Source organism: Collinsella sp. TF10-11AT (assembly GCF_003437565.1).
Taxonomy (GTDB): Bacteria; Actinomycetota; Coriobacteriia; order Coriobacteriales; family Coriobacteriaceae; genus Collinsella.
The window spans coordinates 57,672-173,014 of sequence record NZ_QSQW01000002.1; the positions used below are offsets into that span (position 1 = coordinate 57,672).

The 115,343-nt window shown below is 57.2% G+C and carries 94 protein-coding genes, 6 tRNA genes and 1 pseudogene (1 of these 101 only partly in view); 64 read left to right on the top strand and 37 right to left on the bottom strand.

The window, feature by feature from the left end; translation table 11 throughout:
* Window positions 1-60: 60 nt before the first annotated feature.
* Window positions 61-1,638, bottom strand: coding sequence for a lipopolysaccharide biosynthesis protein (locus DXC99_RS01730; RefSeq protein ID WP_369831443.1), 1,578 nt, complete (start codon window positions 1,636-1,638; stop codon window positions 61-63).
* Window positions 1,639-2,017: 379 nt separating this feature from the next.
* Here DXC99_RS01730 and pckA point away from each other — a divergent pair, with 379 nt between their 5' ends.
* The 5 genes from pckA (at window position 2,018) to DXC99_RS01755 (ending at window position 6,622) form a co-directional block, all read left to right on the top strand.
* The gene (gene pckA, locus DXC99_RS01735) at window positions 2,018-3,688 is read left to right on the top strand and encodes a phosphoenolpyruvate carboxykinase (ATP) (RefSeq protein WP_117629085.1); all 1,671 of its coding nucleotides are present in this window, start codon (window positions 2,018-2,020) and stop codon (window positions 3,686-3,688) included.
* Between the two features lie 225 nt (window positions 3,689-3,913).
* A complete protein-coding gene (locus DXC99_RS01740; RefSeq protein WP_117629086.1) occupies window positions 3,914-4,633 on the top strand; it encodes a B3/4 domain-containing protein in 720 nt (239 codons plus the stop codon).
* A gap of 164 nt (window positions 4,634-4,797) precedes the next feature.
* A complete protein-coding gene (locus DXC99_RS01745) occupies window positions 4,798-5,247 on the top strand; it encodes a MarR family winged helix-turn-helix transcriptional regulator (RefSeq protein ID WP_117629087.1) in 450 nt (149 codons plus the stop codon).
* 119 nt (window positions 5,248-5,366) lie between these two features.
* Window positions 5,367-6,221: a DegV family protein gene (locus tag DXC99_RS01750; RefSeq protein WP_117629088.1), complete on the top strand. Its 855-nt coding sequence runs from the start codon at window positions 5,367-5,369 to the stop codon at window positions 6,219-6,221.
* A gap of 80 nt (window positions 6,222-6,301) precedes the next feature.
* On the top strand, window positions 6,302-6,622 hold the full coding sequence (locus DXC99_RS01755; RefSeq protein ID WP_117629089.1) for an MGMT family protein: 321 nt from the start codon (window positions 6,302-6,304) through the stop codon (window positions 6,620-6,622).
* A 331-nt stretch (window positions 6,623-6,953) separates the two neighbouring features.
* Here DXC99_RS01755 and trpS read toward each other — a convergent pair whose 3' ends face one another.
* Both trpS and DXC99_RS01765 read right to left on the bottom strand, forming a co-directional pair.
* A complete protein-coding gene (trpS, locus tag DXC99_RS01760) occupies window positions 6,954-8,003 on the bottom strand; it encodes a tryptophan--tRNA ligase (RefSeq protein WP_117629090.1) in 1,050 nt (349 codons plus the stop codon).
* Between the two features lie 161 nt (window positions 8,004-8,164).
* On the bottom strand, window positions 8,165-9,364 hold the full coding sequence (locus DXC99_RS01765; RefSeq protein ID WP_117629091.1) for an MraY family glycosyltransferase: 1,200 nt from the start codon (window positions 9,362-9,364) through the stop codon (window positions 8,165-8,167).
* A gap of 525 nt (window positions 9,365-9,889) precedes the next feature.
* Between DXC99_RS01765 and DXC99_RS01770 the strand changes: the two genes are divergently transcribed.
* From DXC99_RS01770 to proB, 5 genes are all read left to right on the top strand, one after another.
* The gene (locus DXC99_RS01770; RefSeq protein WP_117629092.1) at window positions 9,890-10,828 is read left to right on the top strand and encodes a radical SAM protein; all 939 of its coding nucleotides are present in this window, start codon (window positions 9,890-9,892) and stop codon (window positions 10,826-10,828) included.
* A 151-nt stretch (window positions 10,829-10,979) separates the two neighbouring features.
* A tRNA-Ala gene (locus DXC99_RS01775) sits at window positions 10,980-11,052 on the top strand.
* 64 nt (window positions 11,053-11,116) lie between these two features.
* Entirely contained in the window at window positions 11,117-11,557 is a 441-nt protein-coding gene (locus DXC99_RS01780; RefSeq protein ID WP_117629093.1) for a hypothetical protein, read from the top strand.
* 84 nt (window positions 11,558-11,641) lie between these two features.
* Complete coding sequence (locus DXC99_RS01785; protein ID WP_117629094.1) at window positions 11,642-13,147, top strand: nicotinate phosphoribosyltransferase; 1,506 nt, start codon at window positions 11,642-11,644, stop codon at window positions 13,145-13,147.
* 121 nt (window positions 13,148-13,268) lie between these two features.
* Window positions 13,269-14,396 (top strand): glutamate 5-kinase, encoded by a 1,128-nt coding sequence (gene proB, locus DXC99_RS01790; RefSeq protein WP_117629095.1) that lies wholly within the window; start codon window positions 13,269-13,271, stop codon window positions 14,394-14,396.
* A 101-nt stretch (window positions 14,397-14,497) separates the two neighbouring features.
* Here the strand turns inward: proB and DXC99_RS01795 are convergent, their stop codons facing one another.
* Window positions 14,498-15,916, bottom strand: a complete 1,419-nt coding sequence (locus DXC99_RS01795; protein WP_117629096.1) for an alpha/beta fold hydrolase — start codon at window positions 15,914-15,916, stop codon at window positions 14,498-14,500.
* A 112-nt stretch (window positions 15,917-16,028) separates the two neighbouring features.
* Between DXC99_RS01795 and DXC99_RS01800 the strand changes: the two genes are divergently transcribed.
* Window positions 16,029-17,315: a glutamate-5-semialdehyde dehydrogenase gene (locus DXC99_RS01800; RefSeq protein WP_117629097.1), complete on the top strand. Its 1,287-nt coding sequence runs from the start codon at window positions 16,029-16,031 to the stop codon at window positions 17,313-17,315.
* 70 nt (window positions 17,316-17,385) lie between these two features.
* On the opposite strand, the gene DXC99_RS01805 is transcribed toward DXC99_RS01800, so the two are convergent.
* On the bottom strand, window positions 17,386-17,985 hold the full coding sequence (locus DXC99_RS01805; protein WP_089572031.1) for an HD domain-containing protein: 600 nt from the start codon (window positions 17,983-17,985) through the stop codon (window positions 17,386-17,388).
* A gap of 117 nt (window positions 17,986-18,102) precedes the next feature.
* Window positions 18,103-18,588 (bottom strand): CarD family transcriptional regulator, encoded by a 486-nt coding sequence (locus tag DXC99_RS01810; RefSeq protein WP_089572030.1) that lies wholly within the window; start codon window positions 18,586-18,588, stop codon window positions 18,103-18,105.
* 342 nt (window positions 18,589-18,930) lie between these two features.
* Here DXC99_RS01810 and argS point away from each other — a divergent pair, with 342 nt between their 5' ends.
* From argS to DXC99_RS01830, 4 genes are all read left to right on the top strand, one after another.
* Complete coding sequence (gene argS, locus DXC99_RS01815) at window positions 18,931-20,784, top strand: arginine--tRNA ligase (protein ID WP_117629098.1); 1,854 nt, start codon at window positions 18,931-18,933, stop codon at window positions 20,782-20,784.
* A gap of 788 nt (window positions 20,785-21,572) precedes the next feature.
* The gene (gene rho / locus DXC99_RS01820; RefSeq protein ID WP_369831444.1) at window positions 21,573-24,128 is read left to right on the top strand and encodes a transcription termination factor Rho; all 2,556 of its coding nucleotides are present in this window, start codon (window positions 21,573-21,575) and stop codon (window positions 24,126-24,128) included.
* 313 nt (window positions 24,129-24,441) lie between these two features.
* Window positions 24,442-25,842: a hypothetical protein gene (locus DXC99_RS01825; protein ID WP_117583743.1), complete on the top strand. Its 1,401-nt coding sequence runs from the start codon at window positions 24,442-24,444 to the stop codon at window positions 25,840-25,842.
* Window positions 25,843-25,849: 7 nt separating this feature from the next.
* Entirely contained in the window at window positions 25,850-26,299 is a 450-nt protein-coding gene (locus DXC99_RS01830; protein ID WP_117583742.1) for a VanZ family protein, read from the top strand.
* Window positions 26,300-26,414: 115 nt separating this feature from the next.
* Here DXC99_RS01830 and DXC99_RS01835 read toward each other — a convergent pair whose 3' ends face one another.
* Window positions 26,415-26,852, bottom strand: coding sequence for an ROK family protein (locus tag DXC99_RS01835; protein WP_233503826.1), 438 nt, complete (start codon window positions 26,850-26,852; stop codon window positions 26,415-26,417).
* Window positions 26,853-26,869: 17 nt separating this feature from the next.
* Window positions 26,870-28,051, bottom strand: a complete 1,182-nt coding sequence (locus DXC99_RS01840) for a pyridoxal phosphate-dependent aminotransferase (RefSeq protein ID WP_117629100.1) — start codon at window positions 28,049-28,051, stop codon at window positions 26,870-26,872.
* A gap of 166 nt (window positions 28,052-28,217) precedes the next feature.
* Between DXC99_RS01840 and DXC99_RS01845 the strand changes: the two genes are divergently transcribed.
* The 3 genes from DXC99_RS01845 to DXC99_RS01855 all read left to right on the top strand — a co-directional run bounded on the left by DXC99_RS01845 (window position 28,218) and on the right by DXC99_RS01855 (window position 28,508).
* Window positions 28,218-28,294: transfer RNA gene (locus DXC99_RS01845), tRNA-His, on the top strand.
* A 22-nt stretch (window positions 28,295-28,316) separates the two neighbouring features.
* A tRNA-Lys gene (locus DXC99_RS01850) sits at window positions 28,317-28,392 on the top strand.
* A gap of 43 nt (window positions 28,393-28,435) precedes the next feature.
* Window positions 28,436-28,508, top strand: a tRNA-Lys gene (locus DXC99_RS01855).
* Window positions 28,509-28,772: 264 nt separating this feature from the next.
* Here DXC99_RS01855 and dinD read toward each other — a convergent pair.
* The 4 genes from dinD to DXC99_RS01875 form a co-directional block, all read right to left on the bottom strand.
* Window positions 28,773-29,633 (bottom strand): DNA damage-inducible protein D, encoded by an 861-nt coding sequence (dinD, locus tag DXC99_RS01860; protein WP_117629101.1) that lies wholly within the window; start codon window positions 29,631-29,633, stop codon window positions 28,773-28,775.
* 161 nt (window positions 29,634-29,794) lie between these two features.
* Window positions 29,795-31,321, bottom strand: coding sequence for an FAD-dependent oxidoreductase (locus DXC99_RS01865; RefSeq protein WP_117629102.1), 1,527 nt, complete (start codon window positions 31,319-31,321; stop codon window positions 29,795-29,797).
* Window positions 31,322-31,577: 256 nt separating this feature from the next.
* Complete coding sequence (locus DXC99_RS01870; RefSeq protein WP_055252290.1) at window positions 31,578-32,582, bottom strand: GGGtGRT protein; 1,005 nt, start codon at window positions 32,580-32,582, stop codon at window positions 31,578-31,580.
* 18 nt (window positions 32,583-32,600) lie between these two features.
* On the bottom strand, window positions 32,601-33,335 hold the full coding sequence (locus DXC99_RS01875; RefSeq protein ID WP_006235554.1) for an iron-sulfur cluster assembly scaffold protein: 735 nt from the start codon (window positions 33,333-33,335) through the stop codon (window positions 32,601-32,603).
* A gap of 403 nt (window positions 33,336-33,738) precedes the next feature.
* Here DXC99_RS01875 and DXC99_RS01880 point away from each other — a divergent pair, with 403 nt between their 5' ends.
* The gene (locus DXC99_RS01880; RefSeq protein ID WP_117629103.1) at window positions 33,739-34,539 is read left to right on the top strand and encodes a transposase; all 801 of its coding nucleotides are present in this window, start codon (window positions 33,739-33,741) and stop codon (window positions 34,537-34,539) included.
* Window positions 34,540-34,604: 65 nt separating this feature from the next.
* Here the strand turns inward: DXC99_RS01880 and sufU are convergent, their stop codons facing one another.
* Genes sufU through sufC form a run of 5 tightly spaced genes read right to left on the bottom strand, consistent with a single transcriptional unit; the run spans window position 34,605 to window position 39,850 of the window.
* Window positions 34,605-35,039 carry a Fe-S cluster assembly sulfur transfer protein SufU gene (gene sufU / locus DXC99_RS01885; RefSeq protein WP_117583738.1) on the bottom strand — a complete coding sequence of 145 codons (435 nt, stop codon included), beginning with the start codon at window positions 35,037-35,039 and terminating at the stop codon, window positions 34,605-34,607.
* A complete protein-coding gene (locus DXC99_RS01890) occupies window positions 35,032-36,357 on the bottom strand; it encodes an aminotransferase class V-fold PLP-dependent enzyme (RefSeq protein ID WP_199408841.1) in 1,326 nt (441 codons plus the stop codon). Before DXC99_RS01890 ends, sufU begins: the two co-directional genes overlap by 8 nt.
* Window positions 36,354-37,625 carry a SufD family Fe-S cluster assembly protein gene (locus DXC99_RS01895; protein ID WP_117629104.1) on the bottom strand — a complete coding sequence of 424 codons (1,272 nt, stop codon included), beginning with the start codon at window positions 37,623-37,625 and terminating at the stop codon, window positions 36,354-36,356. Before DXC99_RS01895 ends, DXC99_RS01890 begins: the two co-directional genes overlap by 4 nt.
* Window positions 37,625-39,037, bottom strand: a complete 1,413-nt coding sequence (gene sufB, locus DXC99_RS01900) for a Fe-S cluster assembly protein SufB (protein WP_022094821.1) — start codon at window positions 39,035-39,037, stop codon at window positions 37,625-37,627. The genes DXC99_RS01895 and sufB overlap by 1 nt, the downstream gene beginning before the upstream one ends.
* Before the next feature lie 12 nt (window positions 39,038-39,049).
* Window positions 39,050-39,850, bottom strand: coding sequence for a Fe-S cluster assembly ATPase SufC (gene sufC, locus DXC99_RS01905; RefSeq protein WP_117629105.1), 801 nt, complete (start codon window positions 39,848-39,850; stop codon window positions 39,050-39,052).
* A 224-nt stretch (window positions 39,851-40,074) separates the two neighbouring features.
* Here sufC and DXC99_RS01910 point away from each other — a divergent pair, with 224 nt between their 5' ends.
* The 5 genes from DXC99_RS01910 to DXC99_RS01930 all read left to right on the top strand — a co-directional run bounded on the left by DXC99_RS01910 (window position 40,075) and on the right by DXC99_RS01930 (window position 45,114).
* A complete protein-coding gene (locus DXC99_RS01910; protein ID WP_089572008.1) occupies window positions 40,075-40,506 on the top strand; it encodes an Rrf2 family transcriptional regulator in 432 nt (143 codons plus the stop codon).
* An 8-nt stretch (window positions 40,507-40,514) separates the two neighbouring features.
* On the top strand, window positions 40,515-40,802 hold the full coding sequence (locus DXC99_RS01915; protein ID WP_089572006.1) for a nucleotidyltransferase family protein: 288 nt from the start codon (window positions 40,515-40,517) through the stop codon (window positions 40,800-40,802).
* Window positions 40,789-41,208, top strand: a complete 420-nt coding sequence (locus tag DXC99_RS01920) for an HI0074 family nucleotidyltransferase substrate-binding subunit (protein WP_089572004.1) — start codon at window positions 40,789-40,791, stop codon at window positions 41,206-41,208. The genes DXC99_RS01915 and DXC99_RS01920 overlap by 14 nt, the downstream gene beginning before the upstream one ends.
* Before the next feature lie 128 nt (window positions 41,209-41,336).
* Window positions 41,337-43,115: a hypothetical protein gene (locus tag DXC99_RS01925; protein WP_117629106.1), complete on the top strand. Its 1,779-nt coding sequence runs from the start codon at window positions 41,337-41,339 to the stop codon at window positions 43,113-43,115.
* Between the two features lie 202 nt (window positions 43,116-43,317).
* Window positions 43,318-45,114: an AAA family ATPase gene (locus tag DXC99_RS01930; RefSeq protein WP_158551588.1), complete on the top strand. Its 1,797-nt coding sequence runs from the start codon at window positions 43,318-43,320 to the stop codon at window positions 45,112-45,114.
* A 24-nt stretch (window positions 45,115-45,138) separates the two neighbouring features.
* On the opposite strand, the gene DXC99_RS01935 is transcribed toward DXC99_RS01930, so the two are convergent.
* Complete coding sequence (locus DXC99_RS01935; RefSeq protein WP_117629108.1) at window positions 45,139-46,158, bottom strand: glycosyltransferase; 1,020 nt, start codon at window positions 46,156-46,158, stop codon at window positions 45,139-45,141.
* A 256-nt stretch (window positions 46,159-46,414) separates the two neighbouring features.
* On the opposite strand from DXC99_RS01935, the gene DXC99_RS01940 reads away from it, so the two are divergent.
* From DXC99_RS01940 to DXC99_RS01975, 9 genes and pseudogenes are all read left to right on the top strand, one after another.
* A complete protein-coding gene (locus tag DXC99_RS01940) occupies window positions 46,415-47,518 on the top strand; it encodes a glycosyltransferase (protein WP_117629109.1) in 1,104 nt (367 codons plus the stop codon).
* Window positions 47,519-47,524: 6 nt separating this feature from the next.
* Window positions 47,525-48,565 carry a glycosyltransferase gene (locus DXC99_RS01945; protein ID WP_117629110.1) on the top strand — a complete coding sequence of 347 codons (1,041 nt, stop codon included), beginning with the start codon at window positions 47,525-47,527 and terminating at the stop codon, window positions 48,563-48,565.
* 74 nt (window positions 48,566-48,639) lie between these two features.
* Window positions 48,640-49,758: a glycosyltransferase family 2 protein gene (locus DXC99_RS01950; RefSeq protein ID WP_158551591.1), complete on the top strand. Its 1,119-nt coding sequence runs from the start codon at window positions 48,640-48,642 to the stop codon at window positions 49,756-49,758.
* Between the two features lie 12 nt (window positions 49,759-49,770).
* Window positions 49,771-50,838, top strand: a complete 1,068-nt coding sequence (locus tag DXC99_RS01955) for a glycosyltransferase (protein WP_117629112.1) — start codon at window positions 49,771-49,773, stop codon at window positions 50,836-50,838.
* A 485-nt stretch (window positions 50,839-51,323) separates the two neighbouring features.
* A complete protein-coding gene (locus tag DXC99_RS01960; RefSeq protein ID WP_117629113.1) occupies window positions 51,324-52,589 on the top strand; it encodes a hypothetical protein in 1,266 nt (421 codons plus the stop codon).
* 59 nt (window positions 52,590-52,648) lie between these two features.
* Window positions 52,649-54,697, top strand: a complete 2,049-nt coding sequence (locus DXC99_RS01965) for an N-acetylmuramoyl-L-alanine amidase family protein (protein WP_147329323.1) — start codon at window positions 52,649-52,651, stop codon at window positions 54,695-54,697.
* Window positions 54,698-55,154: 457 nt separating this feature from the next.
* Window positions 55,155-55,829 (top strand): annotated as a pseudogene (locus DXC99_RS10605) (glycoside hydrolase family 25 protein); the annotation flags it as partial.
* 15 nt (window positions 55,830-55,844) lie between these two features.
* Window positions 55,845-56,699: a hypothetical protein gene (locus DXC99_RS10475; RefSeq protein WP_233505643.1), complete on the top strand. Its 855-nt coding sequence runs from the start codon at window positions 55,845-55,847 to the stop codon at window positions 56,697-56,699.
* Between the two features lie 100 nt (window positions 56,700-56,799).
* The gene (locus DXC99_RS01975) at window positions 56,800-58,758 is read left to right on the top strand and encodes a C39 family peptidase (RefSeq protein WP_117629116.1); all 1,959 of its coding nucleotides are present in this window, start codon (window positions 56,800-56,802) and stop codon (window positions 58,756-58,758) included.
* Window positions 58,759-58,819: 61 nt separating this feature from the next.
* Here the strand turns inward: DXC99_RS01975 and DXC99_RS01980 are convergent, their stop codons facing one another.
* Both DXC99_RS01980 and DXC99_RS01985 read right to left on the bottom strand, forming a co-directional pair.
* Window positions 58,820-59,761 (bottom strand): DMT family transporter, encoded by a 942-nt coding sequence (locus DXC99_RS01980; protein ID WP_117629118.1) that lies wholly within the window; start codon window positions 59,759-59,761, stop codon window positions 58,820-58,822.
* 2 nt (window positions 59,762-59,763) lie between these two features.
* Window positions 59,764-61,536: a phosphotransferase gene (locus DXC99_RS01985; RefSeq protein WP_199408842.1), complete on the bottom strand. Its 1,773-nt coding sequence runs from the start codon at window positions 61,534-61,536 to the stop codon at window positions 59,764-59,766.
* A gap of 165 nt (window positions 61,537-61,701) precedes the next feature.
* Between DXC99_RS01985 and DXC99_RS01990 the strand changes: the two genes are divergently transcribed.
* From DXC99_RS01990 to DXC99_RS02000, 3 genes are read left to right on the top strand one after another with little or no spacing between them, the layout of a single operon-like run.
* Window positions 61,702-63,873: an NlpC/P60 family protein gene (locus DXC99_RS01990; protein WP_158551597.1), complete on the top strand. Its 2,172-nt coding sequence runs from the start codon at window positions 61,702-61,704 to the stop codon at window positions 63,871-63,873.
* Between the two features lie 42 nt (window positions 63,874-63,915).
* Complete coding sequence (locus tag DXC99_RS01995) at window positions 63,916-64,884, top strand: N-acetylmuramoyl-L-alanine amidase family protein (protein WP_117629120.1); 969 nt, start codon at window positions 63,916-63,918, stop codon at window positions 64,882-64,884.
* Window positions 64,881-65,984, top strand: a complete 1,104-nt coding sequence (locus DXC99_RS02000) for a L,D-transpeptidase (protein WP_118372799.1) — start codon at window positions 64,881-64,883, stop codon at window positions 65,982-65,984. Before DXC99_RS01995 ends, DXC99_RS02000 begins: the two co-directional genes overlap by 4 nt.
* 893 nt (window positions 65,985-66,877) lie before the next feature.
* On the opposite strand, the gene DXC99_RS02005 is transcribed toward DXC99_RS02000, so the two are convergent.
* A complete protein-coding gene (locus DXC99_RS02005) occupies window positions 66,878-68,071 on the bottom strand; it encodes a hypothetical protein (RefSeq protein ID WP_199408843.1) in 1,194 nt (397 codons plus the stop codon).
* 66 nt (window positions 68,072-68,137) lie between these two features.
* The gene (locus tag DXC99_RS02010; RefSeq protein ID WP_117629123.1) at window positions 68,138-69,151 is read right to left on the bottom strand and encodes a glycosyltransferase family A protein; all 1,014 of its coding nucleotides are present in this window, start codon (window positions 69,149-69,151) and stop codon (window positions 68,138-68,140) included.
* A 278-nt stretch (window positions 69,152-69,429) separates the two neighbouring features.
* On the opposite strand from DXC99_RS02010, the gene DXC99_RS02015 reads away from it, so the two are divergent.
* From DXC99_RS02015 to DXC99_RS02040, 6 genes are all read left to right on the top strand, one after another.
* The gene (locus DXC99_RS02015; protein ID WP_117629124.1) at window positions 69,430-70,287 is read left to right on the top strand and encodes a phosphorylcholine transferase LicD; all 858 of its coding nucleotides are present in this window, start codon (window positions 69,430-69,432) and stop codon (window positions 70,285-70,287) included.
* A 1-nt stretch (window position 70,288) separates the two neighbouring features.
* Complete coding sequence (locus DXC99_RS02020) at window positions 70,289-71,440, top strand: glycosyltransferase family 4 protein (RefSeq protein ID WP_158551600.1); 1,152 nt, start codon at window positions 70,289-70,291, stop codon at window positions 71,438-71,440.
* A 9-nt stretch (window positions 71,441-71,449) separates the two neighbouring features.
* Window positions 71,450-72,484 carry a dTDP-glucose 4,6-dehydratase gene (gene rfbB / locus DXC99_RS02025; RefSeq protein WP_117629127.1) on the top strand — a complete coding sequence of 345 codons (1,035 nt, stop codon included), beginning with the start codon at window positions 71,450-71,452 and terminating at the stop codon, window positions 72,482-72,484.
* A 294-nt stretch (window positions 72,485-72,778) separates the two neighbouring features.
* A complete protein-coding gene (locus DXC99_RS02030; RefSeq protein WP_233505644.1) occupies window positions 72,779-73,471 on the top strand; it encodes a glycosyltransferase family 2 protein in 693 nt (230 codons plus the stop codon).
* Window positions 73,472-73,475: 4 nt separating this feature from the next.
* Entirely contained in the window at window positions 73,476-73,808 is a 333-nt protein-coding gene (locus DXC99_RS02035; protein ID WP_117629129.1) for a DUF2304 domain-containing protein, read from the top strand.
* A 209-nt stretch (window positions 73,809-74,017) separates the two neighbouring features.
* Entirely contained in the window at window positions 74,018-76,060 is a 2,043-nt protein-coding gene (locus tag DXC99_RS02040; protein ID WP_117629130.1) for a DUF6541 family protein, read from the top strand.
* A gap of 33 nt (window positions 76,061-76,093) precedes the next feature.
* Here DXC99_RS02040 and DXC99_RS02045 read toward each other — a convergent pair whose 3' ends face one another.
* Window positions 76,094-77,131, bottom strand: a complete 1,038-nt coding sequence (locus DXC99_RS02045; RefSeq protein ID WP_158551603.1) for an acyltransferase family protein — start codon at window positions 77,129-77,131, stop codon at window positions 76,094-76,096.
* A gap of 225 nt (window positions 77,132-77,356) precedes the next feature.
* Between DXC99_RS02045 and DXC99_RS02050 the strand changes: the two genes are divergently transcribed.
* Both DXC99_RS02050 and DXC99_RS02055 read left to right on the top strand, forming a co-directional pair.
* The gene (locus tag DXC99_RS02050; RefSeq protein WP_158551606.1) at window positions 77,357-78,472 is read left to right on the top strand and encodes a glycosyltransferase; all 1,116 of its coding nucleotides are present in this window, start codon (window positions 77,357-77,359) and stop codon (window positions 78,470-78,472) included.
* 1 nt (window position 78,473) lies between these two features.
* Window positions 78,474-79,652, top strand: coding sequence for a glycosyltransferase (locus DXC99_RS02055; protein ID WP_117629133.1), 1,179 nt, complete (start codon window positions 78,474-78,476; stop codon window positions 79,650-79,652).
* A gap of 132 nt (window positions 79,653-79,784) precedes the next feature.
* Here DXC99_RS02055 and DXC99_RS02060 read toward each other — a convergent pair whose 3' ends face one another.
* Both DXC99_RS02060 and DXC99_RS02065 read right to left on the bottom strand, forming a co-directional pair.
* Window positions 79,785-80,870 carry an acyltransferase gene (locus tag DXC99_RS02060; protein ID WP_117629134.1) on the bottom strand — a complete coding sequence of 362 codons (1,086 nt, stop codon included), beginning with the start codon at window positions 80,868-80,870 and terminating at the stop codon, window positions 79,785-79,787.
* 6 nt (window positions 80,871-80,876) lie between these two features.
* On the bottom strand, window positions 80,877-81,815 hold the full coding sequence (locus DXC99_RS02065; protein WP_233505645.1) for a glycosyltransferase family 2 protein: 939 nt from the start codon (window positions 81,813-81,815) through the stop codon (window positions 80,877-80,879).
* 161 nt (window positions 81,816-81,976) lie between these two features.
* On the opposite strand from DXC99_RS02065, the gene DXC99_RS02070 reads away from it, so the two are divergent.
* The 4 genes from DXC99_RS02070 (at window position 81,977) to tagD (ending at window position 84,259) form a co-directional block, all read left to right on the top strand.
* The gene (locus DXC99_RS02070; RefSeq protein WP_233505646.1) at window positions 81,977-82,822 is read left to right on the top strand and encodes an ABC transporter permease; all 846 of its coding nucleotides are present in this window, start codon (window positions 81,977-81,979) and stop codon (window positions 82,820-82,822) included.
* A gap of 11 nt (window positions 82,823-82,833) precedes the next feature.
* The gene (locus DXC99_RS02075) at window positions 82,834-83,601 is read left to right on the top strand and encodes an ABC transporter ATP-binding protein (RefSeq protein WP_117629137.1); all 768 of its coding nucleotides are present in this window, start codon (window positions 82,834-82,836) and stop codon (window positions 83,599-83,601) included.
* A gap of 55 nt (window positions 83,602-83,656) precedes the next feature.
* Window positions 83,657-83,730, top strand: a tRNA-Arg gene (locus DXC99_RS02080).
* Window positions 83,731-83,782: 52 nt separating this feature from the next.
* Window positions 83,783-84,259, top strand: a complete 477-nt coding sequence (gene tagD / locus DXC99_RS02085) for a glycerol-3-phosphate cytidylyltransferase (protein WP_117629138.1) — start codon at window positions 83,783-83,785, stop codon at window positions 84,257-84,259.
* 46 nt (window positions 84,260-84,305) lie between these two features.
* On the opposite strand, the gene DXC99_RS02090 is transcribed toward tagD, so the two are convergent.
* Window positions 84,306-85,415 carry a phosphorylcholine transferase LicD gene (locus tag DXC99_RS02090; protein ID WP_117629139.1) on the bottom strand — a complete coding sequence of 370 codons (1,110 nt, stop codon included), beginning with the start codon at window positions 85,413-85,415 and terminating at the stop codon, window positions 84,306-84,308.
* Window positions 85,416-86,183: 768 nt separating this feature from the next.
* On the opposite strand from DXC99_RS02090, the gene DXC99_RS02095 reads away from it, so the two are divergent.
* The gene (locus DXC99_RS02095) at window positions 86,184-87,365 is read left to right on the top strand and encodes an AAA family ATPase (protein ID WP_117629140.1); all 1,182 of its coding nucleotides are present in this window, start codon (window positions 86,184-86,186) and stop codon (window positions 87,363-87,365) included.
* A gap of 88 nt (window positions 87,366-87,453) precedes the next feature.
* Here the strand turns inward: DXC99_RS02095 and glf are convergent, their stop codons facing one another.
* From glf to aroF, 11 genes are all read right to left on the bottom strand, one after another.
* A complete protein-coding gene (gene glf / locus DXC99_RS02100; RefSeq protein WP_117629141.1) occupies window positions 87,454-88,578 on the bottom strand; it encodes a UDP-galactopyranose mutase in 1,125 nt (374 codons plus the stop codon).
* A gap of 152 nt (window positions 88,579-88,730) precedes the next feature.
* On the bottom strand, window positions 88,731-89,732 hold the full coding sequence (locus DXC99_RS02105; protein ID WP_117629142.1) for a translation initiation factor 2: 1,002 nt from the start codon (window positions 89,730-89,732) through the stop codon (window positions 88,731-88,733).
* Window positions 89,732-90,181 (bottom strand): DUF4869 domain-containing protein, encoded by a 450-nt coding sequence (locus DXC99_RS02110; protein ID WP_117629143.1) that lies wholly within the window; start codon window positions 90,179-90,181, stop codon window positions 89,732-89,734. Before DXC99_RS02110 ends, DXC99_RS02105 begins: the two co-directional genes overlap by 1 nt.
* A gap of 131 nt (window positions 90,182-90,312) precedes the next feature.
* A complete protein-coding gene (aroQ, locus tag DXC99_RS02115; RefSeq protein ID WP_117629144.1) occupies window positions 90,313-90,750 on the bottom strand; it encodes a type II 3-dehydroquinate dehydratase in 438 nt (145 codons plus the stop codon).
* 99 nt (window positions 90,751-90,849) lie between these two features.
* On the bottom strand, window positions 90,850-92,088 hold the full coding sequence (locus DXC99_RS02120) for a shikimate kinase (protein ID WP_117629145.1): 1,239 nt from the start codon (window positions 92,086-92,088) through the stop codon (window positions 90,850-90,852).
* Window positions 92,089-93,234 carry a prephenate dehydratase gene (gene pheA / locus DXC99_RS02125; protein ID WP_117629146.1) on the bottom strand — a complete coding sequence of 382 codons (1,146 nt, stop codon included), beginning with the start codon at window positions 93,232-93,234 and terminating at the stop codon, window positions 92,089-92,091.
* Window positions 93,235-93,277: 43 nt separating this feature from the next.
* A complete protein-coding gene (aroC, locus tag DXC99_RS02130) occupies window positions 93,278-94,375 on the bottom strand; it encodes a chorismate synthase (protein ID WP_117629147.1) in 1,098 nt (365 codons plus the stop codon).
* Between the two features lies 1 nt (window position 94,376).
* Window positions 94,377-95,696, bottom strand: a complete 1,320-nt coding sequence (gene aroA, locus DXC99_RS02135; RefSeq protein WP_117629148.1) for a 3-phosphoshikimate 1-carboxyvinyltransferase — start codon at window positions 95,694-95,696, stop codon at window positions 94,377-94,379.
* Window positions 95,690-96,796, bottom strand: coding sequence for a 3-dehydroquinate synthase (gene aroB / locus DXC99_RS02140; protein ID WP_117629149.1), 1,107 nt, complete (start codon window positions 96,794-96,796; stop codon window positions 95,690-95,692). Before aroB ends, aroA begins: the two co-directional genes overlap by 7 nt.
* A 36-nt stretch (window positions 96,797-96,832) precedes the next feature.
* The gene (locus DXC99_RS02145; RefSeq protein ID WP_117629150.1) at window positions 96,833-97,747 is read right to left on the bottom strand and encodes a prephenate dehydrogenase/arogenate dehydrogenase family protein; all 915 of its coding nucleotides are present in this window, start codon (window positions 97,745-97,747) and stop codon (window positions 96,833-96,835) included.
* 3 nt (window positions 97,748-97,750) lie between these two features.
* Entirely contained in the window at window positions 97,751-98,773 is a 1,023-nt protein-coding gene (gene aroF, locus DXC99_RS02150; protein ID WP_117629151.1) for a 3-deoxy-7-phosphoheptulonate synthase, read from the bottom strand.
* Window positions 98,774-98,977: 204 nt separating this feature from the next.
* On the opposite strand from aroF, the gene DXC99_RS02155 reads away from it, so the two are divergent.
* The 15 genes from DXC99_RS02155 to rpmA all read left to right on the top strand — a co-directional run.
* Window positions 98,978-99,054, top strand: a tRNA-Arg gene (locus tag DXC99_RS02155).
* A gap of 76 nt (window positions 99,055-99,130) precedes the next feature.
* Window positions 99,131-101,848 (top strand): HAD-IC family P-type ATPase, encoded by a 2,718-nt coding sequence (locus DXC99_RS02160; RefSeq protein ID WP_117629152.1) that lies wholly within the window; start codon window positions 99,131-99,133, stop codon window positions 101,846-101,848.
* 103 nt (window positions 101,849-101,951) lie between these two features.
* Window positions 101,952-103,094, top strand: coding sequence for a zinc ribbon domain-containing protein (locus DXC99_RS02165; RefSeq protein ID WP_158551609.1), 1,143 nt, complete (start codon window positions 101,952-101,954; stop codon window positions 103,092-103,094).
* 107 nt (window positions 103,095-103,201) lie between these two features.
* Window positions 103,202-103,744 (top strand): peptidylprolyl isomerase, encoded by a 543-nt coding sequence (locus DXC99_RS02170; RefSeq protein ID WP_055249980.1) that lies wholly within the window; start codon window positions 103,202-103,204, stop codon window positions 103,742-103,744.
* An 11-nt stretch (window positions 103,745-103,755) separates the two neighbouring features.
* Window positions 103,756-105,060 carry a tetratricopeptide repeat protein gene (locus tag DXC99_RS02175; RefSeq protein WP_233505648.1) on the top strand — a complete coding sequence of 435 codons (1,305 nt, stop codon included), beginning with the start codon at window positions 103,756-103,758 and terminating at the stop codon, window positions 105,058-105,060.
* Window positions 105,061-105,187: 127 nt separating this feature from the next.
* The gene (locus DXC99_RS02180; RefSeq protein WP_006236061.1) at window positions 105,188-106,219 is read left to right on the top strand and encodes a rod shape-determining protein; all 1,032 of its coding nucleotides are present in this window, start codon (window positions 105,188-105,190) and stop codon (window positions 106,217-106,219) included.
* Between the two features lie 78 nt (window positions 106,220-106,297).
* On the top strand, window positions 106,298-107,239 hold the full coding sequence (mreC, locus tag DXC99_RS02185) for a rod shape-determining protein MreC (RefSeq protein ID WP_082435448.1): 942 nt from the start codon (window positions 106,298-106,300) through the stop codon (window positions 107,237-107,239).
* An 11-nt stretch (window positions 107,240-107,250) separates the two neighbouring features.
* A complete protein-coding gene (locus DXC99_RS02190) occupies window positions 107,251-107,817 on the top strand; it encodes a hypothetical protein (RefSeq protein WP_055249984.1) in 567 nt (188 codons plus the stop codon).
* 13 nt (window positions 107,818-107,830) lie between these two features.
* Window positions 107,831-109,900: a penicillin-binding protein 2 gene (gene mrdA, locus DXC99_RS02195; RefSeq protein WP_117629154.1), complete on the top strand. Its 2,070-nt coding sequence runs from the start codon at window positions 107,831-107,833 to the stop codon at window positions 109,898-109,900.
* Window positions 109,901-109,909: 9 nt separating this feature from the next.
* Window positions 109,910-111,136, top strand: coding sequence for an FtsW/RodA/SpoVE family cell cycle protein (locus DXC99_RS02200; RefSeq protein ID WP_055249988.1), 1,227 nt, complete (start codon window positions 109,910-109,912; stop codon window positions 111,134-111,136).
* 18 nt (window positions 111,137-111,154) lie between these two features.
* Complete coding sequence (locus DXC99_RS02205; RefSeq protein ID WP_117629155.1) at window positions 111,155-112,084, top strand: YcjF family protein; 930 nt, start codon at window positions 111,155-111,157, stop codon at window positions 112,082-112,084.
* 10 nt (window positions 112,085-112,094) lie between these two features.
* The gene (locus tag DXC99_RS02210; RefSeq protein ID WP_117629156.1) at window positions 112,095-113,972 is read left to right on the top strand and encodes a TIGR03960 family B12-binding radical SAM protein; all 1,878 of its coding nucleotides are present in this window, start codon (window positions 112,095-112,097) and stop codon (window positions 113,970-113,972) included.
* Entirely contained in the window at window positions 113,969-114,781 is an 813-nt protein-coding gene (locus tag DXC99_RS02215; RefSeq protein ID WP_117629157.1) for a TIGR03936 family radical SAM-associated protein, read from the top strand. The genes DXC99_RS02210 and DXC99_RS02215 overlap by 4 nt, the downstream gene beginning before the upstream one ends.
* A gap of 67 nt (window positions 114,782-114,848) precedes the next feature.
* Window positions 114,849-115,223 carry a 50S ribosomal protein L21 gene (gene rplU, locus DXC99_RS02220; protein ID WP_035138585.1) on the top strand — a complete coding sequence of 125 codons (375 nt, stop codon included), beginning with the start codon at window positions 114,849-114,851 and terminating at the stop codon, window positions 115,221-115,223.
* Between the two features lie 33 nt (window positions 115,224-115,256).
* Window positions 115,257-115,343, top strand: the 5' end (the start) of a protein-coding gene (rpmA, locus tag DXC99_RS02225; protein WP_006236075.1) for a 50S ribosomal protein L27. The gene runs 171 nt beyond the window's last position; 87 of the gene's 258 nt are visible here — the first part of the coding sequence; the start codon lies at window positions 115,257-115,259; the stop codon falls past the right edge of the window.

A 115,343-nucleotide genomic window follows, 5' to 3' on the forward strand; every position in this document is an offset into this window, starting at 1 on the left:
TGAGACTGCTCGCTGTCGGTGCCAAAACATCGACGTTTCTTTTCTTCAAATTGATTCGAATTAGACGCCGTACGGGTTGCGGTCGCGCTCGATGCGTTGGCGGATGTGGGCGTATTCGATAATCAGCAGCACCAGGAGTAGGGCCATGATGGCTAGGTAGCTCACCACGGCGCCCATCAGACCCAGCAGGTTGATCAGGATCACCGGCAGCACTACGCTTACGGCGAAGCAGATCAGGTAGATTTTGGTGACGTCGCCGGCATGGCGCAGCACCGTGATGATGGCGTAGAGAAAGTCGATGGCCGCGGTGACGCCGCCGGCGACAACCATCAGCAGTGCCAGCGTGCGGTAGCGCTCAAAATTGAGGCCGTACATGAAGCTCATGAGGGGAATACCGGGACCTGCCATAAATGCGGCGCACACGCTGGTGATGACCACGATCAGTGCCATAACGGCAACAATAATCAGGTCAAAGCGACGACGCTTGCGAGGATTAGCCCAAATGCTCGACAAGCGCAGGAGCTGCGGTTTATAGATAAATCCAATGCTCAGCAAAATAGCCTGCGCCGGAAAGAACAGGGCATTAAAGTACAGCTGATATTTGTATGCCAGCGTGCCTTCCATCACGAACTTGGGCATGCTCTCGATAAGGTTGAACAGGAACAGCGCACCAAAGAGCGGGGCGCACTGGATAAACAGGTGGCCGACCTCGCGCAGGCTCACGCGGCGCGATTTTTCGGTCTCGAGCAGGGCAAGCGGCGCGGTGACCAGCACGAGCGAGGCAATCGCGGCGATGCCCATGGCCATGGCCGCGATGGGCATACTGCGCGTAAGGAACAGCGCCATGCTAAAGACCGCGATGACGCCGGCGGAACGCAGCATTTGGCTCATGCCGGCCAAATAGAGCTTGTCGGCCTGCTGCAGGCGGCCCTCGTACACGTCCGCCACGCCGTCGATCACCTTATACAGGTAGACGCCCAGGCCGATCGTGGCCATCTGCGCATCGTAGCCGCGGGCGCTGCTGTATACCAGGCCGCATGCCAGCGCGAGCGCTCCGCAGAGCCAGCGGTTGAGCTGGTAGGAGGCGAAAGAGGTTTTTTCGTCGATATCCGAGACCTGGAAATTGCGCACGCCGTAGTTGCACGCGATCATGATGAGCGTGCCGGTGACAAAGGCGATGGAGAATTTGCCAGCCTCCTCGGCGCCCACGAGCTGTGTGGACACGATGGTGAGCAACGGAAACGCCATGCCCCACACGGCGGTGCCCAGGGTATTCCAAAGGTAGTCGCGACGGGTGGCGTGATCTTCGTACTCGGCTTCTTGTGTGGAGAAGCCGCCGCCGTAGACGGCTCCGAGCAGGCGGTTCCACCAAGCGTTGACCATGCGGCGGACGGGGCCGGGCTCCCGATCGCGTTCGCGCCGGCGACGGCGTGTGGCCTGGCTGCTGTCGGGGCCGCCGGCGTTGCGCTGGCTTAGCTCTTGGATTCGTGCGAGCTCCTCGGCGGTGTGCGATGCGGGGAACAGGCCGTTCTCGATGCGTCCGCCCTGCCCGTGCGCCCCGTCCGATACGGTGGGGTCGGCGACGCCATTGCGGCGGGCGATGGCGCGGCGAATGCTATCGAGGGGCGTGATGCTCAAAGCGGAGTCCTTTCTATTGCTGCACTCTAGTATAGACGCGACGGTGTTCGGTCGTGTTTTTGAACAGGTTGTTCGATAATTTCGGCGGCGCCATTCAGTAGACGGCATTTGGGGACGTTCCTTATGTGCCGGCACTTTGGGAACGTCCCTAAGTGCCGGCATCCGGGGACACTCCTTGGTTGTTGCCTGTTCAAGAGTGTCCCCAACGATTAGTCGTTTAAAAACGTCCCCAATGACTAGGCCGCTTGCGTGCGATTTTTGACCGTTGGGCGGGCGCTTCGCCGTTGCCGCAAAAACGTTTTTGCATATCGGGTACAACGGGCTTTACGTGAGTAAAGTGCGCGCCGCGTCCACGTGTCGCGTTTTTAAAGGAGGCCCCATGCCAGGTGTTACCCCTGCAGAAGTTCTGTCCAACTTTGGCATTACGCTGGTCGAAGATCCCGCCGAGAACCAGCCCCGCCTGCTGGTTGACCTGCCGGCAGCAGAACTCGTCGAGCACGCCATCCGCCGCAACGAAGGCCGCATGGCCTCCAACGGCGCACTGGTGATCGAGACGGGGGAGCGTACCGGACGCTCGCCCAACGACCGCTTTATCGTCGACACGCCCGACGTGCACGACAAGATCGCCTGGGGCGCGGTCAACCGCCCGCTGTCTGTCGAGAGCTACGAGGCCATCAAGGCCGGCATCGTCGACTATCTCAACGAGCGCGACGTGTTCGTCACTCGCGGTATGGCCGGTGCCGACCGCAACCATACGCGTCGTCTGCTTGTCGCCTGCGAGCGTGCCAGCCAGGCGCTCTTTATTAAGCAGATGCTCGCCCGCCCGCTTGCCCGTGAAATCGCACGCACCGGCGAGCCGGACTTCTGCGTGCTCGCCGCGCCGGGCTACCAGTGCGATCCCGCCATCAAGGGCCTCAACTCCAGCGCCGCCGTGGTCATTAACTTCCAGGAGCGCGTGATTCTGGTCGCCGGCACCGGCTACTCCGGCGAGATCAAAAAGTCCATTTTCAGCGTCATGAATTACCTGCTGCCCGTCGAGGACGACGTGCTGCCCATGCATTGCTCGGCCAGTATGGACCCCGTCACGCATGAGACCGCCGTGTTCTTTGGCCTCTCCGGCACCGGCAAGACCACGCTTTCGGCCAACCCCACGCGCCTGCTGATCGGCGACGACGAGCACGGTTGGTCCGACATGGGCATCTTCAACATCGAGGGTGGCTGCTACGCCAAATGCGAGGGCCTGGACGCGTTCCACGAGCCCGAAATCTTCAACGCTGTCCGCTTTGGCGCGATCTGCGAAAACGTGGTGCTCGACGAGAACCGCATGCCCAGCTACGACGACATCTCGATCACGCACAATACGCGCGTGGCCTACCCCGTCGAGCATATCCCCAACGCGTGGACCAAGGGCATGGGCACCACTCCGAGCGTCGTACTGTTTTTGACCTGCGATGCCTTTGGCGTGTTGCCGCCCATCTCGCGTCTAACGGCCGATGCCGCCATGTATCACTTTGTGACGGGCTTTACGGCCAAGATCCCCGGCACCGAGGTCGGCGTCACCGAGCCTACGCCCACGTTCTCTTCGCTGTTCGGCGAGCCGTTTATGCCACTCGACCCCATGGTTTACGCCAAGATGCTCGGCGAGCGCATTGCCGACGGCCGCACGCGTGTGTACCTGGTCAACACCGGCTGGATCGGCGGCGGCTACGGCGTGGGTCATCGCATCGAGCTTGCCTACACGCGCGCCCTGGTGGCCCGCGCCCTCGACGGCACCATCGAGGACAGCGAGTTCGTGCACGACGACATCTTTAATGTCGACATTCCCACTACGTGCCACGGTGTGCCCGACGGCATCCTGGTGCCGCGCCAGTACTGGCAGAGCACCGCGCGCTTCGACGAGGCCGCGCACAACCTGGCGGTGATGTTCGAGGAGAACTTCGAGAAGAAGTACTCGCACCTGCCCGAGTCCGTCAAAGCCGCAGGCCCGCACGTTCAAGTACACGCCGACGCCCGTCATCGCGGCCGCGGGCTGCTGGGGCTTCGCCGCTAGCGTCGCCTCAGACCCAAAACCACCATAAAGGGGACAGGCACCTTTGTGGTGGTTTTGCTCGCGCGGATGACTCGGGTTACAATACGCCTGACATATCGTCCCCTTCTCCGGATGGGGACAGCGTAAGCGCTCTTGTGACGGCACCGTAGGACTTTGAAGGTGGCCGTCGTAAGGGCGCTTTTTGTTTTCGCACTCGTGCGGGCGCGAATCGTGAAGGGAGCATGTATGAAGAGCTTTATTGCCGAGGATTCATTTTGGGAGCTGTTTCCGCAGGCAGCGGTCGGTGTTGTGGTCGTGGAGGGCATGAAGCCCACTACTCAGATTCCTCAAGAGGATGTAGATGCCATTGCGGCGCTGCTTGACCGCGCCAACATCGATGCGGAGCGTCATCTGACCAGCGATACTATCAGCGAGAACGCGCCGGCCAAGGCATGGCGCGAGGCCTATCGTCTGTTCAAGACAAAAAAGGGCGCGCGCTGTTCAATCGAGAACCTCCTCAAGCGCGTGCTCAAAGGCAAACCGGTGGGCCACATTACACCCGCGGTGGATATTTACAACACGGTGTCGTTGACCTACGCGTTGCCCGTGGGAGGCGAGGATTTGCATGCGATTGAGGGCGATCTGCGCCTGGCGGTCACTGATGGTGGCGATGCGTTCTTGCCTCTTGGCGAGGAAGCGGATGACCCGACGCTTCCCGGCGAGCTCGCCTACATCGACGATGCGGGCGCCGTGTGCCGCTGCTGGAACTGGCGCGACGGCGTTCGAACGGCCCTGTCCGATGATTCGGCCGACGCATTCCTGGCGATTGAGTGCGTAGAACCCGAGCGCATGGGGGACTGCCAGGCCGCCATCGATCGCTTGGCCGAGCTGCTCGAGCGCTATCTGGGTGCCAGCGTTCTGGTTAAGACGCTTGTGACTCGCGATAACCCACGCGTGGAACTGTAGCTCGGTCCAAACCACCACGCAAACCACCACAAAGTTGCCTGTTCCCTTTGTGGTGGTTTTTATGTTGATGGGTTAACAAATGAGACACGCAGGGCCGGCGGTCGCTGGATACGGCTAAGATGTTTACCCGTTAGCATTATGCAAGCGAAAGGCGGTCGTCTCCCATGCAGCAGAACGACGAGACACGTTTCGAGGACTTTGTCGGACTGATCAGCGGACTCTACAAGGAGATCCAGCGCATTAAGACATCTGAGGGCGCAAGGCTGGGCCTTAAGGGCTCCGATATCATGTGCCTGTACTATCTTGAGCGCAGCAAGGACGGCCTGACTGGTGCCGACCTCGCCCGTATGGCTGGCGTGACCCGCGCTGCCGTCTCGCGCACGCTGGCGCATCTGGAGGAGGGCGGCTACGTCGAAGTCGACGATTCGGGCGATGCCGCCGTTAAGTATCGCGCCCCGGTTCGCCTGACCACGTTGGGCGGCGAGAGCATGAACGAGGCCGATCGCATTATTCGCGAAGTGCTCGACACCACCGGCAAGGCCATGGGCGTGGAGCAGCGTGAGCAGATGTATGCGTCGCTGCGTACGATTCTCAATACCTTGCGCGAACTGTAGGGCCGCCTAGGCATTTGCTTCCCATTAACAACTGCATCGTCCCGTTTGGGCGCGTATACCGTGCCGGGTCATTGCTGTCAAAATTCCCTGCGCGGGACCTGCGCAAGAAAGGATTCGTTATGTCCGTCCGCATTATTACCGATTCCGCAAGCGATATGTCGCCGGCCGAGCACCCGGCGCTGGCCGTTTTGCCGCTGTCCGTCACCTTTGGCACCGATGTGTACATGGATGGCATCGACATCGATCACCAGCGCTTTTACGAGATGCTCGTGGAGCGCGATGAGCTGCCCAAGACCGGCCAGGTCAACCCGTACGCGTTCTCGCAGGCTATCGCCGAGGTTCGCGAAGCCGGCGATGAGGCTGTGATTATTACCGTGGGCGCTAAGCTATCAGGCACCAATCAGAGTGCCCGTACCGCACTTGCCGAGGCACCGGGCGGCGACGTGTTCGTGGTTGATAGCAACAACGTCACCCTAGGTGAGCGCGTGCTGGTCGAGTATGCGCTGCGCTTGGTGGACGAGGGCCGTAGCGCGGCCCAGATCGCGGCGGCGGTCGAGGCCGTGCGCGACCGCGTGGTGGTTATCGGCCTGCTCGAGACGCTTGAGTACCTGGTGCGCGGCGGTCGTCTGTCTGCTGCGGCCGGCGCCGTGGGTACGCTGCTCAACGTAAAGCCTGTGGTAGCTGTCGAGGACGGCCTGATCGTGCAGCTGGGCAAGGCGCGCGGTTCCAAGAACGGCCGCAACCTGCTGAACCAAAAGGTCGAAAAGGCGGGCGGCATCGACTTTTCCATGCCGCTGGCGCTCGGCTATACGGGTCTTTCGGATGCGGTGCTCAAGAAGTATATCGAGGACAGCGCGGCACTGTGGGCTGGTCACACCGAGGGCGAACTGCCCGTTCACACCATCGGCGCCACCATCGGAACCCACGTTGGCCCCGGCGCCGTGGCAGTAGCCTTCTTCCAGCCCGCCAACTAACCGACCTGCCATAAACCATCACAAAGGTGCCTGTCCCCTTTGTGATGGTTTATGCTTTTCCGGGTGGAAGGGAGCGAGCAATGGCGTCTGAGGGCTTTTTTGATCGGGTGTACGAGGTGGTCGAGCAGATCCCCGAGGGGATGGTCGCCACGTATGGTCAGGTGGCACTGCTTGCCGGTCGTCCACGAAGTGCGCGGTACGTGGGGTATGCCCTTCATAGTAATCCGCGCCCTGGCCAAATTCCCTGTCATCGCGTGGTGTTTGCCGACGGCCGTATCTGTGAGGGCTTTGCCTTTGGCGGCCCCGATGCTCAGCGCGAGCTCTTAATGGGGGAGGGCGTGACGTTTGCCGATCCCATGCATGTTGATCTGGCCGCCTGTCGCTGGCCTACAGGGCTCTAGCGGCTCTGCCGTGGCTTAAACCACCACAAAGGTGCCTATCCCCTTTGTGGTGGTTTTGGCAGGTTTACCGAGGTTAACTTATGGAGAAGGTATGGCGGCGCGGTTTGTCGCAGCAAAGTAAACCACGGTGAACTATATTGTTTTCAGCAACGGAGCAGGCAATAGGCGATGAAAAAGCCTGCCCTGTTGAGTTTGATTCGCATTCCTCCCCTCTGTGCGATTCAACGGTGTACTTCGGGAACAGGCCCGCTGGCAACTATCTGCCAGCGGGCCTGTTCCTGTTTCGGTGAGGATTCAGCCTCACCGTCTATGTTGTGCGAAGGCGCTTTGCCTAGTACACCATGCCCATGGCGTCCTGAACCTCGGCCAGGGTCTGCTCGGCGATCTCGTTGGCGCGGCGATTGCCCTCATGCAGCACGTCCTTCACGTAATCCAGGTCGTTCTCGTAGCGCTGGCGACGCTCGCGGATCGGGGCGAAGTACTCGTTGACGGCCTCGGTCACGTACTTCTTGAGCTGGCCAGAGCCGCCCATGCCGATCTCCTCGGCAATCTCGACCTCGGAACGACCGGTGCAGATGGCGGCCGTCGAAAGCAGGCCGGACACGCCGGGGCGGTTCTCGGGATCAAACGTGATCATGCGCTCGGAGTCGGTCTGGCTCTTCTTGATGCGCTTGGCCGTCTCCTCGGCGGTCATCGAGATGTTGATGGCGTTGCCGTAGCTCTTGCTCATCTTGCGACCGTCCAGGCCCGGCAGTAGCGGGGTCTCGGACAGCAGCGCTTCGACCTCGGGGAACACTTTGCCGTAGCGGTTGTTAAAGCGGCGGCCGATGGTGCGGGTGAGCTCGATGTGCGGCAGCTGGTCGCAACCGACGGGCACCACATTGCCCTTGCAGAACAGGATGTCGCAGGCCTGGTGCACCGGGTAGGTGAGCAGAAGGCCGGTGAGCTCGTGGCCCGAGGCCTCCATCTCGGCCTTGACCGTGGGGTTGCGCGCCAGCTCGGCCTCGGAGACCAGCGACAGGAACGGCAGCATGAGCTGGTTGGCGGCGGGCACGGCGGAGTGCGCGTAGATCATGGTCTTGTCGGGGTCGATACCGCAGGCAAGGTAGTCCATGACCATGTTGTACACGTTGTCCTGGATATGCTCGGTGGTGTCGCGGTCGGTGATGACCTGGTAGTCGGCGATGAGCACGTTGGTCTTGGCGCCCATGTTCTGCAATTCAACACGTCCCTTGAGGGTGCCGAAGTAGTGACCCAGGTGCAAGCGTCCGGTCGGGCGGTCGCCGGTGAGCATGGTGAACTTCTCGGGCGTCTTTGCCAGGCCCTCGCGAATGGCGTTGCTCTTTTGCAGCGCGACTTCGTAGCTGTTCTCGTTTGGCATGATTGCTCCTTACGTATGTTCATTGGTCAAGATGATAACGCGTTTATTGGAGGGGCGGGTCGTAAGTAGGCGAGGGGCGGGAGATCGGCGGCATGTGCGATGGGCGCGGCATGGCTGCGCGTTTGGCCGGCGGCGCCTGGGCGCTTCCTCGGCAGCTTACCCTAGAGCTTGTGGTGGCGCTCTTCCTTACGTTCCTCGGCTGCCTGCTCCTCCTGCTTAAAGGCGGGGTCGTCGGGGGTGACGAGCTCATCCTCGTGTGTGCGCTTGTTGTAATGGTGGCGCAGCACGGGCTCAAACAGATGTAGATGCTTGGCAAAGGCCGCCGAACCAATGGCGAGCACGGTAAAGATGAGCACGCGCATGGGCACCTCGACCTGGTTAATCGCGGCGGCGCCGGCCGAAAGCATGATGCACCAGGCGTAGATGAGGAGCACTGCCTGTTTTTGGTTGTAGCCTTCTTGGATCAGGCGGTGGTGGATGTGGCCCTTGTCGGCCTGCCCGATGCTAATGTGGGCGCGCTTGCGGCGCACGATGGCGCTAAACGTGTCGATGATGGGCACGCCGGCAACGATGAGCGGAATGATAAGCGAGGTGAGCGCGGCGGTGCGGCTCACGTTGAGCAGCGAGATGGAGCCCAGCGCAAAGCCCAGAAGCAGCGACCCCGAGTCGCCCAAGAAGATGCTTGCGGGGTTGAAGTTGTAGCGCAAAAAGGCCAGACAGGCGCCAAAGAGCGCAATGGAGAGCGCGGCGGCGTCGATGCGGCCCGAGAGAACGGCCATCGAAAACATGGTGAACGACGCGATGCCGCAGATGCCCGTGGCTAAGCCGTCGAGGCCGTCGATGAGGTTAATGATGTTGGTGAATGCCACCAGATAGATCACGGTGATGGGGTAGGCGAGCCATCCGAGCATGATTTCGCCGGGGGCAAACGGGTTGACAATGACGCCGATGCGCAGGCCACCCACGCAGGCGATGAGCGCAGCGAGGACCTGTCCGGCCAGCTTTTGCTTGGGCTTGAGCTGGATGACGTCGTCGATAGCGCCGGTCGCAAAGATGACGGTAAAGGAGAGCGCCAGCATGGGATAGCTAATGTGAAGGCGCGGGTGCGGCACCAGGACGGGCGGCCAGCCTAGGTGCCAGGTGCCTAGGATTTGCACAATGCAGGCAACGACCAGGCCCAAAAACACCGCCGTTCCGCCCAAACGCGGGATGGGCTTGGTGTTGATGCGGCGCTTGGAAGGATAGTCGACGGCGTCGAGCTTAATTGCCAAGCGCTTGACCAGGGGCACCATGAGGAAGGTCGTGATAAAGGCCGCCGCTGCCACGCATAGGTACGGTATGTAGCTCGGGGATGAAGCCATGAATCTAAAAACCGCCAAGCGTCGAAGGAAAAGGTCAGAAGAACGCCATGCGCAAAGGGCATAGCCGAACCATGATACTCGACCACGGGGGGTGCATGGAATTGCATGCAGCGATAATCACGCGCTTACCAGATATTGGGATGTTGTCGATGGCTTGTCGGGATACCAGCGGGGATCCATATGGGCTGTAATGGTGGTTTTCGGCAAATGAAAACCACCCCCCACGTTACGAAAATGAACCCACCTAAAACAGGTGGGTGCCCTCATCGACTGTTCCAGCGTCCTTAACAACGAAGGATACCTGTACTAGGTACGACTGTGTGGGCTCCCTAAATAAACGCGACGGTTCACCCAGTTGCTCCGCGGGGGGCGGAATACCTACATCATAAAGCGGCACTTTGTCGATTCCAGTCTTGACATTATAAAAATCGTGTCGGACGATTACGGCGCCTTGGGCTCGAGCCGTCTGTGCGGTTGGTCCCTTTACGTTTGAGCTGCTGAATCATTGTTTTGGAGCATGTTTTTATGCCGACGTCGTTGACCGAACTTTTTTCGCCCGCCTGCCATTTGTGTCCGCGCCGTTGCGGTGCGGCGCGCGACGAGGGCACGCGTGGCGTGTGCGGCGCCGACAACACGCTTAAGGTGGCCCGCGCAGCGCTTCATATGTGGGAGGAGCCGCCTATCTCGGGCGAGGCCGGCTCGGGTACGATTTTCTTTAGCGGCTGTTCGCTCAAATGTATCTACTGCCAAAACCACGAGATCTCGACGGGCAATTTCGGTCTTGAGATTTCGCCCGAGCGTTTGGTCGAGATTATGCTGGAGCTGCAGGACCAGGGCGCCAATAACATCAACCTGGTGACGGCGACGCACTATGCGCACCTGTTGCCTGCCACGATTGCCGCGGCACGGACGCGCGGGTTGGTCATCCCAATTGTCTACAACACGAGTGGTTACGAGCGCGCGAGTGCCGTGGCGGCGCTGGGCGACCTGGTCGACGTGTGGCTTACGGACTTTAAATATGCCGATGCCGGGCTTGCGCAGTCGCTCTCTCATATTAAGGATTACCCACGTGTGGCTGCGTCAGGCCTGGCTCAGATGGCGCGCGAGATCGAGCGCCGTGGGGGAGAGCTGGTGGACGAGGACGGGCTCATGAAGCGCGGCATCATCGTGCGCCATCTGGTGCTGCCGGGACATGCAGACGATTCATGCCGCGTGCTGGATCTGGTGTGGCAGACGGTGGGCGACGTGCCGATCTCGGTCATGAACCAATACACGCCCAATGCACTCATGCGCGAGCAGGGCGGCGAGTTGGCCCGTGCCGTAACGCGCGAGGAGTACGAGCAGGTGCTCGACCATGCCGACGACCTGGGCTTTACGACGATGTTCTGGCAAGAGGGCGGCGCGGTAGACGAGAGCTTCACCCCGGCCTTCGACACCACCGGCGTCCTCACCAGCGCAAAGTAGTGCGTTCGTCGATGATTTTTCTGGGACGGGGATTAAAAAATCATCGAGAGGATCGCCTGCTCGAAAAGTTGTCAAAATAGCCGCGCCCCAAAAAGACTGGTTATTGGGCGTTGACAGTTGGCGAGCCGTAGGTAAAATATCGACTTGTCCTGGGGACGTAGCTCAGTTGGGAGAGCGCTGCCGTCGCATGGCAGAGGCCGAGGGTTCGACTCCCTTCGTCTCCACCCTCGGATTTGATAAGCCGCTGACATTGTGTCGGCGGCTTTTTTTAAAAGAAAGGGCTGTACCATGGCCGAGCTTGAGTCCCAACCATTGTCCGACGAGGAGCGCGCTGAGTTGGAAGAGCTCCGCGCTGAGAAGGCCCGCCGCGAGGCTCGGGAAGAGGCCCGTCGCGAGCGTGAGGAGCTGGCTGCCCTGCGTGCCGAGCGTGCGAAGGCCGAGGAGGTCGCCGCGAACGCCGTATCCGCACCCAAGCCCGCTGCTGCGAAGCCTGCGCCTGCCGCGCCCAAACCTCAGCCTAAAAAGGCCGCTCGTCCCAAGTCCGTCGAGCCCAAGCCGAGCCGCGACGAGATGACCTTTGCCCAGCGCATGGTTACCTCCAAGGAGCCTACGGGCGAGAACGAGATCCCTGGCATGGCGCCGGCTCAAAAAATCATCATTGTCCTTGCCCTCATCGCGTTTGTCATCTTTATGGGCTACACGATCCTGACCAGCATGGGCCTGCTCTAACTGATTTACATCGGGCGTCATGTCCGAACACTCTGCCCTTGTCCAACCCTCAACCTCTGCACAACGCATCCGAAAGGTCGCCCCATGGCTTTGACCGATATCTCTCATCCCACCGACATCGCAATGCTCACCGATCTGTACGAGCTCACTATGGCCCAGGGCCTGTGGGAGAGCGGCAAGGCCAATGAGCAGGGTTGTTTTACCGCGTTTTACCGCGACCATCCCTTTGGCAGCGCCTATGCCGTCATGTGTGGCACCGCCGAACTGCCCGAGCTGGTCGAGAATCTGCGCTTTACGCCCGAGGATATTGACTACCTCGCCTCGCTCCAGGCTCCTGCCGGCGGCGCGATGTTTAAGCCTGCATTCCTCGACTACCTGCGCGATTTTCGCGCGCATGTAAACATCGACGTCGTTCCCGAGGGCGAGCTCGTCTTTCCGCGCGAGCCCATGGTGCGCGTCACCGGCCCCGCGCTGGAGTGCCAGCTGCTCGAGACGGCGCTGCTCAACATCGTCGGCTTCCAGACACTTGTTGCCACCAAGACGGCGCGCGTGGTGTTGGCGGCGGACGGCCGTCCCGTGGCCGAGTTTGGCCTGCGCCGCGCCCAGGGTCCCGATGGCGGCCTGGCCGTCGCGCGCGCGAGCTACGTTGCCGGCTGTTCCTCTACGTCCAATGTGCTCGCTGGGCGCCGCTACGGTATTCCCGTCTTTGGCACGCATGCGCACAGCTGGGTGATGAGCTTCGATTCCGAGCTCGAGGCCTTCCGTGCCTTTGCCATGTCGAGCCCCAAGAACTGTACGCTGCTCATCGACACCTACGATGTGCGTGAGGGCTGCGAGCATGCTATTACGGTTGCAAAGGAGATGGAGGCGGTGGGCGAGCGTCTGTCGGCCATTCGCATCGACTCGGGCGACCTCGCCAAGCTCTCCAAGTATGTTCGCGGCCGTTTTGATGCCGAGGGCCTGCCCTATGTGGGGATCTCGGTTTCCAACGATCTTGACGAGTACACGATTCAGTCGCTGCTCGACCAGGGTGCGCCTATCGATAGCTTTGGTGTGGGTACCAAGCTCGCGACCTGCTATGATCAGCCGGCTCTGGGCGGCGTGTACAAGCTTTCCGCCCGCCGTGCGAGCGAGACGGACCCGTGGACGCCGGTGGTCAAGCTCTCCGAGCAGCCCTACAAGCGCACGATCCCGGGCGTGCAGCGCGTGCGCCGTTATTACGACGGCTTTGGCGGCCCGATCTGTGACATGATCTATGACGAGGACCATCTGGCGGGGGAGGGTGCCGCGCGCGGCAATACCCTCGTGGCCGTGAACGATGCCGCCCTGGTGACCGACGTTTCCGAGCTTGAGTATCGCGAACTGCTGGCGCCGATCGTGCGCGATGGCAGCGCCGTTGCCCCGCGCGAGAGTATTGAGGACGCACGCGAGCGTTGCGCTTGGGCACTTGACCATCTGGATCCGGCCTACAAGCGCTTCCTGTACCCGCAGACCTATGTGGTGGGCATGGAGCAGGGCCTGGCACAGGTGCGCGACGAGCTCGTGCGCAAGAACATGGCCGCGGCTTCCGCCTTCCCTTGGGCAAAATGATCCGAAGGGGATGGAGGAAAACGGATCAGTTGGCCTTTCGGCTCCTCCGGTGATCCGCATGCGACGGAGGAAAACAGATCATTTTCTCGCCCGCCCACTCAACATTCGATTGGTTTGACGCATGACGACTTCTTATAAAACGATGGTGGTAAAGATCGGTTCGTCCACGGTTGTGGGCGCCGACGGCAAGGTCAACCGCTCCTTTATCGGCGGGCTTGCCGATCAGGCCGCAGCTCTGCGCAAGCTCGGCTGGCGTCTGGTCGTGGTGAGCTCGGGCGCTATCGCCTGCGGCTATCCCGTGCTGGGCTTCGACCGCAAGCCGGTCGGCGACCTGCCGAGCCTGCAGGCCTGTGCCTCGGCCGGTCAGTGCATCGTCTCGTCGGCCTACGACGAGGAGTTCCATGCGCGCGACCTGCTCACCTCGCTCGTGCTGCTCACGCGCCACGACACGGCTCGTCGTACGTCCTACCTTCACGCGCGCGACGCCCTGCTGCGTCTGGTGGAGCTGGGCGTGGTGCCGGTTGTCAACGAGAACGATACCGTTACCGTCGACGAGATTAAGTTTGGCGACAACGACACGCTGGCGGCGCTTGTGAGCTGCCTGGTTTCTGCCGATCTGTGCGTGACGCTCTCGGACATCGATGGCCTCTATACCGCCAATCCGCATGAGGACCCGACGGCCGAGTTCGTTCCGGTCGTGCATAAGATCGATGCCAAGATCATCGCCTCGGCGGGCGATTCTTCCACATCGGTGGGCACGGGCGGCATGATCACCAAGATTCGCGCGAGCCGCATTCTGATGACGGCGGGCATTCAGAGCGTGATCTGCTCGGGCGAGGAGCCCGATGCGCTCGTGCGCCTTGCCCGCGGCGAGAGCGTGGGTACGCTGTTCGATCCGCCGGCGGAGCGCCTGGACATTGCGCCCCGCAAGCTGTGGATTGCGCTGGGTGATAAGGCGCATGGCTCGGTGACGGTCGATGATGGTGCCGCGAAAGCGCTGGTCGGCCACGGGTCGTCCCTGCTTGCGGTGGGTATTCGCGAGGTCGATGGTGAGTTTGCCGAGGGTGATGTGCTCGACGTGTGCGACCCGAGCGGTATGGTTGTCGCCCGCGGTATCGCCGAGGCCGATTCGGACGTGCTGGAGCTTGCTGCCGGCCGCCGCCAGGACCAGATCGCCAGCAACCGCCTGCTTGCAAACTTGGCCGAGAAGCCCGCAATCCATAGGGACAACTTGATAGTGTTTGCATAAAGAGAGGCAGCGCTGCGGCTCGTTTTGCCAGCAGTGCTGCCTCTCCTTTTCCGGCACTTGGGGACGTTCCTATTGTGCCGGCAGGTGGGGACACTCCTTTGCTAGAAGATTCGGCGCAGGTCTCCGCGGTTGAGGGACTCGTCGAAGAGGTGCTTGAATACCACACTGCCGTGCAGGCCGTCGTGCTCGAACTCGTTGGTTACCCAGGCGTGCGAGTTGCCCACGCGGCTGAGCGTGTCGAGCTGCAGACTCGAATCGACGTACATGTCATCGAAGTACACCGCGGCCTGGAGTGGCACTTCGTTGCAGGCCAGGCGCTGCGGGTCGTAGATCTTGTCCCAGCTGGTGTCTTCCATCAGCAGGTCCATGGCGGGCTTAAACGGCTTAAGTTCGGGCATCTGCTCAAACATCCACGGGAACACGGCCTCGCCGGTAAACATGAGCGGTCGCGCGAGCGTGTCGAACTCGGCACGGTGTGCCTTCTCTTCTGCCGCGGCCCAGCGAATGGGCATGGTGTCGCCGTCGGCGTAGATGAACTCCTGAAGCGTCCAGTACAACGGATTCGTGCGCGTGTTGGTGCGCTCGAAGGCGCGCATCAAAAAACTGTCAGATACCGAGGCGCCGCACGTCAGCGTGCCGTCGCCATCAACAAAAGCGTGATCGATAATCCAATGCATGCGCTCAAAGCTCGGCTTCATGCCAAAGTCGCTGCCCATGAGCTGTAGGCGCTCGACCGTCATCGGCGAGCCGTCGGGCAGCATGGGCTTCTGAGCCTCGAGCGCATCGGCCAGGGCTGCCACGCGCTCGACGTCGGCGGGGTAGCGATCGTAATACTGCTGCGTCTTGGCGGCCATGCGCGGGAAGGTGTGCGCGTAGACCTCGCCGGCGCTCGCCGGGACGTGGGGGATGCCGCCGCAGGTAAAGCTTGCCGCCACGCCCTCGGGGAAGAGCGACAGGTAGCTCAGCGTCAAAAAGCCGCCGTAGCTCTGCCCGAGTGTGACCCAGGGCTTGCCGCCAAAGCCCACCAGGCGCAGGTACTCAAAATCGCGCACGATGGAGCTGGCGAGGTGGCGCTTGAGGAAGTCCGCCTGTGAGCGGGCTGTATCGGCGCCGGCTGCCTCGGCGCGCTCGCCCAGTGCCTTGATCGTGCGTCCGTCCACGCAGCTACTGCGTCCGGTGCCGCGCTGGTCGGGAAGGATTACGCGGAAGTGCTTGACGGCCTCCTCGATCCAGCCGTCGCTTGTGGGCGACAGCGGACGCGGGCTCTCGCCGCCGGGGCCGCCCTGCAAAAACAGGAGTAGCGGCAGATCGTCGTTGATGCGGTCGGGTGCGCAAACCACGCGGTAGAAGAGCTTGATGCTCTCGGGCGCGCCGGCGATGGGTGCCGGCATGGCGCCGCGGCGCATGGTGCTGCCGACGGCTAGGAGCATCGGCTCCAGGCCGCGCCAGTCAAGGGGGACGTCGATGCTGTGGTCCTCGACGTAAAGGCCGGGGACGTGGTACGAAGTGATGAGGGCCATGTGAGTCTTCCGTTCGTTGCGGTGTTTCGGGTTGACCAATTCTACCGCCGCGGGCGAGGCCATGCACAAATCGGCTACCATGGTTGCAAACTTCTAGGAGAAAGGGCCGCCTATGTCGGTCGATATAGCCACGTATGTCCATGATCTTGCCGTTGCCGCCAAGGCAGCGTCGGCCTCGCTTGCCACGGCGAGCAACGAGCAGCGCCAGGAAGCCGTGCGCGCCATGGCCGCAGCACTGCGCAACGGTGTCGACTCCATCGTCGCCGCCAACGAGCTCGATATGTCCGCCGCGCGCGATGCGGGCACCTCGGCCGGACTGCTCGATCGCCTGCTGCTGACGCCCGAGCGCGTCGAGGGCATGGCCGCCGGACTGGAAAAGCTCGCCGAGCTGCCCGATCCCGTGGGCCGCGTGCTCGACCACCGCGTGCTTGCAAGCGGCGTGGACCTCACCCGCGTGAGCGTGCCGTTGGGCCTGGTCGCCATGGTGTATGAGGCGCGCCCCAACGTGACGGCCGACGCCGCGGGCATCTGCATCCGCACCGGCAACGCCTGCATTCTTCGCGGCGGCTCGCTGGCCTATCACTCGTGTGCCATGATCGCCGAGCTGCTGGCCGATGCGCTCGAGGCCAAGGGCTTCCCGCGCGAGGCCGTGTCGATGATCGAGTCCACCGACCGCGAGGCCACCGGCGAGCTCATGAAGCTCCGCGGCATTGTCGACGTACTCATTCCGCGCGGCGGTGCAGGCCTGATCCAGCGCTGCGTGCGCGAGTCGCTTGTGCCGGTGATCGAGACGGGCACGGGCAACTGCCACATCTACGTGCATGAGTCCGCCGACTTTGATAAGGCGCTCAACATTATCGTTAATGCCAAGACCCAGCGCGTAGGCGTGTGCAATGCCGCCGAGTCGCTGCTGGTCGACCATGCTGTGGCCGATGCGTTTTTGCCTGCGGTCGTTGCCGTGCTGCACGACCACGGCGTGCTCATTCACGGTGACGAGTCCACGTGCGCCGCGTGCGCCGACGCCGGCTTTGTGGAGGGCGATGACTACGTCGCCGCGACTGAGGAGGACTGGGGTCGCGAGTACCTGGCGCTCGAGATGAGCGTGAAGGTCGTGGCAAACGAGGACGAGGCCATCGCACACATCAATCGCTACGGCACGATGCACTCCGAGGCCATCGTTGCCGAGGACACGGATGCTTGCGAGCGCTTCCTGGATGCGGTCGATGCCTCGGCCGTGTACGCCAACGCCAGCACGCGCTTCACCGACGGCGGCGAGTTTGGCCTGGGCGCCGAGATCGGCATCTCGACCCAAAAGCTCCACGCCCGCGGACCCTTCGCCGCCGAGGCCCTCACCACCTACAAATACAAGCTCCGCGGCACCGGCCAGGTCCGCCCCTAAACCCCTCGTAAACGAAAACCGCCACAAAGGTGCCTGTCCCCTTTGTGGCGGTTTTAGGTGGCGTGGGCGGTTAGGCCTGGAAGGTATCGCGGTCGGGGGCGAAGGACTGCATGGCCGCTATGGTGCGGTCAAAGAGCTCGGGGAGCTCCCAGCCCAACATCTCGGCGCCCTGCGAAATCACGTCGCGCGAGCAGCCGGCGGCAAAGCGCTTGTCCTTGAACTTCTTCTTGAGCGACTTGGTCGTAAAGTCCATGACGCTCTTGCTCGGGCGCATGATGACTGCAGCGCCGATCAGGCCGGTGAGCTCATCGCAGGCAAACAGGATCTTTTCCATCTGCAGCTCGGGTTTGGGCAGCGAGGTGTTGAAGTCCGACGTGTGCGTCTGGATGGCGCGAATGAGCTCGGGAGACGCACCTTCGCCCTCAAGAATCTCGGCAGCATAGATGGTGTGGTTCATGGGGTCGTCCTCATGCTCCTCCCAATCCAGGTCGTGCAGCAGACCGACGATGCCCCAAAACTCCTCGTTCTCGGGGTCGAACTCGCGCGCAAAGTAGCGCATAGTGCCCTCGACCGTCTCGCCATGGGTGATGTGGAACGGGTCCTTGTTGTGTTCGTTGAGCAGTTCGAACGCGCGGTCGCGGGTGATTCCGGCGGTAAGCGGCTCTGCCATAAGAGACTCCTTGTGCTCGTGGGTATCGATAAGAATGAATACTACTAGAACGACTAGAACGAAAAAACCACCACAAAGGTGCCTGTCCCCTTTGTGGTGGTTTTTGGCTCGGATGGGTTAGTTGAGGGCGGCTTGGGCTAGGCGGGCTTCGGCGGCCTCCTCGGTGACGCCCAATGCCACGGCGAACTCCTCGATGGAGCGGCGCTTGGCTTCCTTGAGTACACGCATATAGTAAGAGCTGGGCTTTTTATCGGCTTCCTCGGCCTGGCGAATGCGGTGCATCATGGTCTTTGCCACGCGGACCGTCTCGGGCGCGCCCAGCTTGAGCTGCTGCTTAAAGTGTGTCTCTTCAAGCGAGCTGTTGCGCTCGGTAAAGGTGTCGCACTCCAGCTCGTCATAGTGGCTCAGCAGATGCTCGGCATCTTGCTGAGAGATGGCGGCATGCAGACGGTCGGCCTGCGCCACGGGGTACATAAGGATCGTCTGCGCATGCCCCTGCTTGGCCTCGAGCAACAACATGGGCTGCGGCGTGTCGTCCCTAAAACCGACGACGGTGCAGACTCCCTGACCCGGATGAATGACGTGTTGACCGATTGAGAACATGCTACCTCCAACTTATACGAATTTACGTATGTCTAGAATAACACGCTGACGTGCGCAAATCCTCGCTTTATGCAGGAAAAGCACACAACTCTGATAGGTAAGAGTATTCGATAAAAGACACAGCTCATTCACACCTTTATGCATTTTCAACGCGTGCATAATCTGCAGGCAGACCGGCATCTTTGAGTGACTCCATACAAGCTGTAGTCAATTATGTGCATATGCAATTTCGATTGGCTTTACCCTGCGACAGTGCCCCTCGCTTGTGATAGAGTGCTACAAACTCTGGCTTTTGCCCTACGAGTGACCAAGAGCTCGGGGGCTTTAACACAAGGAGGATCTATGCCCGAGAAGATTGAAGAGCTGGTACGCGCTGCGCTTGCTGCGGCCCAGGAGGCCGGCGACCTTTCCGCATTTGAACTTGACGATTGCGCTATCGAGCGACCGGCTGACACTTCTCATGGCGAGTGGACCTCTACCATGGCCCTGAAGTCCGCCAAGCTGGCCCACTGCGCCCCGCGCAAGATCGCCGAGGTCATCGTTGCCCATATGCCCGAGGACCCCGCGATCGAGAAGGTCGAGATCGCAGGCCCCGGCTTCATCAACTTCTACCTCTCCGTTGCCGTCAAGAATGCCATCTTTGGCGAGGCTCGCGAGAAGGGCATGGACTTCGCTAAGTCCAACGTCGGTGGTGGCCTGAAGACCCAGGTCGAGTTCGTTTCCGCCAACCCCGTCGGCCCCATGCACATCGGCCACGGCCGCTGGGCCGCGCTGGGCGATTCGCTCTGCCGCGTTATGGACCACGCCGGCTATGAGATCCAGCGTGAGTTCTACATCAATGACCACGGCTCTCAGATGAACACCTTCGGCAACTCCATCAGCACGCGCTATATGCAGCTTGCCGACATCATCGCCAAGCAGGGCGTTGATATCGACGAGGCTCACAAGCTGCTGATCGCCGACCGTGACGCCTTTGTTGCCGACGAGAACGACGAGCATCCCGAGACCCATCCGTATCAGGACAACTTTGCCGAGACTCTGGGCAAGGACTCCTACGGCGGCGACTACATCATCGACGAGGCTGCCGAGTTCTGGCGCACCGACGGCGACAAGTGGGTCGACGCCGATCCGCAGGAGCGCATGGAGAGCTTCCGCGAGCGCGGCTACGTAAAGATGGTCGACAACATGCGCGACCTCTGCCACGCCGTCAACTGCGACTTCGATCGTTGGTACTCCGAGCGTTCGCTGTACGTGAAGGACACCGAGGGCGAGACCGCCGGTACCTCTGCCGTCGACCGCGCTTTTGAGAAGCTCGACAAGATGGGCTACCTCTACACCAAGGACGGCGCCCTGTGGTTCCGCTCCACCGACCTGGGCGATGACAAGGACCGCGTCCTGATCAAGTCCGATGGCGAGTACACCTACTTCGCCTCCGATGTTGCCTATCACTGGGATAAGTTCCAGCGCGTCGACCACGTCATCGACATCTGGGGCGCCGACCACCACGGCTACATCGAGCGCGTCCGCTGCGTCTGTGACGCTCTTGGCTATCCCGGCAAGTTTGAGGTTCTGCTGGGCCAGCTCGTCAACCTGCTGCGCAACGGCAAGCCCGTCCGTATGTCCAAGCGCAAGGGCACCATGGTGACCCTGCAGGAACTCGTCGACGAGGTCGGCTCCGACGCCGCTCGCTACACGCTCATCTCCAAGAGCTCCAACCAGATGGTCGACTTCGACATCGAGGCCGTCAAGAAGCGCGACAACTCCAACCCGGTGTACTACGTGCAGTACGCTCACGCTCGCGTGTGCTCCATCCTGCGCCGTGCCGCCGACGTTACTGCCGAGCAGGCCGCCGAGATGGGCATGAAGGCCGTCGCCGCCAAGGCCATCGGTGAGAACGTCGATTACTCGCTGCTGACCGACCCGACCGAGCTCGCCCTGTCGCGTAAGCTCAACGAGCTCACCGACCTGATTGCCAGCTGCGCTCGCGATCGCGCCCCGTTCCGCCTGACGCACTTTGCCGAGGAGCTCGCCGGCGACTTCCACAGCTTCTACGCCGCCTGCCAGGTTCTGCCGAGCGAGGGCCGTCCCGTCGACCCCGAGCTCTCGCGCGCCCGTCTGGCCGCCTGCGACGCCGTCCGCGTGACGCTCGCCCTGGTGCTTACCCTCGTTGGCGTTTCCGCGCCCGAGCAGATGTAATCTGCGGGTCATTTGACCGTGTAGGTTCGGCTTTGCTGAACCCTATAAGCCCGATCTCCATGCGGAGGTCGGGCTTTTTTCGTTTGGCGGGGCTTTTAGGCGTGTTGGAAAATGCTACCAAATCGCAACTATACCGGTTTACGGGGCTGAATCGCTGCCTGGCGACCATAGCGACAGCAGTGAAAATAAAACCGCAGCTAGACGGTTTATTGTTTCTTGAAAATGCAGGGTATGGTTGGCTTGCAGCATTCTGGCCCCGTAATCCGGCGTAGTTTTGAAAATTGTCCCTTGGGGACGGAGGAAAATGGATCATTTTTGTCTCGCGGAGGGGTGGCGGGATACCGTCCGCCGCGAATCGTGCTCATCTCCTACGTTTGGACGCATATCCCGAACCATGCCGAAAAGTACGATATTAAAACCGCAGGTAGCAGACTCGTTGTTTATGAAAAAAACAAGGGTATGGTCAGGGGCTCGGGTGCAAACGTAGTAGATGGGCGCGATTCGTGGCGCGGCTATTCCGGGTGCCACGGCTTCACTCCTCTGGCGCGACATTTCAAGGCGCTTTTGAGGAGGAGTGTCCCTGATGACTGGGCGTTTAAGAACGTCCAATGACTAAGTTGCAGGTGGTTGCGGTTGTGTTACACTAACGCTGCGTATATGACGCAATCATCTCGATACAGATCAATGATATCCGTCGTTTTGAACGGAACTAGACTGTTTAGCCGCCCTGAAGGTTTATGCAGGGAGCATGTGATTACAGGGCTTGAAAAGAAAGTTGAGCAAACACTGTGTCTGATCAACAGCAAGAAAACGAAATAACGACGACGCAGGCCGCTCCCGCTGCACCGGTTGCGTCGGACCAGGTCGCGGCGCCCGCGCAAGCCTCGGCTCCTGAGACGCCTAAGGCTGCTTCGACGCCTATGCCTGTGGCGGCTGAGAAGGCCGTGCCTGCAACTGGTGAGGAGGCTGCTCCGGCAAAGCCCAAGCTCACGCGCCACACGGCCAAGCCTGCCACTGACGGCGAGGAGGTCACCAAGCCCAAGCGCCGTACCACGCGCACGACGCGCGCCAAGCGCACCGTTGCAGCTGACTCCTCGGCGCCGATTTCCGATGAGGTCGCGCAGGCACGTGCGTTGGCGCAGATTAGCGAGGCTCAGGTGGTGCGCGCCCGCCGTCGTGCTGCCGAGCGCGAGGCCGCGGCTCTGACCGAGCTTGCAGCTCCGTCTGTGCCCGAGACCCCTGCCGCCGACCTGCCGACCGAGAAGCCGGCACCGCGCACACGCCGCCGCACGGCTGCTAAGGCCGAGCAGGTTGCGGAACAGGTAGCCCCCGAGCTCACTGAGGCTTCGGTCCGTTCCGCGGCAGGGGAGGGCGCATCGCCTGCTGAGCCCGCTGTGCCTGTCGAGGCCAGCGAAGTTCCCGTTGTCGATCCGGCTTTGCGCCCGCACCGTCGCGGTCGCAAGCCCAAGGCCTTCGTCGAGGCAGAGAAGGCCGCAGCCGCAGCCGCCGCCGCTCGGGATGCTGCGGCGACCGCCGAGTCTGCAACCGCTGCCGATGCACCCGTCCAGGATGCTACGACTTCCGAGGCCGCTCCCGCCGATGCCGAGCCCGCCGACGTCCGTCCCGGTCGCAGCCGTCGCACCGCTGCTAAGCGCACGTCCAAGGCTAAGGCTGCCAATAAGGGTGCGTCCGAGGATTCCGCCGAGACGACCGCCGATGCATCGATTGATGCCGCCGAGCCCCAGGACGTCGAACAGCCTGCGTCCGAGAAGCCCAAGCGCGGTCGTAAGAAGTCCGCTAAGGCCAAGGCGTCCGAGCAGCAGGCTGATGTCGAAGCGCAGGTCGATTCCGGCGCCGAGGCCAATGACGCCGCTGCGGCCAATGCCGACGCCGCCGCAACCGATGGCGCCGCGCCCGCTGAGGCCGATGACAACGCTCGCCCCAACCGTCGCCAGCACAAGCGCAACGAGGAGCGCAACGAGCGCAAGGACGAGCGCAACAACGACCGTCGCAACCGCCAACGCGATCGCAAACAGCGCAACAAGGAGCGTAACGCCGCCCCCACCGAGCCCACGCTTTCGCGTGAGGAGCTCGCTGCCATGAAGGTCGCCGAACTGCGCGAGAAGGCCAAGGAGTTCGAGATCGAGACGACCGGCAAGAAGAAAGCCGAGCTCGTCGAGGAGATCTACGTCACCGCCGCGAAGGCCGAGGGCTTCCGCGACATCAAGGGCATTCTGCAGATTCGCCCGGATAGCTCCGGCATCATCCACGCCCATGGCTACATGAAGTCCAACGACGACGCCTTCGTGCCCGCCTACCTCATCCGCTCCGCGCGCCTGCGCACGGGCGACGTCATCGAGGGCTCGCTGCGTCCTTCGCGCGGCGGCGACAAGCGCGCCGGCCTCGCCAAAATCACGACCGTCAACGGTCTGGACCCCGAGCAGATTCGCAACCGCCCCAAGTTCGGCGACCTCACCCCGGTCTATCCCAACGAGCCGCTGCGCATGGAGCACGGCAAGGACTCCATTACCGGTCGCGCCATCGACATCGTGTCGCCGATCGGCAAGGGCCAGCGTGGCCTGATCGTGTCCCCGCCCAAGGCCGGCAAGACCACGATCCTCAAGAAGATCTGCCAGTCCATCTCGATTAACAACCCCGAGGTGCACCTCATCTGCCTGCTCGTCGACGAGCGCCCCGAAGAGGTCACCGATATGCAGCGTTCCATCAAGGGCGAGGTTGTGGCGTCGACCTTCGATATGCCCGCCGACAACCACACTCGCGTGGCAGAGCTCGTTATCGAGCGCGCCAAGCGCATCGTGGAGCTGGGCGGCGATGTTGTGGTGGTGCTCGACTCCATCACGCGTCTTGCCCGCGCCTACAACTTGGCGGCGCCCGCCTCAGGCCGCATCCTTTCGGGCGGCGTCGATTCGGCGGCACTGTATCCTCCCAAGCGCTTCCTGGGCGCAGCCCGCAATATCGAGAACGGTGGCTCGCTTACCATCCTGGCCTCTGCCCTCATCGACACCGGTTCCAAGATGGACGAGGTCATCTTTGAGGAGTTCAAGGGCACCGGCAACATGGAGCTTAAGCTCGACCGCGACCTGGCCGACCGCCGCATCTTCCCGGCTATCGACCCCGTTGCCTCCGGTACGCGTAACGAGGACCTGTTGGTCGACGAGCAGATGCGTCCGTTTGTCTTTGGTCTGCGTCGCATTCTTGCCGGCATGAACAACACCGAGCGCGCAGCCGCATCGTTTATCAAGGGTCTTAAGGGCACCAACACCAACCAGGAGTTCCTGGTGCGTTCGGCCAAAAAACACAGCGACTACGAGCAGACGTTCTAGGTTGTCATCCACGCGCAGCGATAGTCATCAATGCGATAAAGGGTCGGGGCTTTGAGCCTCGGCCCTTTTCTATAGCGTCGCTCCGCGCTTATTTTTGACCGTAAGACCGACGAGCAGCAGGTTTCCCGTTTCAATCCGACATCGTCACTTGCAATCGACAGGACGGTTTCGCATAATAACTTTTAAGCTTCGCGACGGAAAACGCAGATGAAACGAACCATATACCGTTGCTTTGGGGCATAGCCCCGCTTCATCTTCTCTCGCGCAGCCAACTGAATGATGCGATTTGGGTGCTGGAAGATGGGGAGAGCTCATGGCTTCTTCTGATGCAACACAACGAGCAGTCCTTGCCGGACTTTCGTGCGGGATCGGCCTTGCCGCTCCCGTGGTTATGTATGCCGCGACGCTGCCGTTTTCGTCGGTGAACGAGACGGTCGTGGCGGGTGCAGTTCCCTTCGCCGTGGGCGCGGTGGCGGGCGTGGGTATCTATGCCGCCTCGCTGGGTATCTCCGAGTATCGTGCGCAGCGTGAAGAGCGTCTGTTCCAGCCCGATGCCATGGGCGGTGCCGCCAATCTCAATCAGCATCAAAGCGAGTTCAAGACCGCCTCGATTCCAGCTCAGCAGCAGGATGCGATTCCGTACGCTGCGGCTTCTGCTTCTCAGGCTCAGTCGGAGCAGTCTACCTCGGCATTCCTTTCCGGCCTGACTGGTGCGTTCCAGCGCCGTCATGCCGATGATGGTGTCCCTACCATCGCTCGAGCCGCAGATGCTATGGACGAGGCCGAGGCTTGGTCCATGATCGACAGCATGCTCGACGACGATTCGCCGGTGAGCTGCGACCCTGCACGCTCGCGCGACGTCTATCAAGTCGCCATCGACGAGCTCACCAACGGCGGGCAGACCGGCTCCTTCAATCGCGATGATATCGCCGCCGCGGCACGCGCCGTGTCGGGCTCCCAGGCCGCCCCTGCGGGCAGCACGGCGGCTTTCGTGGCACTCGTTGCCAATGCGGCGGTCAATAACGCCTACAGCGCTACCTCGGCGGACGCGAACGCTTCTGCCGATAATTCGTACGTTGATGAAGCCATGACCGCGGACGAGGAGGCTGTTGCCGCCCGCCGTGCCGCCGAAAGCTCGCTTTGGGGCGCTCCTGCCCAGCAGCAGGCGGCTGAGGCTGCGCCGTACAATGCAAACCTCGCCAGCATGCCTATCATCTCCGGTGCCGCGGGCATCGATCTCGATGACCTCGATGAGCCTGCAGCCATCACCGCATCGATTGATGCCCAAGATCGCATCGACACCGGCGACCTTCCGGACGCCTCGCTCGAGGTTGATGTCCCCATGGCCGATTACTCGGGCCACGAGGGTATGTGGGCCGCCGCCACCGCGATTCTGGATGAGATTGACGAGCCTGCTCCTGTTTCAGCCCCCGCTCCCGTCGCTGCCCCTCAGCCTGCTGCCCCCGCCTATGTCGGCCGTCACAGCGCTGTGTTCCCCGAGGATACTGCCCGTATCTCGCGTGAGAGCATCGAGCGGGCCGAGGCTATTGCCGCCGGCATTATGGAAAATCGTCGTCACGAGCGCGTCAATCAGATCCTCGAGGAAGAGATCGAGCGTCTTCAGTCCTCTACCGCCAAGCGTACGGGCCGTGCTTATCTGAGCGTTATCGAGGGCGGTACCGCCAGCTTCGCGCCGCTCCGTGCGGAGGCATAACTTCTGCATGGTTAAGATCAATCGAAAATGGGCGGTCGTAACCTGCCTGATGGCGCTCTTGATCTGGGGCAATTCGCTGGTTCCCGGCTCGGGGTCGGGCTCACTGAGCCTAACGGTCATGGAAGCTATCCGCGGTTTCCTGCACGGCGTGGGACTTCCATATGAATGGGTGACCAACTTTGTTGTTCGTAAGTGCGCGCATTTTACCGAGTATTTGGTGCTCGGCATCCTGGCAACGCACGCCTTTGATTTTGAGGGCCGACGCACCTTTGACGTGCTGCTGCCCACGGCAGTGTTCCTGCTGCTGATTCCCTCGATCGACGAGACGATTCAGCTCTTTGTGCCGGGACGCGCCGGCATGATCACTGATGTGATGATCGACTGCTGTGGAGCGGCAACGGGCGTTGTGCTCCGATATCTCTTACGGTCGCTGATGTGCGCCAAAAAGGCCGCCTAAGGACGCATTGTTTGGTCCTAGGCGGCCTTTTTTATTGGAGGGCTTATATGAGGTGTGGCGGCGTCGTTCCATAGGTCGGATTTGCCGGGTGCGCCACGCCCTGTGGGTGCGTCTGTTACTGAAGCGCCTGTGCGCCTAGGGCCAGGCAGCCCATGATGCCCTGCTTGCCCTCGAGGCTGTTGTTGACGATGTAGGTATCGATGTCGTTGACCTCGGGCGTGACGATATAGCCGTTGAGCATCTCGGCGCACTTCTTGCGCGCGAGCGGCACGATGGGGGTGTGGTCGGCCACGCCGCCGCCGATGACGATCTTCTGCGGCGCATAGCACAGGATGAAGGTCATGAGCGCCTGCGCCAGATAGCCGGCGAGCAGATCCATGGCCTCCGGGTCATCGGCCATGTCTCCGGCGCTCTTGCCATCCCAGCGCCTTTTAACGCCGGGGCCGGCGATGAGGCCCTCGAGGCAGTTGTCGTGGAAGGGGCAGCCGCTGTGCTCGCCGATGGTGTCGCGCGGGTCGCGCGTGACCAGGATGTGGCCGGCCTCGGGGTGCATTTAGTGCCGGGCCGTCCTTACCCGCGCGGTTTGATTTTATCACGCAGGAACTTGAGGTTCTCCAGTGCTGCGTTGAGCGTCTCGTCTCGCTTGGCAAAGTGGAAGCGGATGAGGTGGTTGACGGGCTCGCGGAAGAAGCTGGAGCCCGGAACGGAGCCCACGCCCACCTTGGAGGCCAGATCCTCGCAGAAGTCGAGGTCGCTGTCATAGGCAAACTCAGAGATGTCCATCATCACGTAGTACGCGCCCTGCGGCACGTTGTGCGTGAGGCCGATGCTGTCGAGTCCCTGACAGAATAGGTCGCGCTTGGCGGTGTAGAGGTCGAGGACCTCCTGGTAATAACTGTCGTCGAAATTGAGGGCAGTGACGACGGCTTCCTGCAGGGGCGCGGCGGCGCCGACGGTGAGGAAGTCGTGGACCTTTTTGATACGCTCGGTGATCTGGGCTGGGGCAATGGTGTAGCCCAGGCGCCAGCCGGTGATGGAGTACGTCTTAGACAGCGAGCTGCAGCTGATGGTTCGCTCGAACATGCCGGGCAGCGTGGCCATATAGACGTGCTCGTGGGGAGCGTAGACGATGTGCTCGTACACCTCGTCGGTGATGCAGTAGGCGTCGTACTTCTTGCACAGGTCGGCAATAAAAGTGAGCTCCTCGCGCGTAAAGACCTTGCCACAGGGGTTGGACGGGTTGCATAGGACGATCGCCTTGGGATCGTTGTCGCGGAAGGCCGCCTCGAGGACCTCACGGTCGAAGTCAAAGGTGGGCGGGTTGAGCGGCACATAGATGGGCTCGGCGCCCGAGAGAATGGTGTCAGCGCCGTAGTTCTCGTAGAACGGCGAGAAAATGACGACCTTGTCGCCGGGGTTCGTGACCGTCATCATGGCGGCCATCATGGCCTCGGTGGAGCCGCAGGTGACTACAATATTCTCGTTGGGGTTGATCGGCATGCCCATAAAGTGCTCCTGCTTGGCGGCAAGCGCCTCGCGCATGGCCTGAGAGCCCCAGGTGATGGAGTACTGGTGGTAGAGCGGCTTGGGATCGGTGGCGATGGTGCTGAGGCTATCGAGCAGCTGCGCCGGGGGATCAAAGTCGGGGAAGCCCTGTGACAGGTTGACGGCGCCATACTTGTTGGAGATGCGCGTCATGCGACGGATGACGGAATCGGTAAACGTTGCCGTGCGGTTGGAGAGTTCTTTCATGCCGGTCCTTTCGAGCATTTGCAGTGGGGCAAGTTTACTCCTATGAAACCGGTGGGAAATGCTCGAAATGGTCTCGAAAAACTCTTTTCAAAATTCTTGAAAATTGGGGCTTGCATCGCGTGGCGTTCCTTGCAATAATAGTCGAGTGCGAAGCGCACAGGACACGGTGGGTGTAGCTCAGTTGGCTAGAGCGACGGGTTGTGGTCCCGTAGGTCGAGGGTTCGAGTCCCTTTACCCACCCCAGTTCTTGCTTCGTGTTGATATCGGGTCGTTAGCTCAGTTGGTAGAGCAGGGGACTCTTAATCCCAAGGTCCAGGGTTCGACCCCCTGACGGCCCACCACACGATATCTCCTCTAAAGTCCGCTACGACGGACTTTAGCTTTGGGTCGTTAGCTCAGTTGGTAGAGCAGGGGACTCTTAATCCCAAGGTCCAGGGTTCGACCCCCTGACGGCCCACCCAAAGTATGTTAAAGCGACTGGCTTAGGCTGGTCGCTTTTTTGTTGACCTCGCATGGGGTCGAACCCGTCGGGGCGCGAAGCTGAGGAAATGCGTAAGCATTTACCAACGCAGCGCGCAAGGCGCAAAGCGCCGCAGCGGCCGCCTGCAAAGCAGGCTGACCCCCTGACGGCCCACCAAAGCATGTTAAGACGGTCAGCGATAGTTGACCGTCTTTTTTGTTGACCTTTCATGGGGTCGAACCCGAAAGGGCACGGCCGCTTTCACAGATCGAGTCTACCCTGGGGATCGGTAAAACCGTCAGTACCTTCCTTGAGTTTCTTCTCGTCTGCCTTCACGCGACGCTCGAGCTTTTTTGTATCTTCGGCAGGCGGTAGGTTCTCAGGTACAATTCCGCGGTCGATGAGGCTGCCACGCACGCTTGTGTTGTTCTCGACGTGCTCTTGCTTGATCTGGTCCAGACCGTACAGGTCGTGTTCCTCGGCGTTGAAGGCCGTCATCGAGTTCGTAAGGTCCTTTGCTTTGATGAGAACATCGGCTAGCCCGTCCGCCAATGCCGAGCTCTTGGATACGCCGAGCTGTTGCTTCATTTCCGCCGTGCTTCTGCCGCCGAATAACGCTTCATCGCCCTTCGACTTGATGATTGCGAATCCTTTGGAGTCCACGCCGCGTTTGAACGCAATACCCGAGAGCTGTTTCTCTGAATCAGATAGCGAGTGGCGCGCCTGCAAGCGCTGAATCTCTGCGAAGCGCTGCTCTATGAGCTCTTGGCGGCGCGTCTGCACGGCGAAGTACGCCTGGGCGAGCGCGATCTCTGGCTTGTTTGAATCTCCGTTTTGGGCGATTAAATAGCATGCATAGCGCGTAAGCTTGTAGTCTTTAACCGCGCGAGCGGCGACACCGGCAGTTACCATTTTCGTGGTGTCACGAAAATGGGAATCAACTGGAGTTTTGTTTGTTTCGCACGAGACTTTTGCCCTCTTAACAACTTCGGCAAAGTTCTCCCATCGAGTGTACCCCATGGGTTCCATTAAATCGCGTGCGAGCCAATACTCAACGCCGTCTTCCACATTGGCGTAGCTATCAAGTTCGACACGCCACTTCTCGATATCTCTACTGTCCATATCTCCTCCTCGCTGATCTATTGTCTATGCGCGCTTTGCCCGCTCTGTACTCAGAATAAGGATACGCTGCCGTGCGGACACGAATGGGCCCCGTGCCACTTCGAGGTCACGGGGCCCATAGATATCGATTAGTTGTGCTCTGCTCTAGATAGGTGTCCAGTTTAATTCGATCGATAGTGCGAACCCAGGCTTTCGGTCCGCTTGCGCATGGCTTTGACCATCTCCGTTGCCAGCTGATTCTGCGATTGCAGGCGGGCGAGGGCTGCGATCTCGCTGTCATTGGCATGCGGCTTGCTCAGCGCAGTTGCCTCGTCTTTTAGGCTTTCAAGCTGTTGCAGGGCCTTGGATAGACCTGCTTCGGTCCTGTTGATCATGCAATAGGTGCTCATCGTGTGCTTAAGGCTGTGTGTCAGGCGTTCGGCATCTGTTGTGGCAATGCCATACTGAGGGAGGGCGATATCCATCGGAGCGGCCGCCTCGGGAGCGTCCAGCGCTGCTCGAGCTGCCGATGCGCCCGCGATGCGCCCGAATACGATGCCATTGGCACTCGACAAGCCGCCGATGCGGTCGGCGCCGTGCATGCCGCCTGTTGCCTCACCGCAAGCGTAGAGGCCCTCAACGCCCGTTTGCGCGGTCCTGTCGATTTTGATACCGCCGTTGGCGGCGTGGGCATACATCGCCACGCGCATCTCGTCGGTCGGCGCGATGCCGTGCTCGTCTTGTAGCCAGGTGGCAAAGGTCTGCACAAACTCGGGGACGTCCTCGCGGGGGAAGTCGTAGTGGAGCGCCAGGTCTTCGGCTCCCGCTTGGTCGATGGCTAGGTCGATAGCGCGAGAATCCAGACGCGAAGTGAAGGGACCATATCCGGAGCGTTGCTCGAGCAGATCGTTTAGCTTGCCGTCGGCAATATCGACCGACTGGTCGAACTTGACGTAGCGCCAGGTCTTCTCGTTAAATACAAGGTTTCGCTTGGGCTCGATGAAGCCGGGCATCATCTGCATGAACTCTATATTAGTAAGTGTTGCGCCGTGCGCCAGCGCGATGGCCTGCGAGGAGCTGAGCACATCAGCCGACGTAAGGCTGCGCTCGAACAGGCCGCTTGTGCCACCGGCTGCGATGATCGTGGCCTTGGCAGCAAAGGGCACGATTCGATTTTCGGTGAGGTCGTAGAGCACGGTTCCGGTTATTCTGCCGTTCGTGTCCTCAACAAGGTCGATAAGCTCATGGCGGGGGAGCAGGCGAATGCCGAGCGACTCGATCCGGGCTGTCAGAGCGTCCTCAAGGGGTTTGCGGGTGAGGCCGCGCCACATGCGCGTCTTGTGGTCAAAGCAGGGGATAAACTGCTTTTGCTGGGCGCTCTCGGCGCTTTGCGGACGCTGGAGCTCAACGCCCAGGTCTTGCTCGAGCCATTCAATTGCCTGGGGAATGCTGTGGACAAACGTCTGGACAAGATCGGGGTCGGCGACGCCGCCACCAACGGTCTGGATGGTATCGATAAGGTCTTGTTCGTCGTCTTCGTTAACGGGTCCGATAAGCCCCAAGCCCCAGGTTCCGGGGAAGAAGCTTGATCCACTCATAGTCTTGCCGGCGCTTGCCACAGTGACGGTCACGCCCGCGCGCGCCGCTTCGATGGCGGCGCAAAGGCCCGCAATGCCAGATCCAATTACCAGTACATCAGTCGATTCCATCGGATTCCTTTCTCGTCCGGCGCATTGTCGCACGGGTGATCGGCAATGGGGCCGCAAAGACTCGGCAAATCGGTAAAGGGCACATATGGCAGGTGGGCGTCATGGGCGTTCTGATGCTCCATCTCATCACATCTCGTATATCGCCCCAACTGATATATCGGCATTAGCTACCCTGCGACAGTGCAAACAAAAAGAGCCGCCACCTTAAAAGGTAGCGGCTCTAAAGCTCAACTATATGAGCATCGCGCGGGCGCGATTAGGCCTTGAGGGCCTCCTCGACGGCGACAGCGCAAGCGACGGTGGCACCGACCATGGGGTTGTTGCCCATGCCGATGAGACCCATCATGTCGACGTGCGCAGGCACGGAGGAAGAACCAGCGAACTGGGCGTCGGAGTGCATACGGCCCATGGTGTCGGTCATGCCGTAAGAGGCGGGGCCGGCGCCCATGTTGTCCGGGTGCAGGGTACGGCCAGTGCCGCCACCAGAAGCGACGGAGAAGTACTTCTTGCCAGCCTCGAGGCGCTCCTTCTTGTAGGTGCCAGCGACGGGGTGCTGGAAGCGCGTGGGGTTGGTGGAGTTACCGGTGATCGAGATGTCGACGTTCTCGTGCCACATGATGGCAACGCCCTCGCGGACGTCGTCGGAGCCGTAGCAGTTAACGGCAGCGCGGGGACCATCGGAGTAGGGGATGGTCTCGACGACCTTGAGCTCGCCCGTGTAGTAGTCGAACTGGGTCTTCACGTAGGTGAAGCCGTTGATGCGGGCGATGATCTGAGCAGCGTCCTTGCCCAGACCGTTGAGGATGACGCGCAGCGGCTTCTTGCGAGCCTTGTTGGCGTTCAGAGCCAGGCCGATAGCACCCTCAGCGGCAGCGAAGGACTCGTGGCCAGCCAGGAAGGCGAAGCACTCGGTGTCGTCGGAGAGCAGCATAGCGCCCAGGTTGCCGTGGCCCAGACCGACCTTGCGGTCCTCGGCGACGGAGCCGGGAACGGTGAAGGCCTGGATGCCCTCGCCGATGATGGCGGCAGCCTCAGAAGCGGTCTTGGCGCCACGCTTGACAGCGAGAGCGCAACCGAGGGTGTAGGCCCACTCGGCGTTCTGGAAGGCGATGGACTGGGTGTTGTTGACGATCTCACGCGGGTTGAAGCCCTTGTCGGTGCAGATCTGCAGAGCTTCCTCGAGGGAGGCGATGCCGTTGTCGGCGAGGCACTTGTTGATCTTGTCAGCGCGGCGCTCGTAACCTTCGAACGTAACAGTCATAGTTATTTCCCTCCCTTTCTACTCGTGAACCGGGAACACGCTGGCGACGGAGTGAGTCTCCTCGTCGGTGCGCGGGTCGATGTACTTGGCAGCGTTCTCCCACTGACCATAGTGGCCCATAGCGCCAGCGATGGCCTCCTCGGGGGTCTTGCCGGCCTTGACGGCGTCGGTGAACTTGCCGAGGTTCAGGAACTCGAATGCGATGATCTCGTTCTTGTCGTTGAGAGCCATGCGGGTGACGTAGCCCTGAGCGAGCTCGAGGTAACGAGCGCCCTTGGCCTTGGTGCCGAACATGGTGCCGACCTGAGAGCGAAGGCCCTTGCCGAGGTCGTCGAGGGAGGCGCCCACGGGCAGGCCGCCCTCGGAGAACGCGGTCTGGCTGCGGCCGTAAACGATCTGCAGGAAGATCTCGCGCATAGCAACGTTGATGGCGTCGCAGACGAGGTCGGTGTTGAGGGCCTCGAGGATGGTCTTACCGGGAAGGATCTCGGAAGCCATGGCGGCAGAGTGGGTCATGCCCGAGCAGCCGATGGTCTCAACGAGGGCCTCCTCGATGATGCCGTCCTTGACGTTCAGCGTGAGCTTGCAGGCGCCCTGCTGAGGTGCGCACCAACCCACACCGTGCGTAAGACCGGAGATGTCGGAAATCTCCTTAGCCTGGACCCACTTGCCCTCCTCGGGGATGGGTGCGGGGCCGTGGTATGCACCCTTGGCAACGGGGCACATGTTCTCCACTTCCTGTGAGTACTGCATGCCTCTCCTCTCTATCGTGTTGGCGTCCCGTCTGGGGGTCGTGGCTGGCGATTGCCGGGCGACCCTTCGAAAGGGACATGACATGCAGCCCCTATAATACCGCGAAATGCACGGAATATTCGGCGAACGGCTCAGTTTTCGTAGCGAGAAGTCCGGAAGTTTTAATTGAAACGGTTTAACTCTATATTCTGTGGTCGTGAACTTTTGTAGAGGGGGTTCGTCTTTGGCAAGCTTTTGGTCAGCTCTTGTAAGCGTTGCAGGGGCTGACCTGTTGCAACGGTGCCGTTCGCCGCCCGTTTATTGCCTTTGGCCGCGCGAGTGTATTGTTTTGCGTGAATGTTTTGATGGCACGCTTCAATCGTGCTGTATTGGATGGCAATCAGATCCCGGCGAAGGGGGTGCCATGCAGCGCGTTTGGAGAACGGTTACCGGCTTTTACCATGTCTGTGCCCGCGGTGTGGGCAAGCAGCTCATCTTTGAGGGCGATGAAGACCGGTGGGAGTTTTTGGAGCTGATGCGCGAGTGCTGCCGCGAGGCGGGCGTGACGGTTATCGCCTGGTGCCTTATGGGCAATCACGTGCATCTGGTGCTTGCAGATTACGAGGACGCGATGAGCGCGGCGATGCACCGGCTGCTTTTGACGTACGCTCGTCGGTTCAATAAACGCACGGGGCGCACGGGCCATCTGTTCCAGAACCGTTTTGACCGGCGCTCGCTCGATACCGACCGTTATCTAATGGCCGCCATTCGCTATGTTCATGCTAATCCGCAGGAGGCGGGTATCGCCCTGATCGAGCGCTATCCGTGGAGCAGCTTTGCCGAGTATCTGCGAGCGTATGACAACGATATGACGAGGGGATTTTCAGACCCTTCTTGTGTGCTCGAGCTCTTTGAGTCTGTCAGGGGGTTTCTGGATTATTCTCTGTTAATGCCCGATGGTTCCGATCCGGTGATTCACGATATGGATGAGACAGAGTGGGAGCGGCGTGCGTTTGCCGACAAGATGGCGAAGCGCCTGGGTGTGCCGCTCAACAAACTCAAGACCGTAGCACCCTCGCGGCGAGACGGAATCATTTTCGCCCTGCACGATGGCGGCTACACGGTGCGCGAGATCGAACGGTATACGGGAATCAGCAAGAGTACCGTCTCTCGTATCGTGCGCGCTTATGCGCGGGTGAATGCTCAGGCTGAGGGCTCGGAATAGAAAATGGCCGAACCACTCTTGTCAAGCGATTCGGCCAACAAAATTCTTAAGATTTGGGACAAATACTACTGATTATTTTGTCCCGTGAGCATGCCGTCGAGGGTGCGCCAGGCGAGCTCGGCGCATTTGACGCGGGCGGGCATGTGCGAGATGTCCTGGAGCTGGGCGGCCTCGTCCAGGTCTTCCAAGTCCTCCTCGGAGAGCTGCTCGCCGCGGATCATGGCGAGGAAGAGCTCTGCCAAGCGGCGAGCTTCCTCGACGGTCTCGCCGGTGATGAGGTCGGCCATGATGTCGGCACTGGCCTGGCTGATGGCGCAGCCGTGGCCGGTAAAGGAGGCCTCCTCGATCACGTTGTTCTCGACACGTAGCTGCAAGGTGAGCTCGTCTCCGCAGCTGGGGTTGATGCCGTCGTGCTCGTGCGTGGGGGCGTCCATCTCGTACTTGTAGTCAGGGTGCGAATTGTGCTCCATAAACGTGGTGGAGGTGTACAGATTACCCATTGAACGTGCTCCAAACGTGATGCAGGCCGGCGATGAACTTGTCGATATCGGCCTTGTCGTTGTAGAAGGCCACGCTGGCGCGGCAGCAGGCAAGGTTCTCGACGCCCAGCCAGGTGAGTAGCGGCTGCGCGCAGTGGTGACCGGCGCGGATGCAGACGCCGTCCATGTCCATGATGCTCGCGACATCGTGCGGGTGGATGCCCTTGACGTTAAAGCTCACGACGCCGTGGTGGTTGTCCCAGTAGATCGAGCCGATGATCTGGACAAAGTCGAGCTGCATGAGCTCGCCCATCAGGTAGTGGACGAGTGCCTGCTCGCGTGCCTGGATGTTCTCGTAACCCACCGTGTTGACCAGGTAGTCGAGTGCCGCACCCGTGGCGAAGATGCCGGCGGCGTCCTGCGTGCCGGCCTCGAACTTCTCGGGGACGGGCGCCCAGACGGCGTCCTGCTCGGTGACAGAGTCGATCATCTCGCCGCCGGTAAGCATGGGCGGCATGGCGTTGAGCAGGTCCATCTTGCCCCACAGCACGCCGATGCCCATGGGGCCCATGGCCTTGTGCGCGCTAAAGGCAAAGAAGTCGGCGCCCAGATCGGCCACATTGACTGGCATGTGCGGCAGCGACTGTGCGCCGTCGACGACCAGATAGCCGCCGTACTTGTGCACGAGCTTGCCGAGATTCTTGACCGGGTTCTCGACGCCCAGCACGTTAGAGACCTGACCTACGGCCAGGATCTTGGTCTTGGGGCCCACCTTGGCCAGAACCTCCTCGGTCGTGAGCTGGCCGGTCTTGGTGGGGTAGAGGTAGACGAGCTTGGCACCGGTCCCGCGGCAGACCTGCTGCCACGGAATCAGGTTGGAGTGGTGCTCCATGATGGTGATGACGACCTCGTCGCCCGGTTCGAGCACTGTGGGCGCAAAGCTCTTGGCGACCAGGTTGAGCGACTCGCTCGTGTTGCGGGTGAAGACGATCTCGTTGGCGTTGGGGGCGCCGATGAGGTCGGCGATCTGTTGGCGGACCTTCGCGATGGCGTCGGTGGCCTCGACGGACAGCGAGTACAGGCCGCGCAGAGGGTTGGCGTTCATGCGCTGGTAGAAGTCGCGTTCGGCGTCGAGCACACAGGTAGGGCGCTGCGCGGTGGCGGCGCTATCGAGGAAGGCGATCTCGGGGTGCTGCTGGAACAGCGGGAACTGGCCCTTGTAGGGGTTGGTCTCGATATCTACGGTGGGCCAGCCGCGCGAAGCCTCGTCGCTGGCGTCGAGCTCCATAGGCTCCGGTGCGGTACAGGTGTCACATTTAACGTGCTCGGTATCGATCATGCGAGCTCCTCCTCAAAGTTGTCGATCAGGTTGTTGCCCAGGCGGACGACGGCGGCGCGGGTGCGCTCGTCGGTGGCGGAAAGCGCAGCGTCCTCCAGCTTGGCGCGGATGAACAGGTCCTCGGCTGCGTTTTGGTCAAGGCCGCGGCAGGCGAGGTAGAACAGCTGCTCGTCGCGGACGTGGCCGATGGTGGCGCCGTGGTTGCCGGCGACGTCGTCCTCGTCGCAGAGGATGACGGGAACGGTTTTGTTGTCGACGCCCTTGTTAGCCAAGAGCACCGTCTCGCGCTCGGTGCCGGTTGCACCCTTGCAGCCGTGCACGAGGTCGATGGTGCCGCGGTAGACCTTCTTGGACGTGCCGGTCAGCACGCCGTTGGCGTCGATCTCGCACTCGGTCTTGCGACCGCGGTGGCGCAGCTCGTAGTTAAAGTCGCGCACCTGCTCGCGGGCGCCCAGGTAATCGGTATCGATGGTGACCTTGGCGGTATCGCCCAGCAGGTCGCCGGCAAGGCCGGTGGCGCTGGCGCCGGCACCCAGGACGGTGTGCTGCACGTTGACGCGCGCGCCCTCGTCCAGGAACAGGCCGGTGTCGTCGAGCGCGATCCAGCTGTCGTCGAGTGTCTGCGTGCAGGTCACGTTGACGGTGGCGTACTCGTGGGCGCACACACGCAGCACGGAGCCCACGACGCCCTCGCCGGCAACGGGGGAGTCCAGGGCTAGGGCGAGGTCGAGCGTTGCCTGCGGGCGGGCGACGACGTCGATGGCGGCAATCGCAGCCGCTGCGTCGACGCCACTCACGCGCACGGTAACGGCGGCGTGCTGGTAGGCGGGAACATCGATGACGATGCGCTTGGTGGCGTGCTCGGTCAGATACGCATAGGCAGCCTCGCCCATGCCGGTCTCGAAGGCCTCGGCAGGGGAGAGCTCCTCCTCGAGCTTGATGGCGCCGGCCTGGTAGACAGAGGTGGCGGGCACGTCGAGCTCGGTCTCGGGCGTGATGCGGGCACGGTCGGCAGCGTCGCCGGGGGCGGAGGCGCGGCGCTCGGGGAAGCGCTCGGCCATGGCGTCCATGGCGGCGTCGAAGGCGTCGGCCGAGCCGGCAAGCTGCTCGTCCAAGCCCTCGACCTCAACGGCCTCGGCGGGTGCGGCGGCAAGTTCGGCCGAAAGCTCGAGCTTAGTCTGGTTCATCTTGAGCCAGCCCCAAGTTGCAGCCGGCATCGCATTGACCTGCTCGAGCGTGGTGGCAGCGGTGTTCGTGGTCTGTTTCATTATCCGATCGCTCCTTCCATCTCGAGCTTGATCAGGTTGTTCATCTCGACGGCGTACTCCAGCGGCAGCTCCTTGGAGACCGGGTTGGCAAAGCCGTTGACGATCATGGTGCGGGCCTCTTCCTCCGAGATGCCGCGGCTCATCAGGTAGAACACCTTGTCGTCGCCGATGCGGCCGATGGTGGCCTCGTGGCCGATGTCGACGTTCTTGGCGCGGATGTCCATGGCGGGGATGGTGTCGGAGCGGCTCTGGTCGTCGAGCATGAGCGACTGGCAGCTCACGGTTGCCTTGGAACCCTCGGCCTTGGGCGTGGCCACGATGGAGCTGCGGAAGGTCTGAATGCCGCCGCTCTTGGAGATGCCCTTGGTCTCGACGGTTGCCGAGGTCTCGGGGGCGTTGAGCACGACCTTACAGCCGGTATCGAGGTTCTGCCCGGCGCCGGCAAAGGTGATGCCGGTAAAGCTCGACCGGGCGCGGCGGCCGTTGAGCACACTCATGGGGTAGAGGTAGCCCACGTGGCTGCCGAAGGAGCCACTGATCCACTCTATGTCGCCATCCTCGTCCACGCGCGCACGCTTGGTGTTGAGGTTGTACATGTTTTTGGACCAGTTCTCGATGGTCGAGTAGCGCAGGTGCGCACGCTTGCCCACAAAGAGCTCGACGGCGCCGGCGTGGAGGTTGGCCACGTTGTACTTGGGCGCGGAACAGCCCTCGATAAAGTGCAGGTCGGCATCGTCCTCGACAATGATGAGCGTGTGCTCAAACTGGCCGGCACCCTTGGCATTGAGGCGGAAGTAGCTCTGCAGCGGGAAGTCGAGCTTGGTGCCCTTGGGCACGTAGACAAACGAGCCGCCCGACCATACGGCGCCGTGCAGGGCCGCAAATTTGTGGTCGGTGGGCGGGATGAGCGTCATAAACTTCTCGTGGATGAGCGGCTCCCACTGCGGGTCGTGCAGGGCCTCCTCGATGCCGGAGTACACGATGCCCATCTTGGACGCCGTGTCCTGCATGTTGTGGTAGACCAGCTCGGAGTCGTACTGCGCGCCAACGCCCGCCAGGTAGCTGCGCTCGGCCTCGGGGATGCCCAGGCGCTCAAAGGTGTTCTTGATGTCGTCGGGCACCGACTCCCAGTCGTGCTTTTGGTCGGTGTTGGGCTTGACGTAGGTGACGATGTTGTCCATGTCCAGGCCCTCGATGGAGGGGCCCCACGTCGGATCCGGGAAGCGGTTGAAGATCTCGAGGGACTTGAGGCGCAGGTCGAGCATCCACTGCGGCTCGTCCTTCTTGGCGCTGATCTCGCGCACGATGTCGGGCGTGATGCCGGCGTCGAGGCGCTCGAATCCCTCCTCGCCGTAGGTGAAGTCGTAGAGGCTGCGGTCGATGTCCGCGACCTCGGTGCGGTTCTTGGTCATTGCGTCGCCCCTTTACGCCTGCTGCTCGGCAGCGGCGGCCTCGGCCTGGGCGCGCTGCTCGGCTGCCTCGCGCTCGAAGGCTTCAAAGCCGTTCTTGTCGATCCAGGGGATGAGCGAGGCGTCGTCCTCGCGCACGATGTGGCCCTTGACCATAACGTGGACGCGGTCGACATCCAGGTGCTCCAGGATGCGCGTATTGTGCGTGATGATGAGCATGGAACCGTCGCAGCTCTTGCGGTAGGCGTCCATGCCGTGGCTGACGGTGGAAAGCGCGTCGACGTCCAGACCCGAGTCGGTCTCGTCCAGAATGGCGAGCTTGGGCTGCAGCAGCAGAAGCTGGAGCATCTCGACCTTCTTCTTCTCGCCGCCCGAGAAGCCCACGCCCAGCTCACGGTTGAGGTAGGCGGTGTCCATGTTGAGCTCAGCTGCGAGCTCCTTGACGCGACGGCGGAACTCCTTGCCCTTCATTTCCAGGCCGGGGCGGCCGGCGATGCTGGCGCGCAAAAAGCTCGACAGCGGCACGCCCGGGATCTCGACCGGGGCCTGGAAGCTCAGGAACAGGCCGGCGCGGGAGCGCTTGTCGGTGGTGAGCTCGGTGATGTCCTGGCCGTCAAAGACGATGCGGCCGTCCTGCACGGTGTAGACGGGGTCGCCCATGACCAGGTGGCCGAGGGTGGACTTGCCGGCGCCGTTGGGGCCCATCAGCACGTGGGTCTCGCCGGCGGCGACGTTGAGGTTGACATTGTGGAGGATGGTCTTCTCGTCCACGGAGGCGGTGAGACCTTCGATGGAAAGCAGCGGATTTGCGCTCATGCTGTCCCTCTCTGTATATGGTGTACTCATAGGTGTACTAAACCCTAGGAATCTTCTCGGAATAAAGTTACTATGGGTTTGGCGTTAGTCAAGGGAAAACCCGACTAATCCACTCGACTTTTCTAATTCTGGGACAAAATAACCTGTTGTGTTTGTCCCACTTACTTAAGATTTGGGACAAACAAACTTGGTTATGTTGTCCCAGATGCAATGGGAGGGTAGGTATGCTCATTTCTTCCAAGGGCCGCTATGCCCTCCGGCTGATGATCTATATCGCGGCGCTGGGCGACGCCGAGGGCAAGATTGCCCTGCGCGAGGTCGCCGACCGCGAACATATCTCGCAAAAGTATTTGGAGCAGCTGGTTCGTCCGCTTATGAAGGCGGGCCTGCTTAAGAGCGTGCGCGGCAAGGGCGGCGGCTACATGATGGCCAAGGATCCCTCCGAGGTGCGTGCTGGCGACATCCTGCGCGCCGTCGAGGGCAGCACGGCTCCGGTGGCGTGCGATGGCATCGACAACAGCTGCGCCCGCAGCGATCTCTGCTCGACCGTCAAATTCTGGCGCGGTCTGGACGACGTGATCGAAAAGTACGTCGACGGCGTGACGTTGGCCGACCTTGCTGCCGTCCCCGAGATCAACTTCGACATTAAGCTGTAGGGCTGCAAATGACATCTCTCGACAAGGTGTATAAGCAAATTGAAGTTTTTGCTCGGGAATGTGACGCCGAGAAGGTTGTGCTGTTTGGTTCCCGCGCTCGAGGTGACAACTTGCCTAAGAGCGATATTGACATCGCCGTAGCAGGTTGCCGGGATTTCGGCCGGTTGTCATATTTGATCGAGGAGCGTCTTGATACTCTTTTAGATGTAGATGTCGTCAATCTCGACGAGTCCTTATCGCGTCAATTGCTCGATGAAATTGCCAGGGATGGTGTGATTCTGTATGAAAAAATATGAGAACTTTGTCAGCGCCTTGGCGAATCTTGAGGATGCGCCCAATCAGGATCTCAACAATGATTTTGTTCAGAGTGGTTTGATTAATAAGTTCAATCTTCAATTTGAACTGAGCTGGAAGCTCCTTAAGCGTCTGCTCGAGTATGAGGGCGCCACGCTTGCCGCGTCGGGGTCTCCTCGTGCCATCTTGAAGGAGTCCTACCGATTCTACGACTTTATTGATGAGGCGGCCTGGCTAGATATGCTCAAAGACCGCAATACGAACGTCCATATCTATGACAACAAGCTCGCTCAAGATTTGATTCAGCGCATCTTGAACGTATATATTCCCGCTTTTTGTCAGTTGAGGGACGGGCTGATGGAGCGATACGGCGAGCTTCTGATGGCGCCCGACGACCAGTTTGTTTAATTCCTTAAGTTTTCGCGGAGGGTTGTTGCCGTTTACCGAGAGGTTGTTGTGCAACAACGGGTGAGCTGCAATACTTATTTTTATCTTTGCAAACTGCACTTTAACTATACCAATGCAGGGAGGATCTTATGCAGCCCAAGCATTCTGCGATTGTCGCGGGCCTGACGCTGGCGCTTTCGTTTGGCGCCGTTACCGCACCCGCGCCCGCCGTCGCCGAGGAGCCCACGCCGGGCGTTGCCTCGGATGCCACCGATATTGATAAGGGTCTCTATACCCAGCAGTCCTTCTCGGGCGTGCTGAGGTCGGTCCAGGGCGTTTCGTTTGTTAACGTGACCCCCGAGATGAAGTACTTTACCAAGTACGAGAGCCATGGCAACTATAACCAGGGCTTTTCGTATGGCGACGGCTATAACGCGCTGGGCTATTACCAGTTCGACCGTCGATGGTCGCTCATTCCGTTTATGAAGCAGGCCTACAACTACAATCCCGAAAAATACAGCATGCTCAAGGATGCGATTGATCGCGGCAGCGAGATTTCCAACACGAGCAATGCCATGTACGAGAACGGCCAGCTCACCGAGCTGGGCCGTATTGCGCAGGAGGCCTTCCAAGGTGCGTACAACACCGATCCTGTTGAGTTCTCAGCACTTCAAGATGCCTATGCGTATAACTCGTACTATGCGGTGACCGAGGCGTGGCTCAAGAGCGGCTTGGGCATTGATATTTCGGGCCGCGCCGACTGCGTCAAGGGCATGGTGTGGAGCATCACCAACATGTGCGGCACCGGTGGCTGCAGGGACTTTTTCCGCTGGGCGAATCTTTCTAACGGTATGAGTGATCGCGAGTTTGTGACGGCGCTTTCCAACAGCGTGGTCAATAACGTGGCGACCAAGTATTCGAGCCAGCCCCAGTATCATGAGGGCTGGAAGAACCGCTACCGCAACGAGCTGAAGGACTGCTTGGCTTATATCGCCGAGGATGAGGCTGCCGCTGCGACGCCCGTGCAGCCCGAGCCTACGCCGGCACCCTCGCCGACACCTGATTCGAATGACGACTCGAGTGACGATGCCAACGATGACAGGATGGATGCGCCCTCGACCGATACTGACGGTGATGGTTCTGCTGGTGGTACTACCAACGACGGCTCTACCTCGAACGGCTCCGATTCGAACGGCTCTGCTGCGGGCGATTCGTCTTCAAGCTCTGCCGGCAATACGGACAGCGACGCTTCTGGTTCGACCGGTGCTGGCACCTCTAACTCATCCACCGGCTCGAGCGATTCGTCCGCTGACACCGGCTCTAACAACGGCTCTGGCTCTGATGCAACACCTGATTCCGATGCTTCCAAGGACGACTCGAATAAGGTGCCGGACGCCCCCGTTGCTTCGCCGGACAAGAAGCCTTCTTTCTCCGTGCAGCTTGGTTCTACGCTGGGCTCTTCGCTGATGGCTGGCGTCAATAATGGCTCGACCCAGAACAAGGACAACTCTGATCAGGTTTCCACGGAAAAGACCGAGGCCGCAAAGGGCGACTCCAAGGGCAAGGCTTCCGAAAAGGCTGAATCCGATAAGGGTCCTAGCTCTGATGAGAAGGGCGACAAGTCCGGTCAGAAGAAGGACGAGAGCAAGACCGAGGGCGAAAAGAAACAGCCCGAAGACGACGACAAGAGCGGTGCTGACAACCAGGTCCAAGAGCAAAATGACTCCAAGACGGTGACCACTACAACCACGACGACTACAACGACCAAGTCATCTGGCGGTAACATGCCCAAGACGGGCGACCTTATCGTTATGGCGAGCCTTGCCAGTGCAAGCTTGGCCACACTGGGCGCTACGTCTATCGTAAGTGGTAAGCATAAGCTCGATCAGCAGAAGAAAGCTTCTGGGGAGGACGGCTCGGAGGAGTAGCCTCTTGGTTGCTAGATAACTAAAGAGTTGGGACGGGGTCCGGTGCGAATGCATCGGGCCCCGTTTTGTTGTGCAACGATTAGTTATGCCCCCTCACACCTCTTGTTGCTACCGTTGCCCGATATGTTCGCACGGCGTCGTCGGTACGCGCGAGGCGGTCATTACAATTGGCATCGTGCAGCGATTTAGGGGGAACGTTTTGGTGTCTGAACAGGCAAATGTTGATTGTGCTGCTGGCTTTGGCGTGCGCTTGATCGGCTGTGCCGACGATGCGGTTTTGCCCATTGGCATGCACGACTATGCGGAGGCCCTTGGTTGCTGCATGCTGGTTGACAAGACCATGTTTATTGCCGATGTGTTGGACTGCGACGCGTCCGTTGTGGTGTGTTGTCGACCCGAGGGTTTTGGCAAGAGCATGAACTTGTCGATGCTTAGGGCTTTTCTGGAGCGTCCAGCGGTCGGTCGCTCTGGTCAGCGTTTGTTTGCCGATGCTCAGATTTGGGATGCGAACGGCGGGCGCTATCGGGATGAGTATGCTTGCTATCCGGTGATATCGCTGGACTTTTCTGGCGTCGCGAGGCGTGGCCCCGCTATTGCCGGCGTCGTGCGCGATGCCCTTTCGGGCGAGTGCGCTCGCTTGTTGGCGCTCTTGGAGGCTCCGGATTTAGCTCGAGATAAGGTGCGTCACATCGAACGTGTCGCGCGTGGCGTGGCGAGCGCGGACGAGGTTGACTCGGTGCTCGGTGTGCTCATAGAGCTGCTGGAGGTTGCCTGCGATGAGCAGGTTGTATTGCTCGTTGATGGGTACGATGCGGCGTGGTCTCGCCGTGCGAGCGCGAGGGACGCTTCCGTCGCCGATCCGGCAGAACTACTTGACCGTGTGCTGTTTGACGCCATTGCCACTGCGCGCGATTCGTTGCGGCTGACGTGTCTGATGGGGGAGTGTCCCGGTCCTGCCGAAGCGGCGCTTTCTTCGCGCGGCTGCTCGTATTGTCTGACGACGCCGCTGTCGGCGTGGTGTGACCGATGTTTCGGTTTTTCGGATGCCGAGGTCGATTCTCTTTTGAATCATGCTGGGCGCGAGGAATACCTGGATGATGCGCGTGAATGGCTCGAGGGGTATCGGTTTGGCAGGGCCTATTGCTCGAGTCCAGAGCGTGTGATCGGTTTTCTGGGCCGAGGCTGCACGGCGCCTGTGCGTGCCGATCTGTATGGATATGTCGATTGCCTGAGTAGGGTAGTTGCCGGGTGGAATCTCGACCGCCTTTCGGTCTTGTTTGATTTGCTCGAGGCCCATGGGCGCGCTGAGGTCCCGCTTTGTTTGGGCACTGCAGAGCCAGATGTCTCGCCTGACGATGGCATGTGGACAGCGCTGTATCTGTCCGGTTTTCTCACGACGGATATGACTGAGGAGCCAGAGCATGGCGATCGCCTCCGTGCTTTGCGATTGCCCAATAACGAGCTTCGCCAGGCCTTGCGTCTAGTGATTATTGAGTGGTTTGAGTGCGCTGCAGAAGACATTCGAGACGTCGATGCGTTTCGCGACGGGCTGTGCCATGGGAACGAGGATACCGTGAGGCGGGCGCTAAGCCGCATCTTGGGAGATGCGGGAATCGGTGCGACCGACCCAGATACACCGCTGCCATATCACCTACTCTTGCAAGGACTCTGCTTTGGATTGCCGGGCTATGCCAATCCTGCTTCGAGGCGAAAGTGTGGCGCGGATCGCTGGGACATCCAGGTTTTTCCTACGGGCGCCGTGTTCGACATAGCCGATACGATCGGTATGCTGGGCGAGCGCCCGCTGATAACGATTAACTTGATGTATGACCCCGATGTGGATGCGCTGGGCCTGGAATTGCTGGCCGTGCAGGCGCTACTCGACATAGAGCGCGACGGCATCGACGAAATCCGTGTGCCGCGCCCCGGCGTGGGTCGCATGCGCTGGGGGTTCGGTTTTGATGGGCAGCATGTGGCTACGGTGTGCCAGCGGCTTTAAGCACCAAGGTGTTTCCGGCTTCCGTTACTCGGCGTCCTTCAGGGGCGGCATGGGCTTCCAGTTGGGGTCCTTGACGATCTTGCGGGCGTCTTTCATGCCACGGCGCAGCGCCGGAATACCGGTCTTAAAGCACTTGTCAACGGTGGCCAGGCGAATGAACTCCTTGCAGAAGGTCGCGGCGTTGCCCAGACGGAACAGCATGGGGTGATAGTCGCCATAGATCTGCATGTAGCGGGCCAGATAACCGCGGTTGCGCATGATGTAGTAGCGGTTGGTGTCGCTCGTGGAGTTGAGTTGGCGCTTACCGGCGATGTCCCAGTTAGAGACAGCGCGGGCGCGCTTGAGCACCACGTCGGCAACAACGGCGGCGGGGAAGTGCTGGCTGGCCACGTAGCCATAGCAGGCATCGTCGCCGTAGATGAAGAAGCGCGCATCGGGCAGGCCGATCTTGTCGACCACGCGGCGCGAGAACATGCCGCCCTCAAAGCACAGCTGGTTCATGGCGCGATAGCCCTCGGGGCCCAAGTCCCACTTGGCGACGGGGTTAGGAATGCCGAGCGAAAGGATGAGCTGGTACTGCCAAAAGAAGGCGCCGCCGTCGAAGTCTAGGCGCGAACCCTGGATAACATCGTAGCGGTCGGTCCATTTGGCCAAGCGCTCGATGCCTTCGGGGATGACGAGCACGTCGTCGTCCATGACCCAGAACCACTGGGCACCCAGGTCGTAGGCGCATTTAGTGCCGGCGGAGAAGCCGCCCGCACCGCCGCCGTTTTCGAGCTGCGGGGCGTAGATGACACGGTCGGTTCCGCCCTGCGCGTCGGGCTGCTCGGTGTCGATGCCCCACAGGTTGGCCAGGCGCTCGTTGAATGCGGCGCACATGGCCTCGGTCTCGCGCGAATTCTCGTTATCTACAATCACGATGCGCCAGGGCGTTGCCGTGAGCTCGGTCATGGAGCCGAACAAGTTAGCCAGGAGTTCCTGGCGCTTGTACGTAACGACGACGATGGCGAGCTTATCGATGGGAGCGGGAAGGGTTGAAGGCATGGGGCAATATATCCTTTCACGCGCGGCGCGCGAGCGCTGCGCGGAAGCTATCGAATACGTCCTTGGGACTGTCCTATTGTAAAGGCTCGGCGCACCTTGACGGCAAGCTTTGAATAAAACGCAGGAACCTGCCACGGGCCCGCCGCATGACGTGCGGCTACTTTGCCCGCAAGAGGCTCCATAGATTATATAAACGCCCGCTGGCGCGCTGACCCTTTGATACCATGAAACGACAGGTATTTCCTAAGGAGCACATTTGTCTACTAACGTCTCTGGCAGCCCTGTTCTGTCGCTGCTTATTCCCATTTACAATGTTCAGCGCTACCTGCGCGAGTGTCTCGATTCCGCCCTGGCACAGACGCTCAAGGATATTGAGATCATCTGCATTAACGACGGGTCGACCGACAACTCGCCGGCGATTATTCGCGAGTATATGGAGCGCGATAGGCGCGTCAAGATGATCGACAAGGCCAACAGCGGCTACGGCGACTCGATGAACCACGGTCTGGAGATGGCGCGTGGCAAGTACGTTGGCATCTTGGAGTCCGATGACTTTATGGCGTCCGACGCACTCGAAAAGCTTGTCTCGGCCGCCGATAGCAATAATGCCGACTTTGCGAAGGCGAACTTTGATTTCTACTGGTCTAAGCCCGAGGAACGCCGTTCGCTGCACGAGATGTTTAGACCTCAGGATTGTGGCAAGCCAGTGCATCCGAGCGATACGACGCAGTTCTTTAAGCAAAAGCCATCGATTTGGTCGGCCGTGTACCGTCGCGATTTTCTTGAGCGCAACGGCATTACGTTCCTGCCGACTCCGGGGGCATCCTTTCAGGACACGTCATTCGCCTTTAAGGTGATCGCGTGCGCCGATAAGGCTGTTTACCTGCACGATGCCGTGCTGTCGTATCGCCAGGACAACGAGAATTCCTCGGTCAATTCTTCGGCTAAGGTCTTTTGCGTCAATACCGAGTATGCCGAGATCGAGCGTTGGATTCGAGAGGATTATGCCCGTGACCACGCAAGTGATGACGTCGCGCGCATGCTCAAGTTCAATCAGCTCATTAAGTACGATTCGTATATGTGGAACTACGTGCGCCTGGCGCCTAAGTTCTATAAGGAGTTCCTGGTTCAGATGGCCAAGGAATTTCAGGCGGCCTTGGACGCGGGGGAGTTTTCGCTTGACGATCTCAAGCCGTGGAAGCGCGCGAACCTCGCTGCCATCCTCAAAGATCCTGAGGGCTGGGTTGACGAGCATCCGAGCTTTGCGACGGATGGTGCCTTGGGGCGTGCTAAGTATTACGCCTCGGTTGGAGGCCCAGGCGTGGTCGCCGCCTTCCTCATCGAATCGCTGAGGGGGTAGGTTGGCATGGGAGAGGCCTCGTGTCCTAAAGCTACCATTGTCATCCCCGTTTATAACTCTGCGCGCTCCATTCAGCGATGCCTCGATTCGCTGTTGGCTCAGTCCGAGCGTTCGATTCAGGTTGTCTGCGTCAACGACGGTTCGACTGATGATTCGTTGAACGTGTTGCGCCAGGTCGCGCAGGCCGACGATCGCGTACTGGTGATTGACCAGGAAAACGCGGGCGTCTCGTGTGCTCGAAATGCCGGTATCGATGCCGCCGAGGGCGAGACCGTCTTTTTTGTGGACGCCGACGATTACATCGATGCCCAGACGGTCGAGCGCGTGCTGTATGCCATGGAGTCTGCAGATGCCGAGGCCGCCGTTTTTGGCGGTGTTTGTGAACCTGCCGATGCTGCCCCCAAACGCGTCCAGCAACTCATGAGCCCCAAAGCCGGTACCTTCGGCGCCCGTGATCCCCAACTGCTGTTCCATTCGAATGCGCAGCCCTATGCCTGTCGTGCGGCTTTTTCGCGCGAGCTGCTCAATCGCGAAGGCATTCGCTTCGCCCCCGGTTTGGCTTTGGGCGAGGACGTCGTCTTCCAATTTGCGGCTTATGCGCTTGCCCGCAAGATCGTCGTCATGCCGGACAAGTTCTACCACTACGTGATGGAGAGCGAATCGGCGACGCACGAGTTCAACAGTGCCGAGGCTCGCGCCAAAAAGCTTGACGCCCACATGAGGATGCTCGAGGAGGTCTTGGAGGACTGGGCGGCCTACGATCTTTTGGACCTGTGCCCCGGCGAGCTGATAACTTGGTTTTTGGACCTTATTGTGTTCGACCTGGCGCGCTTGGATGCCGATGGTTTCCATCACGTGGCGGCTCGCGTCAACATGGGTCTCACGACGTTTTTGGGAACGGAGTGGGCGGATATGCCTGCTAAGGGCGCCGTTCGACGTGTTGCCCACAAGCTCGTTGCGGCGACCTCGGGCGTTTCAATGGCAGACGCCACGCTGTTCTATCTTTCGACTCGCGGTCTCAAAGCCTGCCTGGAGCGCTTTATCTAATTCCAGGCGCTGCCGCCCGCCGCAACTCGGCTGCTAAAATAACCCTGTTACACGCTATCCAACAGGAGGTTCTCTTGCAGAACTCTGATACCCCTAAAGTTTCGCTGCTTGTCCCCATTTGCAATGTTGAGCGCTACCTACGCGAGTGCCTCGATTCCGCCGTTGTGCAGACGCTCAAGGACATCGAGATCATCTGTATCAACGACGGCTCCACCGATAGCTCGCCAGACATCATCCGCGAGTACATGGAGCGAGACCCCCGTGTAAAGATGATCGATAAAGCCAACAGCGGCTACGGCGACTCGATGAACCGCGGCCTGGAGATGGCGCGCGGTGAGTACGTGGGCATCCTTGAGTCCGACGACTTTATGTTTGAGGATTCGCTCCAAAAGCTGGTCGCCAAGGCCGATGCTGAGCATGCCGATGTGGTAAAGGGCGACTTTTACCTGTATTGGTCCACGCCCAGCGAGCGCCGTGAGCTGTTTGGGATTGTCGACGAGCATATGACGGGCGCCGCGTATCGCCCCGTCGATCGCCCGGGCATCTTCTACCGCAAACCTTCCATTTGGTCGGCTATCTATCGGCGCGAGTTCCTCAACGACAATCAGATTCGGTTCCTTCCCACGCCGGGCGCCTCGTATCAGGACGCAGGCTTTAACTTTAAGGTTTGGGCTTGCGCCGAGCGTGCCGCGTTTATTACGGACCCCATTTTGTGCTATCGCCAGGATAACGAGAAGAGCTCCGTTAATTCGCCTAACAAGGTGTTTTGCGTGTGCGACGAATATGCCGAGATGCAACGTTTTTTGGACGAGCGTCCCGAGCTCAAGGCTCAGCTCCAGGGCATTTTAATGCGCATGAAGGTCGATACGTACCGTTGGAATGATGAGCGTCTGGTCGATGAACTGCGTGAGCAGTTTTGGAAGAAAGCCTCGTCCGAGCTCAAGGCCGATTGGGATGCCGGTCGCTTTGACCTGTCGCTGTTTGATCCGCGTGGCGAGACCGACTTGCGCCTGATGGTCAAGTCGCCCCGCGCCTATATCGATTCGCGCTTTGACTTTAAGAAGCCGGGCAAGCTCAATACGTTTAAGCATTACTTTAAGATTGGCGGCCTGCCGCTGGTCTGGCGCGTGCTGACGTATCAGCGCACCTACGGCGACAACCCGCACCCTGACGACGTTCCGGCCGCACAGTAGGAGCGAGTGACTATGGCTACCCCCAAGATTTCCATTGTCGTTCCCATCTATAACGTGGAGGAGTGCCTGGCCTGGTGCCTGGACTCCCTGCTTGCACAGGACATGCCCGATTGGGAAGGCGTGCTGGTCAACGATGGCTCGCCGGACGGTTCGCGCGATATTGCGGCTGCTTATTGCGAAAAGGACGCGCGCTTTACGCTGGTCGATAAGGAGAACGGCGGCCTGTCGAGCGCCCGTAATGCAGGCATCGCTGCGTCCACGGCGCCTGTCGTTGCGTTTTTGGATTCCGACGACCGGTTTACGCCTGATGCGTGCCGCGTAATCGTTGATGCCTTTGAGCGTGAGGATTGCGACGTTTTGACCTTTGGCGCGAATCCGTATCCGCTGGAGGCGGGGTATCCGTGGCTTAACCAGGTTTTGAGTCCTCGGGACGTTTCTTTTCATGGGTATAGTTTCGAATTATTGTTTAAAGAGGATTCGCGTCCCTTTGTGTGGCGGACTGCCTGCAGACGTGATTTTCTGGCGAATAACGCTATTCAGTTCGATGAATCTATCAGCTATGGTGAAGATCAAGTTTTCGAAATGGCGATATATGGTCGCTCGCGAAAAACAACGCTAATATCGAACAAATTGTACGACTACCGTGTGGCGCGCAAGGGCTCGCTCATGGACACCATGCGCTACGACGACGAGACGCGTCTGCTGGAGCATGTGAAAATATATACCGCGGTGTTGGCCGACTGGCATCGAGATGGCCTTGACACGCAGCATGTCGATGACCTGGCATACTTCCTGTGTGATTTGGTGCTGTACGATGCAATAAGGTTGCTGGGTACGGGCTGCGGCAAAGTGTTCGACGCTGTATCTACGGTGCTCGCTGGTTCCGCTATGGGGAGCGATGCCGCGCTTACGCGATGTGCTCCTTCTGTTGCTGCTATGGTGCGCGCAGCGCGTGCTAACAAGGCGCCCAGCGTCCGTGCGTGCAGGAGGCTCATGTTTGAGTACGACGTTTTTAGGTCTGGGCTCCTTCGGGCGTGCAAACGCATGGCCGCGAATATCCTGGGAAAGAGAGATTTGTAGATCGGAGCGGCCATGTCTGTTGTCTTGCTAGACCATCGTCGTCACTACATTCTGTTCGTTGCTGTGGCCTGCCTGAGCGTTTTGTTGGGCGGGCCTTCTTATCCCGGGTGAGAGCGGGGCTCTAGCCATATTTGAATGTGGAGGCGAATGGGGCTAGTCAAATATATATTTCGGTTTCAGACTTGAAAACGCTTGAATTCACCAGTTGTTAGTTTAAAAATAACATATAGATTCCGCCGGATTCGTTGAAAGGATGTTCTATGAAAGACGTTCGAAGGAGATGGCGCGGGCTAAAGGCTTTCGGTCTGGCCGCATTTGCAACTGCCTGCCTTACTTGCGCTCCATTGACCGCAAAAGCAGGTCTTATTGGCGGTGTTGGAGGGGGTAGCGCCTCGGTAGACGAGCCCACGGAATGATGCGTTGGCGATAACCGTCCGATTTCTTACTGGGGATATGACGGTTGGAACGGCACTCAAAATGAACAGATGTCTGGCCCTCTTACGCGGTATAGCGTCGAGTGCAATGCCGGGGGGACTGCTCACAGAGATTTTCTAGTAGGCTTAAACTCTATCGATCAGAGCGCCTCGCGGACCGATCCTTCTGGAGTTACATCACGTCCCGCAGGTACATACTATTTCAACAAAGATGGTTTAATGCAGACCGGACTCGTTCGGTGCGAGGACGGCAACCTTCGCTATTTCGATCCCAGGACTGGCGCCATGGTCACGAACCAGTGGCATAACGATTACGAAGCCGTCTGGTACTATTTTGGCGCTGACGGGACCGCAGTTTCGGGCTGGCAGTCTATCGGTGGGGACAAGTACTACTTCTACCCCGAAAGCCATGATATGGCATACGGCCGAGTTCAAATTGACGGTAAGAACTACTTCCTGAACACCCCTGGCGCCAACGCCGATGGCCGCATGCAGCATGGCGGCTGGATCTATGACTCCATTTATGGAAAGTGGCTCTATGCGACTTCCAACGGCGAGTTGTTGACCGGTTGGCAAAATATCGGTGGAACTTGGTACTATTTCAACGAGTACGGTGTTATGTTGACCGGATGGGTCGACGATTCGGGGACGTGGTATTACGCTAACGCCTCCGGCGCGATGGTCACCGGCTGGCTCAACGTTGGCAGTACGTGGTACTACCTTGATGGTTCGGGCGCCATGGTTGCTAACGGCTGGCGCAGCCTGGGCGGCTCCTGGTACTGGTTCGGCGATTCCGGTGCAATGGCCACTGGCTGGTTCTTGGCAGGCGGCTCTTGGTACTATGCGAGCGGTTCGGGCGCCATGGCAACCGGCTGGCTCAGCAATGGCGGCACGTGGTATTGGCTCGGAGGTTCGGGCGCTATGGTCTCCAACTCTTGGGCCAACGTTGGTGGAGTTTGGTACTGGTTCGACGATTCCGGCGCGATGGCCACCGGCTGGCGTCAGATCGGCGGCGCCTGGTACTACTTTAGCGGTTCCGGCGCTATGGCCCACGACTCCTGGGTCGGCGACTACTACCTCCAGTCTTCCGGTGCCATGGCTACGAATGCCTGGATCGGCTCCTATTATGTCGGCGAGGACGGTAAGTGGATTCCGGGCTACGGCCTAGTTTGGTATAAGAACGGTAGCAATGTTTACCATACGCATAAGTGCCGTACCGTTGGTAAGGACGCAAAGGGCTATTCGCAGATCTCTATTCAGGAGGCCCAGAGGCGTGGTGCTTCACGAGAGTGCAAAAACTGCCAGCAAATTGGCTAGCACATTACTGAGTTAGTTTTTATTGAGACCCCGTTGCCCTGAGGTGACGGGGTCGCTGCGTGATTGGATACCGTGCTGCTATGAAGAAATGCTCATTCGGGGTGCTGGTCTTTTCCGGCCTTGTTTCTTTGGGGCTCCTTTTGGGTTCGCCCTCGATGTTATACGCCCTTGATTCGAATAACACTGACGAAGGTCCCGCATCTAACGTTACTATTGCTTCTGTCGAGTCAGGCGTTGATGCTCAGCGCGAATCGACCTTCGCCGTTGAGCAGAACTCTCAGGTGGATAATGAGGTCTCTTCTGAGGTTTCGAATCAAATAATTTGGCATCAGGGGTGGATATCGCCCGAAGAGGGGGCTGGTTTTTGGCGTTGGGGCTTGCCCGACGGAACAATTGCTGTTTCTTCTTGGAGACATATAAACGGTAGCTGGTACTGGTTCGACGACGAAGGCCGAATGGCTCAGGATGGATTGGTCCAAGTCGGGGGTGCGACTTATGGATTCTCCTCTTCGGGCGCAATGCGTGTTGGCTGGTACCTAGATTCTACGGGCTCCACTTCTGCTTGGCGTTATTTCTCCGGTTCTGGCGCCATGGTAAAAGGCTGGCTCTCAGATGGGGGTCGTTGGTACTGGCTTGATCATGCAGACGGTTCTATGGCCACCGGGTTGAAAGAATGTAATGGCACCCCTTATATCTTTAACAGTTCAGGGGCCATGCTATCCTCCCAGTGGGCACTTATTGACAACAACTGGTATTACGCTGACTCCAACGGCTTACTGCATGGAGGCTGGTTACTTCTAGGGAATTCTTGGTATTACTTGGATCCAGGAAGCCATATTATGCTCACGGGCTTTGTGCAAGTGGGCTCGTCCACCTATTTCCTTACGAGTTCAGGTGCCATGGCAACGGGCTGGGCACTTGCTGATGGCACTTGGTATTACGCCGCATCAAGCGGAGCTATTCAACGAGGACGATGGATAAAGTCCGGAAGCGCCTGGTATTACCTTGATGATGTATCCGGCGCAATGCGTACTGGTGAATTCGCGGTAGGAAGCACGCGCTATTTTTCTTATGATTCCGGTGCGATGGCATCTTCGTGCTGGATTAATTTGAGCAACGGTATGGCATGGGCGAATTCGTCTGGAGCACTGAGCGAGCCGTTGCCTACTACATCTGATGGATCTCCCGTAGTCGCTGATCGTACCGACTCGTCTTCATTGCCAGGTGTGATTCATATTGGAGACGCGGTTTTCTATGCGGATGCAAACGGCGCCGTCAATGTAGCATCTGGTTGGTTTATGCCGAAAGACGCTTCTGACGAAAGCGGCAATACTTGGTATTACGCATCTTCCAATGGTGTCCTTAAGTCTGGTTGGCAATATGTTAACGGTGCGTGGTATTGGATGGATTCTTCCACGTACAAGATGAAGACCGGATGGCTCAATGACCGCGGCACGTGGTACTGGCTTCAGCCTTCGGGCGCTATGTTTGCTAACGGGTGGCTGAAAATCGATGGCGTCGACTACTACTTCAATGCAAGCGGTGCATGGTTGAATACGTCTGGTTCTGTTTTGGGGGTCAATAGGTCCAGCCTGGTCAATTGGCTTATGAGCCACGAAAACGATGGCTATTACCGTGGAACACGCTACGACACACATCTCAGCCAGGAAACGTGCATGTATCCAAAGGGAGATCCTCGCTGGGATGGGTATACCGGTATGAACTGCGGTGGATTTGTATCACACGCATATATGAAGGCGGGCGGTAATTTAGCTCCCATTGCCGCCGAGCAGAGCCATTCCCCTTGGAGTGGAGGTCCCGGAAGGGGCGGCTGCGTAAACGCTTATCGTTGGTACGGCTACGCTATCGATACGTGCGCGAACGTGACTTATTTCAACTCTATTGATGAGTTGTTACGTAGTGGTTTGGCTCGTAAGGGGGACATTGTGTTCTTCAATCCTTACAACCCATATGCGGACGATAGCCACATTGGCTTTTTCTGGGGCAATTCGCCGAGCGAAAATTTGTTCTGGCATAGTGATGGTTATGGAAATCGCATCTCCGGTTTGACTGCTTTGGGTCCATCGAAAGTAATACTGATTCGTTAGATTTTTGAGTAGTAATGGGGCCTTCCCGGGGCCCCATCTTTTTCGACATTTGGTTTGAGAGCTAATTCGATGCCGTTATTCTATTGGGGAGGTTGAGTTGGGATATTGAACCCTAGTTTCCTCCCTGCTGTTGAGCAGTTGTTTACAGTGCAGCATCGCGTGCAATTTATTTTCCTTCTAGATGGTGTCTTGTTCCGTTGGATGTTCGGAAATCTTTCATAGCCATGCTGTAAGCTAGACGCAATCAAGAGCGAATGACGAGGTTTACATGAACAAACATCTTAAGTTGTTTTCGGCATTGTTGGTGTTGATGCTCCTTGCGCCCGTTTCTATGTTTGTATGCCCTGCGGATGCAGAGGCTGCTCAGACTCTGGTTGAGAATTCTTGGCGTTATGAGGACGGACAATTAGTCGCAGATGATGCTTCTTCCGAAGAAGACGGAATAGCTTTATTGTCTATGGACGCTCTTCCCGATGGGGTTACAGCTCAGGGCATTGACGTCAGCGAGCACCAAGGGCGTATTGATTGGGACGCAGTTAAAGCTTCTGGCATCGATTTCGCTATTCTGCGCGTTGGGTTTGGCGCTCCGTCTTTCCGCGGTCGAGTTGACTATCAATTTAATCGAAATATTTCTGAGTGCGAGCGACTCGGAATTCCCTACGGCGTCTATATCTATTCATATGCTTTTGATAATCAGCAGGCAGCTGATGAGGCATCAATGGTGATCAATTGCCTTTCTGGGCATAATCCAAGATTGCCGGTGTATTACGATCTTGAGGATAACTCGATAATTGCAAATGGACGTCAAACCGGAATTACATCGAGGGCGCAGGTTTTTTGTAATAGGATTTCTGCCGCAGGATATGAGCCTGGTATTTATGCAAATTTAAATTGGTTTAACAACATTTTGACTGACTCTGTTTTTAAGAGTAGCTCTTGGGATCATTGGATTGCTCAATATAACTCGCAATGTGACTATACCGGCAATTACAGTTTTTGGCAGTATAAGAGCAACGGAAAAGTCCCTGGAATCAACGGCAACGTTGATATGAACTACGCGTATGTTGATGTCTCTCTTTATCATTGGCAACTAATTGACAGCACCTGGTATTATGCAGCCTCCAACGGCAAGGCTTATACCGGATGGTTGTTTCAGAGTGGCACGTGGTACTGGCTCGAGCCCGACGCGGGCGGCGCCATGGCTACCGGCCTTCACGAGTGCAACGGCTCCCTGTACTGGTTTAATTCGTCCGGCGCCATGGCGACCGGGTGGGTCCTCGACGGCGGGACCTGGTACTACGCGACGGGCTCCGGCGCGCTGGCGCGCGGCCCCGTATCCGTCGGCGGCGTGCCCTACTGCTTCGACGCCCGGACGGGGGCCATGCTGACGGGCTACCAGACGGACGCGCGGGGCGTCCGCCGCTACTTCGGCAGCTGCGGCCCCCTTAACGGCTGGGGCCTCGTCGACGGCTCCTGGTACTGGTTTGCGAACGGCATCGCCTCGACCGGCTGGCTTTACACCGGCGGTTCCTGGTACTGGCTCGACCCCGACGCGGGCGGTGCCATGGCGACGGGCCTCCATGTGTGTAACGGCGCAGCGTACTGGTTCAACGCCTCCGGCGCCATGGCGACCGGCTGGGTGCTCGACGGCGGGACCTGGTACTACGCGACTGGCTCCGGCGCCCTCGCCTCCGGCTGGCTCAACCTGAACGGTACGTGGTACTGGCTCGACCCCTCGACGCGCGCCATGGCAACGGGCCTGCACGCATGCAACGGCTCTGCGTACTGGTTCAACGCCTCCGGAGCGATGGCGACCGGATGGTTGCTTGACAGCGGAACCTGGTACTACGCGACGGGCTCCGGCGCGCTGGCCTCCGGCTGGGCCTACCTCGGCGGCGCCTGGTACTGGCTTGACCCCTCGACGCACGCTATGACTACGGGTGTTCAAGAAATCGATGGGGTGCAATACTCTTTTGCTAGTAATGGCGCTTGGCTCGGCTAGCAACTCTTCTTTAATTGCTTTTTTCTAATTACATATTGCTCTAAGCTATCCATTTGTAGACTATGTTCATATAAAAATTGGTTACTACTGGGGGCTGCGCATGGCAAGGAAAAAGCGAATATCATTAATCCTAATCATTCTTTCAACTCTACTGCTCGCTGGGCCCGGTGTGGTTGATATCGCGAACGCAGAATCCATAAGCTCCTCCATCCCTACTGATTTTGAGCAGCAATCTGTCTCCTCGACTCTAAATCCTTCCGATTCAATCAATGATGGGTCTGCTCAAGAATCCGTTAAATGTAATCTGGATTGGAATTCGTTTGCCGGGAACTGGTTCTATGTGGATTCAGTTAATCCGGTCTCGCTGCATTCTGGCTGGCTCTATACCAATGGGGCCTGGTATTGGCTCGACCCCTCGACGCATGCCATGGTGACGGGCTTTCACGAGTGCAACGGCTCCCTGTACTGGTTTAATTCGTCCGGCGCCATGGCGACCGGATGGGTGCTCGACGGCGGGACCTGGTACTACGCGACGGGATCCGGCGCGCTGGCGCGCGGCCCCGTATCCGTCGGCGGCGTGCCCTACTGCTTCGACGCCCGGACGGGGGCCATGCTGACGGGCTACCAGACGGACGCGCGGGGCGTCCGCCGCTACTTCGGCAGCTGCGGCCCCCTTAACGGCTGGGGCCTCGTCGACGGCTCCTGGTACTGGTTTGCGAACGGCATCGCCTCGACCGGCTGGCTTTACACCGGCGGTTCCTGGTACTGGCTCGACCCCGACGCGGGCGGTGCCATGGCGACGGGCCTCCATGTGTGTAACGGCGCAGCGTACTGGTTCAACGCCTCCGGCGCCATGGCGACCGGCTGGGTGCTCGACGGCGGGACCTGGTACTACGCGACTGGCTCCGGCGCCCTCGCCTCCGGCTGGCTCAACCTGAACGGTACGTGGTACTGGCTCGATCCCTCGACGCACGCCATGGCAACGGGCGTTCAAACTATTGGATCGTGTGAATACATATTTAATAGTTCCGGCAAGATGATGGCTAATTGCTGGTCAAACGGTGATGGGTCTTGGATGTATCATTCGTTATCCAGCGGTGCAATTGACCTTAAAGGCATCATGACTGATTCGGGAATCCAGCTGATTGACGATGACGGGAATGTTAGAACGGGCTGGATTGAGAGTCAGGGTTCTCGATATTATTGTTCTGCTAATGGGGTAATTCTGACTGGATGGCAGCAAATAGCTGGCTCTTGGTATTACTTTAACTCGGATGGTCGAATGGCGACCGGCTGGCTTAACGATGGCAGCAACTGGTACTGGCTAGATTCCGCTTCTGGCACAATGAAAACGGGATGGCTTTCCCTTGGGGACACATGGTATTACCTTGATGCCGCGCGTGGGGGAGTAATGTTGAGCAACGGTTGGTATTGGATCGGCTCTACTGACTACAAGTTCAGTTCATCCGGCGCAATGGTTGGCGCTTGGGTCGATGTCCCGTGCTATTCGCAGTACCCGGAACTTCCTACTGGCTGTGAGTCGGTTGCCCTTACAAACTTGCTTAACTACTATGGTTTCGGTTTAGGTAAGACGATTATTGCGGATTATTACTTGCCCAAGGGAAGCAACGGCAACTTTGTTACCGCTTTTGATGGCAACCCAAGGCGTAGCAGCGGGGGTCTCATGGGATGCGTCGCCCCTGCGATTACTATTGCTGGTAACAACTTTCTGCGTGCTGCTGGAAGTGGCAAGCAAGCAAAAGACGTCTCTTTCTCGTCAATTTCTTCCATTAAGAACAAACTGACCTGTGGTCAACCTGTTGAGATGTGGAATACCGAGTGGGGAAGTTGGCCAGGAGGCCGTTATGCTGCGCGTTGGTATAACGGGCACTCCTATGGCCTGTGGGGCGGTAATCATGCCGTAGTCCTTAAAGGCTATGATGACGAGCAGGGAATTGTCTATCTTTCGGATTCGATTAACGGCAATGTTACGCGAAATGCCCAGGTGTTCTTTGGCACGTGGCAACAGATGGATAGCCAGGCCGTGGTAATTGAATAGCCATGATGCTAAAAGGGGAGAGCTCGACGAGCTCTCCCCTTTTGCTACATTGTTAATCTGGCTACGCCGTCTTATTACGTCCAAATAGTTCGTCCCAGTTACTGGCTGCCAAAACTGTTCCGCATACAATTACAACGCAGCAGATTACGGATGCCATGTCGGGAATTGTTCCAAGCAAGATCAGGCCAAAGACCACCGACCATGCCGAATAGGAGATATTCAGGGCCATCGCACGCGCTGCTCCGATTGCCGCAATGCCCTTGTAGTAGAACAGATAGGATGCAGTTCCTGCGAGTCCGGCGAGTGCAATAATCAATGTGGGCATGCTCGGGATAGCACCCAGCGTGAAATGCCATGCTCCGAAGAGGGGGAGTACGAGCGCTCCATAAACAAGCGCACTTGTGGTTTCACGGATTTGCAAAGCCGTTTCGTCATCAACGGCATCATCTTTCATTCCCCATGCGCACAGCACCGCTTCTGATCCCCATCCAATAACGGCAAGCACCGCGCCGAGTAAGCCGAGAGGGGCATTTGCAATCTCGCTCGATCCGGCCGATAGATAGCCCATCGTCATTACGCCGCAAAGGGCAACAAGAAGGGAAAGAATCTGACCTTTGCCCATTTTCTCCTTCAGCAGCACGAACGAAAGGAATGCTCCGACTGCGGGATAGAAGGCGGAGATAATTGCCGTGTAGGCTGCTCCGATATTATTAATCGCCAATACGTATCCGGTCATTCCGATAGGTCCACCGAGCAGCGCGCCGGCGATGACGACCTTGCCAGAACGAGTTTTAAGTGCAGCGAGCGTGTCTTTTAATCTGCCTCGAACTCCCATGTACCCAAAGAGCCAGATCGCACAGAAGGCATCATGGAGAAAAGATCCCGCAATGGAGGCGCATGCAAGCGCTTCCGCCGATCCAATATAGGGCGCGAGCGCCAAACCGATTCCAAGAATTACTGTATCAAGGCCCCAAAGAAGGCCGCTAAAAAAGCCGAATTGCATCGTTACTCACCTTTCCGATAGATCTCCAGTGCCTTTTTAAGGTATTTGGCACCGTAATTGAAGTAGATATAGAGCCACTCGCCCACGAAGTCACCTTCGGCTTCTTTCAGAAGAGACCAGAGGTACCAGCACCATCCTGCAAGGGCAATGTGCGCATAGTTATGCGCAACTTCGTTGTTTGTTGCCTTGCGCCCAAAATATGCATCAAGCGCGCGGTCGACTTCATCTTCGGAAAGCTCGCAGCAGACACTGCACGTTCCAAAATCGTTTGCGTAATCGCTCATGCCAGCATATTCCCAGTCAATGAGATAGTACTTGTCGTTCTCATCGATAAGGAAATTGAGGTAAAAGAAGTCATTGTGGCAAAGGCATTTTGGTGCATTATCGGCCTGTACAAAGCGCTCCAATTCATCGATTTCGGCGGACATTTCCCTGTAGCCTGGAATGTCGATGGGACCTTTTTCCAGAAGAAGTGATTCGTAGCGCTTCGCTTCGAGGTAGAAGTCAAATTCGGTTTCGACATTTGCGCCACTCTCGTGAAGCGAACGACACATCTGCATCATTCGATTCATTTGGGCAGCATCATGCGGATCAGGCTGCTTTGCGTTGGGTACAAACTTCGAAATTTTCCAACCACGCTTTGGGTCCTCATGAATGAACGTGTCGTCAAGGCCGAGTTCCTTGGCCTTTTTAAGTGCGGCTACTTCTCCATTTCTGTTAATAAGCAGTTCGGTCCCGACTCCCGGATGGCGGTAAACGTACTCTCCGTCATTGGTTCTAAAGTGGCACGATAGATTCGTAAGACCTTGTTTAAGGGGATAAACGTCGTGAATCTCTGATTTGGAGCAGCCGAGCACTTGCTCGATGTTATCGAAAATATCGGAGTCAACGTTTTCGATAAAATGCGGATCAAAGGCACGCAGTTCATCAAGAGAATCGAATTCGTTGATCTCGCCCTCAGGATACTTCTTGATAACCATATCGAGCTCCTTGATGTGCTCGATATATAGATCTTCCCAAAGCTTGTCCGTTGTTTCGGGCTTGTTATATTCCGTTTCGAGAATCTGCTTAAATGCAAGCGAGAAGGCTTTATCAAAGTAGACATGTCCGAGCATATACCAAGCATCGGAACCGCCAATCGTAACATTGGTGATTCTGTCCATTGCTCCGGTTTGAATGCACCATTCTTTGGTGGCGCCTTCAGCATATTGAGCAGAATAAAATGCTTTCCAAACGTATGCTTCAAACGGATTGTTTAGAAGGTAATCATCGCTTGAACAAATATAGGTGTTGCCAAGCCGCTCTTTTACGCACATAAGCGATGCGTGGTTATTTTTGGATGCATATTCGTTGTTGACGACAATCGAAACGCCGAACTTGCTTTCGAGATAGAAGAAATACTCTTTTTTATAGCCGACAACGACGGTGATATTGCTGATACCTGCGTCTTGCAGCTGCCTAATCTGACGTTCGATGAGAATCTCACCACGTACCTTTAAAAGGCCTTTGGGCTTTTCATACGAAATGGGAGCAAAGCGGCTCGAAAGCCCCGCAGCCAATATCACTGCGTTTTCAACCTTATAGGGGTGAAGTGCTTCGTAACCGCTGTCGGTTAGGCTGTCCGATTCGAGAAGGCCTTCATTCGTAAGCTCTTTATTTGCTGCGTTTACCGATCCAAGTGAGAGGCCAGTGCGCTCGGCAACTTCTCGCTGGCTGGCATATGGGTTCTTTAGGTATTCGTACAGAACAGTAAAGTTACGCTTGGTCAGTTCCACTGCAGGCCTCCAATTAAGATGTTCATTGCTTAGGGAAAGAATAGAATGATTGAACGTTATGTTCAATCTAATATATTTATCTACATAGACTGAACAGACAGTAACGAAAATCAATCCTGGAATGTGGATTAAAATAAATAAATGAGATATCTGGGAGGGTCGCTTATGTATCGATTCGAAAAGAAGGCCACGCTTGTTTGTGCTGCTGCGTCATTAATCACTGCTTGCTGCTTGCCCCTGAGTGCGAATGTCGCGTTTGCACAGGATTCCGTTGAGGCTCATAGTATTGAGTCAAAAGCGGATTTTTCTTCTGTGGTTTCCGATGATTTGCAACCTGATAATTCTTCCGTCATAAAAGATGGCTGGCAACGAGACGAGTCGTCTGGAGTTTGGTATTACGGAAAAAACGGTAAACACCAGACTGGCTGGCTGCAAAGCGGGGGCTATTGGTATTGGCTTGATCCAGCCAATGATGGTGCAATGCAGACAGGTTATTTCAATGTGACCGATGCTGGCGGATCGACTGCTTCGTTTTATGCGAATGACGGCAATGCCGCAACGCCTTTTGGCGCGCTATATCAGAACTGCTGGCTACGTAACTCAGATGGAAATTGGTTTTATGCCAATGCTGGAGGCGATTTAGCTGCTGGTTGGTTTTATCAAGACGGCACATGGTATTACCTGGATCCTGCCACCCATATAATGCAGGTTGGTTTTGTCGACCTCGGGAGCGGGAAATACTACTTAGATGCCACTGGTGCTATGAAAACCGGCTGGATTCTCGTTGACGGGAATTGGTACTGGGCTTATTCATCGGGTGCCCTTGCTTCGTCATGGCAAACGATAGGTGGGGCTCACTATTATTTTGACTCACAGACGTTCATCATGTTTAAGGGTCGTCAAAAGATTGATGGAAGAACCTATATTTTTGGTGACTATGGCCTCGCAAATGGATGGTACAAAGACGGAGCAGATTGGTATTACTGCTCTAACGGTATTGCGGCCACTGGCTGGAAACTCGTTAACGGCGCTTGGTATTATCTCGACCCAGCCTCCGATGGTAAGATGTCCGTTGGGTATTTAGACCTTGGCAATGCAGCTTATTATTTAAAGCCTAACGGGGCTATGGCTGTTGGTTGGGCTCAGGTCGAGGACGGCTGGTATTTCGCCTCCCAATCTGGTGCACTTATTTCTGGCTGGTATAAAGAGGGCACGAGCTGGTATTACCTGGACCCTGTTAGCCATCTCATGAAAACGGGCTTATTTGAGGTGGGCGGCAACGATTGTTTTGCAAACCAGAGCGGTAGGCTTGTGGTTTCAAGCTGGGTTACCGTTAATGACGGCGTCCAAAGATACGCTGATGATAATGGATATCTTTGCAAGGATGTGGTTCGCGAAAACGGCACTATCCTAAAAACCGCTGGAGCTGATGGTTGGCAGGTTGCGTCCGGCTGGGTTAATGTCGCAAATCTAAGGTTTTACGCTGAGCCCGGAACGGGTGCCATTCATCTTGGATGGCTGCAGATTGACGGCGATTGGTATTGGTTTGATGCCGATTCTGGCGTGATGAAGACCGGATGGGTTTTTACTGGTGGTGCATGGTATTACCTAAACGCTGACGGAAAAATGGCAACTGGTTGGAAATGCCTGAATGGAACATGGTATTACCTTGAGTCCAATGGAAGCATGCATGTTGGCTGGCTTAAAGATTCGGGTAAGTGGTATTGGTCAGACGGCAGCGGCGCTATGGCAACGGGGGCAAGGACCATCGATGGCGTTCGTCGAGTTTTCTGGAGCGATGGCCAGTGCGACAAAGTTGGCTGGCAAAATCCAGCCCAGTATCCTCAGGTCAGTTCTTGGACTGTTCAGCTGCCTAGCTATTGCACCGGATACTTTACCTATGTGACCCCTTCTCGCATTTCTGTCGAAGCAACACGGGAAGATTGCGTGAATGCCTTTATTCAGCGTGCCTATGAGTATATCGGTACGCAATATATTGAGCCTTGGTCTACCGCTCCCGGCGGAGCTGTTGATTGCTCTGGTTTTGTCTTGCAGTGCCTTTATGCTACTGGCATGGATATGGGTGTTTACAACCCTTATAACCATCGCTGGGATCCAAGCCAAACCTACAATTCCATGAATTGGTATCGAAGCAATATCTTTATGCCCGTGAGCACGAACTCGATTCAACGCGGCGATGTGATTTATTACCGCGGGCATATTGCGATTGCGCTTGGCGGCGGCTTGATGATTGATTCCTGGCCTCATCAAGGTGTCGGAATTCATCCTATTAGCGCAAGGGGAAATGTAATCGGCGCAGCTCGTCCGTTTATTTAATAGATTCCCTGCAAGACAGTCGGTACCGGTTGGGGGCCTGAAATGAATGCTCGGATTGATCATCGAATTTGCTGGCGAGTAATTGGCTTGATGCTATTTTCCGCCTTACTCTCAGTTACAGCCCCCGCATTTTCTTGCACTGCTTATGCCGTGGAAGAGGGGGCGGATAACGGTGTCGTAGAGCGCGACTCGACAGGAGGGCCGGGAGCATTTGTCGGTGGCGGTTGCTCTCAAGACTCCAGCGATTGTGCCGGCAATACAACGGAAGATTCGAGCCTACAGGTTGTCGAAAGCCATGACCCGTCGACTACAGAACAACTATCTGGATGGCAATGGAACGGTTTGTCCTGGTATTACTATCTAGATGGCTGTCGTTTGACCGGAATGCAGAATATTGACGAGTCGTTGTACTACTTGGACCCCGCTCGTGACGGCGCAATGAGCTGCGGCTGGATTTTTACTGGAAATAAGTGGTATTTCGCGGGTCCGTCAGGCGCTTTAGCAAGTGGCTGGCAGTTTATTGGAGACCAATGGTACTGGTTTGACTCCCTTAACAGCTGTTCTATGGCTACTGGTCGTCGTGTTATTGATGGGCACCCTTATCTTCTTGGAACCTATGGACTGATTAATGGATGGTGCCTTGATAACGGTTTATGGTATTGGGGTAGTAATGGTGAAGTCTTAACCGGCTGGCTTCAAACTGGCAATAACTGGTATTGGCTTGATCCCGCCAATGATGGTGTTATGTCTAGAGGAATCGTTTCTGTCGGTTCGTCTCGTTACTATTTATCGGATTCCGGCGCAATGGCTGTTGGTTGGGCGTTTGATGGGACGGACTGGTATTACGCTGACGGTTCCGGCGCACTTGCATCGGGCTGGCGTTTGGTGAATGGCGTTTGGTATTGGCTCAATGTCGCAAATGACAATAGAATGGCTACCGGCTTTTTGTCATCGGATCCAATCAATATCATTTTTCTTCAATGGGAGCGCTGTCACTCGGCTGGTTTATGAGCGATAGAGACTGGTATTACGCTGAGCCTTCTCATGCGTCGGGCATTGTAAAGACGGGATGGCTGAAGGACAATAGCCATTACTATTATCTCGATCCTGCCGCCGACGGCAAAATGCTGCTAGGTCATTTTTCTGTAAATGGGAAAAGCTATTATGCAAAAGCTTCAGGCGCTGTTGCTTGTCGTGAATGGGTAGATGTCCAGGACTCGGTCCAGGATGAGCCGTCTAAGGCTTTTGCTGGTTCTGATGGCTCATTGTGTGGAGCATTGCGTAGTGGAAAGCTATTTACAACAAACGGTGATGGCGAATTAGCCGAAGCTCACGGTTTTGTGACGCTTGGAGGGTGCAAGTTCTATGCTGATCCAACCGATGGCTCCCCCTGCTCTGGATGGAAGAACGTTAACGGAAAATGGTACTTCTTTGATGAGACCGCTGGCTATGCACGATCTGGCTGGCTGTACAAGGATGGCTCCTGGTTCTATTTGGACCCATCTACCTACGTTATGAAAACCGGCTGGGTTGCCGTTAACGGATCTTGGTATTACCTGAATTCGTCTGGTTACATGCAGACAGGATGGCTCAATCTGGGCGGCATCTGGTATTGGCTTGACGCTAGTGGCGCTATGGCTACTGGCTGGCGAGTTGTCGACGGGACTTGGAATTACTTTATGGCAAACGGCGCGTGGGTGTCAGACTATATGGATGCTAAGGCTCAAAGCTATTCAAGCAATACAAGTTGGCTGATACTTGTCGATACGTCACGTTGCGTTACGAGTATTTACACTGGATCCTGGAATAATTGGTCCTTAAACCGTCGCTATGTATGTTCGACGGGAAAAGCTAGCACGCCAACTGTGATAGGGGAGTATCAAGTCTACGGAAAGGGATACTCCTTTGGGCATGGATATACTTGCTATTATTACACGCAATTCTATGGTGATTATCTGTTCCATTCTTCGCCCTACTACGTTAATAGCAATCGCGTGATGGATCCCACGATGGGTGTTCCATCCTCTGCGGGATGTGTTCGTCTTGAGATTCAGAACGCAAAATGGATTTACTATAATATTCCTTATGGAACAAAGGTTGTTACGTATTGAGTAGTTGGTTGATGTAACTACTTTCGCTTAATTGGCTTAACCGTTCGAGATCAGGTGAAAATCTTATTATGAGAACGTGGCCCTAGCGTCCGTTTAATGAAGGGAATCCGCCCTAGAATCTGATAGATGAACGACAACGCTTTAATTCGACAGAAAGAGTGAAATGTCGGGAAATCGTTATTTCAGTTTTATGAGTGCGGTTTGCTTAGCATTAATTAATATCGTTCCCCTTTTAAGCCCCACGGTTGCCTTCTCATTAAGCGAAGATTGTGTTGTTGAGGGCGTTGATGTCTCTATAGCTCAATCGGGGCAATAGACATTTGTGTCATCGGATGGCAATCGCTTGGCTTTAAATTCAGCTGATTTCAAAGTGTTATCGATTCGTCAACATATGAATATACCGTTGATACGATTTCTCCAGAGGTCTCGGTTTTTGTCATTAACGGGTCTGCGCTGACAAGTGGAATCGATTATGAAGTTATTTATTTGAATAATATTGCGCCTGGTCGTGCTGCTATAAGTGTAAATGGGCTTTGCCGGCGATACTCGGCAACGACGCGGCGGCGCTGCTGGACGCCTATGGCGTGGAGGACGCGGCGCTCGACGATCTCGACCTGACCCCGGGGCTCATAGGGCGGGCGCGCACAGAGAGGGGCGATGTCCCTCTGGCTAGCCTGAAGGCGAAAACGGAATAGACGGACCGACCGTCCGGCTGAGTCTGCTAAGAGGTACCTGGCGGAGGGCGGAACATGGCCACCGGACCTGTCGAAACACATCTCCACTGTTCCTTCAGCTGGGAAAACGGCGCCCCCGCGGCCCGGATGGGGGCTCGGGGGCGTTCGGTAAATGCAGGAGTGAGCTATCAGCTCAATATGTTCGGCTGCAATCGGAAATCAACCGATAATCTCATTCTCTCTCTGTTGCATTTTATGATAATCGCTAACAAAAAACGCTAGCATAAATACTAATGCCAACCCATAGGATAGTGCACCGGTTAAACTCACTCCATTCATTCCTAATTGAGGCACAAGAATGAATGATAAGACGATAGACATTGCAGACGCGGCAATGTTGCCGAAAAAACTTCCTCTAAAATCTCTAATTGACAGAAGCAAATCGTTAAAAAACCAGGCAAAAGCGGTGAAATACGTACAAATTAACACCATACCAAGTAAATTTGTGTACGCAATGATCTTTGACCCGAACAAAATCGCCAGGATCGGGCGCGTAAAAACTAGCAAAAGCACCGATAAGCCAAAAGTAGCCGCGGATATATACACGACTACTTTCTTTAATAACCGAAGCCCTTTCCTTCTATCTTCATTGAATCGGGCTGCAAATTCCCCAAGCAATGGACTATATATATAGCCTGCTCCCATTTGAACAATGGTTGCCGGAGATGCTACCGAAGAATAGATTCCCAATGCCGCTGCTCCAAATGAAGCCGCCAAAGCCTGTTTTGGAATTGTCAGAACAGAGCTACTGCAAATCTGGGCAAGCACGATTGGGGTTAAGGACAACAGCACCTTAATGGATTTGTTTAGATTTAATTTGAGCTTAATTAGCTCAAGTAAGCTTGCCTTCTTTTTGTCATAAAGAAATAAAACCATGATGTTTGCAATCGCTATGACTCCGACAGCAGCTTCAAGCGAATTGGTAACTGAAAGAGCAATTATGAACAAGAGAAGACTGCTGACACCCTGAATAATGTAAGAAATGCCGATGAAATCCATGCGCAGATGCTTTTGGTCAATTGCATGGAATCCTTCAATTAGGTTAACCGCCATTGAATATATTAGATAAAGCACGATAACGGGCAGTGATTGCAAGCTACACGTTATAAGTGAATAAGCAATACCTAAAGCAAACGCTAAGGTGGTGCTTACCAAACGAAGTCCAAGGTACTCGCCAGTTTTTAATTCATTTTGGACGTCCGTTACCTGAATGGTTCGCAATCTAAACTCGGCAACTGGTTGAACAAGGCTTGAAATTGACATGGCTAATGCCAATCCGCCCGCAGCATCAAACCCATGCGAAAAACGGACGACAGCAATTGTTATTAAATAATTGCAGCAAAGTCGAATCACGGATCCAACGGAGTTCCACAACATATTCTGCTTAAGACTGAGTTTACTTGACAATGTTTCCTAGCCTTACCGCTTGAGCCTACGTTTTTCGGTATTTAGCGCTTTTGAGAGAAGCTCACCGAGGATATTTAATCCAAATAAAGAACAAATGATTCTTGCAAATTTAACTCGCGTCTGCGCATCATATTCTAGAATCCATAGATTTTTCCTCAGCTTCGCTATGTAATTAATTCTGTTCTGGTCGGTTTTGGGCATTGAGAAAACATTTGCGACTAACAGCACGAATAAATATGCAACAAAATTATTCGCAACTATAATATTTTGCGAGTTAATTGGTTGGGTCTCGATTGCAGATAGATGTTTATCGATAATGGACTCTATGGAATTCACTACATTCGCACAGTTTGCTTTACTGCTCGTGGATGATGCGGAGTTTCTTCTGTAGACGTAGTAGCTTGAATCAACCCATTTGATTGATTTGGCATAGTAAAGTAGTTTTAACGACCAATCACTGTCTTCATTATGCTTAAGGTTTTCATTGAATTTTAAATTATTGGAGACAACCAGCTGCTTTTTCACGATTTTGCCACTGGCTGATGAATAATAATTATTCTCTTTCAGTAGAGAGAGGACGGCAGTTTTAAAGTCCAGTTCATTAATCGATTTGGATATAGGAACAACCGGAAGATTCAACTTGCCAACGTATTCGATATACTCACCCATTGGCCAAGCAACGATATCAGGCTCATTATTGTTTTGTATTGTTGATTGCAATGCAGCAAAGGCATCGGAGCCTTCAATCCAATCGTCGTTGTCTATAAACATTATGTATGACCCCGATGAGAGCCTTATGCCGTCGTTGCGGGCGGCTGATGCCCCACCGTTCATAGGCCGTCTGTAATATTTGAATCGGTCATCATTTTCAGCATATTCCTTGCAAATTATTTCAGAGGAATCCGTGGAGCCGTCATCTATAAGAAGGGCTTCATAGTCTGTGAAAGATTGATATTTGACTGAATCAAGACAGCGGCGAAGATAATTGGCTGAATTATAAACTGGAATAATAATTGATAAATACATCTACGTCTTTCCACGGTCATTATGGTATACGTTGCTAACAATAGTACCTAACTTTAAATTAGAGTTCACCTGCAGCATGATGCATTTTAAGGGGATATTCTTGATGCATATCTTGCATTCATTCAGAGCACAGCGGTGTAGCGGATGATTGGACGCTCTATTATGAGACGCGTATGATTAATTTTGTTACTTGAGCTATTCTTCTCTTTCCATTCCATAATGCTGTGAAGCGGTATTAACTGCGACTTGCTACTGTAAGGTTTTATTTTGAGGTTGATATGACAGACGATAGTGCGCTGACCCAGCTTAAAGCTGTTGAACTTTCTATTCTGAATGCAGTTGGTTCTCTTTGCGATAAGTTTGGAATTAAATGGTGGCTTGACGGGGGCACTTGTCTTGGCGCCATGCGCCATAAGGGGTTTATTCCTTGGGATGATGATATTGATATCGGGATGATGCGTTCTGATTACGCTCGTTTTTGCAGCATTGCTTCCACTGAATTGCCCGACGGCTATTCCTTCCATGATTCTCGTAATTCTTCTGGTTATGCGGCGATGTTCTGTAAAGTCTATAAGGATGGCACTCGCTTCGAGAACCAGGAGGGGAGAGATTCCGGATCCGCTATGGGTATCTTCGTCGATGTCTTTCCATACGACTATCTATACGAGGAGCCTGAGATTAGATCTCGTCAGCTCAAACTTGCTTTGAATGCTCAGCGCCGTTCTTACCTATACCATTCTGGGAATATCACTGTTCCTCATCGAGGCTTCCTTGGCTTTATCGAAAAAGCTGGTTGCAAGGCGCTGCATTTTATTGAGAGAGCGTCCAACAAGGACCCCCTTGAGTATCAGCGCCAGTTCAATCGCGCTATTCCTGATAGCAGTGTTGGCGCTGTTGGCAGGAAGTGTTTAACTCTTGCTTGGCCAAATATGAATCCTGTTTCGGTGGATGACATTTTTCCTCTTGCCCAAGCGGAGTTTGAGGGAGAACTCTATCCGGTTCCGAGGCTAACCGACAAGTATCTTACAACGATGTATGGGGATTGGCGTGCCATTCCCAAAGAGGAAGACCGCCATACCCATTTACCCCTTCTAATTGACTTTGGGAATGGGGAGATTTGGGAGCCCAAGAAATAGTATGAGATCTCGCTACGTTCTTTTTTCCGCACTTTATCCGCCTCATATGGGCGGCATTGAAAACTTCACCTACAACTTGGCGCACGCACTCGTTGATCGCGGCAATGAGGTATTGGTGGTTACGAACGATACAAATGGTTTAGGTGCCGGTATTACCGATGAAGACGGGGTAGATGTTCTTCGCCTGCCCTGTTTTCCTTTTTTTTCGGGACGCTTTCCCGTTCCTAAGTTAAATGCTTTATCACGTAAATTGTGGAAGCATATTGAGCGCCAGCACTTCGATGGCGTTCTTGTAAATGCTCGTTTCTATATTCACTCGCTTTACGGCATTAGGTTTGCAAAGAGCATGGGGATAACGCCTGTTGTCCTTGATCATGGTTCGGCTTATCTTTCATTCAGTAATCCAGTGATAGATCCCTTGGTCCGTACATATGAGCGCCTAATAACGGCCTTGGGCAAGCGGTTCCATCCAGACTATTATGGCGTTTCGAGCAAGAGTGTTGAGTGGCTTAGGTCTTTTGGTATTGCAGCAAAGGGAGTTATCCCCAACTCAATCGATGCTAAGTCATTCAGGGAGATGTCGTCGGGGCGAGATTTTCGTAATGAGCTTGGTGTAGGAGCTGGGTCCTATTTGGTCTGTTTTGTCGGACGGCTAATTCCTGAAAAAGGCATTAAAGCCATTCTTGAGGCTTCGAGAAGCCGCAGGCTTGTCGAAGCTGGCGTCGTCTTTGTTCTGGCGGGTGATGGTGCATTATCAAAAGAAGTTGATGATGCTCAAGGTGAATCGCTTAGATGGGTTGGACGGCTTTCATCTTCCGACATCTCCTCACTCCTTCAGCAGTCCGATCTGCTGTGTCTCCCTACACGGTCGGAGGGCTTTGCTACAACTTTGCTAGAGGCTTCTTCGTGCGGGTGTCCTTCTGTTGTTACGGATGTGGGCGGGGCGCGAGAGCTTTTTCCAAACGAGCATTTCGGAACAATTATTAGCTCTATGGATTCCGAGGATGTTGAGCAGGCCATTTATTCGCTTGTCAAAAACCCTGATAAGTTGGCTGAGCAGTCTCGTTTATGTCGACGCATGGTTGAAAATGAGAGTTCATGGGATAAGACGGCGTCTTTGGTTGAAAAAGTGCTTTCTGGAACTAATGGGTAAAACGATCGCATGTCACCATTGCTTCTCAAGAACATCATCGTCACGGGCGGCTGCGGCTTCATCGGCAGCAACTTCGTGCACTACGTGGTGGACAACCACCCGGGCGTACATGTCACCGTCCTGGACAAGCTGACCTACGCCGGCAACCCCGAGAACATCGCGGGGCTGCCCTCCGACCGCGTGGAGCTCGTCGTCGGCGACATCTGCGACGCGGAGCTGCTGGACCGCATCGTCCCGGGCCACGACGCCATCGTGCACTACGCCGCAGAGAGCCACAACGACAACTCCATCGCCGACCCGGAGCCCTTCCTGCGCACCAACGTCGAGGGAACCTTCCGCCTGCTGGAGGCCGTCCGCAAGCACGGCATCCGCTACCACCACGTCTCCACCGACGAGGTCTACGGCGACCTGGCGCTCGACGACCCGGCGAAGTTCACCGAGGAGACGCCGTATAAGCCGAGCTCCCCGTACAGCTCGACCAAGGCCAGCTCCGACATGCTCGTGCGCGCCTGGACCCGCACCTACGGGCTTCGCGCCACGATCTCCAACTGCTCCAACAACTACGGCCCCTACCAGCACGTGGAGAAGTTCATCCCCAGGCAGATCACGAACATCGTCGACGGCGTCCGCCCCAAGCTCTACGGCCGCGGCGAGAACGTCCGCGACTGGATCCACACCGAGGACCACTCCAGCGCCGTCTGGGACATCCTCACCAAGGGCCGCATGGGGGAGACCTACCTCATCGGAGCGGACGGCGAGAAGAACAACATCACCGTCCTGCGCATGATCCTGGAGGCCATGGGACGCGACCCCGAGGACTTCGACTGGGTCGCCGACCGCCCCGGCCACGACCGCCGCTACGCCATCGACAGCACGAAGCTCCAGCGCGAGCTCGGCTGGAGCCCGGCGCACACCGACTTCGCCGTGGGCCTGAAGCAGACCATCGACTGGTACGTCGCCAACGAGTCCTGGTGGCGCCCGGCCAAGGAGGCCACCGAGGCACGCTACCGAAGGCTATTCCATTCATTCTTTGTGTCAGGCTAAGACTAGGGGGCTTGTTGGAGCTTTTACTCCAGCGTACATCTGATTTTTACTGGCTGGATTCCGCGAGCGAGCTGTCGCACTTGTAATTCTTGTCGACAACGGCTTGGCTGTAATTTGAGTTTTATTAAAGTGCCTATGGTATCGGAAGACTGATATGGATGCTGTTAGGAGTGCAAACAGCCGTAAATTTGCTATCGTACTAAGAGTTATCATCTATCTTGTTTATCGAATGTATAAAGAATCACCTAGATGATGCCGTAAAGCATTATGTTGATATTTAAGGACGGTTCGTACGTGACGAATTTGCCAAAAGTTCTTGTTGCGATTCCTGCTTATAACGAAGAGGAATGCATAGAGGGCACTATTCTTGAACTAAAGAGAGTGGCCCCGGAGTTTGACTTCGTCGTCATTAACGACGGCTCTCGAGATTGCACTCTCGAGCTTTGTACGAATTTGGGATGCAATGTTATTAATATGCTAATTAACTGCGGCTTGACGGTTGGATTTCAAACGGCAGCTTGTTATGCGCTGGAGAATGATTACGACTACATGGTTCAATTCGATGCGGATGGACAACATCGGCCTGAGTATATTTCGGAGCTTGTTTCGAAGGCTCAATTTGACAACGCTGACATAGTAATTGGTTCTCGTTTTTTGTCGATGCGTAAAGATATGTCAATGCGCATGTTTGGTTCGAGAATGATTACTTTCATTATTAAAATGTTAACTGGTAAAAGGATTAGCGATCCTACGTCTGGATTTCGACTTTTCAATCGAGACGTTTTAAAAGAATATTCCTGCAACGATACGCTCAATCCTGAACCCGAGTCCATCGCCTTCTTTATCAAGCAAGGTTATAAGGTATCGGAAATACAGGTATCCATGCGCGAGCGGCAGGGTGGAGAGAGCTATTTAAATCCAATTAGGTCGATTCAATACATGGTTCGAGTATTTGTCACGCTTCTTATTGTTCAATGGTTTAGGTGATTGCATGTCAACTTCCTTGCGCGTGTTTCTTGTTGCCTGCGCTGTGATTGTTTTTATTTTCGTTGTACACAACCTCAAAAGATGCAGAATGCAGGTTTTGGATTCTGTTTTTTGGCTTTTATTTAGCACGAGCTTCGTGGTGCTTGGCGTTTTCCCGGAAATTGCCTCATTTTTTTCAAACTTGTTGGGATTTATGTCTGCATCAAATCTTGTCTTTCTATATGTTTTAGCAGTCCTAGTGGTTCGTGATTTCAGAATTTCGTTACGACTGTCAAAGCAGGAAGAGCGCCTTAATTCGCTAGTTCAGGCTGCGGCGCTTGATACAAAGAGGAAATGAAACTGTTTGGCTCACTCATTACTGTATTGAGTTTCTCAGTGTTATATTTTTTCTATGGTACTTTCAGTGTCTTGGCACCCATTCTTCTTCTATGCTTTTCGTTCTATATGGCTGTTTTGCTATGTCTAATATATGACTTCCCGGGAGTTGTCCATTTGAAATAAAATTAGATTTCAAATTGTTTATTCACTTCGTTCGTGAGGTATTTCATGAGTTGGTCGCTGTTGTTCATCGAAGCTTTTATTGCGGCCTTTGCATTGATTTTGCCGGGCATGTTGGCATCGCGAGCATTTGGAGTTCCCTTTAAACTGTCTCTTTCCTTTGGCCCTGTAATCAGTGTCTTCTTTTTGGTCTTTATGGGCATCATTCTCCGGTTTGTTGGAGTCGCCGGTGGCTATTTTGCCTTATTGATCTCGTTGTTCTTCTTTGCTGTGGTCAGTGGCATGGCGTGCTATTTCCGCTTTCACGGACGAAGCGCTTTTTTTGATAACGATATTGTCTCCCAGCTTCCGTATCTGTGCGCCCTTGCCCTATCTGTTCCCGTGTCGGTTTATTTTTTTGTTCGCGGCATTGGTCTGCCGGATAACTTTCTTCAGGTATATGACAATTCGTTTCATTTGAGTGTAATTCAGAGCATGAAGCACGCCTCTAGCTATTCAATCCTCTCGGTTGGATCGTATCTCGAGGCGGGATCAGAAGCGTTTAGTCCTAATGCAAGCACCGGTTTTTATCCCGCTGCTTGGCATATCATTGCCGCTCTCGTTGCACGTACGTTCAATATATCTGTTATGGCGGCCATTAACCTCACCAATTTTGTATTCGTCGCGTTTGTATTGCCCTTGGGTATTCAGTCCTTCATTGCGGTTATTACCAAGGATGATGTGCGAAAGGGCATTTGCGCCGCTGTCGTAACGCTTGCTTCGACCGCCTTCCCTTGGACATTGCTCTACTGGGGGCCTGTCTATCCAAATTTCGCTGCGTTTTGTGCCGTTCCTGCTGTTGCCGCTGTTTTCATCTGGTTTATGCAAAGCTTTGAAGAAGCTCGGTCTGTTTGCACGGTTCATTGTTCTGTCCTTGCGGCCTTGCTCTTTGGCATGGTGGCTCTAGTGGCTTTGCAACCGAATGCGGTTTTCACGCTTGGCATTCTTTTGGTTCCTTCGATTGTTGTCTGTGTGGGCGGTCTAATTGAGCGCCAGCTGCTTCGCAAGCAATCGATTTCGGCCAAGTTTGCCCATTATGCATCACGCTGCCTTGTGCTTTTTGCTGTTGCCATCATTTGGTTTTTGATGACGAAAGCAAGCTTTTTGCAAGGGGTCATCAACTTCCATTGGCCTTCCTTTACGTACATCTTTGATGCCGTGTGGAGGTCATTCTCCTTTTCCTTTAATGAGAATACGCCCTGTATTCTTCTTGCATGTCTGGTTGTCCTTGGTAGCCTCTGGGCCTTGGGCAATAGGTCCTTCCGTGGCTACTTCTTCGTCTATCTATTTTCCGCGGTTCTGTTTGTTGTCGATGCTACTCAAGACGGTTTTATCAGGCATTTCCTTACAGGCTTTTGGTATACAGACCAATATCGCGTCGCTGCGATGACCGCACTGTTTAGCATTCCGCTTTCGACGCTTGGTCTCGACTTTATCTTGAGAAAAGTTCAGAGCGCATTTTCCGTTTCTGTTGGGATGGACCGTTCTGCCAGGTATCTCCCCCAGGCGCTCTGCATCGTCCTGATTGCCTGCGGCTTGTTTTGGCCCGAAAGTGTCAACCCGTCCATTAACAACTATTCCCCGGTCGGATTTACTAAAAGCGTGCTTAATTACATGTATAGTATCTATGATGTCGATAATAATCTGACGTCCGATGAGTTGGCGTTTCTTGGCGAGGTCAAGCAAATGGCCGGTGATGAGCTGATTATCAACAATCCCTTTGACGGCAGTGTCTACGGATATGCCGCAAACGACCTTAATCTCATGTATCGAAAGTTCAGCTCCTTTGGCAAGGGCGAGACGGCGGTCAGCAAGCAAATCCGCCATGGACTCGACCGCATTTCTTATGATTCGCTGATTGCGCGTGACGTTAAAAAGGCTGGTGCCAAGTATCTTCTCGTTTTAGATTACGGCGAGAACGGACGCGAGGGTGTGGATATGCCTGGTTATCATAAGTCTGGCTGGACGGGCATTGATTCGATTGATGATTCCACCCCTGGTTTTTCGCTTGTCTTAAGTAAGAAAGATATGCGCCTCTACTCAATTGAATAGAGGCGCTGTCCTCATTTGCGGGGCATATAGTTTTTATCGCCCAGTTTGGCTCTTTTGTTTTGACTGGAAATACCATTTGGAAATCGGGCGTGGAAGCACGTATAAGATGCCCGTAAGTAAGGCAATGATAGCGAAGCGGACAATTAGATATCCGATCCACGGCGCTAGCGGAAGATTCTCGACGATACCGGAAACATATCGGTAGGGAAACACGTTTAACTCAATAAGATGCATGCAGAAGAACGGGAGCGTGTACTTTCCGATCCAAGCGATGGGCTTCGTGACGCGTGGAATATGCTTGCAAGCCATTTGGCATAGCTTGAGAATCACCAATGAACCAAAAATGCTCCCGATGACATCCTGCGTCCCGTTAACGTAGGTGTTTGTCACCATGTAAAGCTTTCCAAAGCATAGGGCTGAGTAGCCCCATATTCCCGCCATGAACAACCAGCAGATGGGTTCGATTGAGTTTTCATCGAGTAGGGCGTGCTTTCTAATGATCTGTCCAATGTACAAAAAGAGCGTTGCACTCAATGCCTGTAGGATGCTCCAAGGAAGCCAAACGATTTGGGCCAGAACGTTGCCGCAGAAGAAAAAACCCAGAACCAAAATTGCGGGATGTCGAAATTGATTAACGACGGTCAGGAGCATTTTGCCAAAGAAAAGCGCGAAGAGATACCAAAGGGCTCCGATAGCGGATACGAATGCTGGGGTTGCGGGCGTGATACCTCCACAGCCGTAGAGGCTTGCCATAAACCAGTGGTTGGCCATCTCTATTGGGTTAGTTTTCCCTGTTAAGACTGCCCCTAAGAACGAGCATCCAATTACGCCTATACAGGTAATCAGATAAGGCATCAGAAGCGATTTGGCATTCTTTTTAACGTAGTCGAGTGTGAGTTTAGCCTCGGGCTTGCTAAAGAATCCGCTGACAATAAAAAAGAGAGGCATATCAAATGAGTAGAAAATAGAGGCAAGCCTATCTGGTGTCCCCAGATATGTTGAGTGGCCAATGATGACGCCGGCAAGTGCTATTGCTTTTGCGACATCAAACTCGGGATATCTTTTTTTCACTGAATGCTCCTTATCGAGGGTCGTAATTATTTGAAAGACCTAATCCATTCACGCCGTTAATGCGGACGTTTCAATAGGTCTTTAACTTCCAGTATTGAGTGTAGCTTACGGTCTGCTTGTTTGCAGGTGGCGGTCTTTGAGGATTCAGTCTCGTTCAGAGCCATTTGTTATAATCGATTCATTTGAGTTGCATACCATATGTGTCATGCTTGTATTGGAGTCATTGTGTCACAAAACCAGCCGCTCGTTTCGGTACTCGTGCCTATTTGCAATGTCGAGAAATATCTCGATGAGTGCCTTAGCTCTCTGAAGAATCAGACTCTCAAAGATATTGAAATCATCTGCATCAACGATGGCTCTACGGATTCTTCCTTGGAGATCATCAATGGATTTGCGTCTGAAGACCCCCGATTCGTTGTTATTGATAAGCCAAATTCCGGCTACGGCGACTCCATGAATCGTGGTCTTGAAATCGCCAAGGGTAAGTATATTTCTATTCTTGAGTCCGACGATTTCTTGGATGCCGATGCGCTTGAGTTTATGGTTCAGCAGGCCGAGGACAACGAGCTCGATCTTTTTAAATGCAATTTCTGGCTCTATTGGTCGTCTCGCGATAGTTCAAGGCTTAATCGTCATGACGTCTATTTTCCCGCGATGAGTCAAGAGCTGATCGGCATGGGCGTACATAAGCCCATCGATGCGCCCGACGCATTCTGGGCCAAGCCTTCCATTTGGTCTGCGCTGTATCGTAAGGACTTTCTGTCTTCCAATAACATCTCGTTTCTTCCTACTCCAGGAGCGTCCTTCCAGGACACGAGCTTCACCTTTAAGGTCCTTGCCTGTGCACGGCGCGCAATGTATTCGGGAAAGGCGTTCCTGCACTATCGTCAGGATAATGAACATTCTTCGGTGAACAATCCGGGCAAGGTGTTTTGTGTTTGCGATGAGCATCATGAGATGTCGCGCTTCCTAAATGAGGACCGCCCTGATCTTAAGCCGGCGCTTGATCCTATTCGTGCCAAAGTGAAGTTCTATAACTACGATTGGAACCTTAACAGGCTGGCGCCTGAACTTCGTCGCGATTTTATTAGCGTCTTTTCTACTGAAATGGCTGACGAGTTGCAGGCGAATAACATTATTTGTGCCGAAGCTCCGTTTGACCGCTACGGCTTTAATCCTGGTGAGTTTGCTCGTGTAAAGGATTTTGCCGAGAACGCCGATCTTCTTAAGGTCCAGTATTCGCTTACGGGCTCCGGTAAGCTCAATACGATTCGCGAGTATCTTGCTGCTGGCGGCTTCTCTATGGTGGCTCGTATGATGAAGAGAAAGCTCCGCCGTTAATATGTCTGATTTATATTGCCCGTTGCTGTCGATCGTTGTCCCTGTTTATAACGTCGGCGGCTACTTACTGGATACCCTCGACTCGATTGCGGCTCAGTCATACAACAATATCGAGATTATCTGTGTTGATGATGGATCCACAGATGGGTCGGGCGAGCTGCTCGACTTGTATGCCGCTCGCGATTCTCGATTTGCTATCTATCACGAAGTTAACCGGGGAGTTTCCGCTGCTAGAAACTTTGGTATCGATAAGGCTCGTGGTGAGATTATCCTTTTTGTCGATGCCGATGACTTGCTTAAGCCTAATGCCTGTGATGTCGTTCGCCAGGCCTTCGACAATGACAGCCAAGTGGATATCTTAAAGTTCTCCGCCGATCCCTTTCCGATCGAGCTTTCCAATCCGTGGCTTACGTCGACGTTGTCATTAGATGATGAAGAGTATTTCGGCTACAGCGATAAGCTCGTCTTTTATGCTAAGACTAGGCCGTTTCCCTGGAATGGAGCTTATCGTCTTTCTTTCTTGCGCGATCATGGGCTCTATTTTCCTGTTGGTCTGACCCTTGGCGAGGACCAGGTGTTTTCGTTTGCCACGTTAGGAAGGTCTTCTCGCACAAAGCTGCTTTCTGACTCGTTGTATGACTATCGTCTGTCCCGCAAGGATTCGGCAATGTGTTTGATGGCACAAGATGAGAAGCTGCGCCTTCAGAAGCATCTGCAGGTTGTTGATTGCATCATGGCGGATTGGGATAAGCAGGGGAGATTCGAAGGCGAGTCGGGCCGCTCTATGCTGCTATTCGTTGCTGATTTCCTCGTGTTCGATCTGCTTAATATCAAGAATCAGGCAGATCGAGAGGAATTGCTGCAAGGGTTGCAGCGCGTACTTTCGAAGTATTTGACGATTGATGATATTGGACAGTTGCTGGCAAGCGATAGAATCCTAAAGTTCTATCAACAGCTACTTGCCCAAGACGGTCCTGTTTCGTTTGGTGCATCCAGCGTATATTCATTTGTCGCTCAACTAAAGGGATATAAGGCGGCGGTGTTTATGCTGATCGATCGAGCTAAATCTTTTCTTCTTACCGCCTGCGGCGTTTCGTCCACGGAGGACATGAAGGATGGTTTATTTGAGGATGCGCCTTCTATCTCCGAGGCGATTGAGGCGCTTAAATCTCGCTCATAATTCGTTTTACGGTAATGGTGCTGTTCGCGAATTGCGGCTATTGAAGCTCTAAAGGAGGGTGGTCGGGATGTTACTCCCAACCACCCTTTTATCATGTAAGTTGCTATGAAACTCTGTTCACTGTTAAACGGCCTAGCATGCGGTATTCTGACGATACTGTTTAAGCTTTACCTGGATGGGCCCAATGATGAAGGGGTCCACGACCGATGCCACCGCTAGCGCCAGTCCGTAGGCCAGCGCTGTCGCCAATATCCATGTGGCTATCCTAAGTGGCCATGAAAGCGTCGAATATCCGCCATCTAGTACGCCGTTATAGATAACAGATGTGGCAAGCTCAATCGTTGCGTATTGCAAGAGATAAATCGAATAGGATCTTTTTGCAGTCCACTCAATGATGTTCGAGAACGTTTGCGAGTGTAGCTTGATGCCATCAAACGCAACAAATATTGCAACGGTCACGATTACCCAGTTAAAACTCGGATCGGACCTTTCGAAACCAAAATATGCGCTCACAATATCGAAGATGAAAAAAAGAATACCTATTGACTTAATAAACCTAGTTTCCCGCCTGTCTAATAATGGTGTTACACGCTTAACGAAATACCCCAAGCAAAAGAACGTGAAATACGTTCCCCCAAGCAGCGATCGCGGTATGATGCGCTGAAACATGCTTACGGCTGCTGCAAGGGTTATATGCTGAGAGTTTATGAGCAAAGAGTTTGCTGCGCATGATAGTCCGCCCCATGCGTAGATTCCTAAGGTTACGAACAGGGCAATTTTGCAGGTACGGTCATCAAGTGCTTCGAACATTTTTGCCAATACTGGCGCAATAATAATATATGGAATGAGCGCTGGAACAAACCACCAGCCACCTTGGACAAGGCTACTGGTGTATCGGATGTAGTTGGTATCCTGAAGTGAGCCAGTCACTACTTTATAGGTGTACAGAAGCCCAGCATACACAAAGATGGGTAGCAGCAACGACAGGGCTTTTCCAAAGAGATAGTCCTTGTAGCTTTTCTTTAGAGGTTTCAGTGCGAAATAGCCCGACAGGCAGAAGAATATCGGGTCGCAAATAATGGCGCCTGTGCCTACTATCACGCCAGCGTTAATGCCGCGAAAACTGCCCAGTTGCGGTGCGATGTGAACAACAACAACTAAAAACATTGAGAGGGCTCTTAGAAGATCCCAGTTTGTAAGGCGCTTATTAGTGTTCATTGAGGCCTACTCACCTATTGAATTGCGCGTTTTGTATACCTGAAGCTCCCATTGTTTCTTTTCGACCTTGGCGACCGAGTCGAGGATGAAGCCCGTTGCCAGGCTGAGGCCGCACAGGAACATGAAACACGCGGCGAGCATGGCAGTTGGGAAGCGGGGAACCAGCCCGGTGTGGAAATACTCTACGATGATGGGGATGCCGAGCGCGAGGCCGATGGCGGCGAAGATCAGGGCGATGAGGCTGAAGAATTTGAGCGGTCGGTAGTCCTTGAAGAGCGTGCCGATCATGGCGATGACCTTAATGCCGTCGCCGACCGTGTCGAGCTTGGACACTGAACCAGCGGGGCGGTCCCGGTACTCCACCGGGACGTCCTTAATTCGCCAACGGTGATCGACGGCGTGGATGGAGAGCTCGGTCTCGATCTGGAAGCCCTCGCTCAGGACGGGGAACGTCTTGACGAACGGCTGACCCATGGCGCGGTACCCCGTCATGACGTCTTCGAAGCTGTAACCGTAGATCCACTTGATCATGGCGCGGACCAGGTTGTTCCCGAAACCGTGGAAGGCGCGCTTGTTCTCCTCGGTGTAAGTGCCGTTGGAGAGGCGGTCGCCCACGGTCATATCCGCCTCTCCCGCAAGGATAGGGTCGCAGAGCGCTCGGGCTGCTTCGGCGGGATACGTGTCGTCGCCGTCGACCATGAGGTAGCAGCCTGCGTCGATGTCGCGGAACATCTGACGGCACACGTTGCCCTTTCCCTGGCGCGGTTCGAGCCGCACCGTGGCGCCGTGCTCCAAGGCAATCTGGGACGTCCCATCGGTTGAGTTGTTGTCGTAGACGTAAACCGTGGCTCCGGGGAGTTCGCGGTGGAAATCGTCTATGACTTTACCTATGGTGACGGCCTCGTTATAGCAGGGAATGATAACCGCTGTGTTTGTATAGTCCAAGATGAATGCCCCCATAACTTATTACGGGTTGTTAGTATACCTGCCGTCAGATGCCTGTATTTGATATGGCGTACTTTTCCAGATTTACATCGCTGGGTTAGTTGCCGTCTTTGAAGGCTATACTTTCCACTGTTATGAATTACGAGACAAGGAGATGGTCCGTGACTGACAGCGTAGATAGTCAGAAAGCGGTGGCTAAGCCGGCCTCTCACGCTAAAAATGATTTCGAAAAAGACAAATACATCCTGAGGCAGCTTGTCACTAAGGATTTTAAGATTAAGTATCGTCGCAGCGTTTTGGGTGTTGCGTGGTCGGTACTCAATCCACTTCTTATGATGGTCGTCATGTCCATTGTGTTCTCGACCATTTTTGGTCAGAGCCGCAATGGTTCCATAACGCCCGAGATGTATCCGCTGTACCTGATTGTCGGCAACATTACGTTCTCGGTTATGTCCGAGTCGACGAACCAGGCACTCATGTCCATCATCGCGGCGTCGTCCTTGCTTAAAAAGGTTAAGGTGCACCGCTGGGTGTTCCCGGTTCAGAAGGTGCTGTTCTCGCTCGTTAACTTTGCCTTCTCTCTGGTTGCCGTCGCGCTGGTTATGCTGTGGTTCCATGTTCTTCCTACCTGGCATTTAATCTTGCTGCCGGTTTGCCTGTTTTTGCTTATGTGCTTTTGCATGGGCTTGGGCATGATGCTCTCGGCGCTTGCCGTATTTTTCCGTGATGTTATGCACCTGTGGACCGTCGTTATCACCGCGTGGATGTACCTGACGCCTATTTTCTGGACCACCGATTACATTAGCCAGATGGCCCATTGGATTCAGGTGTTGGTTGTTGTGAATCCCATGTACAACTACCTGCAGTTCATGCGCGATATATTCTTGTTTAACACGACGCCTTCCATGTTAACGCTAGGATTTTGCGTGTTCTGGGCCGTTTTTGCTTTAGTTGTTGGTTACGCCGTGTTCCATAAGACCGAGCACAAGTTTATTCTCTATATTTAAGGAGCGCTGTTATGTCTGCGACTACGGTTGATTACAGCAAGCAGCCTCTTGCTGTTGAGGTTAAAGACGTCACTATGATCTTCAATATGGCGTCTGAGTCTTTGACGAACCTCAAGGAATACTTTATTAAGCTTGCAAAGCACGAGCTCTTCTTTGAAGAGTTCCGCGCGCTTAAGCACATCTCCTTTAATGTTCATCGTGGCGAGGTTGTCGGTCTGGTTGGTACCAACGGTTCCGGCAAGTCTACGATGCTTAAGATCATTGCCGGCGTTCTGGAGCCCAGTGAGGGCGAGGTTAAGGTTCACGGCAACATCGCCCCGCTCATCGAGCTGGGCGCCGGCTTTGATCCCGAGCTTACAGCACGCGAGAATATCTACCTTAACGGCGCTCTGCTTGGTTATACCAAGGAGTTTATTGACGCGAGCTTTGACGATATTATCGAGTTCGCCGAGCTTAAAGACTTTGTCGACATGCCGCTCAAGAACTTCTCTTCGGGCATGGTTGCTCGTATTGCCTTTGCTATCGCTACTATTACCGAGCCCGATATCCTTATTGTTGATGAGACGCTTTCTGTTGGCGACGTGTTCTTCCAGCAGAAATGCGAGCGTCGTATTCAGCATTTTATTGAGAGCGGTGATGTAAGTGTGTTGTTTGTTTCTCACTCCATGGAGCAGGTTGAACGCATTTGCCAGCGTGCGGTTTGGATCGAGAAAGGCGACCTGCGCATGGATGGTCCCGTCGATGAGGTGTGCAAGGCATACCACGACCAGTTTAAGTAGGTTATAATTTGTTTTGCTGTGTAGACACGCTATTGGCGTGCTTGCATGGCTTTATGCTCCATTAGCTCAGTCGGATAGAGCAGGGGACTTCTAATCCCAAGGTCGACGGTTCGAATCCGCCATGGAGCACCTGTATTTATCGAGCCGTCAAACCGACGGCTCTTCTTTTATGGAGTTTGTGATGGGCACATTTTCGTCTGTTCGTATTGAGGCAAATTCCGATCTTCTTGAGACCGGTTTATCTGGTGCAGACGATCGCCATTCCTTAAAACGAGTACTTACGTACGGAACGTTTGATCTTCTTCATTATGGCCACATTCGCCTTCTTCAACAGGCATCTAAGCTCGGCGACTATCTTATCGTTGGGCTCTCAACTGATGAATTCAATGCTCTAAAAGGGAAAAAGAGTTTCTATTCCTATGATGTGCGACGTGAGATGCTTGAAGCGCTGCGTTATGTTGACTTGGTAATTCCAGAAGACAATTGGGATCAAAAGCCTCGGGACATAAAGATGTATCACGCTGATGTTGTGTGCATGGGAGGCGATTGGGCTGGCGACCCTCGCTTTGAATCATTGAAAGATATTTGCGATGTTGTCTACTTGAATCGAACTCCTGGAATTTCGACTACTGAGGTAAAGGGCAAGCTTGCTCACTAAAATTGCCCCGTGTATTGCATGGTAAACACGGGGCGATTTTTTATCATTAATCAAGCAGACGTTTCATGGTAAGATTTGAGGACCCATTTTCCAGCTCGCTATGATTGACGTGTTGGAAGTGGCTGTTAATGTCATTTGGAAGCTCGTAGATATCCCCATAGCGGCTCCAGAGGAATAAATCGGGGTTATTCGGCTCCTCGAGCTGTGTGCCCTCAAACGCTATGGCTTTAGTGGGAAAGAGGTCCGCAATGGGGTAGACCCATTGTTTCTGCTTTCCATCATCAAGGTTGTCGATAGCCCACATGATGCCCTTGGCGTGCTCCTTATCGGATATGATTCCGGCCGCTTTGGACTTTTCGAGGCATCGGTCGTAATGCTTCTGAATCAGGCTATTGTTCTCGCCCGAGTAATAAGGCTCGTCATGCCAGAATGCCAGCATTCTGTCTGACTCCATTTCTTCGACCATTTGAACACGGAGTTTTCGCTGTTCTTCGGCGAATTTGTTGTCAGTTGACGGAGCCCAGTCATAAATGAACAAATCCAGAAAACAGGGTATGTTTTCGTCGTTGTAAAGAAATCTAACTTGTCGACAGTGGACAAACCGGTCGTAAGCAATTGAAATTTTATAGCGGTTGTCATTTTCAACGATGTTGCATAGCTTTTTTAGATCATCGCGCATGATTCCAAGGTCGGTATCATCGTCCCAGGGAATAAATCCTTGATGTCTAATGGCTCCGATAAGTGTTCCGAAGTTAATCCAATACTTAATGTCGTTCTCTTTGCAGAGGGTATCGAATTCCCCCAATAGTTTTGAGCACCCAAGCTGTAAAAGCCTTAGGCCGCCAGTTGCTTTGGGCAACTCTCTAAAGAATCGCTCCTTTGCCTCCTGGATGTCCTCACCTGGCTGCCTGAATTCTTCCCAGGCAAACATTTTCATATGTTCGTCATGAGCATCGAGATTGAGAGAAAGAGATTCAATCATCGGAATTGCAATAGTGTCGAATTTGTAATTGATGTTCATATTGATGCCGTTGTCAGCGACTTCAATGCGTTGATATATTCTATCCAGCTTTTCTTGCAGTTTGAATATGTCCTCGTGCATAGTATGAAGTGATCTGGAGGATGCTGGTAAGAATTGCTTGATTTTGTTGAGCACTCGACGCTCCTTTCTCCGCGGTAGCTATTTTACTAAATCCAGGCAATCGCGCATTTGTATTCTATTTTATGGCGGTGAAAGTTAAATTAATTGAGAATGGATGGGGACCGCTAAGGTGATATTAGCAGACGCGATGCCGAAGACCCCTGCCATCCCGAGGTCGACCGACGGGATGGCAGGCATTCGATCGCCGCCCAGGCCACTCACCGAGCAGGCCATCAGCCCCATCATGGACGTTGGGGCCGTCCTGTCCTGCGGTGACGGGGCTGGACGGCGGGAACGGCTACGGGGGGCGGTCTCGAGACATGCATGGGCACGCTCGGCTTGAGGATCGTTCACGGATGCACCTCTGGCGTCGACGGTGGCGTGTGTGCTTGCGTGACCGCCGAACGTTGATTGTGGCGACGGCGGCGCGGGAGTCCATGCCGCGAGGACAAGGGTGTTCGTCGCCACCGATAACATGTTCCTCAGGAAGGTGCCGTTGCGATGGTTGAGAATGCGATCATATTTTGGCTGATGGCCGGTTCACGCGGATGGCTGTCGACCGACTTCATGAACTGGCGTACACATCAGCTTTCGTGATAAAACCTCGTTCAGGGTGTAATTGAGTGATGCTGTAGAAATTGGCAAATCGATAATTGGCGTCTTCCTGCTTTTTTTGGTTGATTGTCGCCGGACTGTGCTTTCTACTGCCCGTATCGCTCTATCGCTGTCTTGGTATGATATATAGCAAATTGTCGGTCGGCCGTTATTCTTTGGGAGCTTGCAATGATCGATTATCGCAATCCGTATACGCCCGGTGCGGGCGCGATGCCCAAGTATCTTGCCGGGCGCGACGATATTCTCGAAGCGGCTTCTCTTCAACTCAAGGCGCTTGCTGCGAACTACCAGAGCCGTTCGCTTGTTTTGTACGGCCTTAGGGGCGTTGGTAAAACAGTATTGCTTAACTCGATCGAATCAGTAGCCGAGGGCGAGGGTATTCTTGTCCGCCATATTGAGGTCGAAGAGAAGAAGGGTTTGATTGCTCCTTTGGCTTCGGCTTGTTGCTCGCTATCGGCTTCGCTTAATCGAATTGAACTCGTTAAGAGTAAATTGGAACAGATTAAGAACCTGTTTGCATCCTTAACGCTATCTGTTGATGCGGGCGATGGCTCGTTGTCTCTGGGCTTTAATGAAGAGGTTCTTGGGGCGTCTCTCGCCTCGTCTCATAATCTATCTGGCGATTTTACCGATATACTTGTCGTTCTAGGAAAATATGCTCAAGCTGCAGGATCTTCGATTTTTATTGGAATTGACGAGCTGCAGTATGCCAGTAAAGAAGAACTTGAAGCCTTGGCGTGCGCGCTTCATCGCGCGACCCAGCTTGGCCTTCCCGTTATGTTTGGCTGTGCCGGTTTGCCCAAGCTTCTAAAGATGCTGGGCGAAGCCAAGACCTATTCCGAGAGGCAGTTTAGCTTTGTGAAGGTCGATTCGCTTCCTCGTGACAAGGCGGTTGAGGCTATTGTCAGGCCCGCACAAAAGCTTGATGTGCGCTATTCCGACGAGGCTGTCGATGTCATCATTGACTATACAGAGGGCTACCCGTATTTCATCCAGGAGCTTTGTTCGACCATTTGGACTTCATCCGATAGTAAGTTCATTTCACTAGAAACCGTGCTCGGCTGCACCTCTATAGCGGATATGCGTCTTGACGAAGGTTTCTTTAGCGTTAGATACGATCGATGCACTCCAAGGCAAAAGGAGTTTTTGATTGCCATGGTTCGCTGCGGCGAGCTTCCCTGTACGCTCGCGAATGTGGCTCATTATATGGGGAGAGACGTTTCGTCTATTGGACCCCTACGAGCTCAATTAATTAGCAAGGGCATGATTTACTCCGCCGCAAGAGGAGAGGTTGATTTTACTGTACCTCAGTTTGATCGATATTTGAGGCGTACAGAACGAATTGACTAGTCGATTAAGAAGGGGGCCCGGCGCAGTAGCGAATGAACTGCGCCGGGCCCCCTGTTTGCTCGGGGTGGTTGGCTGAGCGTCCTCGCTCCTACGCCTCAGTCGGCTCCACGCCCAGCTCGTTGCGGACGAGCTCGAAGGCTGCTGCGATGGCCTTGTCCATGTCGTAGTACTTGTAGCCGCCCAGGCGACCGGCAAAGATCATGTCGCCCTCCTGCGCCGCCAGCTCCTCGTATTGCTTGTAGAGGGCCTCGTTCTTGGCGTCGTTGATGGGGTAGTAGGGCTCGTCGCCGGGCTTCCAGTCGGCCGGGTACTCGCGCGTGATGACGGTCTTGTCCTGCGTGCCGAACTCAAAGTGCTTATGCTCGATGATTCGCGTGTAGGGGATCTCGCGCTCGGTGTAGTTGACCACGGCAACGCCCTGGTGGTCCTGCTCGTCGAGCGTCTCGGTCTCAAAGCGCAGGCTGCGATACTCCAGCGTGCCCAGCTTAAAGTCATAGAACGCGTCGATGGGGCCGCAGTAGATCGTCTTGGCGGCAATGTCGGGCTCGGCGGCGATCAACTCCTTGTACTCCACGCCGCAACGCACCTCGATGTCCTCGAGCATGTTGGCGACCATCTTGGTGTATCCGCCCATGGGGATGCCCTGATAGCGGTCGTTGAAGTAGTTGTTGTCGTAGGTGAAGCGGCAGGGGAGGCGCTTGATGATGCTTGCGGGCAGGTCCTTGCAGTCGCGGCCCCACTGCTTCTCGGTGTAACCCTTCACGAGCGTCTCGAAGATGTCGCGGCCCACGAGGGACAGGGCCTGCTCCTCCAGGTTTGCCGGCTCGCCGATGTTCTCGGCGGCCACCTGCTCGGCAATCTTGGCCTTGGCGTCGGCCGGCGTGACGACGCCCGGCCACATCTTGGCGAAGGTGTTCATGTTGAAGGGCATGTTGTACATGTTGCCGTGGAAGTTTGCGACCGGCGAGTTGACGTAGTTGTTGAACTCGGCGAAGCGGTTGACGTAGTCCCAGACGTCCTTCATGGAGGTGTGGAAGATGTGCGCGCCGTAGCGGTGGACCTGGATGCCCTCGACGTCCTCGGTATAGATGTTGCCGGCGATGTGGTCGCGGCGATCGATGACCAGGACCGACTTGCCGGCGCGCTTGGCGGCATTGGCGAATACGGCGCCCGAAAGGCCGGCGCCGACGACGAGGTAATCGTACTGGGACATGGATGTGCTCCTTTGTATGTCAATCGGACAGTTCCTTTAGTTTAGGGACAAACATACCTAATGTGTCGCCCCAAGGGTTAGTGTAGCAGTCGTTCCCTCGGCAGCTCCAAAGCGTGGGCGTTGCCTGGTTTCCAAATGATGTTAAGGACTCGCTATTCCGCCCTCAGGCACTCGGGCAAGATGCTTGCAACTGCATCCATCGCCTGTGGCCTCAGATACTGCTCATTGAGCTTCGTCTTTTTGTAAGCATAACGAGTGTCTGCCGAGTACTTGATCAATACGTCGGTGAAGAACCGCTCCCAGCTCAGGTAGTCGCGGCTTTCGATGTAGTTCGAGGGGTCCTCGAGAATCTTTGGGATATCGTTGCTGGGAATGAGGCCAGATTGCAGAAGCGTCCACTCGAATGATTCCGGGAGGAACAAGCGAACGTTCTTGTAAACGCGCTGCCCAAGCACCTTTTCGATGTAAGGGCCAAACGCTGCGCCGTCTCTTATGGCAAGGATGTTTTGCTCGGGACATTCGTGAATCGTTCGTTTTAGGTTTGCTACGCCGGTGGCGGAATAGCAGGGGATCCCGAGTCGGTTGCAAAGAGCGTTGTAGAATTGATAGCCAGATTTGCTGTCCTCGACAACTACGGCGTCGGGTATCTCGAATCCAACATTTAGATCCTGATACAACATGCTTGCCGTGTGGTCATATAGCGGCTTGGTCACCGAGTAGAAGCGTCTGTCGCTCTTGCGGCCATTAATTGTCTTGCTTGTGGTGTTGACTAGCTTTAGGATCTCGTCGACGCTGTAGGGGAGTTCGTTGGCGTCGCGACGAGATATCAGAACAAAATAGTTGGACGATCCGTTTACGGCTTTGGCGAAGTCCTTTGAGTAGATAAACTCGTTGCCCTCATCTAGAAAGACGATCGAATCTTCGATGATCGACAGCTCGCGCTCCCAGCGTCTGCCGGAAAGCGTTTCGCAGGGCACGTCACAACTGAGCGTGACGCCGCTCTCCGGTCCACGATCGTTGTAGTCGCGAATCATCGAGATGAGTGTCGTTTTGCCCGTGCCGCTGTTACCGCGAATGAAGGAAATGTTGCGTTTAAAGGTGAGTGTGTATTTGACCTTTGCACGCTCTACGACAACGGTATGCGTTCCCTTCATTACTCATCAACATCCAAAAAGTCATTCGTGGCGCCGATAAACTCCTGCATGTTTCTGACGATGCGGTCATCGTTATTAATGCGAATCTCAAAATGCTTCCAGGGGAATTTCATGATGTGGTAAAGGGTTACCAGCACATCCTGCTCTTTGCCAATTTTGAGCAGCCAGCGGGCGCAGTTATCTCCGCAAGTGGATGCATTAAACACCATGTTTGGCAGATTGCGCACCAGCAGCAGCGTCTTAACGCCGCCGGAAAGCTCGAGGGGCGTAATCGAACCGAGCTGTTTGCTGATGATGTTGTGGGGGCCGATGAGCTCTGATCCGTCCACGCTTTTAATCATCTGTGCGGCCATAGGGTCTTCGAACCATGAGTCCAAGTATGAGTTCCTAAAATAGGTTTCGGTATCGTAGATGGAACCGGGATAATCTCCCAGATGGATGCTTAACATGCGCGTCTCCAGACGTTGTGTGACTGCAACGATTGTATGCCAGTAATAAAGTGCCGCCAGTAGCGAGGTTGCTGCTGGCGGCACTGGCTATATTAGCGTGCGAATCGGCGTTGATGGATTTGCTCGCGAGGCTACTTTTCGAGACGCTTCCCCAGCAGCTCTAACGCATGCGCGTAGCCCTGCAGACCCTCGCCGGTGATGGTGGCGAAGCAGGCCAGGCGGGCGTAGCTTATCTGGCGGAAGTCCTCGCGGGTCTCGACGGCGCTGATGTGGACCTCGACGGCAGGGATGGCGACGGCCTTGAGGGCATCGAGGATCGCGACGCTCGTGTGCGTGTAGGCCGCCGGGTTGATGACGATGCCGTCGACCTTGCCGTAGGCCTCCTGGATCTTGTCGACGATGCTGCCCTCGTGGTTGGACTGGAAGACCTCGACCTCGTCGAAGCCCTGCGCGGCTCCTGCCTCCTTGCAGATCTGGACCAAGCGGTCGTAGTTGTCGCTACCGTAGATGCCCGGCTCGCGAATGCCGAGCATGTTGAGGTTGGGGCCGTTGATGACGAGTGCTTTCATGGTTGCTTCCTTTGTGGTTGGTTGGCGTGGCCGGTCTTGTGGTCTTCGACGTTTGCCCAGATAAAACCTGCCAAAATAAACCTGTCCCTTTTTGGCAGGTTAGAGGGTATCGAGGAGGGCTTGGGCGGTGTTGGCGGCGCAGTCGCGTGAGTCGATGATGTAGTCGGCCCAAGCGCAGTAGCGCGGCATGCGCTGCTCGGCGAGCTTGTCGATACCGTCGCGGGCGGTGATGGGGCGGCCCTTGTGGGCGAGTTCGTCGAGCTTGCGGTTGAGCATCACAATCTGGCTGTTCTGGTGCAGCAGCGGGTAGTTCTCGTCCCGCGTGACCACGCCGCCGCCGGTGGAGAGCACCAGGCCGCTGCGCTTGGAGATGTCGGACAACGCCGCCGTCTCCTGCTCGCGGAAGGCCGCCTCGCCGCGCTCGACGATATAGTCGGCACAGGGCATGCCCAGACGCTTCTCAAGCGCGGCGTCTAAGTCGATGTGCTCGCGGCCGGTGAGCAGGGCGATCTGCTCACCCACGCGGGTTTTGCCCGAGCCCGGCATGCCGATCAGGGCGATGTTCTGTTCGCGGCGTGACAAGCGTTCCGTCACGTCCAGGATGCGCTCACGCGGGGTGACCTGGCCGGTATAGCGCTCGACGGCTTGCGCCGCCTGGGCCACAAGCATGAGCAAACCGCCGATGCAGGGGATACCGCGGCGCTCGGCCTCGAGCATGAGTCCCGTGCGGGCGGGGTTGTAGACAATGTCGATAACGCCTTCGAGCGCATCGAGTCCTTCGAGCGTGCAAGGCGCGTCGGGGCAGTGGGGGAACATGCCGGCAGGCGTGCAGTTGACGAGCAGGGCGGCGTCGGACTGCTGCGCGATGTTGCCGTAGTTGACCTCGCTCGTGCGGCCCACGGGCACGACTGTGGCGCCCAGATCGCCGAGCACCATGCTTGCCGTGGTGCCGGCACCACCGGTGGCGCCAAGCACGAGGACCTTTTTGCCGGCAACCTCTACGCCCAGCTCCTCGACCAGGCACTGAAAACCGAAGTAGTCAGTATTATCGCCGCGCAGACGGCCGTCGGGCAGGCGCGTGATGGTATTGACGTTTCCCATGCGCTCGGCGAGCGGGCTCAGCTCGTCCAGGTACTCCATAACGGCGCGCTTGTAGGGGATGGTCACGTTGGTACCCTCCCATTCGTCGCCCGTCATAAAGGCCGCGAGGTCCTCGGGTTCGCGCTCAAATCGCACGTACTCGAGCCCCGCGAGCTCTTTGTAGATGGTCGGCGTGTAGCTGTGGCCTAGCACACGGCCCAGCACGCCATAGGGGCGGGTTGCGGCGGTATCGGTCATCTAGAGCACCTCCGTGTAGCTGCCAAAGTAGGTAAAGCTCTCGCACACGTCGTTGATCGAATCGAGCAGGTCGTCGAGAGCCTTGCTGCCAAAGGGGCAGTCCAGATCAAAGTAGAACATAAACTCAAAGTCGCGGCCGGGGATGGGGCGGCTCTCGAGCTTGATGAGGTTGATATTGAGCGCGTAGAAGCGCTCGAGTACGCGATAGAGGGCGCCCGGCTCATTGGCCGTGGTGATCATGAGTGAGGTGCGGTTGGCGCCGGGGTAGACGCGCGGCTCGCGGCTGATGACGACAAAGCGCGTGTAGTTGTTGTCCGAGTCCTGGATGTTGGGTTCCAGCACCTCCAGGCCATAGAGTGCCGCGCAGCTGCGCGATGCGATGGCAGCAACATCGGCGCGCTCGGAGTTGGCGACCATCTCGGCCGACATAGCCGTGTTGGGGTACTTGGTGGCGTGCAGGTCGTGGGACTCGATAAAGCCGGCACACTGGGCAATGGCTTGGTCGTGGCTGTAGACCTCGCGTATGTCATCGAGCTTGGTGCCGGGCTTGACGAGCAGGTTGTGATCGATCTTGAGGCGCAGCGAGCGCACGATGTGGAAGTCGAACTGGGCGAGCAGGTCGTAGACAGCGTTGACCGAGCCGGCGGTGGAGTTCTCGATGGGCAGCACGCCAAACTCGCAGAAGCCGTCGCGCACAGCGCGCATAACGCCTTCGAAGGTCTCGAAGAACGCAATGTCGGGCACGTCGAAGAGCCTGCACGCGGCAATTTGGCTATAGGCGCCCTCGACGCCCTGGCAGGCGACGCTAGCCGTCTGGGGGAAAGGCGTGTCAAAGGCTGCAGCCGTGGCGTGGGCCTTTTGTGAGACGGTGATGCCCTTGAGCTCGTTGATGTAGCGCTGTTGCTCGGCCTTGCTCATGCTCATGAGGAGGCGGAACAGGGTGATGGCTTGGGCCTCGTAGCGCTCGGGCACGCGGCTGGCGAGATTGTTGAGCTTGGAGCGCTCACGGGCGGGGTCGAAGACGGCCTTGCCCATCTCGATTTTAGACTTGGCGACCTCGGTGGCAATGTCCATGCGCTCGACAAAACTGTTGAGGAGCGTGGTGTCGATGCCATCGATGGCCTGGCGGATGTCAGCAAGGTCCATGGAGACCCCTTTCACGTGTCGGGGGATGTTGAGGGGTGGGTAGTTAGCGCTGGGCGGCGTCTTCGAGGAGGGCGTCCCAGATGGCAAGGGCGGCGGCTGCCTCGGCTACGGGGACGGCTCGGGGGACGATGCAGGGATCGTGGCGGCCGTGGACCGAGAGCTCGGCATTTTCCATAGCGTCCATGTCCACCGTCTGCTGCTCGCGCCCAATTGAGGGCGTCGGCTTTACGGCCATGCGCCACATGACGGGCGCGCCGGTCGAAATACCGCCCAGGATGCCGCCGGCGTTGTTGGACTCGACCTCGATCTCGCCGGTCTCGGCATCGATGCGATACGGATCGTTGTTCTCGCTGCCACGCATGGCGGCCACGGCAAAGCCCATGCCAAACTCCACGCCCTTTACGGCGGGAATGCCAAACGCGATTTGCGCGATGCGGTTCTCGATGCCATCGAACATGGGGTCGCCGATGCCCGCAGGAAGCCCGTAAATGCCGCACTCCACGATGCCGCCGATGCTGTCGAGTTCGTCGCGCGCGGCTAGGATTTCCTCGTGCATGCGGCCGGCGGCGGCGGCGTCAATGCACGGCAGATCGTTCGTAAGGATCGCCTTGCGGTCGGCCTCGCGATAGACCATGTCGTCCATCGGCAGGTCGGAGATGCCGCCGATCTGCGCTACATGCGCCATCACTTTAATGCCGCGGGCCTCGAGTGCCTGCAGCGCAATGCCGCCGGCGATGCACAGGGGTGCCGTTAGGCGGCCGGAGAAGTGTCCGCCGCCGGCGACATCGTGCATGTTGTGATACTTCACGCGCGCAGGGAAGTCCGCATGTCCGGGGCGGGGCTTGCGGCGCAGTTCGGAGTAATCCTTGGAGCGCGTGTTGGTGTTCTCGATAATCGCGGCGATGGGCGCGCCGGTGGTATGTCCATCGACCACACCGGCGATGATGTGGGCGGCGTCGGCCTCGCGGCGTTTGGTCGCGGTCTCGTCGCGACCGGGGGCACGACGGTCAAGGAAGGCCTGCAGCTGCTCCTGGTCAACAGCGATGCCCGCCGGAATGCCATCGAGGGAGCAGCCGATGGCGGGGGAGTGCGACTGGCCGAAGATGCTTACGTGCAAGACGTTGCCAAAGGTCGAGGACATGCTATTCCTCCTCGAGTGTGACCTTGCCGCCCAGCAGGCGGTAGTGGCCGAAGAAATCGGGATAGGACTTGTTGACGGCCTCGGCGCCGTGGATCACGACCTCGCCGGTGGCGCGGCTCGCGGCGATAGCGGCCATCATGGCGATGCGATGGTCGTTGTGCGAATCGACCTCGCCGCCGGTGAAGGCATCGACACCCTTGATGATGAGGTCATAGCCGGCAATGCGCACCTGCGCGCCCAGCGCGGTGAGCTCGCGGGTGGTGGTGACCAGACGGTCGGATTCCTTGATGCGCAGACGGGCGCAATCGCGAATAAAGGTGCGGCCCTGTGCCAACGAGGCCACGGCCGAGATGACGGGCACCAGGTCCGGAATGTCGTGGGCACTCATCTCAAAGCCGGCGAGCTTGTCGGACTGCACGGTGGCGGCGTTGGTGGAGCGCACGATGCGGGCGCCAAAGCGCGAAAGCGCGGCAAGCACGTTACGGTCGCCCTGTGCGGAGCTCAGTGACACGCCCTCGACGGTGATTGGGTCGGTGCCGATGGCACCGGCGCACAGCCAAAAGGCGGCGTTGGACCAGTCGCCCTCGACGGCTACGCTGCCGGGCGTGCGGTACGAGCCGCTGCTCACGCGGAAGTTCGTGACCTCGGGCTGGCCGTCCTTGGCCGGAATGCGCTCGACGTTGACCTCGACGCCAAAGGCCTTCATGGCCTGTATCGTCAGGTTGATGTAGGGGCGGCTCTCGATGAGGCCGGTTACCTGCACGCAGGAGGGCTGGGCCAGCAGCGGGGCTGCCAGCAGCAGGCCCGAGATGTACTGCGAGCTCACGTTGCCCGGAAGCACAAAGGTGCCCGGGCGCATGCGGCCGCTCGTCTTGAGCGGAAAACCGCCCAGACCCTGTAGGTCGCAGCCGGCGGCGATGATCTCGTCCGAGAGCGGGGAGAGCGGGCGGGCGCCCAGGCGGCCCTGGCCTACGAAGGTGGCATCCGCACCCAGCGCGCAGGCGACAGGCAGCATAAAGCGCAGCGTGGAGCCACTTTCACCGCAGTCAAGCGTGCCGCCGGCAAGGGCCTTGAGCAGGCCAAACTCAACACTCTTCATGGTGGGGTGGACCTGGAAGCCGTCCTCGACGGTCTCGATGCGAGCACCCAGTGCCGTAAGGCAGCGCACCGTGGCCTCGATGTCGGCGCAGGTGGTGTTGCAGGTGACGTGCGTCTCGCCGTTGGCAAGCGCAGCGCAGATGATGAGGCGATGCGCCATCGACTTGGACGCGATGGCGGGAACGGTGCCCTTGAGCGGGGACGGGGTGATGCGGGCTAGCATGCGGATGCGTCTCCCTTCTGGCCGAGGCCCTCGGCAATGAGTTCGTGGAAAGTGGAAAGCGGTGTGCGGTCGATGCTGCAGCGGCCAATGCCGTGCGGAATCACCAGGTCTATGGTGTCGCCCGCGCGCTTCTTGTCGTGGAGCGCCTCGGCAAAGACGGTATCGGCATCTAGGTCACAGCGGGTCGTGAGGCCATGACGGGCGCAGAGTTCCTCAATACGACCGGGCAGTGCGGCATCGCAGACGCCGTGCAGGGCCGCGGCGCGCGTGATGATGCCCATGCCGATCGACACGCAGTTGCCGTGTCCCAGCTCAAAGTGCTCGCAGGCCTCGACGGCGTGTCCGGCGCTGTGTCCAAAGTTGAGGAGCTTGCGCTGGTTGGTTTCGCGCTCGTCGGCGACGACCACGGCGCGCTTGATGTCGATATTGCGGGCGATGATGAGCGCTACGCGGGCCACATCGCGGTTGAGCAGCTCCAGCGTGAGCGGGGTCTTCTCCAGCTCGGCGAAAAGCTCCAGGTCGGCGATCACGGCGTGCTTGACGACCTCGCCGCAGCCGTCGGCGAACTGCTCGGGCGTGAGGGTGGCCAGGCACCCCACGTCGGCGATAACCACGCTCGGCTGCCAAAAGGCGCCGGCCAAGTTCTTGCCGGCAGCCAGGTCGATGGCGGTCTTGCCTCCCACCGATGAATCCACCATGGCGAGCAGGCTCGTCGGGATCTGCACAAACTTGCAGCCGCGCATGTAGGTGGCGGCCACAAAGCCCGCCACGTCGCCCACGACGCCGCCGCCGAGTGCCACGATCACGTCGGAGCGCGAAAGCTCGTGCTCGGCCACAAACTCCAAAATGGCAACGTAGGTCTCGGCGCGCTTATGGGCCTCGCCGGCCTCGAAGGTGCAGATGCTCACCTCGTAGCCTGACGCCTCCAGGCTCTGCTTAACGGGCATCTGGTAGAGCGGGCCCACGTTGGTGTCCGTCACGATGACGGCCTTGGTGCCGCCGGCGGTGGCGCGCACGAGCGGCCCCGCCTGCTCCAACAAAAACGTGCCAACATGCACCTGGTAGGGGCGTGCAGTGTCGATATCGATGGTAATCGCCATAAGCTTCGGTCCTTTCGACCTGGCGTGATGGGTTGTCTAGTGGGAGGCCTCGTCGTCGAGTGCGCGCTTAATGCGGTCGCCCTCGGCAAGGAGATTCTCCAGATAGCGCTGGTCGCGGTCCTTGAGCGCGCGGCTGTAGGCGCCAAGCGATTCGATCAGATGGTCGATCTCGAAGGCGAGCGCGTCGGCGTCGTCGATCATGAGCTCGGACCACATTTGCGGGTTGAGGTGCGCCACGCGGGTGAGATCGCGGTAGCTACCGGCCGAAAAGCCGTGGTGGACCTGGGCAGTGGGGCTTTTGACGTAGGCGTTGGATACCACGTGCGCAAGCTGGCTCGTGAAGGCGATGACACGGTCGTGCTCGGCGGCGCTGGTCACGCTGAACTTGCCAAAGCCCAAGGGGCGCACCATCTCGCGCACCTGGCCCAAAAGCTCCAGCTTGAGCGCATCGTCCACCGCGGGCGGTACGAGCACCAGCGGGGCGCCCTGGAACAGGTCGGCGCGGGAGTGTGCATAGCCCGAGTACTGCGTGCCCGCCATGGGGTGCGCGCCCACAAAGTAAAAGCCGTGCTCGTGGGCAAGCTCAAAGGCGCGCTCGCACACGATACCCTTGACGCCCACCGTGTCAATTACCACGGGGCCCATGATGGCCTCGGTATCGGTGGCGTCGGCGAGTGCCTGGGCGTGTGCCTCGAGCCACTCGATGCAGGCTTCGGGGTAGCAAGCCAGGACGATGATGTCGCATTCGCCGAGCGTCTCGTCGTTGAGCTCGCCGGCAACGGTGCCCATGCTGGCAGCCGTCATGACATCGTCATCGGGATCCCAGGCCAGCACGCGGACGCCCGCCTGCGCATAGCCGCGGGCAAAGCTGCCGCCGATGAGGCCAAGGCCGACGATGCCGGCGCACTTGGGGCCGCCCTGGTTAACGCGCGCGTTTCTCACTGTACCCATGGGCTACTCCATGGTCTCTTGGCAGACGACCTCGCGGATGGCTCGGATGCGGCGCATGGTGTCGTCGAACTGATCGGGGGTGAGGGCCTGGGCGCCGTCGGACCAGGCGCGGCTCGGCTCGTCGTGGACCTCGATCTCCAGGCCGTTGGCGCCGCAGGCGGTCGCGGCAAGCGCCATGGGCTCAACGTAGCGGGTGTAGCCGGTGGCGTGGCTGGGGTCGGCGACGACGGGCAGGTGCGACAGGTGGTGCAGCACCGGCACGGCGTTGAGGTCGAAGGTGTTGCGAGTACGGGTTTCGAAGGTGCGGATGCCGCGCTCGCACAGGATGACGTTGTCGTTGCCCTCGCTCATGATGTACTCGGCGGCCATGAGCAGCTCATCGATCGTGCCGGACATGCCGCGCTTAAGCAAGATCGGAGTCTTGGTCTTGCCGACCTCTTTGAGCAGAGGGAAGTTCTGGGCGTTGCGGGCGCCGATCTGCATGACGTCGATCTTCTTGTCCAGGAAGACCTGCACGTCGCGCGGGTCCATGATCTCGGTGACGATCGGCATGTCGAGCTCGGCAGACGCCTCGCACAGCAGGTCCAGGCCGGCGGGACCCATGCCCTGGTAGGCGTACGGGGAGGTGCGGGGCTTGTAGGCGCCGCCGCGCAACATCGTGGCGCCGGCGGCCTTCACGCGGCGGGCGATGCGGATGAGGTTCTCGCCCTCGACGGAGCACGGGCCGGCGATGACCTGGAACTGGTCGCCGCCGATCTTGACGCCGTGGCCGCAGTCGATGACGGAGTCCTCGGGGTGGAACTTGCGGTTGGCGCGCTTGAACGGCTCGGAGACGCGCTGCACGCGCTCGACGACGTCCATGGACTCGAGCAGGAACGGGTCGATCTTGGTCGTATCGCCCACCAGGCCGATGATCGTCTCGTTCTCGCCGCGCGAGACGTCGGTTTTCAGGCCCTTTTTCTCAATCCAGCTGACGATATGGCTGACGGCCTCGTCGCTGGCGCTCTGCTTTAAAATTGCAATCATGGTGTGCCTCTCACCTCGATGGATAACCCTTGCAAAAACGGCCCGCATCGCGAGCCGTGTATATATGGTGCATGAGAGTTTATACTATCTGATTCGCTTTTGCCTTCTAAAGTGAGCCGTTGCGCCGCGTCTTCCCCGGAATTGCAAAGCTTTTTCTTTTATTTTGATAGCCCGTGGTGCACTTGGGTATAATGCCAACCGTTGGCCCTATTAGCTCAGGGGATTAGAGCGTCTGCCTCCGGAGCAGAAGGCCGTTGGTTCGAATCCAACATGGGGCACCATCGAACGTAAGACCGTCCGAACCTCGCATGGTCCGGGCGGTTTTTCTTATACCGACGCGACGTGATGGGACGTGGTATGGCAGCAACGGATATCGAGCGCGGACTCTCGACCGCCGAGGTCGAGGAGCGCATCGCCGCCGGTAAGATCAACCGCAACATGGAGCTCAAGACCAAGTCGGTCAAAGAGCTCATCATCGAGAACCTCTGCACGCTGTTCAATTTGATCAACGTGATCTTGGCGTTCCTGGTCATTTTGACCGGTTCGTTTAAGAATCTGACGTTCCTGTTCGTGGTGTTCCTCAATACCGCTATTGGCGTCATTCAGTCCATGCGTTCCAAGAAGATGGTCGATAAGCTCACGCTGCTGACCTCCAAGAAGGCCATCGCGGTGCGCGACGGCTCCGAGGTTGAGCTCGACCTGGATCAGATTGTGCTCGACGACATCATCCGCCTGGGGCGTGGCGACCAGATTCCCGCTGACGCCGTGGTGGTTTCGGGCGAGGCGCTCGTGAACGAGAGCCTGCTGACGGGCGAGAGCGACCTTATTAAGAAACAGCCCGGTTCCGAGCTCATGAGCGGCAGTTTTATCGACTCGGGCCTGCTGCGCGCCCGCGTGATCCATGTCGGCGCCGACAACTACGTGGCCAAAATTAATAACGAGGCCAAGTACGTCAAAAAGGTCAATTCCGAGATCATGAACGCGCTTAACGCCATCGTGCGCTTTGCGAGCATCATCATGATCCCGCTCGGTTTGGCGTTGTTTGCCTCGAGTGTGAGCGAGCTGTGGGATGCCGCGGGAACCCCAGGCGATAGCGCGCTTTCGTGGTGCTTCTCCGAGCTGTTGGCTGGCCATGTGCCTTCGTCGGCGCTGCTGTCCACAGTGGGCGCCCTGCTGGGCATGATCCCGCAAGGCCTGGTGCTGCTGACCTCGTCGGTGCTCGCCATCGCCACGGTGCGCCTGGCCCGCCGCAAGGTGCTGGCGCAGCAGCTCTACTGCATCGAGACGCTCGCGCGCGTCGACGTGCTGTGCCTGGACAAGACGGGCACCATCACGTCGGGTCGCATGGAGGTCGAGGGCACGTATCCGCTGCCGGTCGAGGGTATGGGTGCGGGGGAGAGCGACGCCGCCGTTCCCGTCGATACCACGGTGCTCGATTTTGCGCTGGCTAACGTGGCGCGTGCGACTTCGGCCGATGCCAACGAGACCTGCCAGGCGCTGCTCAACTATTACGCCGATCGCCCGGTCGAGGTGTCTGAGCCGCTGTCGGTCATTCCGTTCTCGTCCTCCAAAAAGTGGAGTGGCGCTTCGTTTGCGCAGGGCTCCTATGTGATGGGCGCTGCGCAGTTTGTGCTTTCGGAGCGTGCGTTTTCGCAGGTCGAGAACCGTGTCGCCGAGCTTGCCGATACCTGCCGCGTGCTCGTGGTGGCGCGCGTGGACGGCTTTACGCCCGATGGCGATATGGTGGGCGAGGCCGAGCCCGTGGGCTTTGTGACCATCCGCGACGAGATCCGTACCTCGGCGGCCGAGACCATCGGCTACTTTAACGAGCAGGGCGTGACCCTCAACGTGATCAGTGGCGACGACCCGCGTACGGTGTCGTCGATCGCACGCGTGGTGGGCGTGCCGGGGGCGGACGCTTATGTGGACGCCACGACGCTCGATACGCCGGCCAAGCTCGATGCCGCAGTGGACCGCTACCATGTCTTTGGTCGTGTGACCCCGCAGCAGAAGCGCGAGCTCGTGCAGGCACTCAAGCGCCGCGAGCACACCGTGGCCATGACGGGCGACGGCGTCAACGACGTGCTGGCGCTCAAGGAGGCCGACTGCTCCGTCGCCATGGCGGCCGGCTCCGATGCCGCGCGTAACGTGGCCGAGATCGTACTTGTCGACAACGACTTTGCCTCGATGCCCGCCGTGGTGGCCGAGGGCCGTCGCTCCATCAACAACCTGCAGCGTTCGGCTTCGCTGTTCTTGACCAAGACGCTGTTCTCGATGGGCCTGGCGGCGCTGTGCATCGCGCTGCCGCCGTACCCTTTCGAGCCGATTCAGATGACGCTCATCAACTTCTTCTGCATTGGCGCGCCGGGCTTTGTCTTGGGCCTGGAGCCCAACAATGCTCGCGTGAAGGGGTCGTTCCTGACGAACGTGCTCAAGCGGGCACTGCCGGCGTCGATTGCGGTCATTTTGGCCGCGGCGCTCGATATCTTTGTGGCGCGCGTGTTTGGCTTTAACCAGCTCACGCTGTCTACGATGTGCCTGCTTACGTCGTGCGCGGCGAGCGTCAGCCTGATCTGGCGCATCTCGCAGCCTCTCACGCCCTTGCGCGTGGTGCTCTTTGTGTTTGTAGTCGCCGGCATCTTGGTGGGCGTTATCGGATTCCCGGAGCTGCTGTCTATTGCCAACCTGTCGATGGGCCAGATGGTTATCTTGGCTGTCATCGTGGCCTTTACCTGCTCGGTGTTCTTTAAGCTCGCCACGATGATGGATTCGCTTAAGCCGCGTCGTCGTCATGCCGCAACTGGTTTTGGTCGCGGTGTGCGCGTCCGCCTGGGTCGCGGTGGCGGCAAGGTGAGCTCGACGGGTTCGACGGCGGAGCGTTTTGCCAAGCGCGTCGCCGCCGACATGGCGCAGCGCCGCGAATCTCGCACCGTTCGTGAGGCCGAGGCCCGCGCACTCGAGGGCGTGGCCCAGGCCCAGCCCAAGAAAAAGAAGGGTAGCGGAGCCAAGCGCTCTCGCGTAACCAAGTCCGCCCAAGGCATCAAAGTCTCGATGCCGAGCAAAAAGAAGAAGTAGCTACGCGCCCTGGCGATGTTGAATTGGTGCCTTGTTCCTGTGGGGCCGTGGCGATGTTATGCTCTAACCTCGATTGTTTGAATTGCTTCGAAAAGAGGATGCCGTGATCTGCCCGCATTGCCTTAAGACTATCGAGGACGGCGCCTCGTTCTGCCCCTACTGCAACGCCTACGTGGGTCCGGGCGATGGTCCGGAGCACACCGAGTTCGTGTTCTGTGAGGGCTGCGGTGCCCGTCTTTCTCCGCATGATCGTACGTGCCCTAAATGCGGACGCCCCGCTCCGGGTATCCTCTCCGAGGACGCGGCCGCATCCGACCTGGCAGCGGGCCGCACGGCGGGCTTTCCGCGCCTAACGCAAGAGCAGATTGACACCGAGGTGCCTCATGCGTCGACCTCTGCCGCTGCAGTGCTCTCAGACGCCGCCGACCCCAATGAGACCTGCGTGCTGCCGGCTTTCGATAAGGATTTCGGTATCCCCAAGGTCGATATTCCCATGCCCGTTTCCCTGCATGACGATGCTCAAAAACCCAAGCGCAAGGTGCACCCCGACGAGGACGCCTATCACAAGCACAAGCGTCATATTCCCAAGCCGCTTATTGTCATCGCGGTCCTTGCCGTCGTTTGCGGCGGTGCCTATTGGTTCGTGACGGCCGATCCCATGGGTGTTATGCCCGGCTTCTACGACCAGTTTGGCCAAGCTGCACAAACCACCTTCCCCACGCGCCAAAAGGGCGAGGCCACTGAGGACGATACCAAGCAGGACGATTCTGCCGAGGTGGTCCAGGAAGAAACCGTGCTCACCGATGATCAGCTCTATACCAGGCTCGACGGTCTGTATCAGACCATCGTGTCCTATGCTGACGAGGATCAGATCGGAGAGGTCATCGATTCCTTCAACAACGGCTATCTCCGAACGCCGCTGTCCACCCGTCAGGAGCTGTCGCAGAGTGCCTACGCCCTGCGCGACCAGATCAAAAAGACGCAAGATGAGCTCAACAACCTTAAGTACCAGGACGATACGGTCTATGCGGATGACATCACCCACTTAAAGCAGCTTGCCGAGTGGATGTATGAGCGCGTCGACGTGATTTGCCAGAGCTGGGATATCTCGCTGGCCATTCCCGATGGCGAGTCGATGAGTTCCCACCAAAGCGAGATCCTGGCGCCCATCGCGCAGGGCGGCAATAGCGCGCTGAACCAGTACGATGCCAATGTGGGTTCCTGGAAGCCGCAGCAGCGTTCCTAAAATTAGTTCGCCATAGTCGGCATAACCTACGTGCGCAATTGATGTAAGCCCGTGCTTATTGCTACAATTCGTACAAATATGCTTTAAACGCACGAGGAAGGAACCACATGTTTGGTTTTAAGAAAGAGCTCTACACGCCCGAGTATCAGCTTGTCGGCGACGAGTGCGCCGTAATCGAGACGTCGAAGGGTACCATCAAGGTCAAGTTTGACGGCGAGGGCGCTCCCATTCATGTCGCGAATTTCTGCGAGCTTTCCACGATGGGCTTCTATGATGGCCTTAAGTTCCATCGCTATGTGCCCGGTTTTGTTATCCAGGGCGGGGACCCCAATACCCGCGACATGTCCGGCGCCGACGTCGCTGCCGGTCTTGAGGGCCCCGACGGCATGCCCGGTACCGGTGGCCCCGGCTACTGCATCAAGGGCGAGTTTGCCACCAATCCGCGCAACAGCCATGTCGATGGCGCCCTTGCCATGGCACGCTCCATGGACCCCGATTCCGCGGGTTCGCAGTTCTACTTCTGCCTGGGTGCCCAGCATAACCTCGATTCCGGTTACACCGTCTTTGGTACCACGGTCGAGGGTCTCGATGTGATTTCGCAGCTGCGTGCCGGCGACGAGATCGTTCATGTCGAGATCGTTCACGAGTAAAGGGGACTTCCTTGAATAGCCAGCTGATCCAACAGGGCCGCGCCGCTTACCGCGCGGGTGATTTTTCCGCTGCAGCCCAGATGCTTGGGGCGGCAAAAACTCCCGATGAGATTATGGGCGAGGCAGATCACCTTCGTGGCAACGCCTTGATGCACCTGGGCATGTATGCCGAGGCCGCCGAGGCCTATGCCGCCGCCCTCAACGACGGCACCTACGGCAAGCGCGGCGCGCTGCTCACCAACCGCGGCAAGGCGCTCGCCGCCGTGGGCGACTACGCGACGGCCGCCCAGGCGTTCTCTGCTGCTACGCAGGATGCTTCCTATGCCACGCCGTTCAAGGCCTATCTGGGCCTGGGCAATGCGCTGTTCCAGTCGGGCGACTATGCCAACGCGGGAACCGCCTTCCGTCAGGCTGCCATCGACGGCGCCAATCCGGCTCCTGCCGCCGCACTCGGCGAGCTCGGTCGTTGCTTCATTAAGCTCGGCCGTCCGGCGGATGCCGTGGAGACCTACCGCACGGCTATCGACTTTGCCGGCCCCCGCGACGACACGCGTGCGCTCAACGCCGGCATGGGTCAGGCGCTTTCTGCCGCCGGCCGTCCCTCCGACGCACTCGACGCCTTTAACGCCGCTACTGCCGATGGCATCTACCAGCTCACCTCCGAGCAGGCCGATGAGCTTGCCCGCGTGCAGGATTCGCTTGCTGCGCTGTCTGCCCAGACGGCTATGGCCACGGCTCCGGCGCCCGCGATGGACGCTCCTGCCGTCGATCCGCTCGATCCTACGGGTGCGACCGGTCAGTTTATGCCCGATCCCTCGGACACCGGCTTCTTTACGCTGTCCGAGTCCGAGATGGTCCAGCAGGACCGTCAGGATCGTAAGCAGGCCAAGGTCCGTCGTCGCCATCGCCACACGGGCCTCAAAGTCTTCATCGTGCTGCTTCTGCTCATTTTGATCGCCGCGGGCGGTCTGGGCTTTGCCTACACGCGCGGCTTTGGCTTCCCGTCTCAGGAGTCTGTCGTTACCGATCTGTTCCAGGCTGCCGGCGACGGTGACGCCGCAAAGGCCGAGTCTTGCCTGGCCTCGAGCCTGTCCGAGGACGCTAAGTCGATGATTATCTCCTCGATTCCGCAGGGTGCCACCGTGTCCGTCGAGGGCATGGATCAGTCCATGACCGAGACGACCGCCAAGGTGAAGGCATCGCTGTCCAAGGGCGGCGAGCAGGAGTACACCGTCAAATTCGTGCGCTCCGACAACCATATCGGCTGGGCCGTTTCTTCGCTCGATATGGATTTCTCGGCTGCTGACAACCAGTAGTGACCTTATGGGATTTAGCTTTGCCCGGCGCTTCACCGCAAGTGAGGTGTCGGGCTTGCGCTAGTATGATGAGCTAGTAGTTTTCCAGCAATCATCCAACACATCAGGAGTTGCGTTGTTTTCTTTGATGGATATGTTCTTCGGTAGCTATGCGGGCGATCTTGCCATCGACCTCGGCACCGCAAATACGCTTGTCTCCGTGCGCGGGAAGGGCATCGTCATTCGCGAGCCCTCTGTAGTCGCCATCGACAAGAACGACGAGCGCATCCTGGCGGTCGGTATCGAGGCAAAGCGCATGCTCGGCCGTACGCCCGGCAACATCGTGGCCGTTCGTCCCCTGAAGGACGGCGTCATCGCCGACTTCGATGTTACCGAGGCCATGCTTCGCTACTTTATCGACAAGGCGTCCGAGAAGCGCTATCCGTGGACTCCGCGTCCGCGTGTTGTCGTCTGCGTTCCCTCCGGCGTCACGTCGGTCGAGAAGCGCGCTGTCTTTGAGGCCACGATCCAGGCCGGTGCCCGCCAGGCCTATCTGATCGAAGAGCCCATGGCTGCCGCTATCGGCGCCGACCTGCCCGTCGAGGAGCCCACCGGCTCCATGGTCATCGACATCGGTGGCGGTACCACCGAGGTTGCCGTTATCGCTATGGGCGGTATCGTCGTCTCGCAGTCCATCCGTATTGCCGGCGATGAGTTCGACCAGGCTATCCTCACGCACGTTCGCGATGCCTACAACCTTGCCATCGGCGAGCGTACGGCAGAGGACATCAAGATTAAGGTCGGCTCCGCCGTGCCGCTCAAGGACGAGCTCGACGTCGAGGTCAACGGCCGCGACGTGATCACCGGTCTGCCCAAGACCGTGCGCATCGAGAGCGAGGAGATTCGTCGCGCACTCAACAAGCCGCTCGACGAGATGGCCAAGGCCGTCAAGGACGCGCTCGACGCTACGCCTCCCGATCTTGCCTCGGACCTTATGTACTATGGCATTTTGCTGACTGGAGGCGGCGCGCTGCTGCGCGGTCTCGACGTGCGCCTGCGCGATGAGACCGGCGTTTCGGTCAACGTCAGCCCCACGGCGCTCGATAACGTTGTTAACGGCTGTGCCCGCGTGCTCGAGGCCAATGCGTTTGATGGCGGCTTCGTCCAGACCAATGCTTAATTTCCAAAAGGTGGATTCCATTTGGCACGATCTTCGGGTTTCTCTACAAATCTGAATACCAAGCGACAATCAACGGGTATGCGCCCGTTGATTGTTTTCAGCCTGATTTCGGTGTTGCTGCTCACGTTTTATATCCGTGAGGGCGAGGCCGGGCCGATTCATGCCGTGCGCTCGGGCGTGACGACGATTACCTCGCCGGTGCGCTTTGTGGGCTCGGCTGTGGCGGCTCCCTTCAATGCGATCGGCAATGTGTTCTCTAACCTTACGGCGTCGCAGGACACGCTTGACGAGCTTAAGAAGCAAAACGAGGAACTGACCTCTAAGGTTGCCGAGCTCTCCGAGGCTCAAAAGACCGCCGAGCGTCTGGAGGGGCTGGTCGGCCTCCAGTCGACCTACAACCTCAAATCAACCGCAGCTCGTATCGTCGGCGCTTCGGGCGATGCCTGGACCTCGACCGTCACCATCGACAAGGGTTCTGCCGACGGGCTTACCATCAACATGCCTGTGACGAGTTCTGCCGGTGTCATAGGCCAGATTATCGAGGTCTCGGCCAAGACGTCCACCGTGCGTCTGATTGGCGATGAGAGCTCGGGCGTGTCCGCCATGGTGCAGGACACGCGCGCCCAGGGCATGCTGCAGGGTCAGGCTGACGGTACGCTGCGTCTTGAGTATGTGAGCGTCGATTCCGACGTTAAGGTTGGCGACATCATCGTGACCTCGGGTATTGGCGGTGTGTTCCCCAAGGGTCTACCGCTCGGCACCGTCTCGTCGGTTGAGAAATCGGCTAACGACGTGTACTACACCATTGTGGTGCGCGCCCAGACGACGGCCGAGAATAACGAGGAAGTGCTGGTCATTACCTCGCTGACCGACGAACAGTCGGCCTCGGATGAGGACGTGAACACGGCCAACAGCACGCCGCAGGGAACGTCGCGCGATGCTGCGACCAAGACGAAGGACGAGAGCCCGGATGACGGTTCCGACACGTCCGAGACGACCGATTCCGGCTCGAGCGAATAGGGGGCATGTCCATGGATCTACACGAGCAGGGGATGAGCTCCCGCACGTTTGTAATCGCCGCCATCGTGTGCGTGCTGCTGCAGGCAGGCCTGGCACCGCAGATCTCCATTGCGGGCGGTCGCGTCAACTTTATGATTATCCTGGTGTGCCTAAGCGTGTTCTCGGGCGACCCGACCCGTGCCGTCGTATGCGGTTTTTGCAGCGGCTTGTTCTATGACCTTTCCGCTGCCGTGCCGGTGGGCGTTATGTCGCTCCTGCTGACCGTGGGTTCTTTTGCCCTGGTGCATAGCGCCGCCGGTCAGACGGGCGGTACCCCGAGTGCGCGCGGCATCACTGTGGGTGCCTTCGCGCTCGTTATTAATGTGATCTACAGCATCATCTTGCTGTTTATGGGTTTGGAGACGAGCTTTGTCGTGGCGATCTTCGGCCATGCGCTGCCGTCTTCGATCCTGACGGGTCTGGTTGCCATTCCGTTTTTGATGTCCGGCGTCGTGCCGCAGTCCGGTTATGGATTCTCGGCACGTGGCGGACGCCAGACGGGCATGCGCTTTAAGCCCAAGACCCGTAAGCTCAAATAGGGGAGGCCTGTAGATGTCTTCCCAGATGACGGTTATTATCGCCGGTATCGTGCTGGTTGTGGCCATCGTGGTCGCGCTGGTCATCATGCGTCGCGGCGATTCCCGTTTTACCTACGATACGCAGCATGGAACGGCCCCGCGCGCCACCGAGGGCGAGGGCAATACCGCGGCGACCGCCTTTAAGGGCCGCTTCTCCATCCTCACCACGGGTGTGGGCGCGATGTTCGCGGCGCTTGCCGTCAAGCTGTGGGGTATGCAGATGGTCTCGTCGGACTATTACGAAAAGCAGGCTAATAGCAATCAGACGCGCACCGTTACCACACCCGCTGTGCGCGGGCGAATCCTTGATCGCAATGGCGTGGCACTTGTGCAAAACCGTCCCTCACTTGCCGTTGTCGCCTATCGCGACCTGGCCGATGACACTGTGCTGGTTCGCCATCTTGCCAACGTGCTCGGTATGCCCTACGTCGCGGTGCTGCGCAATATCCAGGACAATTCCGAGGGCGCCCAGAGCCTGCATACCATCGCGACGGACGTGCGCCGCTCCACGGTTGCCTATATTCAGGAGCACGCCGGCGAGTTCCCTGGCGTGAAGATTGCCGAGCGCACCGAGCGCCAGTATCCATATGGCGAGACGGCATGCCATATCTTGGGCTATACCGGCACCATTACCTCCGAGCAGCTCGAGGCCCAGAATAAGAAAACCTCTGGCGATGATGATGCTTCTGCTGGCCGGATTACGTACCAGTCGGGCGATATCGTGGGCCAGGCGGGTGTTGAGAGCTACTACGAAAACCTGCTGCAGGGTATTCGTGGCGAGCAGACCGTCAAGGTCGATGCCTCGGGCAACGTGACTGGTCAGGCCGGCGCCGTGCCCGCCAAGGCCGGCTCCGACATTAAGCTCACGCTTGACCTCAAGATTCAGCAAGCCTGCGAGACGGCGTTGGCGAGCGCTATCGAACTCGCCAAGACCACGGGCTACAGCAACGCCGGCAACGGCGCCGTGGTGTGCCTCGATCCCAACAACGGCGAGATTCTGGGCATGGCGAGCGAGCCCAAGTTCGATCCGTCCGTCTTTATCGGCGGCATCTCAAATGACGTGTGGACCGAGCTCAATGATGACAAGGGTTCGCACCCGCTGCTCAACCGCGCCATTAGCGGACAGTACATGTCGGCCTCGACCATCAAGCCGCTCTCGGCACTGGCCGGTCTTGAGTTTGGAACCTACACTTCAACGCAGACAACCAACTGCACGGGCTATTGGACGGGCCTGGGCAAGGCTTGGGGCAAGCGCTGCTGGCTGACGTCTGGCCACGGCACCATGACGCTGCAGTCGGGTATCGCCAACTCGTGCGACCCCGTCTTCTACGACATGGGCAAGGCCTTCTTTTATGACGAGCAACATTCCGAGGGCCTGCAGGAGGTCTTTCGTCGCTGGGGCCTAGGCAAGACCTGCGGTATCGATCTGCCGAGTGAGGGCGCGGGCCGTATTCCCGATGCCGAGTGGAAAGAGTCGTACTTTACCGACGCCTCTGCCGAGGACCGCAAGTGGAATGCCGGCGATATGACCAACATTGCCATCGGCCAGGGCGACATTTTGGTGACGCCCCTGCAGATGGCGTGCGCCTATATGGGTCTTGCCAACGGCGGCAAACAGTACGTGCCTCACGTGTTTTTGTCTGCCGTGTCGCGCGATGGCGACGGCGATGCCTATAAGTACAACGGCAAGGGCAAGAAGAAGCGCCTGGAGGCCAAGATCAACAGCGATTCGGATTTGACTCTTGTTCGCAACGGCATGCACGACGTGATTTACACGGCATCGACGTCCCTGGCGGCTCACTTTGGCACCCTGACGCCGCAGGTGTACGGCAAGTCGGGCACGGGCGAGAAAAGCGGCGAGGACGAATACGCGTGGTTCTGCGCCTATGCACCGGCCGATGATCCCAAGTATGTCATCGCTACTGTCCTGGAGCAGGGCGGCGGTGGTTCGGATACCGCGATGCATGTCGTGCGCGACGTGCTCGGCGTGATTTATGACGAGCCCGATACCTCTTCGGCCTCGGGCGATTCTTCGGTTCGATAGGAGGTTGCGATGGATTTTTCTCCGGCGGATCTGTTCCGTTCAACCAAGACCGGCTCTCGCAGCAGCCTGGACCGCGTCAACAAGCAACTTTCGGCCTCGCGCGGTACGTTTCGCCAAAAGGTGCATATCGGTGTGCTGCTGGCTACCGTCGCGCTCGTTGCCTATGGCGCCATCATTATTTGGTCGGCGTCACAGTTTAAGGCCGACGCCTCATTCTCGCGCCACCTGCTGGGCATTGGCATTGGCGCGGTGCTTGCGGTGCTCGTCTGGCGTACCGATCTGCGCGGTATTTCCAATTTTTCGACGGCGTTGCTCGTCATCGACCTGATCGTGATCTTCTCGCCCAAGATTCCGGGTCTGTCCTATACGGGCGGTCTGGGCATGACAGGCTGGATCAAGATTCCCGGTATCGGCTTGACATTCCAGCCGGTCGAGCTTGCCAAGCTCATCACCATCTTCTTTATCGCCACGCTTGGCTCGCAGTATAACGGCCGCATCGATACCGTTCGCGACTACGTCAAGCTCTGCGGCATGCTGTCCATCCCGTTTTTGGCCGTCGTTGCCATGGGCGACCTGGGCTCGGGCCTGGTCGTGCTGGTCTCGGGCGCCATCGTCATCTGCATGAGCGGTGCGCGCCGCGAATGGGTGCTGTCGACCCTGGCCCTGCTTGTGGGCCTGGTGGCCCTCGTCCTGGCGCTCGATTCGGTCTTTGATTCGTTGCTCGGCCACGATGTGCTCATCAAGCAGTATCAGATGAACCGCCTGACGGTCTTTATCGACCCCGATAATGCCGATTCGGACGATGCCTACAACCTGCAGCAGTCGCTTATCGCCGTTGGCTCGGGCGGCTTCTTTGGTAAGGGTTTGGGCCATGCGACGCAGTCGGCCGGCGGCTTTCTTCCTGAGTTCCACACCGACTTTGTCTTCGCCTTCCTATCCGAGACCTTTGGCTTTTGCGGTTCCTTTTTGCTCCTGTGCCTCTACGTGCTGCTGATCTTTTCGACGATTCGCGTCGCCTTTAAGTGTGAGTCGCTGTTCTTGCGCCTATCGTGTGTGGGCATCGTTGGCATGTGGGCGTTCCAGACCTTCGAAAACATCGGCATGTGCATTGGCATGATGCCGATTACCGGTATTCCGCTACCGTTTATTAGCTTCGGTTCGTCTTCGATGATGATTCAGCTGCTGACGGTGGGTATCGTACAATCCATATGGCGGCATCGTTCGGGCGCCGCGTAACCGCTGGAGGGGTTTGCTATGAAAATTCCCGTAGATAAGCTGACCCGCGCTTTTAAGATGGGCGCGTCCGTTAAGAAGGATTCCGATACGCCGGTGCGCGTCTCGGTCTATTTGGATTCGTCCGCCTCGCGCTTTCTGGCCGAGACGGTGCGTGACGCCTTTGTGCCGCGGACGACCTCGGGCATTGTGCGCGTCGAGCGTCTGGGGGAGGAGCGAATTGCTCCAAAGACCGATACCGATGTGGTGCTGGTGCTCTCGTGCGGCTCCGACCGCTTGGAGAGTGCCGTGCAGGAGCTCGTGATCGCCGGCGCCCCCGTGTGCGTGCTTGCCGAGTCTGCTGTGGAGGTGCCGTTTATCGAGGAATCCACGCCCATGCTCGGCGTGGTGGCGGCAACCGATAAGACGTATCTGCTCGAGACGCTTGCCCGCTGGATTCTCGATCGCACCGACAAGGAAACGGCTTTTGCGGCGAATTTTGCCTTTATGCGCATCGCGGCAGCTAATCGTATCATCACCTCGTGCGCGCTCACCAATATGGCGACCGGTGCGCTGGTGTTTTTGCCGGGCGCCGATTATCCCGTTATGGCGCTGGCGCAGGTGGGCATGCTCTTTGAGCTCGCTGCCGTCTTTGGACGCGGCATTAAGCCTGAGCGCGGCTACGAGGTCGCGGGCGTGCTTGCCGGCGGTCTTGTGATCCGCGCGGTCACCCGCGCGCTCGTCAAGCAGACGCCGCATATTGGGTTTGCCGTCAAGGCGCTCACTGCTGCCGCGGGCACCTATGGCATGGGCCGTGCGCTCGTTTCGCTCTACGAGCGCGATGTCGACTACAGCCGTGCCAACGAGGTGGTCACTGCCACGTTCTCCCGCGTTCGCGATCTGGTGACCACGGTCGCGGGCGCTACCCGTCCTATGGCGTCCTATCAGGACGCATCAGATCTCGCTGCTTAGGGGTTTTCCGTTGCGCGTTGCATACCAAGACTGTTTTCATTTAATTGAGCCGTTGCTCGCCAAGGTCGAGAAGCCGAGTCGCTATATCGATCACGAGTGGGGCACGCTTTCCAAGGCCGATGCCGACTACCGTTGCTGCCTGATCTACCCGGATGTGTACGAGGTTGGTCTGCCCAACCAGGGCATCGCCATCCTCTACAACATCCTTAACCAGGCCGAGGGCATCTCCTGTGAGCGCGGCTATGTGCCGTGGCCCGATATGGGTGACGCCATGCGCGAGGCGGGTATTCCGCTGTTGTCGCTCGAGGGTGCAGCGCCGGTCGCTTCGTTTGATATCGTCGGTCTGCATGTGCCGCATGAGATGGCGGTGACGAACTTCCTCGAGGCTCTCGACCTCGCTGGCATTCCGCTGTTGGCGGCCGACCGCACCGAGGACGACCCCATTATCATCGCCGGTGGTCCTTCGGTGTACAACCCCGAGCCGTACGCGGCCTTCTTCGATGCCATCCTCATCGGCGAGGGCGAGGAATCGCTGCTCGAGACCTGCCAGCTGCATCGCCGCCTGCGCGACGAAGGAGTCCCGCGCGAGCAGATTGTTGAGCAGCTTGCATCCATTGCCGGCAACTACGTGCCGTCGCTCTATGAGGTTCGTCACGACGAGCCCTGCTCGCCGCATGGCTACACCGTGCCGCGTGAGGGCAAGGATGCGCCGACCGTGGTCTACAAGCGCGTCGTCGAGGATTTCGGCGCCACGAATCCGCTGTCGCAGTCGTGCGTGCCCTATGCGCAGCTGGTTCACGACCGCCTGTCTATCGAGATCCTGCGCGGCTGCGCCCGCGGCTGTCGTTTTTGTCAGGCCGGCATGACGTATCGCCCGGTGCGCGAGCGCTCGGCCGACCAGATCGTCTCGTCGGTGATTCAGGGTCTGGAAAAGACCGGCTATGACGAGGTGTCGCTGACCTCGCTCTCCACGACCGACCACTCCTGCATTCGCGACGTGCTCGGCAGGCTCAACCGCCGCCTGGAGGATACGGGTATTCGCGTGTCTATTCCGTCGCAGCGCCTGGATTCGTTTGGCGTGGATATGGCCGAGTCGGTCGCCGGCGAAAAGAAGGGCGGCCTGACGTTCGCGCCCGAGGCCGGCAGCCAGCGCATGCGCGACATCATTAACAAGAACGTGACCGAGGAGGACCTGGACCGTGCGGCCAAGGCAGCCTTCGAGGCCGGCTGGAACCGCATGAAGCTCTACTTTATGATGGGCCTTCCCGGCGAGCGCGACGAGGACATCGTGGCCATCGCCAATCTGGCCGATCACGTGCTGGAGCTCGGTCGTTCCGTGGTGCCCAAGGCTCGTCGCGGCTCGATCTCGGTGTCGATCTCGGTTTCGGTCTTTATTCCCAAGGCTGCCACGCCGTTCCAGTGGTGCCCGCAGCTCGATTACGACGACGTCAAGCGTCGCCAGAAGCTGCTTGTCACGAGCGTTCGCAACCGTGCCGTCCGCGTGCATTACCACGATGCCGAGACCTCGCTCATCGAGGCCGCACTGTCCCGCGCCGGTCGTGACATGACGCCTGTCATCATCGATGCTTGGCGCGCGGGCTCTCGCTTTGACGCCTGGGTAGAGCATTTCTCGCTCGATAACTGGAAGGAGGCTGCTGCCAAAAACGGCATCGACCTCAATGAGCTTGTGCACCTGCCCTACGAGTTGGACTGGCGCCTGCCGTGGGAGCACGTGAGCCCCGGCTGCACGCGCGGCTTCCTCGAGCGCGAGTACCGTCGCTCGCTCGAGGGCGTCACGACTCCCGACTGCACCCGCACGTCGTGCACCGGCTGCGGAATCTGCCCCACGCTCCACGCCAAGAATGTATTGATGGGTGACCGCGCATGAGTGAGCGCCTGACCGACAACCCCACGCTCTTTAGGCTTCGTGTTCGCTATGGCAAGCGCGATCGCCTTAAGTACCTGGGCCATCTCGAAGTAATCCATACCATAGAGCGCATCGTGCGCCGTGCGGGACTTCCCTATGCCGTCACGCAGGGCTTTTCTCCGCACATGCGCGTGGGCTTCTCTTCGGCGCTACCGGTGGGTACGTCGTCGACCTGCGAGTGGTATGACCTGTTTATGACCGAGTTCGTGGCGCTCGACGAGGCGTTTGGGCGCTTGGCTGCGGCGTCTCCGACCGATCTGGCACCCATCGAGGCAGCGTACATCGACGTGCGCACGCCGGCGTTGACGGCGCAGCTCACGCGCCTGTCGTATCGCATCGACCTACACTTGGATCCCGAGGCGCCCGTAAGCGCCGACGAGGTGCGTCGTGCGATCGACACGCTGCGCGCGGACCATGGCATCGACTACGCGCGTGGCAAAAAGAGTAAGCGCTTGGATTTGGATCACACGCTCGTGGGCTATGAGCTTACGGCGGGGGAGTGCCTGGACCATTTGGTGCTCATGCTCGACACCCATGCCGACAACGAGGGCTCCATGCGTCCGGAAATTTTGCTTTCCGCTGCTGATGTTTTGTTGCAGGGCTTGACCCCGGGCGTGGATGCACCTATTGTTTCCACCGGTATGCAAGACCTCGTGACCATCTGCTCCTACGATGTCGAGCGTCAGAATCAAGCATGCGAGGACGACGAGGGCCGACTCGTCAGCCCCATACCTGTGCGAACTTGTGGATTTGCTCCACATACTCGTTGACGGGGGTATTTTCGCCTGCTACTATATTCGGCTGTTGCACTAACTGATGCATGAAGGGCAAGTAAACATGTACGCAATCGTTAACACGGGCGGCAAGCAGTACAAGGTCGCCACCGACGATGTCATCACCGTCGAGAAGATCGAGGGCAATGAGGGCGACAAGGTCACCCTGCCGGTTATCTTCCTCAACGATGGTAAGAAGATCGTCACCGATCCCGACAAGCTGGCCAAGGCCAAGGTTACCGCTCAGATCGTTGAGCAGTTCAAGGGCGAGAAGCAGCTGGTCTTCAAGTTCCACAAGCGTAAGCGCTATCGTCGTCTGAAGGGTCACCGTCAGCAGCTCACCAAGCTGAAGATCGTGAAGGTCCAGGCTACGTCCCGCGCCAAGAAGGCTGTCAAGGCAGAGGCCGAGGCTGTTGCCGAGGCTCCCGTCGCCGAGTAGATTACACTCGTAACGAAAGAGTAGGTATACACAATGGCACACAAAAAAGGACTCGGTTCCTCCCGTAATGGCCGTGACTCCCGCGGTCAGCGCCTTGGCACGAAGCGCTATGCCGGCCAG

Bases quoted from the DNA above. Each gene is read 5' to 3' on its own strand.
- pckA (WP_117629085.1), top strand. From the start codon at position 2,018: ATGCCAGGTGTTACCCCTGCAGAAGTTCTGTCCAACTTTGGCATTACG.
- DXC99_RS01740 (WP_117629086.1), top strand. From the start codon at position 3,914: ATGAAGAGCTTTATTGCCGAGGATTCATTTTGGGAGCTGTTTCCGCAG.
- DXC99_RS01745 (WP_117629087.1), top strand. From the start codon at position 4,798: ATGCAGCAGAACGACGAGACACGTTTCGAGGACTTTGTCGGACTGATC.
- DXC99_RS01750 (WP_117629088.1), top strand. From the start codon at position 5,367: ATGTCCGTCCGCATTATTACCGATTCCGCAAGCGATATGTCGCCGGCC.
- DXC99_RS01755 (WP_117629089.1), top strand. From the start codon at position 6,302: ATGGCGTCTGAGGGCTTTTTTGATCGGGTGTACGAGGTGGTCGAGCAG.
- trpS (WP_117629090.1), bottom strand. From the start codon at position 8,003: ATGCCAAACGAGAACAGCTACGAAGTCGCGCTGCAAAAGAGCAACGCC.
- DXC99_RS01765 (WP_117629091.1), bottom strand. From the start codon at position 9,364: ATGGCTTCATCCCCGAGCTACATACCGTACCTATGCGTGGCAGCGGCG.
- DXC99_RS01770 (WP_117629092.1), top strand. From the start codon at position 9,890: ATGCCGACGTCGTTGACCGAACTTTTTTCGCCCGCCTGCCATTTGTGT.
- DXC99_RS01780 (WP_117629093.1), top strand. From the start codon at position 11,117: ATGGCCGAGCTTGAGTCCCAACCATTGTCCGACGAGGAGCGCGCTGAG.
- DXC99_RS01785 (WP_117629094.1), top strand. From the start codon at position 11,642: ATGGCTTTGACCGATATCTCTCATCCCACCGACATCGCAATGCTCACC.
- proB (WP_117629095.1), top strand. From the start codon at position 13,269: ATGACGACTTCTTATAAAACGATGGTGGTAAAGATCGGTTCGTCCACG.
- DXC99_RS01795 (WP_117629096.1), bottom strand. From the start codon at position 15,916: ATGGCCCTCATCACTTCGTACCACGTCCCCGGCCTTTACGTCGAGGAC.
- DXC99_RS01800 (WP_117629097.1), top strand. From the start codon at position 16,029: ATGTCGGTCGATATAGCCACGTATGTCCATGATCTTGCCGTTGCCGCC.
- DXC99_RS01805 (WP_089572031.1), bottom strand. From the start codon at position 17,985: ATGGCAGAGCCGCTTACCGCCGGAATCACCCGCGACCGCGCGTTCGAA.
- DXC99_RS01810 (WP_089572030.1), bottom strand. From the start codon at position 18,588: ATGTTCTCAATCGGTCAACACGTCATTCATCCGGGTCAGGGAGTCTGC.
- argS (WP_117629098.1), top strand. From the start codon at position 18,931: ATGCCCGAGAAGATTGAAGAGCTGGTACGCGCTGCGCTTGCTGCGGCC.
- DXC99_RS01825 (WP_117583743.1), top strand. From the start codon at position 24,442: ATGGCTTCTTCTGATGCAACACAACGAGCAGTCCTTGCCGGACTTTCG.
- DXC99_RS01830 (WP_117583742.1), top strand. From the start codon at position 25,850: ATGGTTAAGATCAATCGAAAATGGGCGGTCGTAACCTGCCTGATGGCG.
- DXC99_RS01835 (WP_233503826.1), bottom strand. From the start codon at position 26,852: ATGCACCCCGAGGCCGGCCACATCCTGGTCACGCGCGACCCGCGCGAC.
- DXC99_RS01840 (WP_117629100.1), bottom strand. From the start codon at position 28,051: ATGAAAGAACTCTCCAACCGCACGGCAACGTTTACCGATTCCGTCATC.
- dinD (WP_117629101.1), bottom strand. From the start codon at position 29,633: ATGGACAGTAGAGATATCGAGAAGTGGCGTGTCGAACTTGATAGCTAC.
- DXC99_RS01865 (WP_117629102.1), bottom strand. From the start codon at position 31,321: ATGGAATCGACTGATGTACTGGTAATTGGATCTGGCATTGCGGGCCTT.
- DXC99_RS01870 (WP_055252290.1), bottom strand. From the start codon at position 32,582: ATGACTGTTACGTTCGAAGGTTACGAGCGCCGCGCTGACAAGATCAAC.
- DXC99_RS01875 (WP_006235554.1), bottom strand. From the start codon at position 33,335: ATGCAGTACTCACAGGAAGTGGAGAACATGTGCCCCGTTGCCAAGGGT.
- DXC99_RS01880 (WP_117629103.1), top strand. From the start codon at position 33,739: ATGCAGCGCGTTTGGAGAACGGTTACCGGCTTTTACCATGTCTGTGCC.
- sufU (WP_117583738.1), bottom strand. From the start codon at position 35,039: ATGGGTAATCTGTACACCTCCACCACGTTTATGGAGCACAATTCGCAC.
- DXC99_RS01890 (WP_199408841.1), bottom strand. From the start codon at position 36,357: ATGATCGATACCGAGCACGTTAAATGTGACACCTGTACCGCACCGGAG.
- DXC99_RS01895 (WP_117629104.1), bottom strand. From the start codon at position 37,625: ATGAAACAGACCACGAACACCGCTGCCACCACGCTCGAGCAGGTCAAT.
- sufB (WP_022094821.1), bottom strand. From the start codon at position 39,037: ATGACCAAGAACCGCACCGAGGTCGCGGACATCGACCGCAGCCTCTAC.
- sufC (WP_117629105.1), bottom strand. From the start codon at position 39,850: ATGAGCGCAAATCCGCTGCTTTCCATCGAAGGTCTCACCGCCTCCGTG.
- DXC99_RS01910 (WP_089572008.1), top strand. From the start codon at position 40,075: ATGCTCATTTCTTCCAAGGGCCGCTATGCCCTCCGGCTGATGATCTAT.
- DXC99_RS01915 (WP_089572006.1), top strand. From the start codon at position 40,515: ATGACATCTCTCGACAAGGTGTATAAGCAAATTGAAGTTTTTGCTCGG.
- DXC99_RS01920 (WP_089572004.1), top strand. From the start codon at position 40,789: ATGAAAAAATATGAGAACTTTGTCAGCGCCTTGGCGAATCTTGAGGAT.
- DXC99_RS01925 (WP_117629106.1), top strand. From the start codon at position 41,337: ATGCAGCCCAAGCATTCTGCGATTGTCGCGGGCCTGACGCTGGCGCTT.
- DXC99_RS01935 (WP_117629108.1), bottom strand. From the start codon at position 46,158: ATGCCTTCAACCCTTCCCGCTCCCATCGATAAGCTCGCCATCGTCGTC.
- DXC99_RS01945 (WP_117629110.1), top strand. From the start codon at position 47,525: ATGGGAGAGGCCTCGTGTCCTAAAGCTACCATTGTCATCCCCGTTTAT.
- DXC99_RS01955 (WP_117629112.1), top strand. From the start codon at position 49,771: ATGGCTACCCCCAAGATTTCCATTGTCGTTCCCATCTATAACGTGGAG.
- DXC99_RS01960 (WP_117629113.1), top strand. From the start codon at position 51,324: ATGTCTGGCCCTCTTACGCGGTATAGCGTCGAGTGCAATGCCGGGGGG.
- DXC99_RS01975 (WP_117629116.1), top strand. From the start codon at position 56,800: ATGGCAAGGAAAAAGCGAATATCATTAATCCTAATCATTCTTTCAACT.
- DXC99_RS01980 (WP_117629118.1), bottom strand. From the start codon at position 59,761: ATGCAATTCGGCTTTTTTAGCGGCCTTCTTTGGGGCCTTGATACAGTA.
- DXC99_RS01990 (WP_158551597.1), top strand. From the start codon at position 61,702: ATGTATCGATTCGAAAAGAAGGCCACGCTTGTTTGTGCTGCTGCGTCA.
- DXC99_RS01995 (WP_117629120.1), top strand. From the start codon at position 63,916: ATGAATGCTCGGATTGATCATCGAATTTGCTGGCGAGTAATTGGCTTG.
- DXC99_RS02000 (WP_118372799.1), top strand. From the start codon at position 64,881: ATGAGCGATAGAGACTGGTATTACGCTGAGCCTTCTCATGCGTCGGGC.
- DXC99_RS02010 (WP_117629123.1), bottom strand. From the start codon at position 69,151: ATGTATTTATCAATTATTATTCCAGTTTATAATTCAGCCAATTATCTT.
- DXC99_RS02015 (WP_117629124.1), top strand. From the start codon at position 69,430: ATGACAGACGATAGTGCGCTGACCCAGCTTAAAGCTGTTGAACTTTCT.
- DXC99_RS02020 (WP_158551600.1), top strand. From the start codon at position 70,289: ATGAGATCTCGCTACGTTCTTTTTTCCGCACTTTATCCGCCTCATATG.
- rfbB (WP_117629127.1), top strand. From the start codon at position 71,450: ATGTCACCATTGCTTCTCAAGAACATCATCGTCACGGGCGGCTGCGGC.
- DXC99_RS02035 (WP_117629129.1), top strand. From the start codon at position 73,476: ATGTCAACTTCCTTGCGCGTGTTTCTTGTTGCCTGCGCTGTGATTGTT.
- DXC99_RS02040 (WP_117629130.1), top strand. From the start codon at position 74,018: ATGAGTTGGTCGCTGTTGTTCATCGAAGCTTTTATTGCGGCCTTTGCA.
- DXC99_RS02055 (WP_117629133.1), top strand. From the start codon at position 78,474: ATGTCTGATTTATATTGCCCGTTGCTGTCGATCGTTGTCCCTGTTTAT.
- DXC99_RS02060 (WP_117629134.1), bottom strand. From the start codon at position 80,870: ATGAACACTAATAAGCGCCTTACAAACTGGGATCTTCTAAGAGCCCTC.
- DXC99_RS02075 (WP_117629137.1), top strand. From the start codon at position 82,834: ATGTCTGCGACTACGGTTGATTACAGCAAGCAGCCTCTTGCTGTTGAG.
- tagD (WP_117629138.1), top strand. From the start codon at position 83,783: ATGGGCACATTTTCGTCTGTTCGTATTGAGGCAAATTCCGATCTTCTT.
- DXC99_RS02095 (WP_117629140.1), top strand. From the start codon at position 86,184: ATGATCGATTATCGCAATCCGTATACGCCCGGTGCGGGCGCGATGCCC.
- glf (WP_117629141.1), bottom strand. From the start codon at position 88,578: ATGTCCCAGTACGATTACCTCGTCGTCGGCGCCGGCCTTTCGGGCGCC.
- DXC99_RS02105 (WP_117629142.1), bottom strand. From the start codon at position 89,732: ATGAAGGGAACGCATACCGTTGTCGTAGAGCGTGCAAAGGTCAAATAC.
- DXC99_RS02110 (WP_117629143.1), bottom strand. From the start codon at position 90,181: ATGTTAAGCATCCATCTGGGAGATTATCCCGGTTCCATCTACGATACC.
- aroQ (WP_117629144.1), bottom strand. From the start codon at position 90,750: ATGAAAGCACTCGTCATCAACGGCCCCAACCTCAACATGCTCGGCATT.
- DXC99_RS02120 (WP_117629145.1), bottom strand. From the start codon at position 92,088: ATGACCGATACCGCCGCAACCCGCCCCTATGGCGTGCTGGGCCGTGTG.
- pheA (WP_117629146.1), bottom strand. From the start codon at position 93,234: ATGGACCTTGCTGACATCCGCCAGGCCATCGATGGCATCGACACCACG.
- aroC (WP_117629147.1), bottom strand. From the start codon at position 94,375: ATGTCCTCGACCTTTGGCAACGTCTTGCACGTAAGCATCTTCGGCCAG.
- aroA (WP_117629148.1), bottom strand. From the start codon at position 95,696: ATGCTAGCCCGCATCACCCCGTCCCCGCTCAAGGGCACCGTTCCCGCC.
- aroB (WP_117629149.1), bottom strand. From the start codon at position 96,796: ATGGCGATTACCATCGATATCGACACTGCACGCCCCTACCAGGTGCAT.
- DXC99_RS02145 (WP_117629150.1), bottom strand. From the start codon at position 97,747: ATGGGTACAGTGAGAAACGCGCGCGTTAACCAGGGCGGCCCCAAGTGC.
- aroF (WP_117629151.1), bottom strand. From the start codon at position 98,773: ATGATTGCAATTTTAAAGCAGAGCGCCAGCGACGAGGCCGTCAGCCAT.
- DXC99_RS02160 (WP_117629152.1), top strand. From the start codon at position 99,131: ATGGCAGCAACGGATATCGAGCGCGGACTCTCGACCGCCGAGGTCGAG.
- DXC99_RS02170 (WP_055249980.1), top strand. From the start codon at position 103,202: ATGTTTGGTTTTAAGAAAGAGCTCTACACGCCCGAGTATCAGCTTGTC.
- DXC99_RS02180 (WP_006236061.1), top strand. From the start codon at position 105,188: ATGGATATGTTCTTCGGTAGCTATGCGGGCGATCTTGCCATCGACCTC.
- mreC (WP_082435448.1), top strand. From the start codon at position 106,298: ATGCGCCCGTTGATTGTTTTCAGCCTGATTTCGGTGTTGCTGCTCACG.
- DXC99_RS02190 (WP_055249984.1), top strand. From the start codon at position 107,251: ATGGATCTACACGAGCAGGGGATGAGCTCCCGCACGTTTGTAATCGCC.
- mrdA (WP_117629154.1), top strand. From the start codon at position 107,831: ATGTCTTCCCAGATGACGGTTATTATCGCCGGTATCGTGCTGGTTGTG.
- DXC99_RS02200 (WP_055249988.1), top strand. From the start codon at position 109,910: ATGGATTTTTCTCCGGCGGATCTGTTCCGTTCAACCAAGACCGGCTCT.
- DXC99_RS02205 (WP_117629155.1), top strand. From the start codon at position 111,155: ATGAAAATTCCCGTAGATAAGCTGACCCGCGCTTTTAAGATGGGCGCG.
- DXC99_RS02215 (WP_117629157.1), top strand. From the start codon at position 113,969: ATGAGTGAGCGCCTGACCGACAACCCCACGCTCTTTAGGCTTCGTGTT.
- rplU (WP_035138585.1), top strand. From the start codon at position 114,849: ATGTACGCAATCGTTAACACGGGCGGCAAGCAGTACAAGGTCGCCACC.